The 115343-nt window shown below is 59.1% G+C and carries 99 protein-coding genes, 1 tRNA gene and 3 pseudogenes (2 of these 103 cut by a window edge); 64 read left to right on the forward strand and 39 right to left on the reverse strand.

Features of this window, described 5'->3' with window-relative positions:
* Positions 1-120 carry the final stretch of an ATP-grasp domain-containing protein gene (locus SIAM614_RS13450; RefSeq protein ID WP_006935291.1) on the forward strand. It extends 1065 nt beyond the left edge of the window, so 120 of the gene's 1185 nt are visible here — the last part of the coding sequence; the start codon falls outside the window, past its left edge; its stop codon occupies positions 118-120.
* On the opposite strand, the gene SIAM614_RS13455 is transcribed toward SIAM614_RS13450, so the two are convergent.
* The 6 genes from SIAM614_RS13455 to SIAM614_RS13480 are packed head-to-tail and all read right to left on the reverse strand — an operon-like array spanning position 105 to position 6270.
* Positions 105-1094 carry a Rieske 2Fe-2S domain-containing protein gene (locus tag SIAM614_RS13455; RefSeq protein ID WP_006935292.1) on the reverse strand — a complete coding sequence of 330 codons (990 nt, stop codon included), beginning with the start codon at positions 1092-1094 and terminating at the stop codon, positions 105-107. The two genes, SIAM614_RS13450 and SIAM614_RS13455, sit on opposite strands and share 16 nt — an antisense overlap.
* A complete protein-coding gene (locus tag SIAM614_RS13460; RefSeq protein ID WP_006935293.1) occupies positions 1091-2239 on the reverse strand; it encodes a hypothetical protein in 1149 nt (382 codons plus the stop codon). Before SIAM614_RS13460 ends, SIAM614_RS13455 begins: the two co-directional genes overlap by 4 nt.
* Positions 2236-3507 carry a F390 synthetase-related protein gene (locus SIAM614_RS13465; protein ID WP_006935294.1) on the reverse strand — a complete coding sequence of 424 codons (1272 nt, stop codon included), beginning with the start codon at positions 3505-3507 and terminating at the stop codon, positions 2236-2238. The genes SIAM614_RS13460 and SIAM614_RS13465 overlap by 4 nt, the downstream gene beginning before the upstream one ends.
* Positions 3504-4319: an MBL fold metallo-hydrolase gene (locus SIAM614_RS13470; RefSeq protein WP_229597972.1), complete on the reverse strand. Its 816-nt coding sequence runs from the start codon at positions 4317-4319 to the stop codon at positions 3504-3506. The genes SIAM614_RS13465 and SIAM614_RS13470 overlap by 4 nt, the downstream gene beginning before the upstream one ends.
* Before the next feature lie 5 nt (positions 4320-4324).
* Positions 4325-5311 (reverse strand): NAD-dependent epimerase/dehydratase family protein, encoded by a 987-nt coding sequence (locus SIAM614_RS13475; RefSeq protein ID WP_006935296.1) that lies wholly within the window; start codon positions 5309-5311, stop codon positions 4325-4327.
* Positions 5312-5313: 2 nt separating this feature from the next.
* A complete protein-coding gene (locus tag SIAM614_RS13480; protein ID WP_229597969.1) occupies positions 5314-6270 on the reverse strand; it encodes a 3-oxoacyl-ACP synthase III family protein in 957 nt (318 codons plus the stop codon).
* Between the two features lie 941 nt (positions 6271-7211).
* On the opposite strand from SIAM614_RS13480, the gene SIAM614_RS13485 reads away from it, so the two are divergent.
* The 11 genes and pseudogenes from SIAM614_RS13485 to SIAM614_RS32460 all read left to right on the forward strand — a co-directional run bounded on the left by SIAM614_RS13485 (position 7212) and on the right by SIAM614_RS32460 (position 18508).
* On the forward strand, positions 7212-8579 hold the full coding sequence (locus SIAM614_RS13485) for an ABC transporter substrate-binding protein (protein ID WP_208983981.1): 1368 nt from the start codon (positions 7212-7214) through the stop codon (positions 8577-8579).
* A 187-nt stretch (positions 8580-8766) separates the two neighbouring features.
* Positions 8767-9723 carry an ABC transporter permease gene (locus tag SIAM614_RS13490; RefSeq protein WP_006935299.1) on the forward strand — a complete coding sequence of 319 codons (957 nt, stop codon included), beginning with the start codon at positions 8767-8769 and terminating at the stop codon, positions 9721-9723.
* A gap of 10 nt (positions 9724-9733) precedes the next feature.
* A complete protein-coding gene (locus SIAM614_RS13495; RefSeq protein WP_006935300.1) occupies positions 9734-10798 on the forward strand; it encodes an ABC transporter permease in 1065 nt (354 codons plus the stop codon).
* A gap of 2 nt (positions 10799-10800) precedes the next feature.
* Positions 10801-12453 carry an ABC transporter ATP-binding protein gene (locus tag SIAM614_RS13500; protein WP_006935301.1) on the forward strand — a complete coding sequence of 551 codons (1653 nt, stop codon included), beginning with the start codon at positions 10801-10803 and terminating at the stop codon, positions 12451-12453.
* A gap of 608 nt (positions 12454-13061) precedes the next feature.
* Positions 13062-14159 carry a carboxynorspermidine decarboxylase gene (locus SIAM614_RS13505; protein WP_006935302.1) on the forward strand — a complete coding sequence of 366 codons (1098 nt, stop codon included), beginning with the start codon at positions 13062-13064 and terminating at the stop codon, positions 14157-14159.
* A 49-nt stretch (positions 14160-14208) separates the two neighbouring features.
* Entirely contained in the window at positions 14209-15447 is a 1239-nt protein-coding gene (locus tag SIAM614_RS13510; RefSeq protein WP_006935303.1) for a saccharopine dehydrogenase family protein, read from the forward strand.
* Positions 15448-15808: 361 nt separating this feature from the next.
* Positions 15809-15997 (forward strand): annotated as a pseudogene (locus SIAM614_RS13515) (helix-turn-helix domain-containing protein); the annotation flags it as partial.
* 188 nt (positions 15998-16185) lie between these two features.
* A pseudogene (locus tag SIAM614_RS13520) lies at positions 16186-16416 on the forward strand (Arm DNA-binding domain-containing protein); the annotation flags it as partial.
* A gap of 71 nt (positions 16417-16487) precedes the next feature.
* The gene (locus tag SIAM614_RS13525) at positions 16488-17513 is read left to right on the forward strand and encodes an IS110 family RNA-guided transposase (RefSeq protein ID WP_040440254.1); all 1026 of its coding nucleotides are present in this window, start codon (positions 16488-16490) and stop codon (positions 17511-17513) included.
* 123 nt (positions 17514-17636) lie between these two features.
* A complete protein-coding gene (locus SIAM614_RS32455; protein WP_006935307.1) occupies positions 17637-18041 on the forward strand; it encodes a hypothetical protein in 405 nt (134 codons plus the stop codon).
* A complete protein-coding gene (locus SIAM614_RS32460) occupies positions 18038-18508 on the forward strand; it encodes a tyrosine-type recombinase/integrase (protein ID WP_050789389.1) in 471 nt (156 codons plus the stop codon). The genes SIAM614_RS32455 and SIAM614_RS32460 overlap by 4 nt, the downstream gene beginning before the upstream one ends.
* On the opposite strand, the gene tnpC is transcribed toward SIAM614_RS32460, so the two are convergent.
* From tnpC to tnpA, 3 genes are read right to left on the reverse strand one after another with little or no spacing between them, the layout of a single operon-like run.
* Positions 18451-20001 (reverse strand): IS66 family transposase, encoded by a 1551-nt coding sequence (gene tnpC, locus SIAM614_RS13535; protein WP_006935308.1) that lies wholly within the window; start codon positions 19999-20001, stop codon positions 18451-18453. The genes SIAM614_RS32460 and tnpC overlap by 58 nt on opposite strands.
* Positions 20002-20055: 54 nt before the next feature.
* Positions 20056-20409, reverse strand: a complete 354-nt coding sequence (gene tnpB, locus SIAM614_RS13540; RefSeq protein ID WP_006935309.1) for an IS66 family insertion sequence element accessory protein TnpB — start codon at positions 20407-20409, stop codon at positions 20056-20058.
* Positions 20406-20789 (reverse strand): IS66-like element accessory protein TnpA, encoded by a 384-nt coding sequence (gene tnpA, locus SIAM614_RS13545; RefSeq protein WP_040440190.1) that lies wholly within the window; start codon positions 20787-20789, stop codon positions 20406-20408. The genes tnpB and tnpA overlap by 4 nt, the downstream gene beginning before the upstream one ends.
* A 125-nt stretch (positions 20790-20914) precedes the next feature.
* Between tnpA and SIAM614_RS32945 the strand changes: the two genes are divergently transcribed.
* From SIAM614_RS32945 to SIAM614_RS13560, 3 genes are all read left to right on the forward strand, one after another.
* The gene (locus SIAM614_RS32945; RefSeq protein ID WP_006935311.1) at positions 20915-21340 is read left to right on the forward strand and encodes a tyrosine-type recombinase/integrase; all 426 of its coding nucleotides are present in this window, start codon (positions 20915-20917) and stop codon (positions 21338-21340) included.
* 244 nt (positions 21341-21584) lie between these two features.
* Positions 21585-22541, forward strand: a complete 957-nt coding sequence (locus tag SIAM614_RS13555) for an IS481-like element ISStag2 family transposase (protein ID WP_006935312.1) — start codon at positions 21585-21587, stop codon at positions 22539-22541.
* Positions 22542-22865: 324 nt separating this feature from the next.
* A complete protein-coding gene (locus SIAM614_RS13560) occupies positions 22866-24050 on the forward strand; it encodes a porin (protein WP_006935314.1) in 1185 nt (394 codons plus the stop codon).
* Between the two features lie 240 nt (positions 24051-24290).
* On the opposite strand, the gene SIAM614_RS13565 is transcribed toward SIAM614_RS13560, so the two are convergent.
* From SIAM614_RS13565 to SIAM614_RS13590, 6 genes are all read right to left on the reverse strand, one after another.
* Complete coding sequence (locus SIAM614_RS13565) at positions 24291-25415, reverse strand: HlyD family secretion protein (RefSeq protein ID WP_006935315.1); 1125 nt, start codon at positions 25413-25415, stop codon at positions 24291-24293.
* Positions 25416-25419: 4 nt separating this feature from the next.
* Complete coding sequence (locus SIAM614_RS13570) at positions 25420-25623, reverse strand: DUF1656 domain-containing protein (RefSeq protein ID WP_006935317.1); 204 nt, start codon at positions 25621-25623, stop codon at positions 25420-25422.
* Positions 25624-25638: 15 nt separating this feature from the next.
* Positions 25639-27801 (reverse strand): FUSC family protein, encoded by a 2163-nt coding sequence (locus SIAM614_RS13575; RefSeq protein ID WP_006935319.1) that lies wholly within the window; start codon positions 27799-27801, stop codon positions 25639-25641.
* Positions 27794-28564 carry a hypothetical protein gene (locus tag SIAM614_RS13580; RefSeq protein ID WP_006935321.1) on the reverse strand — a complete coding sequence of 257 codons (771 nt, stop codon included), beginning with the start codon at positions 28562-28564 and terminating at the stop codon, positions 27794-27796. The genes SIAM614_RS13575 and SIAM614_RS13580 overlap by 8 nt, the downstream gene beginning before the upstream one ends.
* An 82-nt stretch (positions 28565-28646) precedes the next feature.
* Complete coding sequence (locus tag SIAM614_RS13585) at positions 28647-30497, reverse strand: aspartate:alanine exchanger family transporter (RefSeq protein WP_006935322.1); 1851 nt, start codon at positions 30495-30497, stop codon at positions 28647-28649.
* 139 nt (positions 30498-30636) lie between these two features.
* Positions 30637-32037 carry a glutamate decarboxylase gene (locus SIAM614_RS13590; RefSeq protein ID WP_040440192.1) on the reverse strand — a complete coding sequence of 467 codons (1401 nt, stop codon included), beginning with the start codon at positions 32035-32037 and terminating at the stop codon, positions 30637-30639.
* A gap of 663 nt (positions 32038-32700) precedes the next feature.
* On the opposite strand from SIAM614_RS13590, the gene SIAM614_RS13595 reads away from it, so the two are divergent.
* A complete protein-coding gene (locus SIAM614_RS13595) occupies positions 32701-33063 on the forward strand; it encodes a hypothetical protein (RefSeq protein ID WP_157139847.1) in 363 nt (120 codons plus the stop codon).
* Between the two features lie 337 nt (positions 33064-33400).
* Here SIAM614_RS13595 and SIAM614_RS13600 read toward each other — a convergent pair whose 3' ends face one another.
* A complete protein-coding gene (locus SIAM614_RS13600) occupies positions 33401-34399 on the reverse strand; it encodes an AraC family transcriptional regulator (RefSeq protein ID WP_006935329.1) in 999 nt (332 codons plus the stop codon).
* Between the two features lie 130 nt (positions 34400-34529).
* Positions 34530-34988: a hypothetical protein gene (locus SIAM614_RS13605; RefSeq protein WP_006935331.1), complete on the reverse strand. Its 459-nt coding sequence runs from the start codon at positions 34986-34988 to the stop codon at positions 34530-34532.
* Between the two features lie 153 nt (positions 34989-35141).
* On the opposite strand from SIAM614_RS13605, the gene SIAM614_RS13610 reads away from it, so the two are divergent.
* The 11 genes from SIAM614_RS13610 (at position 35142) to SIAM614_RS13660 (ending at position 48625) form a co-directional block, all read left to right on the forward strand.
* Entirely contained in the window at positions 35142-36776 is a 1635-nt protein-coding gene (locus SIAM614_RS13610; RefSeq protein WP_208983984.1) for an amidohydrolase family protein, read from the forward strand.
* A gap of 31 nt (positions 36777-36807) precedes the next feature.
* Positions 36808-37470, forward strand: a complete 663-nt coding sequence (locus SIAM614_RS13615; protein ID WP_050789390.1) for a DUF3299 domain-containing protein — start codon at positions 36808-36810, stop codon at positions 37468-37470.
* A gap of 76 nt (positions 37471-37546) precedes the next feature.
* Positions 37547-39268: an amidohydrolase family protein gene (locus SIAM614_RS13620; RefSeq protein ID WP_198137322.1), complete on the forward strand. Its 1722-nt coding sequence runs from the start codon at positions 37547-37549 to the stop codon at positions 39266-39268.
* A 66-nt stretch (positions 39269-39334) separates the two neighbouring features.
* Positions 39335-40972, forward strand: coding sequence for an amidohydrolase family protein (locus tag SIAM614_RS13625; protein WP_040440198.1), 1638 nt, complete (start codon positions 39335-39337; stop codon positions 40970-40972).
* Between the two features lie 89 nt (positions 40973-41061).
* Entirely contained in the window at positions 41062-41583 is a 522-nt protein-coding gene (locus tag SIAM614_RS13630) for an HdeD family acid-resistance protein (protein WP_006935346.1), read from the forward strand.
* 222 nt (positions 41584-41805) lie between these two features.
* On the forward strand, positions 41806-42801 hold the full coding sequence (bla, locus tag SIAM614_RS13635) for a class A beta-lactamase (RefSeq protein ID WP_006935347.1): 996 nt from the start codon (positions 41806-41808) through the stop codon (positions 42799-42801).
* A 154-nt stretch (positions 42802-42955) separates the two neighbouring features.
* Positions 42956-44299 carry a metal-dependent hydrolase family protein gene (locus SIAM614_RS13640; protein ID WP_006935348.1) on the forward strand — a complete coding sequence of 448 codons (1344 nt, stop codon included), beginning with the start codon at positions 42956-42958 and terminating at the stop codon, positions 44297-44299.
* 201 nt (positions 44300-44500) lie between these two features.
* Positions 44501-45853: a metal-dependent hydrolase family protein gene (locus SIAM614_RS13645; RefSeq protein WP_006935349.1), complete on the forward strand. Its 1353-nt coding sequence runs from the start codon at positions 44501-44503 to the stop codon at positions 45851-45853.
* Between the two features lie 86 nt (positions 45854-45939).
* Positions 45940-46629 (forward strand): ABC transporter ATP-binding protein, encoded by a 690-nt coding sequence (locus tag SIAM614_RS13650; RefSeq protein ID WP_040440199.1) that lies wholly within the window; start codon positions 45940-45942, stop codon positions 46627-46629.
* Entirely contained in the window at positions 46626-47948 is a 1323-nt protein-coding gene (locus tag SIAM614_RS13655; RefSeq protein WP_040440200.1) for an ABC transporter permease, read from the forward strand. Before SIAM614_RS13650 ends, SIAM614_RS13655 begins: the two co-directional genes overlap by 4 nt.
* Positions 47949-47968: 20 nt before the next feature.
* Positions 47969-48625 (forward strand): DUF3299 domain-containing protein, encoded by a 657-nt coding sequence (locus SIAM614_RS13660; RefSeq protein ID WP_208983985.1) that lies wholly within the window; start codon positions 47969-47971, stop codon positions 48623-48625.
* 418 nt (positions 48626-49043) lie between these two features.
* On the opposite strand, the gene SIAM614_RS13665 is transcribed toward SIAM614_RS13660, so the two are convergent.
* The 3 genes from SIAM614_RS13665 to SIAM614_RS31205 form a co-directional block, all read right to left on the reverse strand.
* Complete coding sequence (locus SIAM614_RS13665; RefSeq protein ID WP_040440201.1) at positions 49044-50600, reverse strand: ISL3 family transposase; 1557 nt, start codon at positions 50598-50600, stop codon at positions 49044-49046.
* An 80-nt stretch (positions 50601-50680) separates the two neighbouring features.
* Positions 50681-51259: a tyrosine-type recombinase/integrase gene (locus SIAM614_RS13670; RefSeq protein ID WP_157139848.1), complete on the reverse strand. Its 579-nt coding sequence runs from the start codon at positions 51257-51259 to the stop codon at positions 50681-50683.
* 397 nt (positions 51260-51656) lie between these two features.
* Positions 51657-52769 (reverse strand): tyrosine-type recombinase/integrase, encoded by a 1113-nt coding sequence (locus tag SIAM614_RS31205; protein WP_006935355.1) that lies wholly within the window; start codon positions 52767-52769, stop codon positions 51657-51659.
* Positions 52770-53287: 518 nt separating this feature from the next.
* Here SIAM614_RS31205 and SIAM614_RS33445 point away from each other — a divergent pair.
* Positions 53288-54172, forward strand: a complete 885-nt coding sequence (locus SIAM614_RS33445) for an Arc family DNA-binding protein (RefSeq protein WP_006935356.1) — start codon at positions 53288-53290, stop codon at positions 54170-54172.
* 30 nt (positions 54173-54202) lie between these two features.
* On the opposite strand, the gene SIAM614_RS13690 is transcribed toward SIAM614_RS33445, so the two are convergent.
* Positions 54203-56038, reverse strand: coding sequence for a type II toxin-antitoxin system HipA family toxin (locus tag SIAM614_RS13690; RefSeq protein WP_006935357.1), 1836 nt, complete (start codon positions 56036-56038; stop codon positions 54203-54205).
* 424 nt (positions 56039-56462) lie between these two features.
* Between SIAM614_RS13690 and SIAM614_RS13695 the strand changes: the two genes are divergently transcribed.
* Positions 56463-56819, forward strand: coding sequence for a type II toxin-antitoxin system TacA family antitoxin (locus tag SIAM614_RS13695; RefSeq protein ID WP_324293999.1), 357 nt, complete (start codon positions 56463-56465; stop codon positions 56817-56819).
* Complete coding sequence (locus SIAM614_RS13700) at positions 56812-57351, forward strand: N-acetyltransferase (RefSeq protein WP_040440204.1); 540 nt, start codon at positions 56812-56814, stop codon at positions 57349-57351. Before SIAM614_RS13695 ends, SIAM614_RS13700 begins: the two co-directional genes overlap by 8 nt.
* Positions 57352-57759: 408 nt before the next feature.
* On the opposite strand, the gene SIAM614_RS13705 is transcribed toward SIAM614_RS13700, so the two are convergent.
* Positions 57760-58428, reverse strand: a complete 669-nt coding sequence (locus SIAM614_RS13705; protein WP_006935360.1) for a DUF2290 domain-containing protein — start codon at positions 58426-58428, stop codon at positions 57760-57762.
* Positions 58428-60560, reverse strand: a complete 2133-nt coding sequence (locus SIAM614_RS13710) for a DEAD/DEAH box helicase (protein WP_006935363.1) — start codon at positions 60558-60560, stop codon at positions 58428-58430. The genes SIAM614_RS13705 and SIAM614_RS13710 overlap by 1 nt, the downstream gene beginning before the upstream one ends.
* 496 nt (positions 60561-61056) lie before the next feature.
* Here SIAM614_RS13710 and SIAM614_RS13715 point away from each other — a divergent pair, with 496 nt between their 5' ends.
* Both SIAM614_RS13715 and SIAM614_RS13720 read left to right on the forward strand, forming a co-directional pair.
* Positions 61057-62304: a hypothetical protein gene (locus SIAM614_RS13715; protein ID WP_040440206.1), complete on the forward strand. Its 1248-nt coding sequence runs from the start codon at positions 61057-61059 to the stop codon at positions 62302-62304.
* Between the two features lie 186 nt (positions 62305-62490).
* On the forward strand, positions 62491-63456 hold the full coding sequence (locus SIAM614_RS13720) for a DUF4238 domain-containing protein (RefSeq protein WP_006935365.1): 966 nt from the start codon (positions 62491-62493) through the stop codon (positions 63454-63456).
* 193 nt (positions 63457-63649) lie between these two features.
* On the opposite strand, the gene SIAM614_RS31210 is transcribed toward SIAM614_RS13720, so the two are convergent.
* From SIAM614_RS31210 to SIAM614_RS13745, 4 genes are all read right to left on the reverse strand, one after another.
* On the reverse strand, positions 63650-65293 hold the full coding sequence (locus tag SIAM614_RS31210; protein WP_081455252.1) for a relaxase/mobilization nuclease domain-containing protein: 1644 nt from the start codon (positions 65291-65293) through the stop codon (positions 63650-63652).
* A complete protein-coding gene (locus SIAM614_RS13735) occupies positions 65283-65615 on the reverse strand; it encodes a plasmid mobilization protein (RefSeq protein ID WP_006935370.1) in 333 nt (110 codons plus the stop codon). The genes SIAM614_RS31210 and SIAM614_RS13735 overlap by 11 nt, the downstream gene beginning before the upstream one ends.
* Before the next feature lie 125 nt (positions 65616-65740).
* Positions 65741-66499, reverse strand: coding sequence for a helix-turn-helix domain-containing protein (locus SIAM614_RS13740; protein ID WP_040440265.1), 759 nt, complete (start codon positions 66497-66499; stop codon positions 65741-65743).
* A gap of 185 nt (positions 66500-66684) precedes the next feature.
* Positions 66685-66761: transfer RNA gene (locus SIAM614_RS13745), tRNA-Arg, on the reverse strand.
* 320 nt (positions 66762-67081) lie between these two features.
* On the opposite strand from SIAM614_RS13745, the gene SIAM614_RS13750 reads away from it, so the two are divergent.
* The gene (locus SIAM614_RS13750) at positions 67082-68638 is read left to right on the forward strand and encodes a cryptochrome/photolyase family protein (RefSeq protein ID WP_006935373.1); all 1557 of its coding nucleotides are present in this window, start codon (positions 67082-67084) and stop codon (positions 68636-68638) included.
* A gap of 358 nt (positions 68639-68996) precedes the next feature.
* Here the strand turns inward: SIAM614_RS13750 and SIAM614_RS13755 are convergent, their stop codons facing one another.
* On the reverse strand, positions 68997-69413 hold the full coding sequence (locus SIAM614_RS13755) for a septal ring lytic transglycosylase RlpA family protein (protein ID WP_006935374.1): 417 nt from the start codon (positions 69411-69413) through the stop codon (positions 68997-68999).
* 340 nt (positions 69414-69753) lie between these two features.
* Here SIAM614_RS13755 and SIAM614_RS13760 point away from each other — a divergent pair, with 340 nt between their 5' ends.
* A complete protein-coding gene (locus SIAM614_RS13760; protein ID WP_208983987.1) occupies positions 69754-71841 on the forward strand; it encodes a GGDEF and EAL domain-containing protein in 2088 nt (695 codons plus the stop codon).
* Positions 71842-71906: 65 nt separating this feature from the next.
* Here SIAM614_RS13760 and gyrB read toward each other — a convergent pair whose 3' ends face one another.
* The 8 genes from gyrB to mutM all read right to left on the reverse strand — a co-directional run bounded on the left by gyrB (position 71907) and on the right by mutM (position 82037).
* Positions 71907-74360, reverse strand: coding sequence for a DNA topoisomerase (ATP-hydrolyzing) subunit B (gene gyrB, locus SIAM614_RS13765; protein ID WP_006935376.1), 2454 nt, complete (start codon positions 74358-74360; stop codon positions 71907-71909).
* A 132-nt stretch (positions 74361-74492) separates the two neighbouring features.
* Positions 74493-75641: a DNA replication/repair protein RecF gene (recF, locus tag SIAM614_RS13770; RefSeq protein WP_006935377.1), complete on the reverse strand. Its 1149-nt coding sequence runs from the start codon at positions 75639-75641 to the stop codon at positions 74493-74495.
* A gap of 38 nt (positions 75642-75679) precedes the next feature.
* On the reverse strand, positions 75680-76798 hold the full coding sequence (dnaN, locus tag SIAM614_RS13775; RefSeq protein WP_006935378.1) for a DNA polymerase III subunit beta: 1119 nt from the start codon (positions 76796-76798) through the stop codon (positions 75680-75682).
* A gap of 260 nt (positions 76799-77058) precedes the next feature.
* Positions 77059-78534, reverse strand: coding sequence for a chromosomal replication initiator protein DnaA (dnaA, locus tag SIAM614_RS13780; RefSeq protein WP_006935379.1), 1476 nt, complete (start codon positions 78532-78534; stop codon positions 77059-77061).
* Between the two features lie 154 nt (positions 78535-78688).
* Entirely contained in the window at positions 78689-79099 is a 411-nt protein-coding gene (locus SIAM614_RS13785) for a rhodanese-like domain-containing protein (protein WP_006935380.1), read from the reverse strand.
* A gap of 674 nt (positions 79100-79773) precedes the next feature.
* Positions 79774-80040, reverse strand: a complete 267-nt coding sequence (gene rpsT, locus SIAM614_RS13790; RefSeq protein ID WP_006935381.1) for a 30S ribosomal protein S20 — start codon at positions 80038-80040, stop codon at positions 79774-79776.
* Between the two features lie 174 nt (positions 80041-80214).
* Positions 80215-80988 (reverse strand): enoyl-CoA hydratase, encoded by a 774-nt coding sequence (locus SIAM614_RS13795; protein WP_006935382.1) that lies wholly within the window; start codon positions 80986-80988, stop codon positions 80215-80217.
* 155 nt (positions 80989-81143) lie between these two features.
* Positions 81144-82037, reverse strand: a complete 894-nt coding sequence (gene mutM / locus SIAM614_RS13800) for a bifunctional DNA-formamidopyrimidine glycosylase/DNA-(apurinic or apyrimidinic site) lyase (protein WP_040440267.1) — start codon at positions 82035-82037, stop codon at positions 81144-81146.
* A 295-nt stretch (positions 82038-82332) separates the two neighbouring features.
* On the opposite strand from mutM, the pseudogene ubiE reads away from it, so the two are divergent.
* Both ubiE and ubiB read left to right on the forward strand, forming a co-directional pair.
* A pseudogene (gene ubiE, locus SIAM614_RS13805) lies at positions 82333-83080 on the forward strand (bifunctional demethylmenaquinone methyltransferase/2-methoxy-6-polyprenyl-1,4-benzoquinol methylase UbiE).
* 3 nt (positions 83081-83083) lie between these two features.
* Positions 83084-84664: a 2-polyprenylphenol 6-hydroxylase gene (gene ubiB, locus SIAM614_RS13810; protein WP_006935386.1), complete on the forward strand. Its 1581-nt coding sequence runs from the start codon at positions 83084-83086 to the stop codon at positions 84662-84664.
* A 24-nt stretch (positions 84665-84688) separates the two neighbouring features.
* On the opposite strand, the gene SIAM614_RS13815 is transcribed toward ubiB, so the two are convergent.
* The gene (locus SIAM614_RS13815; protein WP_006935387.1) at positions 84689-85309 is read right to left on the reverse strand and encodes a GntR family transcriptional regulator; all 621 of its coding nucleotides are present in this window, start codon (positions 85307-85309) and stop codon (positions 84689-84691) included.
* An 82-nt stretch (positions 85310-85391) separates the two neighbouring features.
* Between SIAM614_RS13815 and SIAM614_RS13820 the strand changes: the two genes are divergently transcribed.
* Positions 85392-85880 carry an OsmC family protein gene (locus tag SIAM614_RS13820; protein ID WP_006935388.1) on the forward strand — a complete coding sequence of 163 codons (489 nt, stop codon included), beginning with the start codon at positions 85392-85394 and terminating at the stop codon, positions 85878-85880.
* Here SIAM614_RS13820 and SIAM614_RS13825 read toward each other — a convergent pair.
* Together SIAM614_RS13825 and SIAM614_RS13830 are read right to left on the reverse strand one after the other, a co-directional pair.
* On the reverse strand, positions 85867-86490 hold the full coding sequence (locus SIAM614_RS13825; protein WP_006935389.1) for an alpha-ketoglutarate-dependent dioxygenase AlkB family protein: 624 nt from the start codon (positions 86488-86490) through the stop codon (positions 85867-85869). The genes SIAM614_RS13820 and SIAM614_RS13825 overlap by 14 nt on opposite strands.
* A gap of 21 nt (positions 86491-86511) precedes the next feature.
* Complete coding sequence (locus SIAM614_RS13830) at positions 86512-87336, reverse strand: glycine-rich domain-containing protein (protein ID WP_006935390.1); 825 nt, start codon at positions 87334-87336, stop codon at positions 86512-86514.
* Positions 87337-87691: 355 nt separating this feature from the next.
* On the opposite strand from SIAM614_RS13830, the gene dnaK reads away from it, so the two are divergent.
* From dnaK to SIAM614_RS32015, 27 genes are all read left to right on the forward strand, one after another.
* Positions 87692-89614, forward strand: coding sequence for a molecular chaperone DnaK (gene dnaK / locus SIAM614_RS13835; protein WP_006935393.1), 1923 nt, complete (start codon positions 87692-87694; stop codon positions 89612-89614).
* A 164-nt stretch (positions 89615-89778) separates the two neighbouring features.
* Positions 89779-90909, forward strand: coding sequence for a molecular chaperone DnaJ (dnaJ, locus tag SIAM614_RS13840; protein WP_006935395.1), 1131 nt, complete (start codon positions 89779-89781; stop codon positions 90907-90909).
* A 102-nt stretch (positions 90910-91011) separates the two neighbouring features.
* Complete coding sequence (locus SIAM614_RS13845) at positions 91012-91674, forward strand: class I SAM-dependent methyltransferase (protein WP_006935396.1); 663 nt, start codon at positions 91012-91014, stop codon at positions 91672-91674.
* Between the two features lie 126 nt (positions 91675-91800).
* Positions 91801-92376 carry an NADPH-dependent FMN reductase gene (locus tag SIAM614_RS13850; RefSeq protein ID WP_006935402.1) on the forward strand — a complete coding sequence of 192 codons (576 nt, stop codon included), beginning with the start codon at positions 91801-91803 and terminating at the stop codon, positions 92374-92376.
* A gap of 173 nt (positions 92377-92549) precedes the next feature.
* The gene (hslV, locus tag SIAM614_RS13855; protein ID WP_006935406.1) at positions 92550-93110 is read left to right on the forward strand and encodes an ATP-dependent protease subunit HslV; all 561 of its coding nucleotides are present in this window, start codon (positions 92550-92552) and stop codon (positions 93108-93110) included.
* A gap of 6 nt (positions 93111-93116) precedes the next feature.
* The gene (locus SIAM614_RS13860) at positions 93117-93635 is read left to right on the forward strand and encodes a GNAT family N-acetyltransferase (RefSeq protein WP_006935407.1); all 519 of its coding nucleotides are present in this window, start codon (positions 93117-93119) and stop codon (positions 93633-93635) included.
* Positions 93636-93638: 3 nt separating this feature from the next.
* A complete protein-coding gene (gene hslU, locus SIAM614_RS13865) occupies positions 93639-94943 on the forward strand; it encodes an ATP-dependent protease ATPase subunit HslU (protein ID WP_006935408.1) in 1305 nt (434 codons plus the stop codon).
* Positions 94944-95031: 88 nt separating this feature from the next.
* Positions 95032-95526 carry a universal stress protein gene (locus tag SIAM614_RS13870; RefSeq protein ID WP_006935409.1) on the forward strand — a complete coding sequence of 165 codons (495 nt, stop codon included), beginning with the start codon at positions 95032-95034 and terminating at the stop codon, positions 95524-95526.
* Between the two features lie 190 nt (positions 95527-95716).
* Complete coding sequence (locus SIAM614_RS13875) at positions 95717-96274, forward strand: NifU family protein (protein WP_006935410.1); 558 nt, start codon at positions 95717-95719, stop codon at positions 96272-96274.
* A gap of 291 nt (positions 96275-96565) precedes the next feature.
* The gene (tsaB, locus tag SIAM614_RS13880) at positions 96566-97243 is read left to right on the forward strand and encodes a tRNA (adenosine(37)-N6)-threonylcarbamoyltransferase complex dimerization subunit type 1 TsaB (RefSeq protein WP_006935412.1); all 678 of its coding nucleotides are present in this window, start codon (positions 96566-96568) and stop codon (positions 97241-97243) included.
* A complete protein-coding gene (gene rimI / locus SIAM614_RS13885; protein ID WP_006935413.1) occupies positions 97240-97728 on the forward strand; it encodes a ribosomal protein S18-alanine N-acetyltransferase in 489 nt (162 codons plus the stop codon). The genes tsaB and rimI overlap by 4 nt, the downstream gene beginning before the upstream one ends.
* 48 nt (positions 97729-97776) lie before the next feature.
* The gene (locus tag SIAM614_RS13890) at positions 97777-98226 is read left to right on the forward strand and encodes a Fur family transcriptional regulator (protein ID WP_040440209.1); all 450 of its coding nucleotides are present in this window, start codon (positions 97777-97779) and stop codon (positions 98224-98226) included.
* Positions 98219-99085 carry a lysophospholipid acyltransferase family protein gene (locus SIAM614_RS13895; RefSeq protein WP_040440211.1) on the forward strand — a complete coding sequence of 289 codons (867 nt, stop codon included), beginning with the start codon at positions 98219-98221 and terminating at the stop codon, positions 99083-99085. Before SIAM614_RS13890 ends, SIAM614_RS13895 begins: the two co-directional genes overlap by 8 nt.
* A 198-nt stretch (positions 99086-99283) precedes the next feature.
* Complete coding sequence (gene miaB, locus SIAM614_RS13900) at positions 99284-100735, forward strand: tRNA (N6-isopentenyl adenosine(37)-C2)-methylthiotransferase MiaB (protein ID WP_407636306.1); 1452 nt, start codon at positions 99284-99286, stop codon at positions 100733-100735.
* Between the two features lie 84 nt (positions 100736-100819).
* Positions 100820-101881, forward strand: a complete 1062-nt coding sequence (locus SIAM614_RS13905) for a PhoH family protein (RefSeq protein ID WP_006935417.1) — start codon at positions 100820-100822, stop codon at positions 101879-101881.
* A gap of 16 nt (positions 101882-101897) precedes the next feature.
* Entirely contained in the window at positions 101898-102413 is a 516-nt protein-coding gene (ybeY, locus tag SIAM614_RS13910; RefSeq protein WP_040440213.1) for an rRNA maturation RNase YbeY, read from the forward strand.
* 38 nt (positions 102414-102451) lie between these two features.
* Positions 102452-103645 (forward strand): hemolysin family protein, encoded by a 1194-nt coding sequence (locus SIAM614_RS13915; RefSeq protein WP_157139849.1) that lies wholly within the window; start codon positions 102452-102454, stop codon positions 103643-103645.
* Between the two features lie 156 nt (positions 103646-103801).
* Positions 103802-105418, forward strand: a complete 1617-nt coding sequence (gene lnt, locus SIAM614_RS13920) for an apolipoprotein N-acyltransferase (RefSeq protein WP_081455253.1) — start codon at positions 103802-103804, stop codon at positions 105416-105418.
* 191 nt (positions 105419-105609) lie between these two features.
* Entirely contained in the window at positions 105610-106014 is a 405-nt protein-coding gene (locus tag SIAM614_RS13925) for a helix-turn-helix domain-containing protein (RefSeq protein ID WP_040440215.1), read from the forward strand.
* A gap of 112 nt (positions 106015-106126) precedes the next feature.
* The gene (gene metK / locus SIAM614_RS13930; RefSeq protein WP_006935422.1) at positions 106127-107299 is read left to right on the forward strand and encodes a methionine adenosyltransferase; all 1173 of its coding nucleotides are present in this window, start codon (positions 106127-106129) and stop codon (positions 107297-107299) included.
* 82 nt (positions 107300-107381) lie between these two features.
* Positions 107382-108068 carry a tRNA (guanine(46)-N(7))-methyltransferase TrmB gene (gene trmB, locus SIAM614_RS13935; protein WP_006935423.1) on the forward strand — a complete coding sequence of 229 codons (687 nt, stop codon included), beginning with the start codon at positions 107382-107384 and terminating at the stop codon, positions 108066-108068.
* A 301-nt stretch (positions 108069-108369) separates the two neighbouring features.
* Positions 108370-108963 carry a ribosome maturation factor RimP gene (gene rimP, locus SIAM614_RS13940; protein ID WP_006935424.1) on the forward strand — a complete coding sequence of 198 codons (594 nt, stop codon included), beginning with the start codon at positions 108370-108372 and terminating at the stop codon, positions 108961-108963.
* Between the two features lie 67 nt (positions 108964-109030).
* A complete protein-coding gene (nusA, locus tag SIAM614_RS13945; protein ID WP_006935425.1) occupies positions 109031-110686 on the forward strand; it encodes a transcription termination factor NusA in 1656 nt (551 codons plus the stop codon).
* 141 nt (positions 110687-110827) lie between these two features.
* Positions 110828-111463, forward strand: coding sequence for an RNA-binding protein (locus SIAM614_RS13950; protein WP_081455254.1), 636 nt, complete (start codon positions 110828-110830; stop codon positions 111461-111463).
* Between the two features lie 29 nt (positions 111464-111492).
* Positions 111493-114225: a translation initiation factor IF-2 gene (gene infB, locus SIAM614_RS13955; RefSeq protein ID WP_040440218.1), complete on the forward strand. Its 2733-nt coding sequence runs from the start codon at positions 111493-111495 to the stop codon at positions 114223-114225.
* Positions 114226-114470: 245 nt separating this feature from the next.
* Positions 114471-114896, forward strand: a complete 426-nt coding sequence (gene rbfA / locus SIAM614_RS13960; RefSeq protein ID WP_040440220.1) for a 30S ribosome-binding factor RbfA — start codon at positions 114471-114473, stop codon at positions 114894-114896.
* A 163-nt stretch (positions 114897-115059) separates the two neighbouring features.
* Positions 115060-115343 carry the 5' portion of a hypothetical protein gene (locus SIAM614_RS32015; RefSeq protein WP_157139850.1) on the forward strand. 193 nt of this gene lie beyond the right edge of the window, so only the first 284 of its 477 coding nucleotides appear in the window; its start codon is at positions 115060-115062; its stop codon lies off the right edge, out of view.

The raw sequence follows: 115343 nt of genomic DNA on the forward strand, positions 1-115343 counted from the left end.
CGTGCACAAATACCCGCCTTTCTGGAAATTGCGGCCATTGCCCTGCGCCATCGCATCAGCCTTCAAAGCGCCACCACAAGGGACATCGAGTGGAACGGGCCGGATCAGAGCTCGATATAGGCGGTCCTGGGGGACTGGGCCGTGCCTGGTAGCTCGCCTTTTTCAATTGCTTCGATGTCCCGGCGCAAATAATCGAGCGGTCCGATAAGAGGTTTCGCGTCGGGAAACCGGGCAGCGTTTTCAAGCGAGGATGTCAGCACGCGGCGGTCTTGTTCCAGAGCAATGCGGAACATGGGCTGGAACACCCAGGACTTCATCCGGTCGAGCAGGCCTTTGTGCGGGCCGATCAGGCAGCCGATGCCCTCAACACGTCCTTCGGCCGCCTGCCGCAGATGAAAGGTGGTTGCCAGCGCGAGGCCGTTTTCACCCCAGTATTCCAGCTCGGCGATGCCGGGAAAACGATACCGCCCGATGGTCCGCACCCGTCCGGCTTCCAGCAGCTTGCTGATCAGCCCGTGTTGCCGGTCTTCTCCAGTATAGACGGCTTCGACCCAGCCCGCCCCGCCGGTGATATCGACCCGAACCCGGTGGCGTTTGCTGCTGAGGCCGCGCAGCAGGCCCTTATAGGTGAAATGGGTGTGGGTCGCATCAAGGATGTTTTCAGCGGTATCGATCAATGTCGACCTGGTGCTGCTGCGCACCAGCCGCACCAGCACCTTCTTTCCTTCCATCGGGTGCAGGTATGGTTCGCCGGCGGGGTCTCCTTTGGAGAGAAAGATCACTCCGTCCTTCACGAACGTCTTGAGCCCGGGAATGCGGTAACCCGGTACGTCGCCCAGGTGTCCCGGAATGGCGGTGCAGCGTCCGCTGCCGTCAAACCGCCAGCCGTGGTAGGGACATTCGATCTCACCCCCGACGACCTTTCCTTTCGACAGCTCCATCAGCCGGTGGGGGCAACGGTCGGCCAGAGCCGCAATGCCGGACCTGCTCTCGAACAGCACCACCGGTTCGCCGCCGAACTCAAGCCGCAACGGCTGCCGCTTGATATCCTTCACAAGCGCAACGGCCTGCCAGAAATCCCTGGATGAGGTCATAGGTCGAAGGCCTCCAGAAGGGGAATGCCGATGCGCGACAGAAGCGTTTCAAGGCTCCGCACCGCCAGTTGTCTGCGCCGGGACAGATGGCCGGCATAGACGGCGTTGAACTCGATTTCCGGTTCTGCCCCGCGCAGCCGTTTGAAGTAGCCGGCGCCTGCACTCATGTTGAAAAAGAGACTGTGCCGCTCGGCAATGTCCTGACCTGCCGCCATGACCAGCCGGTAGAGCCCGTCCTTCAGCGGCAGGCGGGTATCGTATCCGACCAGCGGCTGCGTCAACGTGCGGCCGTTCGCAAAGAAACCGGCGACCGCCACCAACTGGCCGCTGGCATCGCGGTAACCAAGCAGTTGGAACAGGCCGCGTTGGTGGCATTCCCGGATGTAGGTTGCCGTGTACTGCGGATTGAGCGGCGTATATTTGTCGAGATAGAGCAGCTTGTAGAGCTCTGCGGCACGCGCATAATCCTGCCCGTCGAAACTGTCGTTTTCCGCCAGCCGATAAGGCGTCTTTTGCATCAGCCTTGTGTCGTAGTGGCGGTTTTGCGTCGGCTTTCCGGGCGTTTTGTCACCGGAGTAGAGATAGATCCGCCGGGCTGCCAGAAGTCTGAACCCTGCTTGCCGGAGGGCATTCATCGATGTTCGGTCGGCCCGGCCATTGAGCGACCGGATGACGATGGCATGCTCGGGGTGGCGCTGCGAAAGGGTGCTGGCCATCTCGCGGGCAGCGGCAGGATCGATTTCCGGCACGGGATTGGTCGACAGCAGCCAGTTGTTCACCTGCACCTGCCGGTCAAGTCCGCTGGCCGCGATCAAGGGCGCACAGGTCCGGATCAGTGGTCGCACCAGATGGTAGGTCAGCGGTGACTTCAGAAAATTGCGCGTTTCCTCGATTGCATAGTCGATATAGGCGGCGCTGGGCGAGCAGATATAGCAGGTCGGCGGGCGGCTCGGTTCGTTGATCGTCACCGGAAAACAGCGCCCGGCAATCTCCAGCGCGCAGACGCGTGTCGTGAGATTGGCAACAAGATCAGGCATGGCAAAGTCGTTGCACAAACGCACGAAGGCATGAACGGTCTCGGGGGCGTTGCTCACACCTCCGTTGGCCGACGTGTCCCGCATGACCGGATACTGCGCTGTGGTCATGATTGAGCCTGCCGTTTGAACCGGCGCTCCACCCGCCGCAGCTTGCGGGTGCTTTCCAGGGGCAAGCTTTCCCGGTGGAGAGAAATCGGGGGCGCAAGCCCAAGTGCGTTGAAGGTTTTGCCGAGGGCTGACTGCGCAGCCCTAGCGGCTGTGTCCGGCAGTTCCGGCGGCAGCAGCAGGGTGGCCGATCCATCTTCTTCCTGCACGAGGCGAAAATCGGAGATCTCGCGAGAGGCGTCCAGAACCGCATTGCGCAGGATGTCGGGCGTGACAGGCACTTCCACTCCCGCTTCGTTGGTGAAGACAAAGATATCGTCCATCCGTCCGATCACTTCATCGACTGCCCGAAGCGGTGAGCCGCAGGCGCAGGGTTCCGAAGACAGGCGCAAAAGGTCGTTCATCCGGTATCGTGCCATGATCTGGAAATCACGGCGAAAGCCGGTCACCAGCGGGGTGACGAGACCGTTCGCGACCGGCTCGAATTCGAAATAATTGGCGTCCTCGGCAAGATGCAGCCGTCCGTGGGCACACGTCACGGCAAAAAGGCCTTCGGTTGCCATGTAGATCTGCCCGAGGGTAAGGCTGAATCTCTGCTCGATTGCTGAACGATCAACGGGATCGAGCGTCTCTGCCCCGGCATAGAGCTTTCGAGGGGCAAGGCGGTTCGATGTTTCCGCCAGGTGCCGCAGCACCCGGGGCGGGGCGACAATGGTCGTCGGGTCGAAGGTTTCCAGATCGTCCAGCCAGGCGGCTATGCCATGGCGCAGATCGAAGAACCGCAACTGCAATTGCCGCAGTTTCGCCGGGCTTTCATAAAGCGAGGAGGACTGTGGCAGGATGATCGCGACCCGTTCCCTTTGCCACAGAAAGCCGGGTAATGATTTGGCCAGAATGGTGCCGAGCCAGCGGAACCGCTCCGCCGCTGTAATGGCATAAAGACCCCTGTTGCCGCTGGTGCCCGTGCTGGCGCCGATGTTGATCCCCTTGATCTCGCCGCCCGTCTCCAAGGCCTGCCATCCGGCCGCTGTGGTGATCCGGGCCCTGTTGAAGGCCTCGAACCGGCTCATCACGATAGCCTTGTCGATGACTGGGAGTTGGTCGAGGCGCGGTGGCGCATCGCGGTAGAAATCGACCTTGGGAAGAGACTGGTGCAACCAGGCATCCAGCCGACGCTCCTGCCAGTTTTCGAAAGCCTGCCGGGATCGGCCACTGCGGCCCGTCCACAGCGTTTCGGCAAAGGCAACAGCGGTCTGAAAACGCCCGCTCATGCCGGAGCCCCCGGCAGGTCGTAGGGGCTGTCGGACGGATCGTGGCACAGCAAGGCATCACCGCCGTTTTCGAGAAATGCGGCGACCCGGCGGGTGCTTGCGGCAAGCGCTCTTCGATCCGTAGCGACAAGAGCCGAGGACAGTCCGGGCGCCTTACCGGGCGCAAGCGCTGCCGCGCACCACTGAGCGTCGACAGCGTAAAGCAGAGGCACGGGCAACCCGGCAAAGCAGATGCCGAAATGGCCTTCCGCATGGCCGGGCAAGTCGACGGCAAGCAGGGTGCCGTCCCCAAAGAGATCGGCGCCTTCCACCAGTCCATGGGGAGCACGCCTGACCGGCAGTTGGGCGATATCAACGATCCGGCTGGTGAGATCCTGCGGCAGCAGCTCGTCAAAGACACCGTGGCGCAGGTTCGCGAACCTTGAGCGCGCAAGGATACGAGCGAGCACCGCTGCTTTCGCATAGATCCTCGCCTTTGGAAAAAGAGTGAGCGCGGCAACATGGTCGGCGTGAAAATGGGTCAGCACGATGGCTGCGACGTCTTCTGTGCTTGCGTTCAGGCGTTCAAGCACACGGACCGGCTGATGCTCTTCAACCAGCTCTGGCCGCAGCAGCCTGGCATAGAGGCGCAGCGGCAGGCTTCGGCCCGGACCTTCGGTGACCTGAGGTCCGTAGCCGGTATCGATCAGCACCAGTCCGGCGGTCGGTTGCTGGTAAACGCCATAGCGCACCTTGAAGCGAAGCGGATGCCGACCGCCGCCACGGACCGCCAACCTCTCCGGTGCGGAAACGAAGGCGCTGTTGGCAAACACCGGCGTCAATGGGCTCTCCCTTCGCCAAGTGTTTTAGCAAGTCCGCGTTCGAAATCGATCTGCGGCCGCCAGCTCAGCAGTCGCGCAGCCTTGGAAATGTCGAGGCTCTGCCGGAAGGCGAAGAGACCAAGCGTATAAGGCGTTGCCAGAGGTTCGCCTGCACCCGGCACAACCAGGCTCGCCCTCTCCCGAAGCCTTGCCGCCAAAATCGCCGGAGCGAGGGGGCGCTTTCGCCAGCGCACCGGAACACCCCTGGCGGCACAGACCCGGTCGACAATGAAGCGTATTGGTAAAGGCTCACCGCCGGAAATGTTGAACGTCTCGCCCTCACATGCAGGAGAGGCTTCAAGGGCGGCGTCGATGGCTGAGAGCAGATCCTCGACGTGGGTCAGGTCGATGGAGGCTGTTCCCTCCCTGAAAAGCGGCAAGGGCCGCTTATGGGCCGCGGCAAGCAAACGAGGCAGAAGGGTCGTGTCCCCGGCGCCGTAAAGGCCTCGTGGGCGCAGGTTGATCGGGCCAAGGTCGGCACGCGCAAGCACCAGTCGCTCTGCATCGGCCTTGGTTGCCGCATAGGCGTTGATGGGCGGCGGCAGCGGTTCATATTCCCGAACGTTTTCCTTGTCCTTCATCTCGAAAGTGACAGTGGGCGAGGAAATGTTGACGAAGCGGCGCACGCCAAGCTTGCCGGCAAGATCAAGCATGTGTTTTGTCCCGGTGACATTCGCCGCCACGAAGGCGTTTCGCGGCCCCCACGGGGCGGAGAGCGCAGCGCAGTGAACAACGGCGCTGACCGGACCAAAGGGTGCGAACTGGTCTGGGTCGCAGGGGCGGGACAGATCCATGCGCACGACATCGAAGCCCTCGGCCTCAAGGTGCTGACAGTGGAATTCGTTGCGGCCAAGCGCGACGGGGTTAGCGCCCTTCGCGCGCAAATGACGGATCAGCGTGCCGCCCAGAAATCCCGTCGCTCCCGTCACCAGCAAACGCCCCATGGTCAAACCTCCAGGGCCATGCCGCCAAAGGTGACACCGGCGGATGTCCCGAGCAACAGGATACGCATGCCGGGTTCTATCCGGCCCTGGCGCCAGGCAATGTCGAGCGCGGTCGGCAGCGACGCTGCAATCTGGTTGCCATGTGTGTTGCCGATGTCGACCACGCGGCTGCGCTCCATCCCGGTTTCCCGGATCATGTGCTCAAGCGCGAGCGGGCTTGCCTGATGTGGCACGACGAGATCGATATCCTGCCGGTTCCAGCCGGCTTTCGACAGCAGTTCGTCGACGAACTGCGGAAAGTGCTTGTGCGTGACCCGGAAGAGATCCTTGCCGTCCATGTGAAACACGGCATGACGGGCAAAGGTCTCGCGGTCCTTGTGAAAATCGAACCGTGTGCCGCCGGCTCCGATCTCACACGCGGCATAGGCGGATGGGTAGGTCCGCAGCAGCGAGGCTGCAATGCCAGGGCCGTTTTCGTCTCCTGTCGTCAGAACGGTTGCGGCCGCACCGTCGCCAAACAGGGCGGCAACGTCGGGTTGGTCTTCCCATGGCAAGGCACGCGAGGCGATATCCGCCGCAAACACCAGCACTGCCGCGGCTTGCCCGAGCGCAAGTTTGTTGGCGGCAAGCTCAAAAGCGCTCAGGAAGGAAAGACAGGTGGCATTGACGTCGTAGGCTGCCGCCGTGCCATCCGCAAAACCCAGTCTCTGCATCACCAGCGGCGCGGTTGCCGGAAGGGTCTGGTAGGGAATGCCGCAAGCGCCAACGACGAGATCAACGTCCTTCGGCGTTCGGCCTGCTTTTTCAAGCGCAGCTTCGCAGGCCGCAACCGCCAGATCTATCTGGCTTTCCTCTGCTGCGACGAACCGGCTTGAAACGCCGGACAGTGTTTTTAAATGCCCGGTCGGGAACCCAAGTCGATGGTCAAGAGTTTCCGAAGTGATGGACTGTGCTGGCAAGGCATGCCCAGTGCCGGCAATTCTGACGGGAAGAATGGATGCGGCCTCCGTTAGCACACCGGTCCGGACCGGCTTCAAAGAAGGATCTAAGTCACTGGGGGAAGACACGCAAGAAGGATGGGGGACTGGGTGGGCCGGTCAAGGCGGGGTCGCCTGACACCGCATCGCATTGTCTCGATGCCTGCCGATGGCACCGGCGGCGTTCGCCTTTTGGCACGTTGGCTGCTGTCGATAGCGTGGCCCATGACGGATCCGATGATCTGCACCCGGCGGTCCGGAGATCGGCTCTTTTGACAAGAAACCTGTGCCATTTCTGCCGCTTCGGCCCTTCCGAATACAAACCGAAATACCAATCGCCACGCCTCTTCACCGGAGAGCCCAAAGAATACTGAACTTCGCCTAACAGAATTATCTGAGATCCATCTCAGTAGAGAAAGCTATAGGCGGATCTAATTTTCACAAATGCGCAAAAAGAAAAAATATTTCAGAACAATGCTGCTGCGCACAATATGTGGGAAGTCGTTCTAAATTATACATTTTTATATTAGGAATTTGCCCAGAGGGGTGGTCGAGCAGGGGTAGTTCGTGTTTTGCTATGTAAATGTCGCAAATGAGCATCATGGATACAAAAAAATCACAGATGCTCTATTTGGGAAGTTGGCAAGAGACTTTTGAAGAAAAACCGAAAGGGGAGTCATATGACAAAATCCAAAGATGCCGAGATGCTTGAAAGGCTTGAATCAGCGGCCCGCACGGGAGGAATCAGCAAACGAGATTTTCTTCGTTATTCCGTGTTGGCCGGACTCACAGCAAGCACCGCGACAGGCCTCTGGTCCACGAAGGCGAAAGCACAGCCCAAGCAGGGCGGGACGTTTCGCTGGGGTATCCATGACGGCAACACATCAGACTCACACGATCCGGGCACCTATCTGACCCGAGTAATGATTTTCCTCGCCCATACCCACCGCAGCTACCTGACCATGATCATGGGCGACGGATCGCTGGGGCCGGATCTGGCCGAAAGCTGGGAAGCCAGCGCTGATGCGTCCGAGTGGACCTTCAAACTGACCGAAAACGCCACGTTCCATAGCGGCAAGAAGCTGACGGCTGATGATGTTATCGCCTCGCTGAACCACCACCGTGGCGAAAAGACCACCTCCGCCGCCAAGGCGCTGCTGACCGATGTCACCGACATCACCAAAGACGGCGACTACACCGTTATCGTGAAGCTTTCCGGTGGCAACGCCGACTTCCCGTGGTTGATGACCGACTATCACATGGCGATCTGCCCGGCCAACGACGATGGCACGATTGACTGGCAGTCCGGTGACGGTACGGGTCCCTACAAGATCGACACCGGCGAATTCGGCGTCCAGTTCAGCCTCAGCCGGCATGACGGCTGGCATGGTGAAGGCGCCTACTTCGACAAGGTCGAACTCATCACGCTGAACGATCCGAATGCCCGTCAGACGGCGCTTGTCACCGGTGATGTGGACGCGGTTTCGCTGATCGAGCTGAAGACCATGGGGCTGCTGCAGCGCAATCCGAACATCAAGATTCACAACATCCCGTCCGCGGGGGCCATCACGCTGCCGATGTTCTGCGACACGGCACCGTTCGACAATCCCGATGTGCGCAACGCCCTGAAGCTGGCGATGAACCGCGACGATATCATCGAGAAGATCACCTTCGGTGCGGCGACCAAGGGCAATGACTTCCACCATTCTCCGGCCCAACCCTACTGGCCGGACGATATCCCGCAGCGCGAATACGATCCGGATCAGGCCAAGTCCCTGCTCAAGAAAGCGGGCGCGGAAGGTCTTACGGTCAGCCTCAGCACCGCGGACAGCGTCTATGCAGGTGCGGTCGACATGGCGGTGCTCTATGCCGAACACGCCAAGGCGGCAGGCATCAACATCAACGTCGTGCGTGAGCCGAACGACGGCTACTATTCGGACGTCTGGCTGAAGAAGCCGTTCTGCCTCGTCTCCTGGGGCGCGCGTCCGACACCTGATGTCATGTACACGCTGGCCTACAAGAACGACGCGGCCTGGAACGAGTCCCATTGGAAGAACCCGCGCTTCAACGAGCTTCTGCTGCAGGCCAAGGCCGAGCTGGACGACACCCGACGCGCGGAAATGTACCGCGAGATGGCCATGCTTGCGCGTGACGACGGCGGGACGATCATTCCGTTCTTCAACAACTTCGTTTACGCTAACAGCACGAAGGTGGGTACGCCGGAGAAACTGGCTGCCAGCTGGGAAAACGACGGCGCCCGTGCTGCCAGCCGTTGGTGGTTCGAGTCCTGATTGAAGGCTCGGGTGGCGGCTAGCGCCGCTGCCTGCAATCTGGCCCTGCCCCGGTCACGGGACAGGGCCGTCCTGGACGGACAGGACTCCTGCCAAAGCAAACCAAAAAAAGCTGACAGGAAACCTGCCCGATGTTTGTCCGGCGGCGCATTGAGCCGTGTCGGGCTTTCCTATTTTGGAGGGACATATGGGGGACATCCTACAGCTGGTCCTGAAGAGACTTGGCTTAGGGGCGATCACACTGCTTGTGGTCTCTATCCTGATCTTTTTTGCAGTCGAACTGCTGCCCGGCGACATTGCCCAGGCCGTTCTCGGACAGGGAGCAACGCCTGAAACAGTCGCTGCCCTTAGAGAGAAGCTTGGCCTCGACCAGCCGGCCGTCATTCGATATTTCCATTGGCTTGCCGGTGCTCTCACCGGCGATTTCGGTGTCTCGCTCGTCTCCGGCGAACGGGTCAGCGCGGCCATCAGCGACAGGTTCGTCAACACGCTGTTCCTGGCGACCTACGCGGCTGTCATCGCGGTGCCGGTTTCCATTGTCCTCGGCGTGATCGTCGCCCTGTTGCGCAACACGCTGTTCGACAGGGTTGCCAACGTTCTCACGCTGACATCGATTTCCTCTCCGGAATTCTTTCTCGGCTACATTCTCATTCTCTATCTGGCGGTCAAATCCAACTATTTCCCCGCCATTGCGAGCCTCAGCGCAGACATGAGCTTTGGAGATCTGTTGCATCGAACGTTCCTGCCCGCGCTGACCCTGGTTCTGGTGGTAACGGCGCACATGATGCGCATGACGCGCGCCGCGATCATCAACCTTCTGGCCTCGCCCTATATCGAGATGGCGCGGCTGAAAGGGGTGCCGCCCTGGAAGGTTATCGTCAAGCACGCCCTGCCCAACGCCTGGGCGCCGATCATCAACGTGGTTGCGCTCAATCTCGCCTATCTCATCACCGGTGTGGTCCTGGTGGAAGTTGTCTTCGTCTATCCGGGCGTTGGCCAGCTTCTGGTGGACGCAGTTGCCAAACGCGATTTCCCGATCGTGCAGGCCTGCTGTCTGATCTTCGCCGCCACCTTCATCCTGCTGAACCTGGCAGCCGATGTGGGCGCGATCCTGACCAATCCGCGTTTGCGGCATCCGAAATGAGGGCAGCGACATGAGCACATTCGTCATTGGCTACTATGCGCTGCTGATCGGGGCTTCCTGCCTGGCAGCCTATTTCAACAAGCGCAATATCTTCATTCTTGTTTTCTCCCTGACGATGATTTCCTTCATCACGGGGATCATCGGCGGTGCTCCGGCACTGCGGTTCATCACCACGGCCGCAGGTATGCTGGCGCTCGCAGCCGGGACATCCTATGCGTTCCGTGAATTCCTGATCATCATCACCCCCGAAGGGGTGTCCAAGGAATTGCGAACCGCGCCTCTCACGGCAGCCTTCGGCATGTTCGTGATCTTCACCTATGCCCTTGCCGGGGTCTTTGCCCCCGTCATCGCGCCCTTCGGGGAAGCGGAGGTGATTTCGTCGGCCTTTGCGCCGCCGGACGAAACCATGCTTCTGGGGGCCGACCAGCTCGGCCGCGACATGTTCAGCCGCATCATCTACGGTGCGCGCAACTCTGTCGGGCTCGCGCTGCTGGCAACCATGCTGGCCTTCATCATGGGGGCACTGGCCGGTCTGCTCGCTGCCACCAAAGGCGGCTGGTTCGACCAGTTCGCCGGCCGCCTTGCCGATGTCATCATGTCCGTGCCGTCGCTGATTTTCGCCCTGTTGATGCTCAGTATCTTCGGCACCAACCTGGCGGTGATCGTGATCGTGGTCGCGGTCATCTATTCGCCGCGCGTCTTCCGTCTCACCCGGGCAGTTGCCGGCAACGTGGTGGTGATGGATTACATCGAAGCGGCCAAGCTGCGCGGTGAAGGCACCTGGTACCTGATCCGGCGGGAAATCCTGCCGAACTCGACAGCGCCGCTGATCGCCGAATTCGGTCTGGAATTCTGCTTCGTGTTCCTGCTCATCGCCGGCCTGTCGTTCCTCGGCCTCGGCATTCAGCCGCCGACCGCGGACTGGGGCTCGATGGTGCGCGAAAACGCGACACTGATCTCGTTTGGTGAAATGACACCGCTGATCCCGGCAGCAGCCATCGCGCTTCTGACCGTTGCGGTGAATTTCGTCGTCGACTGGATGCTGTTCCGGTCTTCCGGCCTGAAGGAGGTTTGAGAATGGTGCCGAAAAGAGACGTTTTGCTTCGGATCTCCGATCTCCGGATCGAGGGCTATTCCGACGAGAAATGGGTCGAGATCGTCCGTGGTGTCGATCTCACCCTTCACAAGGGCGAGGTGCTCGGGCTGATCGGTGAATCCGGCGCCGGCAAGTCGACCATCGGTCTGGCGGCCATGGGCTTTGCCCGCGATGGCTGCCGGATTTCCGGCGGCTCCATCGAGTTCGACGGCATGGAGCTGACGACGACGCCGGAAAGCGATCTCAGGGCCTTGCGCGGTTCGCGCATTGCCTATGTCGCCCAGTCGGCGGCCGCCTCGTTCAATCCGGCACACCGGATCATCGACCAGCATACGGAAGCGCCGATCCAGTACCGTATCCAGAAGCGGGTCGAGGCCCAGGAAGACGCCATGCAGCTTTATGAGCGGCTGCGTCTTCCCAACCCGGGTGAAATCGGCTTCCGCTACCCGCATCAGGTCTCCGGTGGCCAGTTGCAGCGCGCCATGACCGCCATGGCCATGGCGTGCCGGCCGGATCTGATCATCTTCGATGAACCGACCACTGCCCTCGATGTGACAACACAGATCGAGGTTCTGGCGGCGATCCGGGACATTGTCGATCAGTTCAACACGGCGGCGATCTACATCACCCACGACCTGGCGGTGGTGGCGCAGATGGCAGACACCATCAAGGTGCTTCTGAAAGGTGAGGAGGTCGAGGAGGCACCCACCGAAGAGATGCTCGACTCGCCCAAGGAGGACTACACCAAGAGCCTGTGGGCGGTCCGCAGCTTCCAGCGGCCGCAGAAGCATCGGCCGAAGGAGGCCGATGCGATCCCGATCGTCTCGGTCCAGGGCATCGACGCCGCCTATGGCAAGACCAAGGTGCTGGACGATGTCTCCTTCGACATCTATCCGGGCATGACGGTTGCCGTCGTTGGCGAATCGGGTTCCGGCAAGTCGACGACGGCGCGTTGCATCACCGGTCTGTTGCCGCCCACCAAGGGGCAGATCCTGTTCAAGGGCGAACCGCTGCCACCGCGCTATCAGGACCGTAGCAAGGATCAGCTTCGCCAGGCGCAGATGATCTACCAGATGGCCGATACCGCGTTGAACCCGAAGATCAGGATCAGCGAAATCATCGGCCGGCCCGCCCAGTTCTATGGCGGCCTGCACGGTGCGAAACTGAAAAACCGTGTCGACGAGTTGCTCGACCTGATCGAGCTGGAACCGTCGAAGTTCTACAACCGTTATCCGCCGGAACTTTCCGGTGGCCAGAAACAGCGTGTGGGCATTGCCCGGGCACTGGCGGCCGATCCGTCCTTCATCATCTGCGACGAGGTGACGAGCGCGCTCGACCAGCTTGTGGCGGAAGGCATCCTGAAGCTGCTCGACCGGCTGCAGCAGGAGTTCAACCTGGCCTATATGTTCATCACCCACGACCTGGCAACGGTGCGCTCCATCGCGGACGAGGTGGTGGTGATGCAGAGAGGCAAGGTGGTGGAACAGGGGCCGAAGGACGAAATGTTCACCCCGCCGCATCACCCCTACACGGACCTGCTTCTGTCTTCGGTTCCCGAAATGGATCCGAACTGGCTGACGACGCTTCTGGAAGAACGTGGCACCGACGCCATCGGCGAAGCCGCCGACGTCTGACAACAGGCGGCTTACCTGCCGCAAAAACGCAATCACCCCCGGATAATTCCGGGGGTGATTGAAACGCTGCTGTGTCTTCCGTCAGGCGTGCGGGATCAACCGACCATCATGTAGCCGGAGAGAGCCATCGCACCCACGATAACAGCGTACACACCGACAAGTGCCGGCCATGAACCGCTGTGTGTCCTGTATTCGCGAATGAGATCGTCCCGGGTCATACCGACCTCCAGAAATGCACGCTTCTTGAGCGGGGTTGCGACTATTTATTCTGCGGGACAGATACGGGAGGAAAGTTAAGAATTCAATGAGTCAAAACACCAATCTGCCTCCTATTTTTGCATAACTGTTCTGCGGTCTATTCACACATGGCATAGCAGGCTGGCGGAATGCCCTGTCGCAGGCTCCTTCAGGGAGGCAGTAGCGCCAAGAAAGACGCCTCAGGCCCTTGCAAGGCCGTGCCGGAAAACGGTATCCGTCACCCGCGCAGCGAAGCTGGAACGCCTGTCGGCGGACCGGCAGGTTCGGATAACCGGAGTTACCGCAATCGCTCCCAATCCCCTGTCCACGCGGTCTTCACCGGCTGCAGGCAAAGATGGCGACAGACTGAAATGATCGACACACCCTATTATTTGATCGACAAGGCGAAGCTGCTCCGCAACATGGAGAAGATCGCCTATGTGCGCGAGAAGTCCGGCGCCAAGGCTCTGTTGGCGCTCAAGTGCTTCGCCACCTGGTGTGTTTTCGACTTCATGCGCGACTACATGGACGGCACCACCTCGTCCTCGTTGAATGAAGTCCGTCTGGGGCACGAGCGCTTCGGCAAGGAGACCCACGCCTACTCCGTGGCCTATGCCGACTACGAGATCGACGACGTGATCTCCCACGCCGACAAGATCATCTTCAACTCCATCAGCCAGTTGGAGCGGTACGCCGACAAATCCGCTGGCATCGTGCGCGGTCTGCGTCTCAATCCGATGGTCAGCTCGTCCAGCTTCGACCTTGCCGATCCCGCCCGGCCTTTCTCCCGCCTCGGCGAATGGGACGTTGCCAAGATCGAGAAGGTCATGGACCGGATCAGCGGTTTCATGATCCACAACAACTGCGAAAATGCCGATTTTTCCCTGTTCGACCGTATGCTCGGCGATATCGAGACAAAATTCGGTGCCCTTCTGCACCGGGCGGAATGGGTCAGCCTTGGCGGCGGCATCCATTTCACGGGGGACGATTATCCGCTCGACCTTTTTGCCGACCGCCTGAAGGCTTTCTCTGAAAACTATGGTGTTCAGGTCTACCTGGAGCCGGGCGAAGCGTCGATCACCCGGTCGACAACGCTGGAAACCACGGTCCTCGACACGCTGTTCAACGGCAAGAACCTCGCCATCGTCGATGCCTCCATCGAGGCGCATATGCTTGACCTCCTGATCTACCGGGAAACCGCCAAGGTGGCGCCGAACGAAGGTCCACACAGTTACATGATCTGCGGAAAGTCCTGCCTTGCCGGCGACATATTCGGCGAATTCAACTTCCCTGCCGAGCTCAAGACCGGTGACCGGGTTTCCATTCAGGATGCGGCGGGTTACACGATGGTCAAGAAAAACTGGTTTAATGGCGTGAAAATGCCCGCGATTGCGGTCAAGGAAGTGGACGGAACAGTCCGCGTTGTTCGTGAGTTTTCGTACCAGGACTACGAGCAAAGTCTGTCTTGAGACTTGAACCCTTAACACCCCAAAGGTCCAAGGAAGGTATCTTTATCAAATGAAAAAGACTGTTCTCATCATCGGCGCCGGAGGTGTCGCTCAGGTGGTGGCGCATAAGTGCGCACAGAACAACGATGTTCTCGGCGATATTCATATTGCCTCGCGCACCAAGTCCAAATGCGACGACATCATCGCAACCGTGCATGCCAAGAAGGCCCTGAAGCAGCCGGGTGTTCTGGAAGGACATGAACTCAACGCGCTGGACGTTGCCGCCACCAGTGCGCTGATCCGCAAGACCGGCGCGCAGATCGTCATCAACGTCGGCACCGCCTTTTTGAATATGTCCGTGCTCAGCGCCTGTCTGGAGACGGGCGCGGCCTATATCGACACCGCCATTCACGAAGAACCGGGCAAGATCTGCGAAACGCCGCCCTGGTATGCGAACTACGAATGGAAACGCGCCGAAGAGTGCGCTGCCAAGGGCGTTACCGCCATTCTGGGCGCCGGTTTCGACCCGGGTGTGGTCAACGCCTATGCCCGCCTTGCCAAGGACGACTATCTCGACAAGGTGACCGACGTCGACATCGTCGACATCAACGCCGGCAGCCACCAGCGCTATTTCGCCACCAACTTCGACCCGGAAATCAACTTCCGGGAATTCACTGGCACGGTCTATTCCTGGCAGGATGGCAAGTGGCAGGAAAACCGGATGTTCGAGATCGGCAAGGAATACGACCTGCCGGTGGTCGGCAAGCGCATGGCCTATCTGTGCGGCCATGACGAAGTCCATTCCCTTGCAAAGAACATGGACGGCGCGGACGTCCGCTTCTGGATGGGCTTCGGCGAGCATTACATCAACGTCTTCACCGTCCTGAAGAACATCGGCCTTCTGTCCGAACAGCCGGTCAGGACGGCCGAAGGGCAGGAAGTCGTGCCGCTGAAGGTGGTCAAGGCGTGTCTTCCGGACCCGTCTTCGCTGGCGCCTGAATACACCGGCAAGACCTGCATCGGCGACTTCGTCAAGGGCACGAAGGACGGCAAGGACCACGAGGTCTTCATCTACAACGTGGCAGACCACAAGGAAGCTTATGAGGAAGTCGGCAGCCAGGGCATCTCCTACACCGCCGGTGTGCCGCCCGTCGCAGCCGCCATGCTGATCGCGACCGGCGAATGGGACGTGAAGAAGATGGCCAACGTGGAAGAACTGCCGCCGCACCCCTTCCTCGCCATCCTCAACCGCATCGGCCTGCCGACCCGCATCAAGGACGCCGACGGCGACCGCGCCCTGGAATTCTAGGTCCCGGCCTTTTCCAGCTGATCAACCTGCGCAGCCCCGGTTACAACCGGGGCTGTTTGCTTTTCAGTCAACAGCAAACGGGCAGCGAAGTGCCCTCAGGCCTCGCCCACAAACAGAAAGCCTCCGTTACCCGCCACCAAAATTGTTACCTGCCTGCCCAAGCCGGTCGTCTGAGCGCCCGGCGTGGTCGCTTTGAAAGTCAGTGGAGAAGGATATTCACAGGCATGCAACAGCGTCCAACTCGGTGAGCCTGCAGCCGACGGCAGATCATGGCTCTGAAATTCAGTGCCCGACCTGAGACATAGGTTACAGACCGTTCCGGACACATAGGTAACACTTTTCGTTTTTGCGGGAGGTGTCGATGCCGTGGAAAGAGGTGTCCGTCATGGAGGAACGTCTTCGCTTCATCGCCCGTCTTCTGGATGGGGAAGGCATGAGTGCGGTGTGCCGTGAGTTCGGCATCTCGCGCAAGACCGGCTACAAGATCTGGGATCGCTACCGGCAGGACGGCCTGGAAGCACTTTGCGACCGGTCCCGCCGTCCGGTGCGCGTCTGGGCGGTTTTCGCCGCTGTTTCTATTTACTCGCCATGACACGCTAAGTCACTACGTAGAGTAGATTTTTCTAGATCAACACACCGAAGTCAGTATCCGGGAACGCGTCTTAATTTCCGTCCGGGTGCTTCCGTGGTGCTTCCGTAAGAGTGCCTCCGGGACCACTCTAGTTCAGGAGAAATGACGTGCCAAAACTGACCAAGCGCATTGTCGACCAGGCAGAAACGGGCAAAGCCGACTACTTCATTTGGGACGACGACCTCCAAGGCTTTCGCCTCCGGGTCTTCACCTCCGGCAGACTGAGCTATGTCGTTCAGTACCGCGCCAAGGGGCGCACCCGCCGGTTCACCATCGGCCCGCTTGGTGTCTGGACTCCCGAGACTGCCCGCAAGGAAGCCCGCGTGTTGCTTGGGCGTGATGATGTAGACGCCCACCGCTGGCTCTGATGTGGGAAGGTGGGATTTTCTCGATCCTACAGGAGGCGTCAATGTCTGAAGTTCACACAATCGGTCTTGATCTTGCGAAGTCTGTTTTCCAGGCCCACGGAGCTGATGGATCAGGTGAGGTTGTTTTTCGCAAGCGACTGCGTCGGAAACAGGTTTTGGCTTTTTTCGCTGATCAGCCGCGCTGTTTGGTTGCGATGGAGGCTTGCGGTAGCGCCCATTACTGGGGGCGTGAGCTTGCTCGGCTCGGCCATAAAGTGAAGTTGATACCACCAATCTACGTAAAGCCGTTCGTAAAGCGCCAAAAGAACGATGCTGCGGATGCCGAAGCGATCTGTGAAGCTGCCAACCGCCCGACAATGCGCTTTGTGCCGGTGAAGAGTGAAGAACGTCAGGGCATTGCGGTTTTGTTACGCACGCGAGAAATACTGATCCGACAGCGCACACAGACCATCAATGCATTGCGCGGTCATTTGGCGGAGTTTGGCGTGATTGTTCCAAAAGGCGCAAGCAATGTTGCAAAGTTGATTGAGCGTATTGCCTCTCCTGAAATCTCTCTTCCCGAGGTGGCACGAGCAGCCCTGAGTTATTTAACAGACAGCTTGTTGCGATTGGAAGATCAGGTGCGGGAACTGGATCGTGAGATTGCCGGTCTCGCCAGGGCGAATGAAACGGCGCGGCGGTTGATGACAATTCCTGGAATTGGCCCTTTGATTGCCGTTGCCATGGTGGCCCTGGCTCCTCCGCCAGAAACTTTCCGGCGCGGACGAGACTTTGCAGCTTGGTTAGGACTGACTCCGAGGCAAAATTCGACAGGTGGGAAACAGAGGCTGGGGGCCACGACAAAGATGGGAGAGCGCTCCCTGCGTCGTCTCCTGATTATTGGTGCAAACAGTGTGGTCATGTGGCGCTCAAAGAAAGGAGCTGCGCCGGGAACATGGCTTGAGGGGATGCTTGCGCGCAAGCCAGCCATGCTGGTGAGAGTGGCGCAGGCGAACAAGATGGCACGTATTGTCTGGGCGATCATGTCAGGCAATCAGACATACCAGGCTCCGGTCGCTCAAGCATAATAAAGCAAGCGACTGCGGAGACGGCGGCGCAAGAGAGGTCTTTGGAAGTTTGGCACAACAATCATGGGATGGGGTCGGGGAAACCAGTTTGCGACACAGTGCCTTTGAGCACGTGGGCTTGATTTGGACTCGACCTTCGAACACCATACGGGCCAGCGGCAGTTGAAAGGCCGCATTACAGGCCGGACACATGTCAGAACCCGACTGTGCCAGAAAAATCCAAAATTTTCTCTTGCAATTCGGGCGTCTACACATGTCGCACTGGGCGAAAACCCGGCTGAGGAGCGTGAACTCGATCACAAGGCGATCTCTGTCAAGGAGCTCTGCCAGCGTTATATAGAGGATGCCAAGGCAGGGCTCATCCTCGGAAAGAAGTGCCGCCCGAAAAATGAATCGACGATCTACACCGACGAGGGACGGATCAAACGTCAATTTGTCCCTCTGCTTGGAACACGCTGGGTCAAGGATCTGACATCCGCGGATATCACGCGCTTCATGCCTGAGTTGCTTCCGGTAGGACGAAGATGACCGAGAAAACCGGAAAGCATGGCAAAACGATCGTGCGGGGTGGCGTAGGTACGGGGACGCGGACGTTGGGGCTGCTTGGTGCCATTCTTACCTATGCGCGCGAGAATGGAATTATCGAGACCAACCCGGCGCATGGAATTCGCAAGGCCGCCGACCAGAAGCTCAACCGCAGGCTTTCTGAAGATGAATACAGGCTACTCGGTCAATTGCTTAGTGATGCCGACCGGGACGATCAGCTCACGACTGCTGCCGCAATGGTTCGCGCTCTTGCGCTCACAGGCTGCCGGCGAGGGGAGATAATCAATCTCGACTGGCGGGAAGTCGATGTCTCTAACAGCTGCCTGCGGCTACGTGACAGCAAGGAGGGAGCGTCTGTTCGTCGTAAGCGCCGTCTGCGGCCCACCGGTTTTCAGCTTGACGGGGTGAAGTTCCACGGCAGGAGTTCGTCGATCCTGCTTTTCGGATGACCGCCGGCAATGGCCTCGAGGGTCGTCTTGAGATAGGCGAAGGGCTCGACGTTGTTGATTTTCGCGGTCTCGATGAGGGATGCGATGCGGCCCCAGGTGCGGCCGCCCTCGTCATGACCGGCGAACAAGGCGTTCTTCCTGTTCAGTGCGATTGGCCGGATCAAATTCTCGACACTGTTGCTATCGATCTCGACACGGCCGTCGTGGAGGAAGGTCTGCAAACCGTCCCAGTGACGATGGATGTAGGCAAGCTTCTCGCCGAGATGGGACTTGGCGGATACCTGGAGGCGTTGCTCTTGCAGCCATTGTCCGAAGGCGGCGACCAGAGGCGCGGTGCGGGCCTGCCTTGCCGAGAGCCGCTGCCCGGGCGCCGTGCCACGGATATCAGCCTCGACTCTGTAGAACTCAGCGATCCGGCGCAAGCCTTCGGCGGCGATCTCGGAGCCATCGCGGTCGAACACTTCCTTCAGTTTCCGCCGTGCGTGGGCCCAGCAATGGGCCACGCGGATCGGATCGCCGCCCTTGCGGGACGAGCGCGTCAGGCAGTTGTAGCCCTGGTAGCCGTCGAGTTGCAGGCTCCCGTCAAAGCCACGAAGGATTTTCTCCGCGTTCTCTCCGCGGCGGTCAGGCGCATAGAAGAAGACCACGCCGGGTGGATCGTCCCCACCCCAGGCGCGGTCGTCTCGGGCCAAGGCCCATAGATATCCGGTTTTCGTCTTGCCGCGGCCCGGATCCAGCACCGGCGCCGTGGTCTCGTCCATGAACAGCTTGGTCGACATCTTCAGATGCTCGGCCAGCCGGTCAACGACGGGTGCGAGGTGGAACGCGGCGGTACCGACCCAATCCGCCAGCGTGCTCCGATGGATATCGACGCCCGACCGGGCAAGGATCTGGTTCTGCCGGTGCAGGGGCAAATGGTCCGCGTACTTGGCAACCAGAACATGCGCAATGGCCCCTTCCGTCGGCAGGCCGCCCTCGATGAGATGCGCCGGTGCCGGCATCTGGGTGACGCCGTCGGTACAGGCGCGGCAGGCGTATTTGGGGCGGACGGTAACGATCACGCGCAGCTGTGCGGGCACGATATCCAGCCGCTCCGTGCGATCCTCGCCGATCTTGTGCATCACCCCGCAACCGCAGGGACACTCAAGACTGTCAGGCTCGATCAAACGCTCGATGCGGGGAAGGTCCTTCGGCAGGTTGCCCCGATTGCGACGGGCAGGACGGCGAGTTCTGCCCTCGGAAGGGCGCTGCTCGTCCTGGCTCTCTTCGACCTCGGCGATGGCAGTCTCGAGGTCTTCGAAGGCCAATTGCCGTTCATCTTCGCTGAGCTTTTCCGACCTTTTGCCGTGAACCGCGTGGTTCAACTCCGCGACCAGGTGCTCCAGGCGCCTGTTGATCTCCTTGAGCGCATCCCTTTCGCGCAGGAGCGCGGCGACAGCATCACGCTGGTCAGCGGGGATCGCGGAAAGATCGATGGCGACAGTGGCAGGCATGGGCTGACAATAGCCCGGGGCGGCTGCGGATGCCCGCCATTTCCGGCACCTGATTCATTCTGCCGCAGCCGGAGAACGAGCCTCCAATGCCTTCACCTTGCGCCAGTCCAGGCCCGAGAACAGCGCCTCGAACTGGGCATGGTTCAGCGACATCATACCATCCCGAACGGCGGGCCAGGTGAAGGTCGTATCTTCCAGCCGCTTGTAAGCCATGACCAGGCCGGTGCCGTCAAAATACAGGAGCTTCAAGCGGTCGGCTCGCCTGGACCGGAACACAAAAACCGTGCCGGTGAACGGGTCCTTGCGCAAAACGGACTGGACCAGGGCGCTTAGCCCATCATTTCCTTTTCTGAAGTCGACTGGCTTTGTCGCCACCAGGATACGCACCCGGTTCGAGGGGAAAATCATGATCCACGCCCAAGAGCGCGCACGATCCCAGCAATCCTGTCCGGGCTCACGGAAGCTTCCAGCCGGATTATGGTTCCGCCGTAAATGATCTCCACCGCGGCCAGCGGCTTCGCATCCTCTTCAACGGGCGCCGGAGACGGTTCCAGAACGGCCGGTACAAACTCCGCTCCCGGAAGATCCGGCACCACAAGTTTGCCCTCCCGCGCCAAACGCCGCCATGCCGAGAGATGGTTGGGCTTCATGCCGACACGCCGGGCGACCTCGTTCACTGTCACCCCGGGAAGATAGGTCTCCGCGACAAGCTGCCCCTTCACTTCATTGGGCCAACGGCGCATTCCCGTGTCGCGCGGCAAAATCTCATAACCGCATACGGACTCCATATGGAGCTCTCTATGGACTCCCAAACCTGCCTCCATTCCCAAATCGACAATGGGTATGGATTCCAGCATCACGACGGGAGCGAACAGGTGGGGTCCAGCCGCCGCTTACTGTTCGTCCAATCGGATTGCCGATTGTTGAACTCCTTGAGGCTCATCAGGCTAATGCGATTGCCGGTGCCGTGTTTGAAGGAACGGTCGAAGGAAAGCCTCTCGTTGGATTCCCCAAGCATTGGCGCAAAATCCTAGGAGACTCGCCGCTTGCCGAGATCACGCCGCACGTCCTGCGCCACAGCTTTGCCAGGATCGCGAACGATCTCGGATTTACGGAGTCGACCATCGCGGCACTTCTAGGCCACGCGCAGAGTACAATCACCAGCCGCTATGTTCATTCGGTCGACACAGCGCTGATCATGGCGGCAGACACGGTTGCCGGCTACATACAGGGCCTTCTGGAGGGAGTGCGGTTTACCAGAACGACCTATGCTCTGGATCGCCATGCTCGGGCAGCAGCAATGAACAGGACACTGGTGGAGCGCCTAGCCAGTAGTTAACGAGTCAGCAATCTTGAGAGATAGAACTAGAGGCACCTTTCTTGGATCGAACAATTGGCTCAAGCGTTTTATCGATCTTTTTTGGGCTCAAAGTACCCCTCCGGTGCGAGCCGTCTTGCTGGCGAAGGCTGAAGACTGCCAGTCCTAGTGGTAGCATTAGCTGTGAGCTCTCAACAGGTTGTCCATTCGGACCTGACCGAGGAGACTGGAGTTACCACGCTTCAGCACTCACGGGAGGGTCCGAATGAACATCCACAAGAATGCCCGTCTGACGCCGCTGCGTCGAGAGGAGATGGCTCTGGCAGTGATCGAGGACGGTCTTTCCAAAGCCCGGGTGGCGCGGATCTACGGCGTGTCGGCCAAGATCGTTTCCCGGTGGGTCGAACGCTACAAGGTGGAAGGTCCCGCTGGTATGGCCGACCGCTCCTCGCGGCCAGACCGGATGCCCGCAGCAACCGATCCGCTCATCTGTGAACGCATCATCGCCCTGCGCCGCCAACGCTGGACAGGCAAGCACATCGCTCGAGAGGTCGGCGTGTCACCGGCCACCGTCAGCCGGGTGCTGCGGCGGGCAGGCCTCTCGCGGCTGAAGGACCTCGACCCGGCCGAACCGGTGCGCCGTTATGAACGCCAGTATCCGGGCGAACTAATCCACATCGACATCAAGAAACTCGGCCGGTTCGATCGCGTTGGCCACCGCATCACCGGCGATCGCACCGGCCAGTCCAACAGCCGCGGCGTGGGTTGGGAGTTCGTCCATGTCTGCATCGACGATGCCTCGCGCATCGCCTTCAGCCAGATCTTGCCCGACGAGAAGAAAGAGAGCGCCATCGCTTTCCTGCGCGCCGCGCTCGCCTATTACGAGAGCCTGGGCGCCACCGTCACCTGCGTCATGACCGACAACGGCGCATGCTACAAATCGAAAGCCTTCGCAAAAGCCTGCCGCGATCTCGGCCTCAAGCACATCCGCACCCGACCCTATACGCCCAGGACAAACGGCAAGGCCGAACGCTTCATACAGACGGCCCTGCGCGAATGGGGTTATGCCGTCTCCTATCCAACGTCAAACGACAGGGCAGAGCAGTTGCCCGTCTGGCTGCACCGCTACAATTGGCACCGACCGCACGGCAGTCTAAAATCGAAAACGCCGATCAGTCGACTCGACATGACCAGGGACAACCTGTTGAGGCTCCACAACTAGAGCGCTTTCCGATTCGTCGTCTGACCATGGGCCGTTGCTTTTCGCTCAGCACCAGTGTCAAAACCCAACGATAGCATCGATTTGATGTGAAAAATCAGTTTCAAGACGTTTCATCAGCGGTTTGGGGGCTTGATGAGACGTCCTGTCAGACAGATTCCAGTTGCAGCCTTCCTTCGCTGTTTTTCCTCTTATCCAAACCTGATGCACAAAAGCATCACGTTCGAGCTAATGAGCCGATCGCCTTTTCAAAGGTCTGAACTCGATTTTACGACGTGGTAACTTCGAGCGACGTTGAACAGTCCCCTATCTTGCTGGAGTTTGCCAATGCGTCTCAAATTCCTTTGCATTACACTATCCGCCTGCTTTTCGGCTCCGCTGGCTTCGTTTGCAGCCGATCTTCCTGTTGCGCCGGAGCCGGTGGATTACGTTCGCATTTGCGACGCATATGGCGCCCGCTTTTACTACATCCCCGGGACTGAAACCTGTCTGCGGGTGGGCGGCCGCGTGAGAACCGAGTTCCGGGTGCGAAACTTCGGGGATGCCGAGAACGCGTGGGGAGACCGCGATAGCGATGGCTATCAATGGCGCTCTCGAGGTTATCTCTATCTAGACGCCCGCACGTCGACCGAATTCGGAACGCTTCGCGCGTATATTGAATCCTACATCACGCAAACGAACGATACGACAGCCACCTCCGTAGATCACGCCTATATCCAGTGGGGTGGATTACTGGCCGGTCGAAGCCAGTCAAATTTTGATTTCTTCAAAGGCTATGCATACGACGCGCAGATCGAAAGCTATTCGGATCGGAAGGCCAACCAGGCGGCCTACACGTTTGTTTTCGGAAACGGGTTTAATGCGACCCTCGCGGTTGAAGACAACCCCGCACGCGCCACCAGTCTCGGGCTGAATGGTGGAACGGTCGGTTACGGCGGAACCCGCTTGCCGGATTTTATCGGTGTCCTCGCAATCAGTCAGGGTTGGGGCAAGGCCCAGATCATGGGTGCCCTACATCAGGTCTATCCGAACGCGACCTATAACGGCGTTACTGGGAATGGAGAAGATGTACTCGGTTGGGCCGTCGGCGCCGGTGTGGAAGTCAATTTCGGAGGCGTTCTGAACGGTGGTAGTGTGGCCCTCCAGGCTTCCTACACGGACGGTGCCAGCGGATTTGGCACAACGGGCTGGAACAGCCGCATTACAGATGCCGTCTGGGACGGCAACAGCGCTGAAACAACCAAAACACTGAACATATTCGGTGGTGTGAGACTTGGTCTGACCGACACGGTAACGGCCAATGTTGAAGGCGGATATCACAATGCAGATGGCGGCACCACGGCTTATGATTTCACGCAGTGGAGTGCGACTGCAAACGTCGTCTGGGAGCCTGTTCCCGGCTTCATCATGGGACCGGAACTTCAATACCGGGATCTGGATTTCAACCAGTCTTCCGGAATAAGCGACGCGAGTGAAATCTACGGGACTTTCCGGTTGCAAAGAACCTTCTAGGTAACGGCGAACTGCCCTTGGATGAAACAATTCGTCAAATCATTTTGTCTTGGCGTCGTTAGGGCTGTTGCATGACATCCACTTTGCTCCCTGACGCAAAGCAAAGAAAACTGACCGGAATGTTGTGTGGCGTTTGAAGTGCCAGGTGCTGCGCCGTTGCAGGCCTGAACCACACTTCGATCAAAGGTCCACCCCGGTGGTGAAAAGATCAAAGCTGATCGACCAGAAGACGTTCATTCTTCACTGAAGCAACGAAGGAGTCGGTGGCGGTGTGCCAGCCTGTTCCTGTGTCCGCACAAGCACGGAGGCCGTGCTGCCGACGCGCAGTTCCACAGTGTCCGGGACTGCGTCCAAGCGGATGCGCACAGGGATACGTTGGGCCAGGCGGATCCATTCGAAAGTCGGGCTGACCGACGGCAACAGGTTCTGGCTCGTTGATCCGTCCTGCTTGGCGATCCCCCAGCCAATGCTATCCACGGACGCCTCTATGATCGTATCGGGGTAGGACATCAGAGTGACGAAGGCCTGGTTCCCGGCACGCATGCGTTCCAGCTGTGTTTCGCGGAAATAGGCGTCGATCCAGAAGCTGCCGGAATCGATCAGGGCCATGATGGGTTGGTTAGCAACGACCTGGCTGCCGATCCGGGGCTGCAGGTTTGTAACCATGCCGTCGACAGAGGCGCGCACTTCCGTGAATTCCAGTTCAAGACGGGCTTGCTCAAGGTCGGCCTTGGCCGATCGCAACAGCGCATTTTCTTCCCCGGGCGCCCCCAACTGCGCTTCGGCCTGGGCGAGCGTCGCCGTTGCCTGTGTCAGGGCGCTTCGCGCCGACAGGAGGGCCGCCTCTGCTTTCTGTTCGGTGGCCAGGTTGACCAGGTATTCGCGCTCCGCCGTATCGAACTGAGCCTGCGATGTGTCGCCTCGTTCCATGAGAATACGGGAACGTTCCAGTGTGCGTTCAGACGCCGTCCGGTTAGCCCGGGTCGCCTTGACTTCGCTCTCGGCCGCAGTGATGGCGACCTCATATTGCCTGACACTGGCCTGTGCCGCCTCGACCTGCCTGGCGAGCGCCACAAGGTCGCTCTGTGTCCGGTCCAGTTCCGCACGGGCACGCGCATATTGCGCTTCATAAGTGCGGGGATCGATCCGGAACAGCAGATCGCCCGCCGTCACGAACTGGTTGTCCGTGATCGACAGCTCGATGATCGGGCCGGAAACGCGCGGAGCAACCTGAATGACATTCGCGCGCACCTGGCCGTTTCGCGTCCAGGGATTGAGGACATAATCCCGGTACTTGTAACCGACCGCACCGAGCGCGATGGCGACCACCAGAAGGGTCAGCAGATATTTTGAAAATCGGGTCATGGTCTCACATCGGAATGACAAAGGTGCCGAACAGAACGGTGTAGATTGCGGTGACGGCAACGAAGACAAGTTGTGGGTGCCAGAAGTGGCGGGACCATCTGACCCGGTTCAACTGAAACACGGTCACAGTCGCCAACGAGATGCCGGCGAGAACAGCGATCAGAATTGGTGGCAGATAGACTTCGCCGATGAAGATTTCATGTGGCATTGGATTCCCGCTCCCTCAAAAACGTGTTTCACGCAGGCGCGTCCAGTCGAGACGGGACGCGTTGTCCACAAATGACAGAAGTGTCTCCGAAACACCGCGATAGGCACCCAGCACCCGGTACATGCTGGTATCGTCCGCCTCAGACCGTCGGCCCTCCGTGTCCTTATCCATGGCGGTTTGAATTTGCGTCTCCAATTCAGCCATTTTGGCCTGAAGTCGGCCCTTCAGGTCATTTATCTCTTCATTATCCGGGTTCTCGGCCAGATGGCTATAAATCTCCTGAACGCCGAGCCGCCAGTTGCGGATACTGGATTTGAGCTCCCCAACCCAGCCAAGCGCTTGCGGCGTGTCTCGCAGGGACACCAGATCCTGCATCCTGTTACCCAGCATTTCCAGTGTCGAAATCAGGTTGGTCAGCTCGGTACGGCTTGCCTTTCCAAGCGCGGCGTCCGGCAGAGCGTTTGCACACATGGCAAGCGCGGACGGCAGGCTTGCGATCTGCCGGCGGTGGTACAGCCGCCATTGCCGCTCAAACCATGGGGGCTGCCGGTCGAAGTCCCAGCGCAGCGTTGTCAGCAGGTAGACCGCACTGTCGAAAAAACGCCTCAACAACCGATGCATGGCCACTTCCGGGCGGAAGGACACCGGAAAGATGCGTGCGATCGAGATGATCAGAATGACGAAGGGGACGCTGATCGCGAAATTGGCGGCATAGGTGAAGCTGTAGTGCTGCGGTTCGCCGATCTGCAGCATGACCACGAAAAGAATCAGGCTGATGCTGCGGGCCATTTTCATCTCCGGGCGGTCCATGAACCAGCAGATCAGAAACACCCCTGCAAACAGCAGAACCGCCAGCTGGAGAAAGCCTTCCAGATGCGGCATGAGCAGAATATGCACCATCGCACTCGGGATCATCGCGTATATGACCGGCTTCAGAATCAGCCAGGGGCTGAAGAACGGCATCAGCGCCGCTGCCATCATCGTGCTGGAAACCGGAATCATCACCCAAATCGGAGAGGACGGGAGCGCTGGAATGTAGATGATGCACAAACAGCCGATCCAGCAGGCGGTCAGCGCAGACAGGCCGGCGAGCAGCCGCCGAGGATCCGGTATCCAGCACCGTTGCGCCGGCGTTGCTTTGGGGGGTGAGAAACGTCCCTGTCCCCTGGCTTCCGCGACCGCGTTCAGAAGACCCCCCGTCGCTCGGTCAAGACCGACGAGACGATCCCTGCCAAGGGTGATTGCCGCACGCTGAAAATGCGAAAGTTTCGCGACGGATTCACGGCTGAATTCCAGATCCAGGTGTTCCGTGACCCGGCCAGGCTCTGTATTGCCGTCCCCGATCAGCCTGCGGACGGCATCCAGCCTGCGCGAGATCTCGGCTGTAAAGGCCCTGACCTCCGGCAAAACCTCAGTGGACACGATACCCGACAGCTCGTTTCGCCCCAGATGCAGATGCTCCATAAGATCGACCGTCTCGGCCAGATCCTCGAGTACCTTCCGCCAGACCCTGCGCGCTTCCCAAATCTCGACACTGTCGAGTTGGGCGACATCGAGTTGCCCATGGAGCCCGGTCTGCATGCTGGCGATCTCAGCCCTCAGCTGATCTAGGCCTTTGCCGTCCTGCTCACCGGATTGCCCGCCCATCACACGCTCAAAATACTCGCGGATATTCGAAACATGGGCCGTCAGGCTAGTCAGGAAGTGCTTTGATGTGCTCGTCGACAAGAAAATTATCGAGACAAGCGTATAACAGATCACTCCCAGCAGCGTTTCCTGCGAGCGGAGGACTGCAACCTCGAACGCCCGCTCCGCGTCGGATCCCGAAAAAATACCGACAATCAAAACGGTCGAGCTCAGCATGGACCAGAAATAATAGCGCCTGGTCCCGCCCATCATGTAGGTGCTGATCGCCACGATCAGCCCAATCAATCCTATGAAAAGCCAGCGGTCCTGCAAGGCGACAATGAGCAGAAGAAACGCGAGACAAATGCCGCACAAGGTGCCGTAGATTCGCAGCAGGCCTTTTTGCAGCGCCTCGCCATCCGTGCTCATTGAGCAGACCGCGACCGCAAGGCCGGCCCAATATGGCTTGTCCCACCCCATGGCGAGCGCGATACCGAAGGCCAGCACCATCGCGAGTGCCGTGCGCAGGGCAATTTTCAACTTTTCAGACATGCGAAAAGTCACGCCCCTCCCTACCTGTCAACTGCCAAAGTACAATGTGCCGGCTAGCCTTCCATCTATCTGGAATTAAAGTAACTTTGCCGATTTCGTTTGCGGGCTGTGCAGATCTGAACCATTCAAGAGGCATGAACAGCCTTCCAGGCAAATGCCGCTCATAAGGTTCCTTGCCTTTCAGGTCTCTTTGCAGGTCGGTGGCGAGATCCCAAAGAAACGTCAGCAGGCCGACCAGGACAAGATAGACAGCCAGAACCATGAGTGTGTGGACCCGCCGGAAGGGGGATCGCAGGACCGACACGACCGGGCCGAGATAGACCGCAACGATCCAGGCTGTTGCCGCGAAGGCTGCAAGAACAAGATGCAGTGTCCGGAGTGCGGTGTTCTGGCCGGATGTTTCCAGGTGCATGAGGGATATGTCGGCAAAGAGAGGCTGGAAGAACGCTGCAATCGTGTTGCCCAGCCCGAGATACATCAGGATGTCGCCCAGAAGCAGGGTCCAGTGGTCACAGGTGCCCTGTTCGTCAAGAACGTTGGAAATGACATAAAGAACCATCGCCAGGAAGGACAGCGACAGGGACATGTAAAGGGATGTGAATTCCGGGAAATGGATCGCGTGCTCGATGGGCGCGACATTGACTGTGTCGCCGCCGCGTCCGGGCAAATCGGTGATCAGGAAGGTAATGACGGCAAGATTGAAGCCCAGAACCGTCAGGCGGGCTCGCATCGAGTTGATGGCAATTCGGACCTGACCGTTCATGTTTGTCCCGTTTCGTCGACAACCGGCTCGAGAGAGAAACTGTGCAAGGGGCCGGGTGCAGAAGCGCCCGGCCCGCGTGTCGTCAAGACAGGACCTGGGCGAGATATCCGCCGATCAGGGCAAGCACCGTCGTCAGCGCGTAGGCGACGGGATAGGGCACGGCGGCAACCGCGCTTTTCGACTGATCCAGCATGGCGTTCAGACTGGGCGTCGAATTGCGTCCGCCGGCGCAGGCACCCGCGTTGATCACCGAGTTCATTTTCATGATCTTGTCGCCGACGAAATAGGCAACGACAACCGGCAGGAGAGCTGCGACAGTTCCGATCAACGCCAGCCAGATGACCGTGTCCCCACCGAGAGCGGAGATGATCTTCGGACCGGTATTCGCGCCCAGGACGGCCACAAAGACATTGAGGCCAATGTCCTGAAGGAAACTGCGGGCGCCTTCCGAGACCGGACCGCCGAATTCAGGGTTCCGGCTCCGGAAATAGCTGACGAAAATTCCCATCAGCAGGCAGCCGGCGGAGGTGCCGAGGGCAAAGGGAATGCCGGCAATCGTGATGCTGAGAACTCCGACGACGTAGCCGATCAGCATCGCGATCGCCATGTACATGACTTCGGTTGTTGCCAAGGTGGCGTTGGTGATTTCCCTGCCGCCCAGGTCTTTCGCTGCCCGCCGAAGCGAGTGTTCAGGACCTGTGAGACGAAGCACATCTCCGAAACGCACATCTGTTTGCGGGCCGACCGGGATTTCCTGTCCGGCACGGAACTGCGCCGTCAGGCGCAGACCGAATCCGATGGTCTTGGCGAGCTCTGCAAGCGTCTTGCCCGAGATGTCGTGGGAGCCAACATGGATGTCCGCAGCCCCGATCGGCACGCTGCGGGCAAGTGTGTCGTCCACTTCCGGCCCAATTTCGCCGCCTTTCAGGATCATCTGGCCGACATCGGACCGGACAGTGATGACATCGCCTTTCTGGATCGTTGGGTTGTCTTCCGGGTCAATGGCCTGACCGTCTCTCACCACGCGCAGCACGGGGGCTTGCGGATAGGCGTGAAAGAGCTCCTCGACCGTCTTCCCGATCACCAGATCATGCTCGACCCGGTAAGCCCGAAGATCGACGGGTGCGTAGCCCAGAAGGAAAGCTTCCGGCGTCCCCGGCAAGGGATGCGTTCCACTACCTGCGAATTCGGTTTCGGCAACCTTGGCATCACTGACGGGATCGTGACCAAACATCGATGGCAGGTAACGCACAAGCAAAATAATGCCGACGCTGGAAAGAATGTAGCTAATAGCATATCCAGCCGCCATATTGGCACCGATCTGCTCAGCGGTCATGCCATCGGGAATGGTTGCAGCACCGCTTTGAACTGCCGATTGGGCAACGCCTAGGATTGCGGTGATGGTGTAGCTTCCGGAAATGAGGCCGGCTGCAAAACCGGATTCCAATCCGGCGAGCTCTGCTCCGACCATGCAGATGGCCCAATTCAGCGACCAGATGATTACCCCAATGACACAGGCTGCTAGTCCAGCCGATTTAAGACCTGCAAAAAACTTGGGCCCGACCCCGAGACCGAGCGCATACATGAACATCGACAGGAAGATGGTAGAGACGATGCCGGGGATCGCATAGGTCATGCCGAAAGCGGCCGAGGCCGTCATCGAAATCAGAACCGCGGCGAGAAGCGTGCTGGCTGTCGATCCGAGGGAGATCGGCCCGAACTTGATTTTGCCAAGAGGGTATCCGATCGCCATGGCGAGCAGGAGGAACACCAACTGCTGAGAGTCCAGAAATGCGAAAATGCCTTCCAGTCCGCTCTTTGCGACAGGCTCGAAGAATTGGAAGACGTTGCCCACCGCCGAACTGTCTTGCTGCGCGCCAGCGGCCGTTTGCGCGAGCGCAACGCCACCCAATGCAGCAAAGCCACAGGCCAAGGCCGCGGATGTCTTGACCCAAGGTCGCCTTAGCAAACTTGAAACCCTGCCATTCATCTCCACCACTCCAAATATCAAAGAAATTTTTGCCATTATTGCGCCGCCTCGAAAGAAGCCGGGCGGCGCTGGAAAACGCCTGTTAGTGGCGGTAGCCGCCGGCCTCTTCTTCGGTCATCGGCGTGGTGACCGGGTGCGCCTTGAAGTACTCGAGACAGGTCTTGACGTCCTCGATGAAAAGCGCGGCAAGATCCTTGCTGAAGCCGTGACGTACGAGAACGCGCTGCACCACGAGATCCGGCCGGTTGGGCGGCATGGAATAGGCCGCAACCTGCCAGCCGCGCATCCGCAATCGATCGCTGAGGTCGTAGAGCGTATACCCTCCCGTGTCGAAGCCTTCCTTGAGCGTCCAGGAGAGCGCCGGAATGCCCTTTTTCGGATCCCCGGGATATATCACCTCGAAGGGGCCCATCTTTTCCAGTTCCGCAGAGATGAACTGGGCCGTCTCGTAACAGGCCATGTGGATCTTGCGATAGCCTTCTTTGCCAAGGCGCAGGAAATTGTAATACTGCGCGATGATTTGCCCCCCAGGGCGGGAGAAACTCAGGGCGAAGGTCGGCATGTTGCCGCCAAGATAGTTGACCCAGAAAATCAGGTCTTCCGGAAGGTCTTCCCTGTCGCGGAAGATGCACCAGCCGGTCCCGAGCGGGGCAAGGCCGAACTTGTGGCCCGAGGAATTGATCGACTTCACCCGCGGAAGACGGAAATCCCACTCGATCTCCGGGGCGCAGAACGGCGCCAGGAAACCACCGGACGCGGCGTCAACGTGGATGGGCACGTCCAGCCCGGTTTCCGCCTGCAACTTGTCGAGCGCGTCGCTCACTTCCTTCACGGGTTCATAATCACATGTGAAGGTCACGCCGAAGGTCGGCACGACGCAAATGGTGTTCTCGTCAACACGCTTGAGCACCTCTTCGGCGTTCATGATCAGCCGGTCGTGCTCCAGCGGGATCTCGCGCAGTTCGACGTCCCAGTATTTGGCAAACTTGTGCCAACACACCTGGACCGGTCCGCAAATCATGTTGGGCTTGTCGGTCGGCTTGCCGGCGGCCTTCATCTTTTCCCGCCAGCGCCATTTCGCCGCCATCCCGGCGAGCATTGCCGCATCGGACGACCCTGTCGTGGAGGTTCCCATCGTGTTGGCGGCTTCCGGTGAATTCCAGAGGTCTGCCAGCATGTGAATACAGCGGGCCTCGATCTCCGCCGTCTGCGGGTATTCGTCCTTGTCGATCATGTTCTTGTCGACACACTGGTCCATGATCTTGTGGATCTCGTCATCCAGCCAGGTCTGGCAGAATGTGGCCAGGTTCTGCCGCGAGTTCCCATCCAGCATCAGTTCATCCGAGACAACGCTGTACGCAAGCCGGGCGTCATGCTCCTTTTCCGGCATCTTGTATTTCGGCATGGGCTGAGACAGATCTTCGGTTCCATAAACGTCTGCCAAGAGTTCGTCGCGAATTTTGTCTTTGCTGTGAAGTGCCATTGCTAAAATCTCCATTTCTGGGGGATTGATGAGGCAAAGCCGGGGGGTGAAAAATTGTTACTTAGTAGAGGTATTAACTTACCTTAAGTCAAGAAGATATCCTGCTAAAATAAGAACAATAGTTTTATTTTATATTATTTAACTCTATACTGCGCGCATTTGATACTTAGCGTCAAAAATACCGCTTTTTTCTGCTCTTCACTCCGCTTGACATCTGGTTATCGAGAGAATTTCTCCTGTTGAAGTCTTTCATGTCTTGCTCCCTCTCGTTGGGGATACGCGCTCCGCCACGGCCTATGCATCACGGCCGCGGTTTTTGTTTGATCCGGATTTTCCTATGTGGACTGCTCCAACCCTTCAGTCTGATAGATATCATTCTCAGGGCGGCAAAAGTTTGCAACTCATGCCAACGGCGCCATAAACTTGTCCCGCAGGGCTAATTGCGCGTCATGCTGCGCTGCACCTCGATCGGCAAATCGCTGAGGGCCGCCGCGCAGGCCGCCCGAGCTCGATCGTCTTGATCCCTGCCATCGTGTCCGTCGTCAGACAGTCGTTCCGAATGCGCAGCTGGCACGTCAAGCCCTGCGGATTCTGCCAAAGTCTGGCCAGCTCTACGCGGACACCTTTACAATCCTTGTGTCGGGTGCCGAGGATCCGCAGCGCGTGAAGTCGCTGCTCCGGGAAACAGCCCCGAAATGTGAGGCGCTCCTGCCGCGTCCGGCTCCCCTGATCCGGCTGGCCGACGCGTCGTCAATTCCCTACCGCTACTCGCTTTGGGTGCACTTTGAAGGCTACATGTCGAGCTTTGCCGGGCGAGAAGAGCTTTTCTCCAGCATCCACAAGGCCTTCTCTGAGGCGGGTTTAGAGGTGACGGCCGAGGTGCAGGACGTCAGGTTCGAGCGCAAACGCCCTGCCAACCGGCTGCGACGCGGCGGTGCTCATTGCCGCTTCTGTGACGGCTGCGATTTCCTCCACTTGATGCGTGAGGCCGGGCGCGTGAGAGAACCTGATGATGAATTGCTGTGAAGGGTGTCATACCAACTTCAATAAATAGGAACCTATTCGACCATGACATGAGAGTGTTCCGCGAGGAGCGTGTCGCTGGGCGATGCGGGACATCGACCATGACGCGCGACGCGGCGGAACACTCTCATATCATGGCCTCCGGTGGCTTGTTCAGGCCCACCGGACTGCGTTGCGCCCCTTGACCGGCCAACCCAGGCCGATCTGCGCGCCGCTCCTTGCCGGCAGCCCTGAACAAGCCATCCAATGGGTTCCTATTTGTTGATGTTGGTATCATCGGTGCCGTCGCCACGATCAGCCTCATCAACTGCGGAAACCCGGCGCTACTGGATCTGCATTGCTATTCCGCAATCCGAGCAATCTGATCTGTCGTGGCATCGGCCCGAAAGCGTGTCGGCGTCTTGCCGGTCCATCGCTTGAATGCCCGGTCGAAGGTGGCGGGGCCTGAGAGGCCTACCCGAAGGGCGATTTGCGAGATGGGTAGCCTCGTGTTCGACAGGAGGTCTTCGGTGATGCGCTGGCGCACGTCGTCCTTCATCTGACTGTAGGAGATGCCCTTTGCCGACAGGATGCGCTGTACGCGCCGTGGATGCAGGCCGCAGATTGCGGCAAAGCTGTTCAGCGGCAGATCCTGGTCAGAGATATTGTCCGTCAGCACATTGCGAAGGTAGGATAGCGTCACTTCGTCAGCGCTATGGGGGGAAAATTCTCCTCTTGACGCTTCCACCAGGTCCCAGTCCAACGAAAATGGTGCCCAAAGCCATTGTGGGGGAAAGGAAATTCGCAAGCCGTTGATCTCGGACCTGATTAATGCACTGTTTGGTAGAAACTTCGGTGGAAGACCTGCGGTCGTCGGGACAGTGATGAGAATATCATTGGGATCAAATACGTCACCGATACCTTGTTTGATTACTGTCACGTAGAAGGCAACGCCAACTGCATCCAACTGTATTGACGGCTTCACCCCCATGATCGTGCGATGAATCTCCAAGCTTGCAACGTCGGATGAAATGGAGAGTGAGTATCTCACGTTATCAACTTGCTTAGAGATTTCCACCACCACCCGGGAGAGAAAGTCTCCCAAGTTGAACGAACGGGTCGCCGCCTCCCGTAGCCCAGTCGTGCCTCGTCTGGCAGTTTCGATCGCCACCTTTGCACCGAAATAGCGATCGCCGAGCGTTTCGGCCATATCCTCCATCACAGAATAACAGGCGGACGCGTCAACCAACATAGCAGGATCGCTCAGCGCACTGAGCGGAATCCTGTTCCGGGCAAGAACAGCTTCGATATCACCGCCCCGTAAGGTGAAAGCCTTGGCGAGCGGGAACAAAACCAGCATTGCTCGCGTAAATCTCGGGTCAGATCGCTTGTTCATCCGCAGTGTTCTTTCAACTCTCAGGGATTAACCCCGTAGGACAACTTTATGCCACCGCTGGCATGAGATGCAAACACCCGACATCACCGGCATGTTAGCTTTCATCCCAGATATGAGAGTAACGGGCGACTTGCGCACGGCGCGACGACTTCAGGATGCGCAGAAGCATGTGAATGTTACGGACAGGATTCCTGGGAACCGCGACGATGTTGGCTTTGCTGTTATCTACGACGACCGTGCTGGACAATGACATTGTCATCGCAGGAGGGCGGGTGATCGACCCCGAAAGCGGTCTCGATGCCATTCGCAATGCCTCCATCGAAGGCGACCCTGCAGCTCTGTCGTTGCTGGACATTTCGGTGACCAATCCCGCAACGGCGACGGCGAAGTCCCTGCCTACAACTCGGCCCAGTGGGACCATGTCTTCAGCGACGGCGCCATGTTCAAGCACGGCAACATGGGACAGGGGATCTATGTCGATCCCGCCCGCGATTTCTGCGGCATGTATTTCGGCTTGGCTCCCAACCAGGATGAAATCTCGGGGATCGATCATTCGCCGGGATATCTGCGCAACGCGGCGAGAATACAGGCCGGGGGTAAGCCCCTGATGTGCCCAGCTTGCCGCCGGACAGGGCGATCCGCAATGCAGTCGTGAACTGAAACTGTCTGAAATACAATGAAAAACTGTGACAGAGGGAACTCCATGATGGCGAAAACGTCGCTTTTGACTACGACAACACTTGTTGCCGGGCTGCTGACCGTTTCAGCGGCATTCGCGCAAGACTATGATCTGGTGATCAACAACGGCCGGGTGATCGACCCGGAAACGCTGTTCGACGATATTGCCAATGTCGGCATCAAGGACGGCCGCATTGTCGCGATCAGCCAGGACGCACTCACGGGTTCCGAAACGATGGATGCCACCGGCCACATCGTGGCGCCGGGTTTCATCGACACGCACTTCCACTTCCAAATGCCGGTCGGCTATTCCCTCGGGTTGCGCGACGGGTTGACCAGCAGCATGGATTTCGAGATGGGCTGTGCGGGATCCTATATGGCGCAATGGTACGAAGATCGTGCCGGCGTGACCCAGGCCAACTATGGGTGCGCGGTCAGCCACGAATTTGCCCGCGCGATGGTGATCGACGGGTCGGACGGCGATTACATGAGAGACGGTCCCTTGGCCGCTTATGATACCCGAGTCAATACCGGCTGGAGCGCGACGCGTCCGACCCTGGAACAGGGCAACGCGATTCTCGAAGAGCTTGACAAGGGCCTGCAGGCTGGCGCCCCCGGCGTCGGCAGCACCGTGGGCTACATGAGATCGGGCGTCTCTTCGCGCGAGATGTTCGAGGTGCAGAAAGTCGCGGCGCGCTATGGCCGGCCGACCGGTGCTCACACGCGCTATACGCTCGGCAACGACACGGCCGAGAACAACGGCGCACAGGAACTCGTTGCCAACGCCCTGGCGCTTGGCGCCCCGGCGATCGTGCTGCACTTCAACAACGACGGCTGGCAGCTGGCGCACGAGATGATTATCAAGCTTCAGGAACAGGGCCACAACATCTGGGGTGAAGTCTATCCCTACGCTGCGGGTTCCACCACGATCAATGCCGAGTTTCTGGTGCCTGAGAGCTGGATCGACGAATTTGGCAGACGCTATGAAGATACCATGCTGGATCCGGTCACGGGTGAGTTCTATACCTTGGAGACCTACAAGGAGACCGTTGCATCCGAACCGGCCAGGCCAATCGTCATCTTCAAGCAGCCCAAAGAAAACGAGGCGAAGTGGCTGACGCTGAAGGGCGTGACCATGGCCAGCGATGCGGTTGGTGCCATGCCGTACGACGCCCCCTGGGATTACCCGCTGGACCAGTTGGGCGGCACGCATCCGCGAACGGCTGGTGCCCGAGGCGCTACGATCCGGCTCGGTCGGGAAAACAACATCCCGATGATGCAGCTGATGTCGATCCTCAGCTACAACGCTGCCAAGCATCTGGGCGCTATCGGCCTGAAATCCATGCAGGAGCGCGGCCGCATCCAGACGGGCATGGTTGCCGATATCGTGGTCTTTGACCCTGAACTCTTCACCGACAATTCAACCTACGAACAGGGCAGCATCCCTTCGACGGGCATGAAAGCCGTGATCGTCAACGGTCAGGTCACTGTGCGTGACGATGTGCTGCTTCCTGTCTTCGCTGGTCAGCCGATCCGGTTTGACCCGGAAGACAAGCCGCGCTTCGAGCCGATCTCGGAAGAGGCGTGGAATGCCGAATTCTCGACCGGTATGCCTTTGCCATCTGACTTCACGGGTGCCTTTCCCCAGAAAGTCGAAAACTGATGGTGAGAAACCGGAATAAGGAGGCGAAAACATGCGGTTTTTGACCTCTGTCTTTGTGGCGGCCCTCTTGGCCGCCACTCAAGCATCTGCGGAACCAGAGGCAATCGAGTTTTCGGATCTTGCAGACCCCTTGGCCGTTGCCTTTGAAGACCCCTACGCAGCCATGGGGGTCGACATGCTGAACGAACTGAAGCTGTTGGTCCAGTCGGAGGAGAAGCTCGCTGGCACTGATCTTGATGAGGAGACACGGACGCGTCTGGAGGCCCGCCGCGCTGCTGCGCAGGACAAGCTCGAAGCGAATGGTCACGATGTAGATGTGTTGCTGGAGCAACGCTGGGACGTCGCCAAGAAGCGGCGGAATGCCCGCATGGCGCAAAATCCAATTTTCGATGGGGTCGAGGTCTCGATATCCGGCTACATCATTCCCGCGCCGCAGGCTGCGGATGGCAGCGGGTTCGGCTATCTGGTTCCGCAGGTCGGAATGTGCAGCCACCTTCCGCCACCGCCGCCGAACCAGCTTGTGCGGGTGAGGCTGCGGGCGGATCAGCAGGTCGAGTCCCTTTATTTGCCGGTTCGGGTGACGGGACTGCTGCGCGTTGAGCCAAGCGTTGAGACCATATTCGTCCTCGACGGGGACACGCGCATGCTGAGTGGCTGGACCCTGGATGCGGAAATCGTCGAGTCACCGGAATGAAGCAGGACTGACTTTCTCCATTTGCCCGAGCGAAACCGTCAATACGGGCACCTGACGACCTCGCACACTGGCAGGTATGACGCCTGCCAACCATGATAGCGCGATCAAAGATTTTGACTGCCATCTACCCGAAGCAGGTGTCGCAAAAGTGCAGATTGAAAAGGATAATGGGATGACGAAAAGAAAACGCCTGCTGGTCAGCACACTAATATTGGGTGTCATGTCCGTTGTGCCGGCATATGCGCAGAACTACGATCTTGTCATCAACAATGGACGGGTCATGGACCCCGAGACCAACTTTGATGGCGTGCGCAACGTCGGGATAAAGGATGGGAAGATTGCTGCGATCACCGAGGACGCGATCCAGGGCGACGAAACCATCGACGCCAGTGGTCACGTTGTTGCCCCGGGCTTTATCGAGGGGCACCAGCACGCAACCGATCCGTTCAGTCGCAAGGTCAATTTGCGCGATGGCCTGACCACCCAGATGGATTTCGAAGCAGGCGCCGGCGATATCGCTAAATGGTATGCAGAGGCCGAGGGTAAAACCCAAGCCAACTACGGCATGGTCGTGCTCACAACACTTGCCCGTGTATCGGTGCTGGACAGTCCTGAAATAGCGGCTAGCGCTAATGACATGGGCGGCCTGTTCTCTATGGTGGGTCGCGCCGCCGCAAAGGCCCAGAGTGAAGGACGCAAGCCAGGCTGGACTGCCACCTTACCCAACAAAGAGCAGATGACTGAGATCATGCGCCTGGTCGACGAAGGCCTTCGCCAAGGTGCCTTGGGCGTGGGCATTCCAGTCGGCTATATGACCACGGGCGTGACCCAGTACGAATTGTATAAATACCAGGAGTTGGCATCAAAATACGGTCGCATTTCGAATGGGCATGTACGCTTTGCGGGTGTCAGACCTCCCACCGGAGGACAATTGGGTGTTCAGGAAATGCTGGCCAATGCCATGGTTTTGGACGCACCTTTCTTGGCTTCACACCTGAACAGCAACATGGACTGGGAGTACACGATCCCGCTCATCAACGACGCAAGAGAAACGCGAGGCGCCAAAGTATGGGGTGAGGTTTACCCTTATGCAGCGGGCGGCACCATTGCTTCGACCGATATTCTCACAGAGTCGAGCATGGCTCAGATGAATATAACCTATTCGAACGTCTCCAACCTTGACGGCACGCGTTGGGACAAGGCGATGTACGAGGACGTTCGCAAGAATGATCCCGGCAGATCGATATTGATTTTCAACAACCCCCCTGAGGACATCGCTAAATGGATGGCTCAGCCGGGAGTTGTCGTCGTCTCAGACGGCATGGCCATCCAGGACGAAAATCTCGACTACTACCCTTGGGATTCCCCTTATGAAGGCAAGTCGGTTCACCCGCGCAGTGCAGGTACCCGCGCCAAGGTGCTGCGCATGGTGCGTGAAGATAAGAACATGCCTTTGATGGAAGCCATCTCCAAGATGAGCTACCTGCACGCCAAGTACTTTGCTGAGCTGGGCGGCATTAGCCAGTTCAGGACCAAGGGTCGGGTGCAGGTGGGCGCCGATGCAGACATCGTCGTCTTCAACCCGGACACGGTCACTGACAACAGCACTTACGAGCCAGGCATGGGCGCATTGCCCTCGACCGGCATTCCCTACGTGTTGGTGAACGGTGTCGTGGTGGTGAAGGATTCCGTGGTTCAAAAGGTCTTTCCGGGCAAGCCAATTCGCTTCCCGGTTCAGGAGAAGGGCCGGCTGGACCAGATTACTATCGAACCCAGGGAATTTGACCCGAACCAGTGAGTCGTACCCGGTGGAGGAAATTGACAAAAGTACTTGACGACACTTGCAGTCATGAGGAGACGAGTAATGCGTAAGAAATGGACGCGCTTATTGGCAACGAGCCTCGTTTTGTGTGCGTTGACCCCGTCGGTAAGCTTTGCGCAAGACTATGATCTTGTGATCAACAACGGCCGGGTCATCGACCCGGAAACGCTGTATGACGATGTCGCCAATGTCGGCATCAAGGACGGCCGGATTGTTGCGATCACCAAGGATGCAATCACGGGTGCAGAGACGGTGGATGCCACCGGCCACATCGTGGCACCGGGCTTCATCGACACCCATTTCCATTTTCAAATGCCGGTCGGCTATTCCCTCGGGTTGCGCGACGGGTTGACCACCAGCATTGATTTCGAGATGGGCTGTGCGGGATCCTATATGGCGGAATGGTACGAAGCGCGTGTCGGCGTGACCGGGGCCAATTACGGCTGCGCGGTCAGCCACGAATCTGCCCGCGCGATGATCATCGACGGTGCAGACGGCGATTACATGAAAGACGGCCCCCTTTCCGCTTTGGAAACCCGGAAGAAAACGGGCTGGAGCCAAACGCGCCCGACCCTGGAACAGGGCAACGCGATTCTCGAAGAGCTTGACAAGGGCCTGCAAGCTGGCGCCCCCGGCGTCGGCAGCACCGTGGGCTACATGAGATCGGGCGTCTCTTCGCGCGAGATGTTCGAGGTGCAGAAAGTCGCCGCGCGCTATGGCCGGCCGACCGGTGCTCACACGCGCTATACGCTCGGCAACGACACGGCCGAGAATAACGGTGCGCAGGAACTCGTCGCCAACGCCGTGGCGCTTGGCGCCCCGGCGATCGTGCTGCACTACAACAACGACGGCTGGCAGCTTGCACACGAGATGATTACCAAGCTTCAGGAACAGGGCCACAACATCTGGGGTGAAATCTATCCCTACGCTGCGGGTTCCACCACGATCAATGCCGAGTTTCTGGTGCCTGAGAGCTGGATCGACGAATTTGGCAGACGCTATGAAGATACCATGCTGGATCCGGTCACGGGTGAGTTCTATACCTTGGAGACCTACAAGGAAACCGTCGCATCCGAACCGTCCAGGCTAATCGTCATCTTCAAGCAGCCCGAAGAAAACCAGGCGAAGTGGCTGACGCTGAAGGGCGTGACCATGGCCAGCGATGCAACTGCTGGCACGCCGTATGACGCCCCCTGGGATTACCCGCTGGACCAGTTGGGCGGCACGCATCCGCGAACGGCTGGTGCCCGAGGCGCTACGATCCGGCTCGGTCGGGAAAACAACATCCCGATGATGCAGCTGATGTCGATCCTCAGCTACAACGCTGCCAAGCATCTGGGCGATAGCGGCCTGAAATCCATGCAAGAACGCGGCCGGATCCAGACGGGCATGGTTGCCGATATCGTGGTCTTTGACCCTGAACTCTTCACCGACAATTCAACCTATGAAAAGGGCAGTATCCCTTCGACGGGCATGAAAGCCGTGATCGTCAACGGTCAGGTCACTGTGCGTGACGACGTGGTGCTTCCTGTCTTCGCTGGTCAGCCGATCCGGTTTGACCCGGAAGACAAGCAGCGCTTCGAGCCGATCTCGAAAGAGGCGTGGAATGCCGAATTCTCGACCGGTATGCCTTTGCCATCTGACTTCACGGGTGCCTTTCCCCAGAAAGTCGAAAACTGATGGTGAGCAACTGAGGCAAGGGGAGGCGGGATCATGCGGCGTTTGATCTCCGCCTCCCCGATAAATACTTAAAGAAGGAAGAACCGGTTATGGCGATAAGGATTTCGACGAAATATTTCTGGCTTGGGGTGCTGACAATGGCTCTCGGTGTCGTCGTGCTGTTCAATGCAGTGATCGCGTCCGTGGCTATTGTTACGGTTACGGGCATGTTTTTCTTGCTTGGCGGCGCTCTGCAAATTGCCCTTGGGTTCTGGACTGAAGGCCTAGGCAACAGGATACTGACCTGGTGCCTTGGCGCTCTGACAGCATTTCTGGGCTGGTCATTCATGGCCAACCCGCTTGCCGGCATCATATCGCTATCTACCTTCCTGCTGATCCTCCTCGCGGCAAGCGGCATCGTCCAGATCCTTTTCGCCTTCCGCGTCAAAGGCACACGGTTCTTCTGGCCGCTTTTGTTGGCGGGGTCAGTGTCTGTCGTCCTGGCAATAATTCTCTTGTCATCGCCAGGTGCAACACTGGTTCTGCTCGGGACCCTGCTCGGAATCCAGATGCTTTGTTCAGGCGCGAGCCTGACCATGATGGGGATGTTTTTCAAGGAAACCCGTCAATGACGAGATCTGGATTGTATGCCCGATGTCACGCCTGCCTTTCCGGCGGATGGCGGCAACTGATCGTGACCCACTGAGGCAAGGAGGCGGGATCATGCTGTTTTGATCTCCGTCTTCCTGGCTGCCTGTTCGCGCAGGTCTGGCCCACGCGGCACCGCCCGTTACGGTCTTTCAAAATCGAATGGGACAGTCCCAAACCTCATCTCACAGAAGGAGGAACCAAAAATGAAATATCGTCATGTTATCGTAGCCCTCGCGGTTTCCGCGGCGGCCACCTTCGGCCCCGCATACGGCCAGACAACGCAAGGACAGTCCGTTGGTGCCGCGATCGAACAGATCGCGTCGGGGCTTGCCGGGCGCATAGGATTCGCGGCGCAGGAAATCGGCGGAGACGAGGTCATCGCGTTCAATGGCGATGAGACCTTCGCCATGGCCAGCACCTACAAGGTGGCGATCGCCACGACCGTGCTGGATCGCGTGGACAGGGGGGAACTCAGTCTCGACCAACTGGTCGAAGTCCCGCTCGACATGTTCGTCACTGGCGTAAATGCGCTTGCCGAGACATTCCCCCACCCCGGGATCCAGCTCTCGGTGGCGAACCTGATCGAGGTGATGATCACGGAGAGCGATAACACTGCCACCGACGTTTCCATGGGGCTGGCCGGCGGAGCAGCAGCGGTGACCGAGAACCTGCGCAGGCTCGGGATCACCGATTTCAGGGTCGATCGGACGACCCGCGAGATTCTCATGGATTTCTACGGCTTGTCGGCGGTCTCGCCAGAAGCTATCGCTGAGGCCATCAGCAACAACCCGGCACTGGTGGCGGCCCAGATTGATCCCAATCCGGACTTCGAGGCGGATCCCCGCGACCACGCAACGCCCCTAGCGATGCTGCAACTGCTGCTTGCCATCGACGGTGGCACGGCGATGAGCCCGGAAAGCCGCGAGTTCCTGCTGGGCGTCATGTCGCGCACGCGCACCGGCGCTGAACGTATCAAGGGGCTGTTGCCGAAGGGAACGCCCGTCGCGCACAAGACCGGAACCGCAGGCGGAATTGCCAACGACGTCGGTTATGTCACGCTCCCCGACGGTCGGCGGTTTGCCATCGCCGTGTACACGAACAGCAGCGAGACACCCGTTTCGGACAGGGATCGGGCGATTGCCGAGATCGCCCGCATGGTGTTCGACCACTTCTACCTGGCGCCGGTGGCGAAGCAATAAGTGGATAAACCACTCGGGGGCGCAGGCTCTGCCGGCGCCCCCCACCAACAGAAACTCACAATCGATGACACGCAAGACGCACAAGTCCCGTGGAGGGGCGATCCTGCACGGCGACGATTGAAGCACCCTCTGTAACGCCAATAGGAGCAAGCAAATGCGGAAATTGACCCCAAAGAACTTGACCGCGGCGCTTGCCGTCGCCGTGAGCTTCGCCCTGCCGGCCGCTGCTCAGGATGCGTCCGGGCCTATCCTGTTCACGAACGTCAATGTCTTTGACGGCGTGAACGAGGCCCTGATCGAAAACGCCAATGTCATGGTGACGGACAACCTGATCACCGCCGTGTCGACCGAACCGCTTGCTGTCGCGGGGGGCAGGGAGATTGACGGCGGCGGGCGTACGCTGATGCCTGGCCTGACAGACTGCCATTGGCACAGCATGGCGGCCAATATAAGTGGCGACGTGTTCGCGGCTGATGTGGGCAAGCTGAACCTTGTGGCGGCCCTTGGGGCGGAAAAGACGCTTATGCGGGGCTTCACCTCGATCAGGGACATGGGCGGCAATGTCTTCGATCTAAAGTCGGTGATCGACGAGGGTATGTACGCTGGTCCCCGGATTTACGCTGCGGGTGCGATGATCTCCCAAACGTCGGGCCATGCAGATTTCCGTAAACCGATTGATATACCTCAGAGCTATTCAAGGGATCTTACCCCGCAGGAAGGGATGGGTTCGGTCGCCATCGCAGACGGCAAGGCACAAGTCCTGCAGCGCGTGCGCGAGAACCTGATGCGGGGGGCGGCCTTCATCAAGCTGATGGGGGGCGGCGGGGTCGCCTCGCCCTCGGATCCGCTGGACGTCTCGCAATACACCGTCGAGGAAATCGCGGCGGCGGTCGAAGTGGCGCAGAACTGGGGCACCTACGTGACGGTTCACTCCTACACCGCAAAGGCGATCCAGAACGCGATCCGCGGCGGTGTCCGGAATGTCGAGCATGGCCAGATGATTGACGAGGAAACCGCCCAACTGATGAAGGAGACGAATACTTCGATCTGCCTGCAGCCCTTCTATGACGACGAGGATGCGATCCCGCTCCCTGCCGGCTCGTTTCAGGAAGAAAAGTACCAGGCCATGATCTCTGGAACTGATACAGCCTTCGCGTTAGCGCAGAAATACGACCTGCTCTTCGGGTTCGGTACTGACTCTCAGGGCATGCCCGCACTCGCCGCGCGTCAGGGGGCGCAGTTGGCGAAGCTCTCCCGCTACTACGAGCCTTGGGAAGTGCTGAAGATTGCGACCAGCCAGAATTACGAGATCTTCAAGCGTTCCGGGCCGCGCGATCCCTATCCCGGTGACAACGGTGTGGTTCGGGAGGGTGCCTATGCCGACCTGCTTCTGGTCGACGGCAATCCGCTCGAGAACATCGACTTGATCGCCGACCCGGACAAGAACTTCGTCATTATCATGAAGGACGGCGTGATCTACAAGAATACCATCGAGTGAGCTCTGCTGCAGGCGTTTTACAGAAGCGCCTGCAGCGATTTCTTGAACATACTGAGGGCGAGAAAGGCGGGAAAGGGCAAATTCAACCTCTTTTGGTGTAGAGTTTGCAATCTAAACCGCTGGTAATTATCGAAAACGCAACAAGAAATCAGGGCAGTTTGAAACCATCAACTTTCTTCTCAGAGACAGGAAACGAACTCGATGAGAAAACTGAACCTCGGAAATCTGACGGCGGCGCTCGCCGTCGCTGTGAGCTTCGCCCTGCCGGCCGCTGCTCAAGACGCCTCGGGCCCGATCCTGTTAACAAACGTCAATGTCTTTGACGGCGTGAACGAGGCCCTTATCGAAAACGCCAATGTCGTGGTCACGGACAACCTGATCACCGCCATTTCGACGGAACCGCTCGCAGTTGCAGGGGGCACGGTGATCGACGGTGGCGGCAGAACCATGATCCCGGGCATGATCGACGTGCATTGGCACACCTACTTGGCCAATATGACGGTGGGACACCTTCTGAACTCCGCCGATATGTCCGACATTGCGATTACCGGATTGCTGGGCAGCGAACAGGTGCTGATGCGCGGCTTCACGACAGTCCGCGACATTGGCGGAAACCCGTTCGCGGTAAAGAAGGCCATCGATGCCGGGCAATTCCCCGGCCCCCGCATGTTGGTGGCCGGACCGCCGCTGGGTCAAACCGGGGGCCACTTTGATCTGTATCCCTACAATGATGTTCCGCGTCAGCCGTCCGACTCCCTGTCTTACCTGGAGCGCAACGGGGTGGTCGCGATTGCGGACGGTGTTCCGGATGTAACGCGCAAGGCGCGCGAAATCCTGCGTATGGGCGCTCACCACATCAAGATCGCAGCCGGTGGCGGCGTGACCTCGATCTATGATCCGCTGGACGTCACCCAGTACTCTCTTGAGGAGATGCAGGCAATCGTCGGAGTGGCGGAGAACTGGAACACCTATGTCGCCGCGCACATCTTTACGGACAAGGCCATCCAGAGGGCGATCAAGGCCGGGGTCAAGACGATCGAACACGGCAATCTCATCATGGAGGAAGAGACCCTCCAGATGATGAAGGACAACGGCGTCTGGCTGAGCGCGCAGCCGCTCATCGACGACGAGGACAGGCTGGTGTTCGACAATCCCGCGAGCACGGCGAAGTGGATCGTAGCCACCGATGGAACCGGCAGGAACTACGAGGCGGCCAAGAAGATGGGCGTCAAGATCGCCTTCGGCACCGATATGCTGTTCGATCCTGCGGCCGCAGCGAGGCAGGGCAAGATGGTGACCAAGCTGAAGAACTGGTTCACCCCTTACGAGGCGCTCAAGATGGTGACATCGGACAACGCCGAGTTGCTGATGCTGAGCGGCCCGCGCCACCCCTATCAGGAAGGCCCGCTCGGCGTGATCGCTGAGGGCGCCTATGCCGATCTGATCCTGGTCGACGGCAATCCGCTGGAAAACCTCGACCTCGTCGGCGACGCCGAAGCCAACTTCGACCTGATCATGAAAGACGGCGTCATCTACAAGAATACGCTTCAGTGAAAACCTCCGTCCGTCGCGAAAGCGCGGCGGGCGGCTGCACATCCAAGATGCGACACACATAAAACGCTAGCCAGCCTTGGAAACCCATGACTGCATTGAGCATTCAAAACCTTGCCTACCGTTGGCCGCGAGCGGAGCACGACACTCTGCAAATTGAAAAACTGTCCCTTGAAACGGGCGAAAGCGTTTTCCTTTACGGCCCCAGCGGTTGCGGCAAGTCGACCTTGCTGTCAGCAATCGCCGGTGTCATCGATATCCCGAAGGGTGTTCTCCATGTGAACGAGCAGGATTTATCGTCTCTGCATGGTGGCGCCCGGGATCGATTTCGGGTCGACCACATCGGACTGATCTTTCAAGTGTTCAACCTCATTCCCTGGCTGAGCGCGCTTGAAAATGTCCTATTGCCTTGCACCTATTCGCAGCGTCGCCGCGAACGTGCCGGTGGCAAGTCCGTTGAGACCGCAAAAAGATTGCTGGACGAGTTGGGCCTCTCCACCCCTGCCCTCGCTTCGAAGAAGGCCAATGAACTGAGCGTCGGACAACAACAGCGGATCGCCGCCGCGCGTGCCTTGATCGGCAGGCCGGACCTGATCTTGGCTGATGAACCGACCTCTGCGTTAGACGAGACAGCAAAGGCTGCCTTCGTGGACCTGTTGACGCGGGAATGCGCGGCTGCGGGCTCCGCCTTGCTGTTCGTCAGCCATGACCGCAGCCTCGAACACCATTTTGACCGCAGTATCGATTTTCAGGACCTGAATCGGAGCGCTTTGCCATGATGAGGTTCAGCCTGTGCAGTTTGTGGAACCGCCGATTTGTCGCCGCTCTGACAATCCTGGCAATCGGGCTCAGTGTTGCGTTGATCCTGGGCGTCGAACGCCTGAGAGACAGCGCGCGCGACAGCTTCGCCAATTCCGCGTCAGGAATCGACATGATCGTGGCGCCGCGCGGCAATTCTGTTCAGATCCTGATGGCGACCGTTTTTGGCGTCGGCGGTACCGGAACAGGCATGACATGGGATAGCTTCGAGTGGATGGAAGATCGGCCCGAGGTCGCCTGGGCGGTCCCGATCCAGATGGGGGACAATCACCGCGGCTATCCGGTGATTGGTACGGATGCGGCCTATTTCGAGCATTTCCGACACTCCGGCGGGCAGTCTCTCTCATTAGCGGCTGGCACGTTCTTCACCGGGGATGGGGCGGATGCTGCGGTGGTGGGGGCCGAGGTCGCGGCCCGGTTCGATTACGCCCCCGGTGGGGTGATCGTGAATGCCCATGGCTCCGGTGAGGTCTCGTTCGATCTCCACGACGAAGCCCCCTTCACCATTTCAGGTGTCTTGGCGCCAACAGGTACCGCCGTCGACCAGATGGTCTTTGTCACGCTCGAAGGGTTCGATACCCTGCATGCGCAAGAAGATGCGCCACTGATCGACCCGCTCGACCCAGCCGCCAAACCGGCTGACGGTCATGACGAGCATGAAGCGCACGACGACCACGAAGATCATGGCGAACACGAAGGCACAGAGGCCGGACACTATCACGAACCGGACCGGATCAATGCCGTCTATATCGGGCTGATCGATCGGACGAATGTCCTGGGTCTGCAGCGGGCCGTCAACGAACGCCGCTCCGACGCGCTGAGCGCGGTCCTCCCCGCTGTCGCGCTTGCCGAGCTCTGGGGGATCACCGGCACCGCGGAGCGCGCGATGCGGCTGATGGCGTGGGCCGTGGCTTTGGCAGGAATGATCGGCATGGTGGTCATGCTCTCCGCGACCCTCGACACCCGCCGCCGAGAATTCGCGATCCTGCGGTCTGTCGGCGCCACGCCGACTCGAATCTTTGCGCTGATCGTCACAGAAGCCGCCGTCCTCACCGCGGCGGGGCTGATCCTTGGCTTTGTTCTGCTCACGTTGGCCACGTTCGTGACCGACCCGATCCTGTCCGCCCACTTCGGCCTGCGATTGGGACTGAATGTCTTCGGCGCGCGCGAACTGGCCACCCTTTTGGCTATCTTCTGCGCCGGGCTCATTGCCTCGCTCATCCCGGCAATTCGGGTCTATCGCATGACGCTGGCCGACGGGCTGTCGGTTCGGCTATGACAAATCAAAGGGACTGCTCCATGATCATGTTCGCCCGTCTCGTCTTGATACTCTCGCTTGCCCTTCCTCCGGCGCTCGCACAGGCGGCTGACCCTCAGGACATCTCCTGGGATATGCTCGCCCCTCCAGCCGCAGTGATCGAGAACCCGTTCGAGAACCTCACCGACGATCAGATGGACACCCTTCGCCGTATTCTGCGATTCGAGGCCCTGGCCGAGCAGAGCTATGAGGCCTCGTTCACCACCGAGGCGCAAGCGTTACGCGAACAATTGGCCGAGGACGGCATCGATGTCGACGGGTTGTTCGCCGCGCGCCTCGCGATCATGGAAAAACGCGAAGCGGCGGCCTCGGCGGTAAACGAGGCACTTATCGGCAGCAGCATCCGGATGCCGGGCTATGTTCTGCCCTTGGAGTTCAAGGACCGGAAGGTCGTCGAATTTCTGCTGGTGCCGACGGTCGGCGCCTGCATCCACACCCCGCCACCCCCCGCCAACCAGATCGTCCACGTCGTGTATCCGGAAGGTATCGAGGTCAACGGCCTCTTCACGCCTGTCTGGGTGACAGGAACCATGGTCGCCCAAAGCTCGGTTCAGGACGTTGGGTATGTCGACGGACAGGCCCCAGTTTCCGTAAGCTACATGATGCGGCCGGTGCTCGTGGAGAAATACGGTGGCTGACGTTTGGCTCAGCAGGCAACATTTTGTCTGGGCCTCAAGCCTCCGGGGCTTATACATGAGAGGCCGGAGCATGGTAGATGCTCCGGCCTCTTTGTTCATTGAGTATGCCTTACCTCGATGGCGGCGTACGAAGTGGTGAGCCCTTCCGGGGATGAACTTCACGTTCGCAAAAAGCAAAACCCTTCGTGCGCAGAGGCTTCGTCGAACCGTTGAGAGAGCTTCGCGCTCGCGTATAAGGGAGACCAAGCCATGCTTATGCTAATCGTTTTGTCGGCATCGACATATCAAAATCCTCATTTGACGTTTGCGTTTTGCCAGATGAAGAGCATGCTGTTGATTTTCACCGAGAACTGACCCGGTAGAGCCTGGTTTTTTCACTGAGAACTGGCTCTGACGCACTTTTGCTGGTGTTTAGCTCTTAGGATGCGCCAATCAATCGCGCCTGGAGGAGATCGAGTTTTGCTCGCCCGTACATTTGGCGCTTGATGAGCTTCAGGCGCGTGATCTGTCCTTCCGTTTGCCCATTCGACCAAGGAGAGATAATGGCGTTTCGGACGGCGTCGATATCCTTTTCGACGCCATTTGCGAAGGATCCGACTAAGCTGTTCTTGGCTGCTTCAAGCCAGTCATCAAGCCTGCGTGCTGTCTTCGAACGGATCATGGATTGGAAGTCGCCAATGGCGTCGCGTGCGGCCACCAGTTCCGGAACACTCATTTCAATCGCCGCCACCAGGACTGCCTCGGACTTCGCCAAATCATCGCGTGCGGCAGTCATCAACCGAGCGATAACCCTTGCCGACGGCGTTCGGGCAAGTCCGCTCTGGTTGGCCTTCTCTGCCAACCGCCGGCGCTGCGCCCATTGTGAGACGACACCGCTTTGCCCTGGAAAGCCCTTCTCCCGCATCTCGCGCCAGAGAGCCAAGGCGTTTCGAGCCCCTTCGTCCCAGCGGCTGTTAAGCCACGGCAGCCAGCTATCGAGCGAGCTGGGCCGTGTACGAAAGACATCAAGGCGCTGGCCTCTTAATACGTCGCGGACAAGCTTCCGGCTATGACCGGTTTGCCGCACGATCTGCCGAATTGGGGTGCCCTTTTTCGAAAGCTCGCGGATCGCTTCATTCGTTTCCTGACGGCGCACATAACCCTCGTACTGCAACTTTTCCGCATAAGTCAAAAGCTCGGGGTCAACGACATTGCTGCCGACCGCTTGCCTGATCTGTCGCATAGACCTGCCGACAGCATCGAGAAAGGCTCGGCTGGAATTCTCCATCAGATGCCAACGGTCGGCGACCTGCTCCGCATCAGGCAGGGCCCTCGCGATGGCCTCGCCGTAGCCACCGCCCCGGTCGCGAGCGACGATTGATATCGACTGATGTTGGGCCAGCCACGATCGAGACGTATCCAACGCACGATCCGGCAAGAGAGTAACAGGCCTCCGCCGCTCCAGGTCGCAAACGATTGTTCCGTAGGTCTGGCCACGTCGAAAGGCAAAGTCATCAATGCCTATGACAAAGAGGTCATCGCTGTAATCGGCAATACGTCGGCGAACCACCCGCAGCAGTGTGTCGTTGCTCACTGGCATCATGAGGCGATTAGCAAAGACGGCGGCCGGTCTGCCGCCGAGTGCCAGGCCGAGATGGTGGACGATTGTTTCCAGCCGTTGGGTACGCCGACCATAGCGAGCCAATACACTGCCATCGAACTGCTCGCAGAAGATGCGCCGACCGCATAGGACGGCATCGCACCAGAACCGGCGCGCGACTATTACCAATTGTACACGCCGACCGGAAAGCGGAAGATCAGCAGGTCGGCGTACATATCGGCTTTGAACTCTTCGGCTCACTCGCCCGCAGTCCGGACATGTTCCCGAAGGTTCGCGCGACCGCAACTGGATTAGAACGCTATCCGCTACAAACTTCACTTCATCTACTGAAAAGCCGTCAGGCGCGAGGCTCGCGCGCGGAATTCGATGTCGCATAAGCTGATCCTCCAGTGAATCAGCAAAAGCCTGCCTGCCAACAACAGCAAATGTGAGTCAGAGCCAGTTCTCGGTGAAAATCAACAGGCTCGTGCTTTTGTGCGCTCCCAAGCCAGACGCAAGGCGTTGGCGGAGATCGGGAACACATGACCGGTTGAAGTCGGACAATCCTCAAGCACCGCTAGGGCTGACTTGGAGAGTGGTATCGTTCTGGGATCTCCATTCTTTGTTTCCCGGATCTTTGCGGTTCGATTGTCCTTGTCTATGTCCGCCCAGGTCAGTTTGAGGATTTCCCCTCGGCGCATTCCTGTCGCCAGGGCAAACTGAATGACTGGTTTGACAAACTTGTTGCGGCACTTGTCAGCGGCAGTCAGAAGAGCCTGGAGTTCCTTGGGAGAGAGCCTCCGCTCACGTGCCTTGCCGTCAGAGGGAACCTGGATGTTATGGACCGGGTTTTCCTTGAGAGGTGCGTCCCATTCCTTGCGAGCGACCTCCAGACAGTGGCGCAGGATAACAAGCTCCCGCCTGACGCTTGAAGGGCTCACAACGCGAAGCCGTTCGTCACGGTAACGCGCAATGGCGGAAGAGGTGAGTTTGCTGATCGGGATCCGCGCGATGTCATGCTGCAGCAGTGTCTTGAGCCTGTACCTTTCGGCCACCTCGCCGCGCTTCCTGGGGGTGATTTCCTTCCGATAGCGAAAAAGCAGGTCAGACAGGGGTGGGGATTTTTGTGCACGTGGCATTATCCCAAAGTCTTCCCGGTCCAGGGCAACTTCTGTCTGTTTTGCCCAGAGCTCTGCGTCGGCTCTCTTGAGGAATGATTTTGTAATGGGCGCGTGGCCCTGACGGCGGACCTGGGCTTGCCAGCTCTGTCCGCGTTTTCGAATGGAAGCCATTCTCGTCTCCGTCACTGTGACACCAGTGTGACAGACCGATCTGAGTTGGCTTTCGAAGGTATCGAGTGATCTTCCAAGTGATTGAAACTACTTGGTAAATCATGGCGCACCCGACAGGATTCGAACCTGTGACCTCTGCCTTCGGAGGGAAGATGGCAATTTAGGATTCCTTCTTTAAAATCAAAGCGTTATCTCGCATCTGCTGCAAGACCTGTACGCGTCCTGTACGAAGAGCGTCCATTATCTTCTGCTCTTCGTTCTCCGAGTGACCGTATGTATCGAAGAGCAACTTCACGTCTTTCCAACGGCCCAGCTTTGCCACTGTGTGAGGGTCGATCCCGTGTCGATTGAGCATTTCCGTAGCAAAGCCGTGTCGGCCCGCCGCATGCGGCATGCGGTGGTCTATGCCCGCAGCATCGCAAATGCGTTTCCAAGGCTTGTAGATGCTGCTGCGAGAGGCGTAGCCAAACACGAGCAGTGGGCGTTTCTGGTTTGGATCACCAGTTTTTCTCGGACGACGTGGTTTCAGCGTGGCCAACTCTTTCGCCAGCTCTTCAGACAGCGTAACTGGAGTCTCGCCATAGCCCTTCGCGGACGGCATTTTCACGCGACGGTTCTCTAGGTTCAGATGATCTGGTGTGAGTGCCAGTGTTTGGCTAATCCGCGCTGCTGTCTCGAACATGAACTGCGCCATCAGACCAAAACGCAAATCGCTGTGCTCTTTGAATAAAAAAATCCAGAGCCAATCTCCGGGCACCTTTTCGACATTGCTTTGTTTGCCGCGCAGGACGTCCTGCTTTTCGCTTTCCATGTTCGAGTAAGCCTTGATCTTTATCGGCTGGCATTTCCCAAGGTCATGTGCGTTATTGACTACCGCGCGAACCGGCCCAATAACCTGCTTGCGCCATGTGCTCGTCGAGTTGCCCGGCGAGATTGCCGGACCCAGCTCGCGCACCATTTTTGGTGTGATTTCATTGACCGGTTTGTTCTCCAGGTAGGGCATGAGCTTCAACAGGTAGCCGGCATATTCCGGGGTCGGATTATAAAGCTCAACGGCGTCAGAAAACAGAAATGGCCTTTCTTCTTCAGGGAGGTCCGAGGCGTAATAGGCTCTGATCTGTTGCTGCTTGAACCAGGCTAGGTACGTTTCTGCGTCAGCTTTTCGAGCCTTTCCCGTGCTCTTACGGATGTACTTACAGTCCGGGATCTCGTCGATACGGCCGCGGATGTGCCATACATCGGTGTCTTTGCGCTTGATGAGTTCGAGGGGCATTGCTCTATCTGACTGAGAATGAGTTCGATGTGATCGGGGTGAAGCAGCATGGGGCGCGTGCAGGTGTAAAATGCGCCCAACCTGCGGGCCTTGGCCGTCAACTGGCGAGCAGAAATCCGAATGCCCTTCTCAGCGAAGATGGACACCCATTCCACGGCCGTTTTTGCCTCGGTCAAAGCCTTGGGAAGAGTTGTCGATTCAATCACAAGGACGACCGTTTATCGACCAGACTGAGGCGAACTGGGCGCATGACGGGATGCGCAGGCCAGGTCTTCCATTCGATGCCGGATGCATCGCACGATTTCGCTGTTCAACGAAGAGGCGTTCTTCTGGGTTTCCAATTCCAGAAACCGCTTGGTCTCAAGAGGCAGGCGCAGGAGGACTTTCGGCCAGTTTTGTTTATTCATTTCACACACTCCGAATTAGTATCATTGTGATATTTGTCGGCGCACCATATGCCAAAAAGATCTCATTGTGCTAGTATTTTCTGCATAGCACTTTGCGAGTATCAACAGGCCATGACGAGCCAGACCAAAGCCAAAGACAAAGATCAATTTGTCGTCCGCCTGCCAGACGGCATGCGCGATCAAATCGCCGAGGCCGCAAAACTCAGCAATCGCTCCATGAACGCTGAAATCGTTGCGCGGCTAGAGGAGACGTTTTTGTCCAGCGTTTCCGTCAGGTACAAATGGGCGCTTGCGCAAATCAATGACGCGGTCCATGCGAAAATATCTGTCTCGAAAATCGCTGAGGCTGTTTCGGAAGAGACGGCGGAGCAATTAGAACGAGTCTTTGGAGGGAGCGCCTATCCACCTTTTGAGCTTTCCGACCGTGTTGCCAAATATCTGAATGTGCGGCCGGACTGGCTCAAGCATGGCGAAGGGCACCCTTTTGAAGTGCATGACCTGTACTCTTATGGGGTGAAACTAGCGGAAACGCTCGCGAAGCAGCGCCCGAAAAAAATTGCGTTTATCCGGAGCATGGCGAGGGAAGGCAACGTGGCTATTGTCACGATGCATGATGGTTTCGTCTGCCAAACTTTCAAAACGACGTTGAATCTGAGCGAAGTAGTCGGCGGCTCGGGCGAATATGATCAAGCCCGTTTTTCAAATACATGCCGAAAGCTGAGTTCGGACTATAGGCAGTTAGACTCGTCAGGGTATCTCTTGGAGGCAGAGCCATTTGTTCAGCTCACACATGGAGAACTGAACCCTCTTCTTGCAGTCAAGCAGGCCCGGTCGTCATCTTGGTTCTCAGATTGGTGGCAACCGTCCAGCTTTGAAAACCAGGCAAACGACTTTGGTTATTGGGCTGGCTACCAGGAGCTGTGCAAAAGGGTCTATCACAAAATCGAACTCAACGATGAATTGCGATCGGAGCGTGACACAATTTTGAATGACTAGCTGCTTCGGGTGGCCTGACTAGGCCCAAAATCATTCGAATGCGTCAACGCGTTCGCGGCAGAGCCTGAGCATTTGCTCGGCCTTGGCGGTAATGTCTTGGTCTATGCCGGGAACATCCGGAATAATGACGGCATCAATGCCAGCACGAAGCCTAGTAAGGACGGCGTCTATCGCCTGGTTTGCCGCACTGGCGGTCAAGCCGGCTATCGCCGCCGTCCTGAGGAAATCAGCGCGACGCAGGCGATTGTCTTTGCCGTTGATCTTCAGTGCCATGCGATCATGTTCGAGGCCAGGAAAGACGACCGTGGTGACGGCGTCATAGAGCGGTGCTACGCGCACGGTTTCGAAACTGCTTGTATCCGGCTGGGCTACCTTGAGCAGCGCAAGGTTCTTGAGGTGCATGTCTCCATCGGCAACGAGCCAGGCAAACAAGGCGCGCTTGAGCAAGAGCAGCAGATCGGCTTCGGGCTCGGATGAGAGCGGGCGCACTGCTCGCGCGATACGCTCGATCGTGCCGTCATATTTCGCTTCAGGAGGCAGATCGAGAACTGAACACAAATCTTCAAGCGCTATTCGCCGCTTGTCGTCAGGGGACGTGCGAATGTCGAAGCGCTCGACAATCAGCGCAGGCGGCATCCCGTCCGGCATGGCAACCAGCGCCGTCGAGGGGGTGTCGAGTCCGGCGTGGCGACCGAGCGCCATGGCGAGAAATTCGATCACCGGCAGTGCTTGGAAGCCGCTTGTCCCGGCGGGCTTGAGTATGTGCGTAAATGGCAGCCCGGTACTGGGAACGAGCTTCCCGTCCTCACCGAGGAACATCGGTGCCTTGATCTGCACTCCGGACAGACGCGGTGTGTCGGCGCTGGCGTAAAGGCGCGCGAGCTTCTCTTCGAAGCTGTGCTCGATGTCCCCACGGCTTGGTCCTGCATAGGTGCCGGTGAAGATGCCGTCTGTTTTGAAATCGTTCAGACGACAGGTGAGAATGTCTGCTGGCAAGGCGTCAAGATCGGCAGCCTTGGTGCTGATAGTGATATTCGACATATAGCGCTTGCCCGAGCGCAGAACGGCGCGTTCGTCGTTTTCCTGCAGAACGCGCTCCAGCCAGCCTTCAGGCAGAAGAGAGAGAATGAAAGGCGGTAGCTGGCCGGGAACGCGCTGCTGGATCAGCGGCAGATCGAATCCCTCGTCCGGTTTCCAGCGCCATTCAAAGCCGTCGTACAAGAGATGCCCGATATGTGTTCCGTGCCAGGCAACGATGAAATCGAGTGCCGCTTCGTTGCGGATCTCAATTTTTGCGCCGGTATGAAGAAGATAGCGTTCTGCTTGCTCGCCCTCGCGATACCACTGGTTTTCACGGGCCAGCGCCCATAGCGCATCCGCTGCAGCTTTGGGGGTGCCGTACTCGTCCACCAGTCGGCGTGCGATGTCGGCACGCATTGCTTCATCGATTGAAGCGGCATGCTCACTACGCAGGCGAAAGCCTTCGAGAAATCGCTGACGAACGGACGAAACATTGGCGTGGAATTCCCCCATGCCATCATCGATGATGGCGGTGGCAACAGCCGGGTGTTCGGGGGCCACGTTCTGGATGATTTCCAGGGTTCTGATACGTGTCCGCTGACTGCGCGGACCGCTTATGAAGAGCCGTCCATCGCGCGTCGGCGCGAGCAGGACAGCGCTGGCAGCGGAGAGATAAGCGCGAGGATAGAGGTAGCGGGCAATCCGGATGGAATGCCGAAGCACATCGACGTCCGCATCGGCGCCGGCATCGACGTAGATGCCGCGCATGAGTTGCACAATCTTGCCGGTTTCGGCCTGATAGTGTGCGCGACTTCTGTCGAGATTCTCGCCAACGAGATAGAGCAATCTTCTAACTTTCGCGTATTCGACCTACGAGAAAGTTAGGATTTTCCGCCTCAAATGTCAAAGAATTCTGACTTTCGCGTATTTAATATACGTAAAAGTTTGAATCTCGCCCAAATTGTGTCACCGCTACTGCCGCCGGAACCGCCTATTGACCTTTCGAACCTGCAGTTCCGCTTTTTCGGAAACCGCAATCGAACCGGATTGCTAGTCCTTTGAGCGAGGGTCGTCTCTGAAGCCGACCGCACCGGTTCTGTGCTTCGGGCCTACGAACTTATGCGTATGCGTTAGAGGTGAGGCTACCGGCCAGCTCATGTCTTTATGCAGCGCGGGTGTTTCATCGAATTAGCATGTTCCAGTTGTTGCGCTGACGCTTGAAGTGTGTGTCGGCTTCGATCTTGAACTGTGCGTCTATCTGGCGTACATTATGCATGAACTTACCCTTCGAACCACGCAAGCAAAGGAGGTGACTATGTTGGGAGCAACGGATCTCGCATCTTCTCGGCAAGAGAAGAGCGACGCCAGGCTGAACATCCGCACGAAAGCCTCGATAAAGGCGGCCATTGAAAAGGCCGCTGAACTTTCCGGCATGGATCTCAGCACATTTACGACCAATGCAGCATTGCTGCGTGCCCAGGATGTGATTGCAGCGCACGAACGGACGGTGCTGGCGCCGGTCGATCATGCCGCGTTCTTTGACGCGCTTGAACGCCCGGCCGCACCGACAGAAAAGCTGTTGGCCGCCGCAAAGCTGCACAAGGAGATGGTTGCCGAAAGTGAGTGAAATATTGCGGCCTTTAAAATTTGAGCCGTTCGATCCGGAAAAACATGATCGAACGGCTTTTTCATGCGGCGTCGACCAGGTCGACAACTATTTCAAAAAAACAGCAAACAAGCTCCAGAAAGCGGGAAATGTTCGAGTGTCAGTGCTGCTCGGCGCGGACGATCAATTGCTGGGCTTCTACGCTGTTAACGCCCATTCAGTTGATTATGCCGAGTTGCCAAAAAAGTATGCTCGAACGCGGCCGAGTCACAGTTCAATCCCAGCTGCCTTTATTTCGATGATTGGCGTTGATCAGAGGTTCCAAGGGAACGGACTAGGCGGCATTTTGCTCGTTGATGCTTTGAAAAAACTCGCCCGTGCTTCCGAGACACTCGGCATTGCTGTGGTGCTCATGGATGTCCTGGACTGCGGAAACGAGGAGGCAACTAAACGGCGGTTAGCGCTATACACGGGCTATGGTTTCTCAAAGCTTGAAAACGCACCACTTCGCCTCTTTCTTCCCATACAGGACGCGCGGGCTTTGCTGATCTAATCAGGTCTCTGTCCTGAGCGACGCCAGGTCTATTCGGTCACTAATTTCAGAAATTGATTAGTGGCAGCCGCTAATAAACAAAATCGGCATTTTCTTTAATAAGGGTGAAGTGGTTCCCGTCTTTGAATTGCTCCATATGGCCTCATGAGCCGCCTCAGGCTACATAGCGCCCACAGGGCGGTCGTTCAGCGGTTCGAAATCAGATCTCCATAGCAGCTATTCGTTGCGAACTGATCTAAGGAACAAAATGGGCGGAGAGCGGTAGTTCGCTGCGGGCGCAGAAAACAAATAACAAAACTGGAAAAGTGGCCATTCGTATGTGAAATGGAATACAAGATCAAAGAATTTACGGGCCATGCACGGCCTACACGCTTGGCTCAGACACAGTTTCAGTTTCTGCCCTCGCTCCTACACAAAGCTCCAGTGCAGGTCGGATCGTTCGCGTTCTGTAACCGTGGCAGCGAAGTCCGGAGCACCGCTTTTCCATTCAGCGCACAACTCGTGGTACGGAGTGTTATAAAACGCCCTCAGCACAAAATTGAGGAATCTATGGGGAGTTAGCGCACCTATGACGGGTATCCGGCAATTTCGGTACTGCCCGACTGTAAAATGGGAAGCCGGATGGATGTAGTCTTCGAATGCGGCCAAATCGAAATCAAATCTGACAGGTGTTGTCACGATGTCCTTCATGACAACTTCGGCGAAGAGTATATCGTTCTCATAAACTTCGGGATCGTTTTGATACTCGAGTAGGTCTGGCGATGGATAAAACGAAAGCACGTGTTTGATCAGTTCACCCTTCCGAAAGCGGTACCGAAACTGCACTAATGCACCATCTATCAACCGCATGTTGAACGCCCGTTTTTCTCGAAGAACTTCGTATGTCTCAGAGTACGGTCTGTTTCGAAGCGCGACAGAGGCTTCTTCCAGACCAACAATCGACAGTTCGTCAATGGCACCTTCATCCGAGGGATAGGTTGCTTGCCGCGGAAAATTTGGTTCAACACACAGCCCCACTTCGATCATCTTTGATGTCAAGTCACGGATTTCTGATGCTACAGATTTTATATCTGCCATTACTGCGTGCCCAGCAGTTCACGAAGAGCCTGAAGGTCCCCTTCAGGTAGGTCATCAAGTTGGACATCCCCAGCTGCAAGTTGTTGAACCAAGGTAGATACAGTTTGCTTGGCCGATTTTACCTTTTGCTTTTCTTCAGCGGACATATCCCGATTGACCACACGAAGTCGCGCCCTGAGTTTCTCGTTTGGATAGACAAATTCCAGGCGATAATCGTTCTTTGCAATTGCTGCATATTCCCTAGTGAGGGCTTCCATATTTGCACCGTGCCCGACAACGCGCACCCAAGCCTTGCTTCGGGTCATAGCCGTAAAGAGTCTGTTCCTCACCTTGCCGATCTCACCAAACGAACTGTAGCAATCCTGAGCGTTGATAACGTAGACCATACCAGCCTCGTTACCCTTGGCACGGAAGATTCCGGTAAAGGCGACCGAACCTTCATCCGGCTTAAAGAAGACATCTCCTGATGTGTCCACGCCCGCGAGGTGCGAAGGGATTCCTTTGTCGAAGAGAATCTTCCTGATCCGCCCTACTTGTTTGGCTGTGCTGATGGGATCAGGGTTGATGACGATAATGTCTTCTGGGCGAAGCTCGTCCTCGGTCAAGTTCTTGATAATCTGATCCGCGACCCATTGGGCCTGCTCACCTTCACCATCAAAATGTTTAAAGAGAATGAGTTCATCGACTTTACCGGGATTTTCAAGAAACTCTGGGCTTGCTGATTTCGTCCGACTCAGCGTTACACTGTGGTCGTCTTCAAGTTGACCAGCAAGAACCTCATAGCCAACATCGGTCCAAAGCTCTGCACGATCAAACATCTGGGTTAGTCCAGTGCCCAGCTTCTTGTCGGGTTCACGATATATGCCAAACCCCAGTGCATGCGCCGATGCCAACACCGGACGAGAGTTACGATAGCACTTGTCCAAGATGATATCTTGGCTGGCTACGGAACCATCAAACGTGACGAGAGGCTTTCCTTGGGTGTCGACGCCAAAAATCTCCTCCGGTGCGGGCAGGCTTGCATCTGTCAACGACTGAAGTTCGTCGTAAGCATACACCAATCGCTTTTCAGCAGTCAGGGAATGGTAACACAACTGCAAGAATGATGGATCGAAGTCCTGCGCTTCATCGACAAGGATGGCATCGTACATTGGCGCGATTGTCTTCACCTCGGACATTGCCGATGATGTCGCACCAGCGAATGCTTTGTTGTAGCCATATCTGTTTTTGGCTTGCTGAAAATCTTGGTAAGTGGCTCCGTTTTCGACGCAGAACTGATAGTATATCCCTGTACGACTAGCTCCTCCTGGAGCGCCCCATGCGTTGATAACCTCGATGTTGTCATTCGGCTGTTCCCCCGTTTGTTCAACAACAAAGGTTTCAATCAGCCGCAGAAACTGTTCCTTCAGTGATCTGGTGTTGAACGTAACCGCAATTTTCCAATCGGGGTTCTGCGAATGGAGGTAAGCAGCCTTGAGAGCAAGGACGATGGTTTTTCCGGAACCGGCAAGACCCCGTATGCGTTGGACGCCCTCAACGGTCTCAATAACCGCCTTACTCTGCCGTGCATCTAGATTTGCTATTGAGTCTTCCAACGCTTGAAGGGCTGCACCATGGGAGTCTGCTCTCACATTGGTTCTACGGCGCCGGTTCCTGCGAATGGTTGATATTGACTGGATGACGGAGAGGACTGACTCGTACAAATGGGAATCGGCCCATTCAATAGATTTGATTGCATCAACGATATTAGTGTCATTCACCAGTCGGTGAGCGTCCTCATCTTCGTCCGTGTCTAGCAGGGGCGCGTAGGTGAGCGTCTCTGGTATGGCCAGCAGTCTTCTGCCTTTGCGCAGCACTTTGTGTTGCTTGAACTTTGCATCCAATAAACTGGCAATATCGTCTTGGAGTTCGCCGAACGCCTCTGCGTCCTTCCCCTCGACAAGATTTATTGCAACCACTCCATGGTCCCTTGAGATCAAGAGCGCATCGATTGAAACAGACTCGTCCGATGACGACAGAACCGGGTACCCTACATAGAGGACCCCTTCCGAGCTTGCAAAGTTGTTCTCGAAAATCTCAACGAGCCTATCAGTTGAGACTGGCTTCCTTGCTGAACCCCTGATGATTTCCATTTGTTCGTCTTCCTGTAGTCAGCATCATCAACAATCGAGGCATCAACTTAATCGTAAGTTGGAAACCTAGAGGCGTTTTTTCGGCTCTATAAGCCCTTCGGGCATTTCTTGACAACGTCCAGCTTGTTGCGGCGGCGGAACCACCTCGGTGTATGGTACCGTTTAGTCAATGGCGGCAGGGCTGTCGACCAAGGTCTGCTTCAAGAACGGACCGGTACAGAGAAAAACACCTAGCCAATAGCGGCTATGGGCCGGAATCGCCACCACATCCAGCGCCGATGAATGTCAGCTAAGCACGATCGGAGCACGTAAACCGTCAGTCCCCTTCCGGCTCGGAGCTGATGGGCCGTTCCTGGCGTAACCTGCCAGTCAGCAAAGCGGCCCCTTTTCGGTCATTCACGTCAGTTGAGATGTCGCACGTTACCGGCCTTTAGCTTGACGGTCTGGCGCATACAACTGACACTTCGCGCGAACAGGAAGCCTTTGTGAGGGCAATTTGCGCGATCAAGACTTTAAAGCACAGCTCCTTCCACTCCTCGAGTGCGCTATGGAAGAGTATCCGCACATTTCACGCCTGCGATCGATCGCAGACAGCGATGCGGAAACGTTTGCGAAGTGCGAGCCCGGCTTCGGCGCGCTTGGAAACGCACTTCTTAAGGTCGAAGAACTGAGCACCTTCCGGCAAGGAAATCTACAGTATCTGGCGAATTCAGCCACTTCGACGTCCATGTGGGACTTAGCCTATTGGCTAATCGAACTGGCGACTCTAACGCAAAATCCCGAAGCCGCTTTGGAGGATCTTTTTACCTACACTGAGACACAGAAAATAACAGTGCACCACGTTCAGCCCCTCGCGGGCGTATTCCCGGAAGGTCCGCAGGAACCGCAGAACTTCCCCAATGGTGTCATTCTGCGTCAAGCTGATGGAATTCCCAATATCCGCCTTGCCAGACGCCTTACTCAAGAGCGGGTTGGCCTTCCGATGCCTATATGTTGCTATGCACTTACCAAAGAGCACCGCTACACTGCTCCGCAACTTGACGGGGAAACAATTAAAAATGACCATGTGTTGGGGTCCTTGATAGACACTCGGCAGTCGGCACAACACCTTGAAGACGCTGCTCTGTGTCTCAGTCTCAGTACTGACGTAAAGAACGGCGTGTTTGGAATCTGCCGTACTTTCGTACCAGATCTACATACTCCTTTTGCCGCGAGTCTTGTTTCCTGGGAGTTGCTACCCTCCGCACAACCTGCATCAGGATTTCCTCTTGGACAGCCGGAGATCACTGAAGGCATCAGGCTAACCGCTCTCCTTGATCGTTTGCCCGGTGCTGACGCAGCGCGCATACGTGTTCCAATGAGACACCTGAACCTGTTCGGCGCTCACCTGTCCAGTGTCGAAAAGGCGCTACACTTGCGCGTGGCACTGGAAACAACGTTCTTGGATAAGGATAACAGAACTGAACTAAATGATCGTGTTGGCCTACGTGCAGCAATTGTTGTCGGAACGGGCCTCGAAGAGCGAATAAGCATCAAGAAAACGATAAAGGATGCATACAATGCTGCGTCCACAGCCGTGCATCAGGGCATCATGGAGGAAAAGAACTTCAAAAAGCTCCCGCCTGCAGCGGAGATCTGTCAGAAAGCTCTTTGGGGCTTTCTGGAGCATGATGGCTTGCCCAAGGACAAGGATTGGTTCCAGATCGAAACAGAGGGGTTTGCGCCGCGGCAACATCGGGGCTGAATACTAACTTTCACCGCGCTCTGGCCGACTGGCAAATCAGGGCGGAAAACTGGCCTCAAACGTTGTCAGCGCGATCGGCCGGTCCTCTGGCTTTCTCGACCGCCATGCTGCTGATTAGCCTGATGAATGCCGGGCGGGAAATCCAACCATTTGATCCTGTAAACGTCCAATAGCGAGTCCAAAGGCATGCCGCTCGATCACTTCGTCAGCCAAGTGCATCTGAAGAATTGGTACGACGCAAAGCTCGGCAAGCGGATGCACGCCATCCGTAAGACAGACCTGAAAAGATACCAATGCGATTCCGCCAGTCAATGTCGTGTCGAGGATGGAAATACCAACAAGTACTTGCAGGATCAGAGGGCGGTCGAAGAGTTCCTGAAAACCATCGAGGGACAATACAACGTCTCTGTCGATGAGCTCCGTCAAGGCAAGCCTACCGGGGAGGCAATCTACGCAATTTCGGGCTTCGTCAGTTATGTGATGAGTTGCTCACCTGCAGCCATGCGCATAAATACCCCCATGTTTGCGGGCAGTGTCCAGATGATGGCCGGAATGCTTGATCGCCGAGGTGATCTTGCAGCGGTTCCTGCTGAACTCGGTGGAGGGACGATTGGTGAAATGATCGCTGACGGTCGAGTTGTCGTGAATGTCGACCCAAAATATCCGCAGGCCGTTGGCATTGGAACTATCATGGACCGGGTGTCATCGTTCGGAAATTTTGCCTGGGACATACTCGTCAACACCCATGAGGATACGCCGTTCTTCACATCGGATTACCCCATCGCTAACGAGGACACCGACGATCCGCGAATTCTGAACCGCATCGTCCCTTTGGCTCCCAACTTGGCCATCCGGATCAGACCGCATCTTCGCACCAATCGAGCGAAAGGGTTTGAATTTCGGGATTTTCGGTCGTCGATGATGAACTTACGGCGCAGTGAAGTCGTCGATATAAATCGACGATTAATCCGGTCGGCGGAAACTGTGGTGTTCTATTCAAAATATTTGGAATGGATTCCCGACTTCGTGAAGAAGAACCGAAATTTCCGCGTGGAAGGGTGGAACGAGAACTTCGACACCGGGAGAGGAATACTTCAGCTATCAAGACAAAACACACGTCCGTATAACTATGGTGCGGGAGAAAACACATGAATGAGATCAACGTCCGCTTAGGCGGCTATTTGCTTGAGGTGCGTAAGCAAGAAACCATCCAATGAGACAGTGCGCAGTCTGCAAAGTGAATGGCAGCTCTCCCCAAGTTCATTCCCGAAACCCGCCCGTCCCCTCCCGGCCCCAGTCTGGTCACTAAACTTTGAGGGCTACGACCAGAAACTTGTTGCCCAACCTAGCGTTCCATTTCGTTAGGGCGACCTGTCTTCATCGCCTTTTGCTGTAAACGCTGCTGAGTTCTCCCAATGTTGAGCAAAGCTCTTCCACCGATCTGCCGGAGGATTCCGGCGCACTGAGCAAGTCGAGCAAAGCCTCGTTGAAGGTCCGTTGCGAGCTGATGGACCTGTCGAGCAACGTCTCGAGCTCGGTCAGCCGTTCGTCCAGCAAGCCGGTCGAGCGCCTTTCCAAGTGCTCCAGCTGAGCGGTCGAATGTTCGAAGGCGTTGGTCAAGCGTTCGACCAAGCTCAGCAACCCGCGCTCGAGTGGCGTCAGGGATTGTTGGGAGGGCAGGTTTGGCGAGGGGAAATTGGTGTCTGTCATGGAGCTCTATTCCGTCGGCTGGCAGGAGAGTTTTCCGTCTATGTCCCGGCAACGCTCGTACGTGCCGGTTTTCGTGTCGAAGATCAGGATGGGAAAGTCCGTGTAGGTCGTCTGATTGAAGGCCGAGGTGATCAGCGCCCATCTGAGCTGATTGTTCAGGAACAGGACCCCGCCGAGCGTCAGACCGGCCGAGAGCAGGATTGCTGCTGACAGTTTCAGAAGGCGGTTCTTCGCGGCCAATCTCTTGTTTTGCTCCAGGCTGATTTTCAGCTGAAAGAGCTGCTGCGCGCTCTCTTTCAAGTGCCTGTCTAATGTCGCGTCCACCTGCCGCTGGTACGCTTGGAAATCGTTGTTCATTGTATTGCATGCGGCTTTCAACATGCGCCCGATATTCGTCACAGAGATCTGATAGGCTTCGAGTAGCGAGGCGTTCTGATCCTGGTGCGCCTGTTGTTCCTCCTGGTGCGCTTGCTCGATGCTCTCGCTGAGCCGCTCTCTGAGCGGTCTTCTCTCTGGTCCAGTCTGCATGGAAAATGTCTCCCTTGAGCCGCCAGCGGGTGTCGCTGTCCGGGTCCTTGACCGTGAGATAGGTTTTGCCCTGGCGGGGCAGTTCGAAGCCGGCGCCTTCGAGCGCGGCGACCATGTCGGGCCGGGATGAGATCCGGCCGGCGACGATCAGGTCTTCCAGCCAGTTCTGGATGTCCTCGCGGCCCTGGGCCCGCAGTTTCTTTTCCGGAAGCTGCTTGGTGTCCTGCGACCTGGCCGGATCTTGCGGATCGGCCCAGCCATGCTCCTTGTTGAGCATGTCACGCAAGGCATCCATCGCCTTCTGGTAGCCAGGCGGGGCAATGTTGAGGCTCTTGCCTGACGTGAGCTCCATGCGCGGCGTGCAGAAGTGTAGCTCCACCCTGCCTTCATGGCTGTGCCGGACCCAGAGCATGTCGACCTGGTCGGGTTCCAGACCGGCGAACGCAAGCTCGTCAAAGGCATCCATGACGGCCTGCTGCTGCTCTTCCGTCGGATGATCGTCTTTGTCGAAGCTGATCACGCCCGCCCGGTACGTCCAGGAGTGGGGGCAGGCATCGATCAGGGCCCGTGTGTGGTCCGGATTACCCGCCAGCACCTCTGGCAACGGATCGCGGCTCTTCATCAGCGGGACGCCAGCGTCATCGCGGATGAGATCGCGGTTGCCGTCGTAAGCGAGCACCTGCGGGGCGATCAGGTAATCGACCGGTGCCGCGCCGCCGCCCTTGCCACTGCGGAACAGTTTAATCAGCATGATCGGCGTCCCGCCGTTTGTGGCTGGCAAGGAGAGCCGCCATCTGGCGCTCGATGCCGATCAGCTCGGCAAGCAGCTGCAGGCCATCGATCTGGCGCATGTCGCCAGCCGCCTGGGCGGAGTTCACGGCGCGGGCGATCTGGTTCAGGTTGGTGCCGATGCGGCTGAGCGCCGTCACAAGCTGCGGATCGGCCTGCGGTGTGGCTCGGCGGCGAGGGGCTTTGATCTGCCCCAAGGCCCCGCGCAACAGCTCCGAGACGGAGACTTTGTCCGCGGCGGCCCGGCGCTTGAGATGTCTCTTTTCCTCCGTCGTACAGCGCATAACAACCGTCTCGGCGAGACGGGCCGTTTGCGGTCCGGAGGGGTTCGAAGGGGAGGCCTGCTGCCCCTCGCAAGGTCCCGTGTCGTATGACACGGGTCGCCTTGCTCTTGTCAGATCCGCCGCACTCATGCCGCTTGCCTATAGGCTGCTTGAGAAGCCGCTTCGTGTGCGATCGCTGGCAGTCTGTTCAGGAAATACGTCAGGCAATCTTGCTCTTTGTCCGAGCCATCTTCCGGTGGCCATCGACCAGGAAGCTGGTATCCGGACGAGCCGTTGACGCTGGTTGCGAGATTGAACCTCGCCAGGTCTGGCAGGGTCTTCTCTGCGAGCCAGGCGTTCCATTCATCGACCTGTCTGGTCTGGGCTGTTGGCAGGACGACGACGGGAATGGAACGGCGGGGAGCCTCATTCGCGCGCGCCTCACGCGCGTTAGGTTTTTTATTTTTTTCTTTCTCTAAGTTTGGTGGACAGATCTGACCGCCTTCGCCGGACACATCTGACCGCCTTTCGGGACATATCTGTCCGCCTTCAGACGGGGCAAGGGGGACAGATTTGTCCGTCTTTTCTCGAAGCTCGGAGGCCTTTAGGATCGAAGCGTCGGTAGGGCAATACTCCGTATTGTGCCCGACGCCATTCCCGCGTTGAACGCTGAGCCATCCGCCGAGTTCCAGATCTCGGATGGCGCGTTGGATGGATTTGACACTCTTGCCGGTTGCTTCGGCAATGGTCTTGTAGGACGGCCACGCCTTCTCGGTGTGGCCGTTCACATGTGCGGTCACGATATAGAGCGCGACGCACTTGGCATTGTCGTTGATATTGGCATCACAGCTCAGCAGACGCAGCCACTGAAGCTTCACTTCCCGGAACGGACGGCGCTCGCTCATGCGTGCCTCCTTGCCGGAAGGCAGGCTGGGCGCATGCATTTACAAACCCAACTTTCAGAGAAGCGCTGTACGGGATTTGTACGAGCACAGCTCGAAAATCGCCGGAAAACACCTGCAAAAATTTGCAGTGTCCGAGCCCTTCTTTTTGAGGGGTCTCTGTAAGTTGCTGAAATTGTTGTGATTTTTGGCGCACCCGACAGGATTCGAACCTGTGACCTCTGCCTTCGGAGGGCAGCGCTCTATCCAGCTGAGCTACGGGTGCTCATCGCGCGCGGGAGATGCGCGGCGGATAGAGGGGTCTGATACAAGATCCGGCGATCCGGGGCAATTGCTTTTTGATATTTTGGACAAGATATCGGCGCGGCTGCAAGGCCGGGCGGGAGAGGGCCTTTTGCTTGTGGGTGATGGGTTTGACCTGTGCGCGTGAGAACAGGTCTGGGATACGCTGAGGCGAAAATTTCCGCTAACAGCAGGGCGGACTATCGGGTTGTGTCGTCGGTTTGGAAAAAATGACTGGTGAGGTGATAGGGCGGCGGGGTTTGTGCGTAGGAAGGCCAATGACTTGAGTTTTGCAGGGGGCCGATGACCAAGACAGAAAAATGCCGATCGCTGGTTCTTGTGCTGGGTGACCAGTTGAGCACGGATCTATCCAGTTTGAAGCGGGCGGACCCGGACCGCGACACGGTGTTGATGGCCGAGGTGATGGCGGAAGCCACCTATGTGCGCCATCACAAGAAGAAGATTGCCTTCCTGTTTTCCGCCATGCGCCACTTCGCCGAGGAACTGAAGGAGGCCGGTTGGACGGTCGATTACGTCAACCTGGACGACCCGGACAACACTGGCAGCTTCAAGGGGGAGGTTCAGCGCGCCTGTGGCCGCCTGCAGCCGGAGCAGATACTGGTCACCGAGCCTGGCGAATGGCGGGTGCTGGAGGACATGCGCTCGTGGTCGGATGCTTTCGATCTGCCGGTTGAGATCCTCACGGATACGCGGTTTTTTTCAACGGTTGCGGATTTCCGGACCTGGGCGGATGAGCGCAAGCAATTGCGCATGGAGTATTTCTATCGGGAAATGCGCCGCTCGACCGGCTTGCTGATGGACGGCGACAAGCCCGCGGGTGGCAAATGGAATTATGATGCCGCCAACCGCAAACCGGCAAAGCCGGACCTTTTCATGCCCGAGCCGAAACGCTTCACGCCGGACGCGATCACGCGGGAGGTGCTGGAAATGGTCGGCGAGCGGTTTTACGGTCATATCGGCGACCTGGAGCCATTCTGGTTCGCAGTGACCCGCAAGGATGCCGAGAAAGCCTGCGACCATTTCCTGAGGGAGGCGCTGGCTGATTTCGGAACCTATCAGGACGCCATGCTCAGTGGTCGGAAATTCCTGTTCCACTCGGTTCTGTCGACCTATCTGAACGCCGGCCTGCTGGATGCCAAGGCGCTCTGCCGGAAGGTGGAGGAGGCCTGGCAGGCGGATAAGGTTCCCCTCAACGCGGTCGAAGGTTTCATCCGGCAAATTGTCGGCTGGCGCGAATATGTGCGCGGCATCTACTGGCTGAAGATGCCGGACTATGTCGACAGCAACGCACTTGGCGCGGACCGGCCGTTGCCGGACTTCTACTGGACGGGAAAGACCCGCATGCGCTGTCTTGCCGAAGCCATTGGCCAGACGCTGGAAGAAGCTTACGCGCACCACATTCAAAGACTGATGCTGACAGGCAATTTTGCGCTCCTGGCCGGGGTCAGGCCGAAGGACGTGCATGAATGGTATCTGATGGTCTATGCCGATGCCTACGAATGGGTAGAGGCTCCCAACACCATCGGCATGAGCCAGTTCGCCGACGGCGGGCTGCTCGGCTCGAAGCCCTATGTCTCGAGTGGCAACTACATCGACAAGATGTCGGATTATTGCGGCGCCTGCTCCTATGACGTCCGTCAGAAGACGGGCTCGGAGGCCTGCCCGTTCAACGCGCTTTACTGGGACTTTCTGGATCGCAACAGGAAGGTGCTGCAGGGCAACCCGCGCCTTGCGCAGCCCTATGCGTCCTGGGATAGGATGAAGCAGAGCCGGCAAAAGGACTTAAAGGAAAGTGCGGCGGACTTTCGCAAGCGGCTTTTCGATGGGGAAGAGGTCTGAAGTTTATCTTTCCAGACCAGCACGAGCAGAGCCTCTGGAGCGCCGTTTTCGGCCGTTTGCAGGGCTAAGGCCAGTATCACAAAAAAAACGCGCAGCCGTTAGACTGCGCGAATAAAGTTACTGTGCACGTGGCCCCATCGACCACGGCCGCAACTCTAGCGGCATCTTTCAGGATTGTCATTACCGTAAAATATTTTATTTTTTGATTCACTGTAATGCGACTGATCGTTATTCATACTGAGTTAAATATGAAACAAAGTGCGGTATAAATTAATTTATTAAATTCAGCGCCTTAATGTTGTTGCGCAATTTAGAAGCGCCATTGCCTCAAAGCAATCTCATCTGTATTGCGGGAATTTTATTGGCAGATTTGCTTATATTCAGAAGAAACTTTCCCCGCTTTGCTGGATAGTTGTACCCGAGTAATGCCTTTGCGGACAAAGCCGAGCTCTTTTGCTGCAGCCCAGGTCACATCTATAACCCGCCCCTTGGCGAAAGGACCCCGGTCGTTGATCCGGACGGTGACGGTCTTGCCGTTGGCAAGATTGGTGACGTCCACCAGCGTTCCGAAAGGCAGGTTTCTGTGCGCTGCAGTAAGCTGGTTCGGGTTGGCGCGCTCCCCGCTGGCGGTGGTGCCACCGAGTTTGTACCAGGATGCTTTTCCGCATTGCTGATAGACACCTGCCTGGGCGCTGGTGAGGGCACCGGCCGCCAGAAGCAAACCACCGCTCAGCGCGATGCGCGACAGGTGCCGTGCGAGAACACTTCTCTTCATGATAGTCCCCCTGGAGCCGGACAGCCCGCCCCGATAGATCGTGAACACAGTTTCGTGATGACGCAGATAACATTCCGTAGCGGCGCCTTTATGCCTGGACGATGATGAAAATGTGGCAGTTTTTCAGGGCAAATGCGGCATTAGTATAAAGTAATAATAACATTTTAAATACATTCGATTTGACGGAGTTAGTTTTTTGTTTACTATAAAAATCCTAAGAGTTGTGGGTAGTTTTTCTGTTTCAATTTTAAAAACTGAACTGTGTTAGTAATTTTTCATAGCGACGGCGCAAGTGTATTGAGTAGCGCCAACCTGACGGTAATTTTGAAAGGGCGGTCTGGTGCAAGTCAGCCATCGGTTCTTGAGTGACCGGCTGGAACAATCCGGTCGTGCAGAAAACAATACTCTTACTGGCTTCCACACATCCCTGCTGGAGGTTCTTCCTCATGCTGCGGCCTACGTCGCGCAGGATGGCAGGGTCCTGGTTCATAACCAGCAAATGAAGGCGCTTTGTGCCGCTAAAGGTGTCTTGCCGGTTCCACCCAGCTTGCCGGCACTTCTGTCGGAAAAAAGCTGGCGGCGATGCGAACCGGTCCTGTCGGCCGCTTTCGGCGGGGTACCGGCTCAGGCAAGCGGCGCGATCGTGCTGCAATCGGGCGAGACCTTCTGCCACCACATGATCTGCACATCCTTTGTCTCGCTGCCGGGAGAGCGTCAGGCGGTTCTGGTTCAATTCGAACTGGAGGAAAACGGCCAGGAGGAGATGGTTGCCGAGCCGGTTCGGGGCGCGCAACCTTCCGGAAAGGCGGTGCAGGACCTTGATCTTCTTGAGCATTTTCCGGACGATGTCCTTGTCTTCGGCGCATCTGAAAGTGTCGAGACAAGGGCTGAAAAGCTTCTGCAACTGATCGGCAGCGATTACGACGCGACCTTGTTGGCCGAAGCTTTGGCAGGTCTGGAAGGTGAATTGCCGCAGACCATCTATATTCCTGAAAGCAGAAGCTTTCGGTCGACCGGCCACGCCGCTGACCGCCAGATGTGCGAGGTGCGGGTCGTTCCCATTCCAGGTGCGGGGCAGGGACAACTGGACAACGGCGCGTCCCTGGCCGTCATCCGGCGCAATGTCGATTGTCCTCAGGAAACCGCAGAGAACAGGCGTCTGGCCTATCTCGATCCCCTGACGGGTCTGGAGAACCGCCGGGCCTTCACCAAGGCCCTGAAGCGCGAACTGACGCGGCTTGCAGCCGAGACGGAAACCGGCCTCGCCGTTCTTTATATCGATCTCGACGAATTCAAGAAGGTCAACGATCTTGGCGGCCATGACGCGGGCGACGACATGCTTCTGCGTGTTGCTGCCTGCCTGCGCCTGACCCTGGGCGAATTCGGCACCGCCGCGAGGATCGGCGGCGACGAATTTGCGGGCATGGTGCCGGTCGCCAACGAGGAAGCGGCCCTCGATATTGCCGAAGAAATTCTGGGTGCCTTTGACCGCATCCGCCTGGAGGTCGGTGACCGGGTGTTCACCATCGGCGGGTCCATTGGCGTCGCCTTTCTCGACGGTGGCATCAAGTTGCGCGAGGGCGACGCGGCTGCTCTCCTGGGCCTGGCTGACCGGGCCTGTTTACGCGGCAAGCGATTTGGCGGCCGGTCGGTGCAGGTTCACTCGGTCCAGCCACAGGATTTCGAAGGGGTGGGCGCCGAGTTGGTCGATCTGCCCGAGCCGGGCAGTTTCCGCGGAAATGAGTTGACACTCTACGCGATGCCGATTGTCTGCCTGAAGCGGGCCAGGCCGTGGGGATCTGAAATCCTGTTGCGCCTCAAAGGGGATCGCGCGCGCGGTCTGTCTTCGCGGGCCTGGATTTCGGCTGCCGAACGATCCGGTTTCATTGCGAAGGTGGATGCCTGGACCCTCGACAAGGTTCTGGACGCGGCTGAGCGCAATGCAGACCGCAGCATCCTGACGATGAACGTATCGGCTGAATCGGTGCGCGATCCGACTTTCCGCGACGGTCTTTACCATCGCTTGTCGGTCAACCCGCTGCTGGCGTCAAAACTGTGCCTTGAAATCGCGGAAAAGGATTTTCTGCGCGAACCTGCCAGCGTGCAGGCGTTCTTCAGGTTCGTGAACGAACTCGGCTGCCAGACCGCCATCGACGACTTTGCCGGTCACTGGCCGGTGCTGTCGCGCTTGACCAACCTGCGTGTCGATTGGCTGAAGCTTGAATCGAGCCTGACCCAGCAGGTCGTGGAAGAGCCGGCGAAGGCCGCCATCTTGAACGGCCTGGTCCGCGCCGCCCATGAACTGGGCATCAAGGTGATTGCCAAGCACGTGGAAACAGCCGAAGAGGCAAGGCTTTTGAGCGAACTCGACATCGAGGCAGCGCAGGGCTTTTTCTTCGGCCGTCCCGAACCCTGGCCCGGTGCCTGATGGAAGCCTGACGCGCAAAAAAAAGCGGCGCCAAGCGCCGCTCTTCTTGTTTGTCGTTTCGGAAATCAGATGTCTAGGTTGGCCACCGCCAGAGCGTTTTCCTGAATGAACTCGCGCCGCGGTTCGACCTCGTCACCCATCAGCTTGGTGAAGATATCGTCGGCGTCGTCCGCCTCGCGCACTTTCACCTGCAGCAGGGAGCGGACATTCGGGTCGAGCGTGGTTTCCCAGAGCTGCTCCGGGTTCATCTCGCCAAGACCTTTATAGCGCTGAAGCGAAATACCCTTCTGGCCGGCGGCATAGATCTGCGTCAGCAGAGCACGAGGCCCGCGAATTTCCGTGGAGATATCCTTGCGCCGCAGGACGGCGGCCTTGCCGTAGATCTCGTTCAGATGGCCTGCGTGTGCAGCCAGACGGCGGGCGTCGCTGGACCCCAGCAAAGCGGCATCGATTGTGGCGACTTCCTGCACGCCGCGCACCGTGCGCTTGAACACCAGACTGCCGTCGTCACGAGCCTCGCCGACCCAGCCCCGTTCGAATTCGTCTGCCAGAATGTCCATGCGCCGGGCAATATAGGTAGCAGCTTCCTCGGCCTTGCCCTGATCGTCCAGGATCTCCGGTGTCAGCGCGCCGGCGATGGCGGCCTGTTCGACCACATCCCGGTTGTAGCGCGAATGGAGCCCGTCGAAGATGTCGGAAATCGTGCGGGCGGTCTCGGCCACCGCGCGAAGGTCCTGGCCGGTGCGAACCTCGCCGTTCGCCAGAGTCAGGGAGGCTTCGTCCAGGCCCTGGCCGATCAGATAGTCTTCCAGCGCCTTCTGGTCCTTCAGATACTGCTCGGACTGGCCGCGCTTGACCTTATAGAGTGGCGGCTGCGCAATATAGATGTAGCCGTTCTCGATCAACTGCGGCATCTGACGGAAGAAGAAGGTCAACAGCAGGGTTCGAATGTGCGCGCCGTCGACGTCAGCATCGGTCATGATGATGATCTTGTGGTAGCGCAGCTTCTCGACGTTGAACTCCTCCTTGCCGATCCCGGTGCCGAGCGCGGTGATCAGTGTGCCGATTTCGTTGGAGGACAGCATCTTGTCGAAGCGGGCACGCTCCACGTTGAGGATCTTGCCGCGTAGCGGCAGGACGGCCTGGTTTTCCCGGTGACGGCCCTGTTTGGCCGAGCCGCCTGCGGAATCACCCTCCACCAGGAAGAGTTCCGCCTTGGAGGCATCGCGCTCCTGGCAGTCGGCAAGCTTGCCGGGCAGGGAGGCGATGTCGAGAGCGCCCTTGCGGCGTGTCAGCTCGCGCGCCTTGCGGGCGGCTTCACGCGCCGAGGCCGCTTCCACCACCTTGGAGACGATCGTCTTGGCCGGGGCCGGGTTTTCCTCGAGCCATTCGCTCAGGATCTGCGAAATCAGGTTTTCGACAACCGGCCGCACTTCGGAGGAAACCAGCTTGTCCTTGGTCTGGGACGAGAACTTGGGATCCGGCACCTTGACGGAAAGAACGCAGGTCAGGCCTTCGCGGCAGTCGTCGCCGGACAGGTTAACCTTTTCCTTCTTCATCAGGCCGGTGGATTCCGCATAACCGGTCACCTGCCGGGTCAGCGCTGCCCGGAAACCGGCAAGGTGGGTGCCGCCGTCGCGCTGCGGAATGTTGTTGGTGAAGCAGAGCACGTGTTCATGGTAGCTGTCGTTCCACCACATGGCGGCTTCGACGGTGATGCCGTCGCGCTCGGCCCGCATGTTGATCGGCGCTTCGATCAACGGATGTTTGGCCCGGTCCAGATAGCGTACGAAGGCTTCCAGGCCGCCTTCGTAGAACAGCTCCTCGACCCTGTCCTCAACGCCGCGCTTGTCCGTCAGGATGATGCGGACGCCGGAGTTCAGGAAGGCGAGTTCGCGCAGCCGGTGTTCCAGGGTGCTGAAATCGAACTCGGTCTTGGTGAAGGTATCCGGTGAGGGCAGAAACGTGACCTCGGTTCCTTTCCTGCCGTTGGCAGGGCCAACCACCTTCAGCGGCGCCACGGCATCGCCATGGGCAAAGGTCATGGAATGTTCTTGTCCGTTGCGCCAGATGCGCAACTCCAGCTTTGTCGACAGTGCGTTGACCACGGAAACGCCCACGCCGTGCAGGCCGCCGGAAACCTTGTAGGAGTTCTGGTCGAACTTACCGCCGGCGTGAAGCTGGGTCATGATGACCTCCGCCGCCGACACACCTTCCTCGGAGTGAAGGTCGGTCGGAATACCGCGGCCGTTGTCGGAAACGGTCACCGATCCATCCGGGTTCAGGGTCACCGTCACGTGGTCGGCGTGGCCGGCAAGCGCTTCGTCGATGGCGTTGTCGACCACCTCGTACACCATATGGTGCAGCCCGGAGCCGTCATCGGTGTCGCCGATATACATGCCGGGCCGCTTGCGCACGGCATCGAGGCCCTTGAGAACCTTGATGCTGTCGGCGCCATATTCGGCACCGCCATTGGTTTCGGGGGTCGGGCTGTTGTCGGGCGTGGACGTGTCGCTCATGCGAATCAATCACCAATCGATTTATCTTTTCCAACCCCGTTATACGGGGTTCCGGCGGGCGTTCAACCACGTGCCGGCCATAGGCAAGCCAGCGAAGGGATTCTGGTGGAAAACCATAAGATTCCGGCGGATTTAAGGGGCCTTGCTCCGCTCCAGCAGCCGTCCCTTGTGCTCGCGGATCTCAAACACTTCCGCTTCGGCCGGCAAAGCCTCGAACAGGGCCTCGTCCGTGCCGGTCATGAAAACCTGCCCGCCAAGGGAATCAAGCTTCGAAAACAGCGCCGAACGGCGGTCGGGATCGAGATGCGCCGCCACTTCATCGAGCAGCAGAACGGGCGTCATTCCGGAGACTTTCGCCGTCAGCTCGGCATGGGCCAGGATAAGGCCTATCAGCAGCGCCTTCTGTTCCCCGGTCGAGGATTGCGACGCCGGCATGGCCTTGGCAGCGTGAAAAACGGTGAGATCGCTCAGGTGCGGTCCATTTAGGGTGCGCCCGGCGGCCCGGTCGCGGTGTCGGCCGTCCTGCAGCATCTGGCGGTAGCGGTCCTCCCGGTCGGAGGCACTCAGACCCGCGGTCTCTGCCTCGAAGGCCCCTTCCAGGCTGACGGAGGCATGGGGAAACGGCAGATCCTGCGTGGCCTGTCCGGCGATCATGCGGCTGAGCAGGTCAACGGTTTCCGTTCTGGCAATCGAGACGGCGGTGCCGAGTTCGGCCACCTGCTGTTCCAGTGCACTCAGATAGGCATCGGAGCCGCCCTGGTCGAGAAGACGGTTGCGCTGCCGAAGGGCGTTTTCGAAGTCGCTCACGCGGCGTCCATGGGTCGGGTCGATCGCCAGCGTCAGCCGGTCGAGAAAGCGGCGGCGGTCGGAGCCGGGACCGGTGAACAGCCCGTCCATCGACGGCACCAGCCAGAGCACACGCATATAGTCCAGAAGGCTTTCCGAGCCCCGAACCTCCTCGCCGTCGATGCGCACCTTGCGTCCGGACGTCCCGGCCACGAGACCGGTTCCGATCCTGGTTTCGAACCCGTCCAGCAGCACGGTTGCGGCAACGCTCCAACTGCCGTCGCCGCCCTTGCGGGCGATGTCGGCAAGCGCTGCCCGGCGCAGGCCGCGGCCGGCTGTCAGAAAGGATATGGCTTCCAGGATATTGGTCTTGCCGGCGCCATTGGGCCCGACAAAGGCGGCCATCTTGGCCGTCAGCGGCAGCGTCAGGGCGCTGTAGTTGCGGAAGCCGGTCAGGGACAGACGGGTCAGCTGCGCCGTCCGGTAATCTGTCATGACCCCACTTCCGCTACTGTTTTGGCGCGCCGCCTAACTCAGACGCGCATCGGCATGAGAACAAACAGGCAGTCGTCGACCGTGTTGTCCTGAATGAGGGTCGGAGACCCGCTGTCTGCCAGACGGAACAGAGCCGTATCGCTCGAAAGCTGGTTGGCAATATCGAGCAGGTAGCGGGAGTTGAAGCCGATATCCAACGGCTCGGCATCATATTCGACGGCAAGTTCTTCCGTCGCGCTGCCGGAATCCGGGTTGTTCACCGTCAGCACCAGGTGACCTTCGGTCAGCGACAGTTTGACGGCGCGGCCGCGTTCGGAGGAGATCGTCGACACGCGGTCGACAGCTTCCTTGAACTCGTCGCGGTCGACGCGCATTTCCTTGTCGTTGTTCTGCGGGATCACCCGGCCATAGTCCGGGAAGGTGCCGTCGATCAGCTTGGACGTCAGGATGACGGAACCGGTCGTGAGGCGGATCTTGGTGTCGGAAAGCTCGACCTGCACACTGGCTTCCGGGCTTTCGAGCAACTTCTGGATCTCGCCAACGGTCTTGCGCGGCACGATGATGCCGGGCATGCCGGCCGAGCCGGACGGTGCCGGCACTTCGGCCTGCGCCAGACGGTGGCCGTCGGTGGCAACCGCGCGGAACTGGAGGCCGGACCCGGCGTCCACCGTGTGCAGATAGATACCGTTCAGATAGTAACGGGTCTCTTCGGTCGAGATCGCGAACTGGGTTGCGTCGATCAGCTTGCGGATGTCGGCACCGGTCAGCGAGAAGCTGTGGCTGAAGTCGCCCGCGGTCAGGTCCGGGAAGTCGGTTTCCGGAAGCATCTGCAGGGTGAACTTCGACCGGCCGGCGCGGATTTCCAGCGTGGCGTTGTCGCTGGTGGTTTCCAGCACCACCTGCGAACCTTCCGGCAGCTTGCGCACGATGTCGTAGAACATATGGGCCGGAACGGTGGTCGCGCCCGGCATTTCGATCATGGCCGGCACACTTTCGACGATTTCCAGGTCGAGGTCGGTTGCCTTCAGGTTGATCGCGCCGCCATCGGCGCGCAGAAGAACGTTCGACAGGATCGGAATGGTATTCCGGCGTTCCACCACGCGGTGAACATGGGTCAAGGACTTGAGGAGGTCGGTCCGCTCGAGGGTCGCTTTCATACTCTCGTTCCGTACTCATGAAACGCCTGGCTGAGCTGCCGGGCTGATTGAATATTCTTGGCTCCGGTGAGGAGCGGGGTGGACGACACTGCCCTTAACCGGCTGCAAAAGCAAGGGGGCGTTCAGCCTGAACGCCCCCAATTTTGGTAGAATATCGTGTATTTTAACCTTGCCTTGCCGCGTGCCGGGAGCAGGCCGGCGGATGCCCGATTGAAATCGGTTGGGCACCCGCAATTGACCCGTTTCCGAAGCTCTCCGCCTCAGGCGTCGAGCATGCGCTTCAGCAGTTCCAGCTCCTGCGCCAGGGCGTAGTCGGCACGTGCCATTTCCTCGATCTTGCGCACGGCGTGCAGAACCGTTGTGTGGTCCCGGTTGCCGAAGCGGCGGCCGATTTCCGGCAGCGAGCGCGGGGTCATGACCTTGGCAAGATACATGGCAATCTGACGCGGACGGACGATGGTCCGGGTCCGCCGTGCTGACAGCAGGTCCGCCTTGGTAACATTGTAGTGCTTGGAGACCACCCGCTGGATGTCTTCGATCTTCACCCGGCGCGGCTCGCTGGAGCGAACCAGATCGCGCAGGGTCATTTCAGCCATTTCCTGCGTGATCGGCTGATTGGTTAGCTGATTGTGCGCGATCAGACGGTTGAGAGCACCTTCGAGGTCGCGGCCGGAAGAGGCAACGTGACGCGCGACATAGTCCAGCACGCTGTCCGGAACGTCGAACTGCGGGTAGTTCCTGCGGGCCGTGTCCACACGGGTGGCCAGAATATTCCGGCGCAGTGCGAAATCCGGTTCCTGAATGCCGACCACAAGGCCGCCGGACAGGCGGGAGCGGACGCGGTCGTCGAGCGTGTCCAGTTCGGACGGCGCGCGGTCTGCGGCCACGATCACCTGACGGGCTCCGTCGATGAGAGCGTTGAGGGTGTGGCAGAACTCCTGCTGCACCTGTTTGCCGTGGAGGAACTGCATGTCGTCGATCAGGAGAAGGTCGATCGTGCGCAGGTTCTCCTTGAAGGCCAGCGCGGACTGGGACTTCAGAGCAGCCACGAATTTGTACATGAAGTGCTCGGCCGTCAGGTAGAGCACCTTGCGTCCGGACGCACGGGCCTTTGCAGCAACGGCCTGCATCAGGTGAGTTTTGCCCAGACCGACGGAGGCATGCAGGTAGAGCGGGTTGAAAGTGACCGCGCCGCCGGCGGCAACCTGACGGGCCGCAGCCAGAGCCAGATTGTTGGACTCGCCTTCGACAAAGGTCTCAAACGTGTATTTCGGATCGAGCGCTGCACCTTGCAGCACGTCACGGGCGTTGTCCGAGCTGGTCTCGCCACGGCCGAGAGCTGCCGTTGCCGCCTGGGCCCGGGTAACCTGGGCCGCATCGGAAAGAGCGTCGGAACGATTTTCGGCTGTTGCCGGCTTGCTGCCCTGGGGCGCTGCAAGGCTCGGCTTTGCAATCGGGGTCTGACGCGGGCGGATTGCGCCGCGCACCGTCAGCTCGATGCGGTGAACGTTGTCGCACTCGCGCTGCCAGAGGCCCATCAACTGGTCATTATAATTGTTCTGGATCCATTGTTTCAAAAACCGGGTCGGAACAGACAGGCGGACAGTGCCGTCCTGATGTTCCTCAAGGTCTACGCGTGCAAACCAGCTTGTAAAAACATCATCGCCCAATTCTGCGCGAAGCTGTTTCTTCACCCGTTTCCACTGTTCGGAGCCGCCTGCCTCCTGAACCTGCATGTCATCTGCCTCCTGTATATGTGAAGAGCAGTCCGCCACAGCCGCTCTTCGACGCCTTGCTACTTTTGCAGCATTATAATGTCCCTTTTGGGACGGTTATTTATGTGGCGAAGGGATAGCTCCCTTCACCTGACCCTGTCGATGGGCAGGGTAACTAACTTTGAATCCAGGGCAATCCGGCGGCCTTCCAGCCGGACTGGGTCCCACGATGGCCATCCGGACCGAGAGGGCCCTCGAAACCATCGGAGATATTGAAGCACCGCGAGTAGCCGGCCTGGGTCAGGGCGACCGCAGCTGCCTGGCTCCGTGCTCCGGAGCGGCACAAGAAATAGATTGGCGCGTTTCGGTCAAGTCCTTTTTTGACCAAAAGATCAGAAACCGAGTCCACGAACCCCGGATTGGGCCCTGTCGACGGAAAGCTCTGCCATTCCGCCAGGATCGGTTCCTTGCCGATCGGACGAAGATCCGGCAGCCCGACAAAGGACCATTCCGCCTGTGTCCGCACGTCGACAAGGATTGCTTCCTGCTGCTCGGCAAGGCCCTCAAAGGCCTCCTGCGCAGTCACATTTCCTGCATATCCACCGTCAAATTGCAAAACCGCCCCCTTCAATAGCGCAGCGCTATTGATTGCAAGTGTTCTTCAAGATTTTCTTGAGAAAGAAGTAGACTATTCCAGGCTAAGCGCCCGGATCGTCGAATACGCTAACGTATTCATTCCATGAATTGGATTTAATGTGCTCAGCGATGGTCCGGTTTAACTTATTCATTGTTTTCCAAGCACCGATTTTTAAGTTGGTCGCTGGTCTTACCCGCCAGCCGTATTGTTAATATACAGACCGCGACCGAAGGGGCAACAGCGTGTTTTTGCGAATGGCGGAAAGTGCCTGTTTCTTTCCCCGCATCGTGGTTTTTTGGTGTCGGCTGGCGACGCAGCAAATGTGTTTTACCGCAATGACTTTTGCCGCTGACGAGCCCTGTCACATTCCAAAAACAACATTTTCAAAAAAAATTTCGAAACTGATAGCTTGACTCGTATCGAATCCGGATTGATCGCCTTCTCTCAATGGTACATGTGAGTAAGTATCTGAAAAATAAGTATTTTTCATGACAGCATTATACTCGGTAGAAATTGCAATATTGCGCGCCTAGGTTGTTGAATCTGGTCATCCACAAAATTGCATGGCTAAAAAAAACCCGGCACTCAGGCCGGGTCTTTTTAACGCTCATATGACGGTTCGGTTACGCGCTGAGTGCCTTGATACGGGCATTGAGGCGGGAAACCTTCCGGGAGGCCGTATTGGCATGCATCGTGCCTTTGCCGGCAGCGCGCATGATTTCCGGCTGTGCGGCCTTGAAGGCCTCGTTTGCAGCGGCCTGATCGCCGGAAGCAATCGCTTCCTCAACCTTGCGCAGGTAGGTGCGCACGCGGCTGCGACGGGCTTTGTTCGTGGCCGTCCGGCGGGCAATCTTACGGGCCGCCTTCTTGGCCGATGGTGTGTTGGCCATGGGCTCTATCCTGATCGGTATTTGGGACTAGTGTCCGGTGGCGATCGGGACAAGGGAGCAAAAGCTGCAAGCCCGATCAAAAAACAACGGCGGCGGAAAACCGCCACCGATTGGGCGCAGCTTATAATCGCGCTTTCGGAAGTCGTCAACGGCTTTATCGTTGAACGCCGTAGTTTATTTGTTCCGGAACTGCGGTGTCCGTTTCTCGGTGAAGGCCGTCATGCCTTCGTTCTGGTCTTCCAGAGCAAACAGGGCCTGGAAGACGCGCCGTTCGAAACGCACACCTTCCGACAGCGTCGTTTCATAGGCCCGGTCGACACTTTCCTTGGCCATCATGACAACGGGAAGCGAGAAATCGGCGATCTTTTCGGCGGCCTTCAGCGCTTCCTCAAGCAGATCGTCCGCCGGAACGATGCGGCTGACGAGACCGCTGCGCTCGGCTTCTTCCGCATCCATCATGCGTCCGGTCAGCACCATTTCCATGGCTTTGGACTTGCCGACGAACCGCGTCAGCCGCTGGGTGCCGCCGGCGCCCGGAATGACGCCGAGCGTGATTTCCGGCTGGCCGAATTTGGCCGTGTCCGCGGCAATGATGAAATCGCACAGCATGGCCAGCTCGCAGCCTCCGCCAAGCGCATAGCCCGCCACGGCGGCGATGATCGGCTTGCGATTGCGCGAAATCCGGTCGAAAGGCGTGATCAGATCCGTCTGGTAGGCGGATGAGAAATTGTGCGGCTGCATTTCCTTGATGTCGGCACCGGCGGCAAAGGCCTTTTCCGAGCCGGTGATGACGACGCAGCCGATGCGCTCGTCCGCATCGAAGCCGTCAAGCGCCGTTCCCAGTTCGGCAACCAGCGCCGAATTGAGTGCGTTCAAGGCTTTCGGCCGGTCCAGTGTGATCAGGCCGACTTTCCCCCGTTTTTCGACGCGGATGTTTTCATATCCCATGTTGACAGCTCCCGGTGCTGGAACCCGTGGCTGGCCGGACAAACGGGTCTCTCATGAGCCCGGAACCGGATGCCTGCGGTTTCCTGGACGTGTAGTTCATCGGCAATGCCTACCCGAGGTCGGGCGGGTCTGGCAAGCTTGACCGATAGGACAGGTCAGGTCTGACAGGCCGGGCAATGAAAGGTCGAGCGGTTCGACTGGACAAGGCGCGCCACCGTGCCCGTGCAGCCAGGTGTCCGGCAGGTTTCACCCTCGCGGTCATAGACCGCAAAGGAGTGCTGAAAGTAGCCGAGGGTGCCGTCCGCCTGGGTGTGATCGCGCAGGGAAGATCCGCCTGCCCTGATCGCATCCTCCAGCGTGGCGCGGATATTGGCGGCAAGTTCCTCGGCCTTCTTTGTTGGCCGGCCTGTCCGCGTCACCAGCGTTCCGGCGGCCCGTTCCGGGCTCAGGCCGGTGCGCCAGAGCGCTTCGCACACATATATGTTGCCGAGACCTGCGATCAGTTTCTGATTGAGAAGCGCCGCCTTCAACGGCGTCTTGCGCCCGTTGAACAACCGCGCCAGAGTTTCGCCGCCCAGATCGTTGCCGAGAGGTTCCAGGCCGAGGTCTCGGAAAAAAGGATGCTCTGCAAGCGCCGGGCGGGCAATCAGATCCATGAAGCCGAACCGGCGCGGGTCGTTGTAGACGATCCGGGCTCGCGCACCATCGGCTGACTCCAGGTGGAAGACCACATGGTCGTGCTTCGGATTCTTGCTGCGGGCATGGACAAAGCTGCCTGGCGTCGCACCGGCAAGATCGTTTTCGATCCGGAACGATCCAGACATGCCAAGGTGCATCACCAGCACATCGCCACTGTCGATATCGCCCAGCAGATACTTGGAGCGGCGTGACAGCACCGTCAGCCTGCGGCCGGTGAGCCGGTCCGCAAACCCGTCCGGAAACGGGAAGCGAAGGTCCGGCCGGTTCTGGTCAACCTTTGTAATCAGCGCCCCTTCGAAAGTGGGGGCAAGGCCGCGCTTGACGGTTTCGACTTCCGGGAGTTCGGGCATGTCAGGTCTGGTATCCGCTGTCATGGCAGGCTATAGGCCTGCGGCATATGATTTTTGGTGGCCGGCAACGATAGCGCTTGCCAATGGCTTGTACTATGGTCCGGCGCACTTTGAAGATAGTTTCGAAACGGCAATCCGCCAGCACTTTCAACAGGTGGCTTGTCCAACGGGTAAGAAGTGACCGGACCTGCAGCCGGCTGGCATTAGTGCCGCGGCGCGGGGCGGTCTTGGAGGCGCTTTCATGACGCAACAGCCACACGGGCAGTCGGCCAGGCCGAACCGCGCTCCGGAAGAAATGCCGACGAGTTTCGGCTTCACAAGGGTCGCCGAGGGCCAGAAGCAGGCACTTGTGGATGATGTCTTCCATAAGGTTGCAGAACGCTACGACCTCATGAACGACCTGATGTCCGGCGGGCTTCACCGGGTCTGGAAGGATGCCATGGTTTCCTTCCTGGCTCCGCCCAAGACGGCGAGCTCCAACTGGCGGCTGCTGGACGTGGCCGGCGGCACCGGCGACATCGCGACCCGTGTGGTGCGCAGGTCCAACGAAACCGCCCGTGCGGTGGTGTGCGACATCAACGAAAGCATGCTCGGCGTCGGCCGCGACCGGGCCGAAAAGGCCGGGCTTTCCGATCTCATCACTTTCAGCCAGGGCAATGCCGAGGCGCTGCCGTTTCCGACAGAGTTTCGATGCCTATACGATCGCCTTCGGCATCCGCAACGTACCGGACATTCCCAAGGCCCTGCGGGAAGCGCGCAGGGTTCTGAAGCGGGGCGGCCGCTTCCTGTGCCTGGAATTTTCCGAAGTCGACGTGCCGATGCTCGACAAGGTCTATGACACCTTCTCCTTCAACGCGATCCCGGCCATGGGCCGCTGGGTGACCGGCGACGGTGATCCTTACAAGTATCTGGTGGAATCGATCCGCAATTTCCCGAACCAGGAACGCTTTGCCGACATGATCCGCGAAGCCGGGTTCGAGCGCGTGGGCTACCGCAATTATTCCGGCGGTATCGCCGCCCTGCATTACGGCTGGAAACTCTGATACATGGCCCTTCCGGTAATGCCTCTTCTCCGTCTGGCACGGGCGGGTTTCGTGATGGCGCGCGAAGGCGTTTTCGGCCTCGTTTCGCTTCCGGATCTGCCGGCCGGCCCCCGGTTCGCCATTGCCATGGCGCGGCTTCTGGAGCGCCGGTCCGTTCGCAACAAGCGGGCTGACCTGCGCCTGTCCGATGCGCTCAACAAGCTCGGGCCGTCCTATGTGAAGCTTGGCCAGTTCCTGGCGACCCGGGCCGATGTGGTCGGCAAGGAGGCCGCTCGCGAACTTTCAGCCCTTCAGGACCGGCTGCCGGCTTTCGATCATGACGCGGCCTGTGCCGCCGTGGCCGAACAACTTGGCAAGCCCCTCGACGAGCTCTTCGTCTCTTTCGGTCAAGCGGTTGCCGCCGCTTCCATTGCCCAGGTGCATCCGGCCGTGATCCTCGACAAGGACGGCACGGAGCGAAAGGTGGCGGTCAAGGTGCTGCGGCCTGGGGTTTCGCGCCGGTTCCAGCGCGATCTTGAAAGCTATTATCTCGTCGCACGCCTGGCCGAGCGGTTCCATCCGCCTTCACGGCGTCTGCGGCCCGTCGCGGTGGTGGACACGCTGGCCCAGTCGGTTGCGATGGAAATGGACTTTCGTCTGGAGGCCGCGGCCCTGTCGGAAATGGCCGAGAACACCGCCGAGGATCCCGGTTTCCGCGTTCCGGCTGTCGAGTGGCTGCGCACTGCCAAGGGCGTCCTGACCATGGAATGGATCGACGGCCGCAAGATGTCGGACGTCGAGGGCCTCAAGGAAGATGGCCATGACCTGGAGGCGCTGGGGGCTGCCGTCATCCAGAGCTTCCTGCGCCACACGCTGCGCGACGGCTTCTTTCATGCAGACATGCACCAGGGCAATCTCTTCGTTGAGCCCGACGGCACCCTGGTTGCCGTCGACTTCGGCATCATCGGCCGTCTCAACAAGCGCGAGCGCCGGTTTCTGGCAGAAATCCTGTTCGGTTTCATCACCCGCAACTACCGACGGGTAGCGGAGGTGCATTTCGAGGCCGGCTATGTGCCCGCGCATCAGGATGTCGACATGTTCGCCCAGGCGATCCGCGCCATCGGTGAGCCGATCCACGGTCACGATGCCAGCGAAATCTCCATGGCCCGCCTGCTGACCCAGCTGTTCGAAGTGACCGAGCTGTTCGAGATGCGGACCCAGACCCAGCTCATCATGCTGCAGAAGACCATGGTCGTGGTCGAGGGCGTGGCGCGCTCGCTCAATCCCAACCTCGATATGTGGCGGACGGCGGAGCCCGTGGTCGGCACCTGGATCAAGGATAACCTGGGTCCGGTCGGCAAACTGCGGGACGCAGGCGACGCCTTGTCGGCACTCGCGCGCATCGCCAACGACATGCCGCTCTTTGCCGACAGGATCGGCCGGATGTCGGAAGAGCTGGAAAAGATGACACAGGGCGGGCTCAGGTTCGACGATGAAACCGCCGAGGCTATTGGCCGGGCGGAGGCACGTCACACCCGCTCCGGGCGGGCCGCCCTTTGGGTCATTGCCGCCTGCGCGGTCGTGGCGACCTACATGCTTCTCTGAAGGCTCGGCCGGTGCCTTGGCGGGTCAGCCGGGCATTGCCGCCAGCAATGTCTCGCGCGCATCTGCGATATGGCGGGCGAGAATGTCCGCCGCCCGGTCTTCCGCTCGGGATCTTATGGCTGCGACCAGGTCTTCGTGGTCTTTCAGCCATCTGTCGGTCAGTGTTGGCAACACGCCGTAACCGGCGATGTGAATGCGGCAGGTCCGCCGAAGATCTTCGATCATCGACAGTTCTCTCGGCCGTCGTGCCGGCGCATAAAGGCTCTTGTGAAAGGCCCAGTCGCCGTCGGCCCATAGCTCGGTTGCCGCGTCGATGCTGGAATGGGCAAGGGCCGCTTCGATCTTTACAAGATCGTCCGCTTCCAGCCGTCTGATCGCCTGTCGCAGGCAATCGGTCTCCAGAAGGCCGCGCAGATGATAGACCTCGTCGATCTCCGCTGGCGCAAGGTTAATCACCCGGGCCCGGCGGTTGCGCTCAAGGTCGATCAGGCCCCGTGCGGCCATCAACTGCAGGGCATCGCGCACGGGAATGCGGCTCACCGAAAAGCGGGCGGCGATCTCCCCCTGTTTCAGGTCCTCACCCGGCCGGAAGATCCCGGAAACGATGTCGGCTTCGAGTGTGGCTGCGATTTTTTCTGCGGACATGGCGCCTCCCTCGTTTTGCAATAGAGCCTTGACAGCAGCCTGTAAATCCAAAATGTATAAATGTATACATTTTGGAGGATGCATGAGCAAAGAACACGGCTATACCTCTCTCATTCGCTGGACCGGTAATCGGGGCGAGGGGACGAGAAGTTACAGGTCCTACGACCGGACCTGGGAGATACGCACACCGGGAAAACCGCCGGTCTTGTGTTCAAACGATCCGCTGCTTGGCGGCAATCCGGCGCTCCATAATCCGGAAGACCTGCTCCTGTCCGCCCTGGCGAGCTGCCACATGCTCTGGTACCTGCATCTGGCAAGTGACGCGGGCATTGCCGTCATGGCCTATGAGGATGCACCTGAAGCGACGGGGGAAACGGAGCCTTCCGGTGCGGGCCGGTTTCTAAGGGCTGTGCTGAAGCCGGTCATCACGGTGCCCAAAGGCACGGACCTGGCAAAGGCCGATGCGATCCATCACGAGATTCACAAGGTCTGTTTCATCGCCCGGTCGGTCAATTTCCCGGTCAGCTTCGAGGCGACCTACCTGGAAGCAGGAGAGATCAGGCCGGATTGACCCGTCTCAGCGTCAGGTTGATCCGACCGCCGTTCTTCAGAAGGGTGGAGGTTCCTGCCAGCACGCGGTCGATGCCGTGAAAGGCAAGGCGGGCCTCGCCGCCAAGCACGACGACATCGCCGGATTGCAGGCGAAAGGATTTGGTCGGATCCTTCCGGGACAGGCCACCGACGCGGAAGGTTGCCGTATCTCCCAGAGACACCGAGACGACCGGGGCTTCGAACATCTGTTCGTCGCGGTCCTGATGCAGGCCCATACGCGCGCCCTGGTCATAGAAGTTGATCAGGCAGGCTTCGGGGGGCGGTGCCTTGCCGGCGACCTCTCCCCAAAGGTGCGTCAAGGCGTCCGGCATGGCCGGCCACGGCTGCCCCGTTCCGGGATGCACCGGCTGGTAGCGGTAGCCCTGGATATCCGACACCCAGCCAAGCGCTCCGCAGTTGCTCATGCGCACCGAAAAGGGCTTTCCGGTTTTGGGCATGACCGGCTGGTAGAGAGGCGCTTCGGCCACGATCGCGCGGATCTGGTCCAGCAAGTCTTCCTGGCCCGCGCGGTCGAAATAGCCCGGCAGATAGGAAAGCCCGCTCAGGCCATTGATGGAAATGTCCTGCATGGTTGATAGCCAGTCCTTCGGTCAGTCTCCACCGCCGCAACCGCTGCAGCCGGAACTACCACCGCTGCCGCCCCCACCGCTGCTGCCGCAGCCGGTGCTGCATCCGGAAGAGTTGCCGCCTGACTTCATGGAGAAGATCACCAGCGCCAGGGCGATTATGAACAGGCTCAACACGAACTCGGTGGTGTGCATGGTGGCCCAGTGCCAGACCCTGTTGACCAGTCTTTCCAGGAAGGTGTCTCCTTGCGCCTCTCCATGGGCGAAAGCGAGTCGCGTCCCCAAGAGAAGAGACAGGGTGGCCAGCAACGCGCAGAGCACGGCAGTGGGCGCATTCGCAAACCACCTGGCGACCCGCGCGACCCGGTTCGGCCAGTGCGGCTTGCGGATGATCCAGACATCCTGCGCATTCACCCGGACAAACCCCGGCGCCTTGCCAAAACGGATCTCTTCCGGCGGCCAGATATCCTGTGGCGGTTCGCCGAACTCAGTTCGGTAAAGCCGGAGTGTTCTTGCATAGGCCTGCCGGAACCGGACGTCCTGGTCAGGGCCGCCCTTCGTCGGCATATGGTGCAGCGGACCCCCGAGCGCTTCTCTGAATGGTTCCCAGTAATGTCTGGTGTAGGTCAGATGCAGATGCCAGGCCTGGTCCACTTCGTCGCTCGGCGTCACGATGCCTTCGCCAAGCCGGCTGAGATAGGCAAACCGAAGATACTCGGTCACGACACGTCTGGCGAAACCCTTGCTCCAGCCGTTGTCGCGGGCAAGGCGCGCGGTAAATGGGAAGTCCGCTTCCACATCGTCCGGGTGGCAGGCTTCAAGCCGGGTCCAAAGGCGGGCATCGCGCAAGTCAGGTCTCCTTTCCGAAGGGGTCTTTGCTGTGACGGGCGGAGCTTAACCGGTTTGGCTTGCCTCTTTCAGCAAAACCTGACGGTTCCCCTCGATTGCATGTGGAATTCGCAAAGCTGACAATGGTGGTAACGATCTGGGAAGAAATATCGGCCAAGAAGGGAAAGTCTGCGAAATGTCATTGGACAGATGTCTTGCAGGCAAAGTTTCATCCACCTATATAGCGATCAAGCTTCGCGCCAAATCATGAGCCTAGCGTTCTGGTGCGATGTCCGGGGAAACCCGGTACCCAACTGAGAGGAGCCGGAATGACGCCTTTATGGGTCTATCCGGTTTGCTAGAAAGAGAGGCAGAAATGGCAAAGGTCATTGGTATCGACCTCGGCACGACGAACTCGTGCGTCGCCGTCATGGACGGCAAGGATTCCAAAGTAATTGAAAACGCAGAAGGCGCCCGCACCACCCCGTCGATGGTGGCCTTCTCCGACGATGGCGAGCGTCTCGTCGGCCAGCCGGCTAAACGCCAGGCGGTCACGAACCCGACCAACACCCTGTTCGCGGTCAAGCGCCTGATCGGTCGCCGGTATTCCGACCCGACGGTCGACAAGGACAAGAAACTTGTTCCGTTCGAGATCGTCGAGGCAGACAACGGCGATGCATGGGTGGAAGCCAACGGCGAAAAATACTCCCCGTCCCAGGTGTCTGCTTTCATCCTTCAGAAGATGAAAGAAACCGCTGAGAGCTATCTCGGCGAAAAAGTGACCCAGGCGGTCATCACCGTCCCGGCCTACTTCAACGACGCACAGCGTCAGGCCACCAAGGATGCCGGCAAGATCGCGGGTCTCGAAGTCCTGCGTATCATCAACGAGCCGACGGCAGCAGCGCTTGCCTACGGTCTCGACAAGAACGACGGCAAGACCATCGCGGTCTACGACCTTGGCGGTGGCACGTTCGACGTTTCCATCCTGGAAATCGGCGACGGCGTCTTCGAAGTGAAGTCCACAAACGGTGACACGTTCCTCGGCGGTGAAGACTTCGACATGGTCCTCGTCGACTACCTTGCGTCCGAGTTCAAGAAGGACCAGGGCATCGACCTGAAGAACGACAAGCTGGCCCTGCAGCGTCTGAAGGAAGCTGCGGAAAAGGCGAAGATCGAACTGTCGTCCTCGTCCCAGACCGAAATCAACCTGCCGTTCATCACGGCGGATGCTTCCGGTCCGAAGCACCTGACGCTGAAACTCACCCGCGCCAAGTTCGAGTCGCTGGTCGAGGATCTGGTCAAGCGTACCATCGAGCCGATGAAAGCCGCCCTGAAAGACGCAGGTCTCGCAGCCGGTGAAATCGACGAAGTGGTTCTGGTCGGCGGCATGACCCGCATGCCGAAGATCCAGGAAACCGTGAAGACCTTCTTCGGCAAGGAGCCGCACAAGGGTGTGAACCCGGACGAAGTCGTGGCCATGGGTGCCGCGATCCAGGCCGGTGTTCTGCAGGGCGACGTCAAGGACGTTCTGCTGCTCGACGTGACCCCGCTGTCGCTCGGCATCGAAACGCTTGGCGGTGTCTTCACCCGTCTGATCGACCGCAACACGACGATCCCGACCAAGAAGAGCCAGGTGTTCTCGACCGCTGAAGACAATCAGACGGCCGTGACCATCCGCGTCTTCCAGGGTGAGCGTGAAATGGCTGCGGACAACAAGATCCTCGGTCAGTTCGACCTGGTCGGCCTGCCGCCGGCACCGCGTGGTGTTCCGCAGATCGAGGTCACCTTCGACATCGACGCCAACGGTATCGTCAACGTGTCCGCAAAGGACAAGGGCACCGGCAAGGAACAGCAGATCCGCATCCAGGCCTCCGGCGGCCTCAGCGACAGCGACATCGACCAGATGATCAAGGACGCTGAATCCCATGCCGATGAGGACAAGAAGCGGAAGGAACTGGTGGAAGCCAAGAACCAGGGCGAATCTCTGGTCCATTCCACCGAAAAGTCCCTGAAGGACTATGGCGACAAGGTTTCCGAGGACGACAAGTCCGCGATCGAAACCGCTCTCGCCTCCCTGAAGTCTGCTCTCGAAGGTGAAGACCTGGAAGACATCAAGGCCAAGACCCAGTCTCTGGCAGAAGCGTCCATGAAACTTGGCGAAGCCATGTATCAGGCCGCTCAGGCTGACGCCCAGGCTGAGGACGGCGAGGAAGCCGATCCGAAAGCCAAGGCTGAAGACGATGTCGTCGATGCGGATTTCGAAGAAGTCAAAGAAGACGACGACAAAAAATCCGCTTAACTGAAAAGCGCCAGCCAGCCGGTTCTCCGGCTGGCTGGTCCAATCCCGGCGCCGGGTGCTCGACTGCCTGATGACACAGGCACTTGTGCGCGGCGCCTTCGCCGTAATAGGCGCCGGCCTTTGCCAGGCCGCCTGCGGTGCAACAACAAGACCGGAAGATCTTGATGTCGAAACGTGATTTCTATGAGGTGCTGGGTGTTTCGCGCGATGCGGATGAAAAAGCGCTGAAAAGCGCTTACCGCAAGATGGCCATGCAGTTTCACCCGGACCGCAATCCGGGCGACGAGGCCGCCGAAGCCAAGTTCAAGGAAGTCAACGAGGCCTATGACACGCTGAAGGACAAGCAGAAGCGTGCGGCCTATGACCGTTTCGGTCATGCGGCCTTCGAAAACGGTGGTTTTGGCGGTGGCGGCGCCGGAGCCCACGACTTCTCTTCCACCATGTCGGACATCTTCGAAGAATTCTTCGGCATGGGCGGAGGTGGTGGCCGCCGCTCCGGCGGACGCGAGCGCGGCGCGGACCTGCGCTACAATCTGGATATCACGCTGGAAGATGCCTTCACCGGAAAAACGGTGGAGATCGAGGTTCCCACCAGCGTTACCTGTGACGACTGCTCCGGTTCGGGCGCAAAGCCAGGAACCAGCCCGACCACCTGCCGCACCTGTGGCGGGGCGGGCCGTGTGCGTGCCGCACAGGGCTTCTTCACGCTGGAGCGCACCTGCCCGAGCTGTCAGGGCCGCGGCCAGGTGATCACCGACCCTTGCGAAGGCTGTGGCGGCTCCGGGCGCAAGACCCAGGAGCGTACGCTTTCGGTCAACATTCCTGCCGGCATCGAGGACGGAACCCGTATCCGGCTGGCAGGAGAAGGCGAAGCAGGCGTGCGCGGTGGGCCCGCGGGCGATCTCTATATTTTCCTCTCCATCAGGCCGCACGAACTCTTCCAGCGCGACGGCGCCGATCTTTACTGCCGCGTGCCGATTTCCATGTCGACGGCGACGCTCGGCGGTCAGTTCGACGTGCCGACGGTCGAAGGGGCCACCAGCCGCGTCAAGGTGCCCGAGGGCACGCAGACCGGAAAGCAGTTCCGCTTGCGCGGCAAGGGCATGCCGATCATGCGGTCCAGTCAGCATGGCGACATGTATATTCAGGTCACTGTCGAAACGCCGACCAATCTGACCCGGCGCCAACGCGAACTCCTGGCGGAATTCGAAAAGGAATCTTCCGGCGAAAACCATCCCGAATCTGCGGGCTTTTTCTCCAAGGTGAAAGATTTCATCGATAATCTCGGTGCATAAGCGGCCGGAAATGGGCAGCACCTGCGTGCAATCTGTGCGCTTGCCCATGGCATCTTATTGCAATCACTCCTATATTCCCCCTGTGGGGATGAGTGAGGAAAGATGCTGAAACGCAATAGCTCCCGCCGGGAAGCCTTTCGGGAAAAGCTTGAAAAGGCCAGTGCCGTTCGGGCCAAGGTGCTGGATGAAGTCAAATTCATTCGCTCCTGGGCTCAGAATCCGCTTCGAACCGGGGCAGTGGCCCCCTCCGGGCCGGAACTTGCCGCCAGGATGGCGTCCTTTCTGACGCCGCGGCCGCATTCGAGGGTTGTTGAACTGGGGCCGGGAACCGGCGTCGTTACCAAGGCGATCCTGGAACGCGGGTTTTCGTCCCATCAGCTCAGTCTCATCGAATATTGTCCGGAGTTCTGCGAACTTCTGACCCGCAGATACCCGGGTCTGAAAGTCGTGCAGGGGGATGCCTATGCGCTTGGTGAAACCCTTGGCCGTGCCGGGGACACGTTTTCAGCCACCGAAGGCCAGCGGCATTCGCTGGACGGCATCGTCTCCTCCCTGCCGTTGCTGACACGGCCGGAAGCGGCGCGCAAGGCTCTGCTGGCTGAAGCATTGGAGCTTCTGAAGCCGGGAGCGCCTTTCATCCAGTTTTCATACGGGCTGGTTGCCCCGGTCAAACCGGACAGCCGGTCAGTTTCCGTCTTCAGTTCGGACTGGGTCTGGAAGAACCTGCCTCCGGCGCGCGTCTGGGTCTACCGCAAGGCCCATTGAGGCTTGAGACGGCAGGGGACAGCGGGCACGAAACACTCCCATTTCCGGAAAAGCGCCCTACACTTGCCGTCAGGTGTTTACCACGCTGCGTCATGCGTGGGCTGGACAAGTGTTGGGTAGGTTCTGATGCGCAATCCAAAAATCCTCGTTTGCTCGGGCTCCGTCCGGGGCGGGTCCTTCAACGGCAAACTTGCGGCCCTGGCCGCCAAGAAACTTGCGATCCTGGATGCGGACGTAACGCATCTGTCGCTGAAGGACTATCCATTGCCGATCTATGACGGCGATCTGGAAGAAACCAGTGGCGCTCCGGAAAACGCCAGGAAACTCAAACGCCTTTTTCTGGCAAACGATGGCGTCTTTCTCTCCTGCCCGGAATACAATGCCGGTGTCACGCCGCTTTTGAAGAACACGCTCGACTGGATCAGCCGCGTCAAGGAACCGGGCGATCCGTACAGGAACAAGATGTTTGCGCTCGGCTCTGCCTCACCCGGTGCATACGGCGGCATGCGTGGCCTGATAGGTATGCGCACCATCCTGGAAGTCGGCCTTGGGGCAATGGTGCTGCCGCAGATGGTGGCCGTTTCCAAGGCTGCCAGCGCATTTGACGACAAGGGTGAACTCTCCGACGAACGGGTGGGCGGTCAGCTCGACAAGCTGGTGGAGGGGCTCTTGCGGGCAACCCGGATCGAGATGTCGCACTGACGGTGCGGTTTCCCGGCGAAATTCAAAGCGAAATAGCCTGCCGTGAGCTGGTCTCCGGCCGCTCTGAAATCGGTCCGCAGCGGGCCGGATGCTATTGACTGCTTGGAAAAGCCCGTTTTGCCGCCTACATAGGGCGGCAGACAGAAGACCATGAAGATTGCCAAGAGGATTGAATGAGCGAAACGCGCGAACCGGCCCAGTGGCACGGTACGACCATCATGATGGTGCGCAAGGGTGGCAAGGTGGTGATCGCCGGTGACGGCCAGGTCTCCCTCGGCCAGACCGTTATCAAGCACACCGCACGCAAGGTACGCCTGCTGGCCAAGGGCGAGGTTATCGCCGGTTTTGCCGGTGCCACCGCTGATGCCTTCACGCTGTTCGAGCGCCTTGAGGCGAAGCTGGAACAGTATCCGGGTCAATTGATGCGCGCCTGCGTGGAACTTGCCAAGGATTGGCGGACCGACCGGTATCTGCGCCGTCTGGAGGCAATGATGCTGGTGGCCGACAAGAACGTCTCGCTGGTGCTGACCGGTACGGGCGACGTTCTGGAACCGGAAGGCGGTGTCATGGGCATCGGCTCGGGCGGCAACTACGCGCTCGCCGCCGGACGTGCCCTGGCCGACACCGACTATGACGCGGAAACCATTGCCCGAAAGGCAATGGCGGTTGCCGCGGAAATCTGCGTTTACACCAACGCCAGCGTGACGGTCGAATCGCTGGATACGGCCGAGTAGCGGCCAATGATTTCGTTTCGCCCCGTCACCGCCGAAGATCTGCCGATGCTGGCGACCTGGATGGCGCGGCCGCACTGGCGGCACTGGTGGGGCGATCCGGAAGAGGAACTGAACAACATCCGGGACATGGTCGAAGGCAGGGATACGACCCGGCCTTTCATCTTCCAGGAAGGCGGCGTCGACAAGGGCTATATTCAGGTCTGGTTTGTCGGCGATCAGCAGGGCAGCACCTTTGCGGTGGACTATCCCTGGCTGGATCTGCTGCCGGCCGAGGCTGTCGGTGTCGATCTGTCGATAGCTGCCGAGGAAGACGTGTCCCGGGGACTTGGAACAAGAACTTTGCAGGCATTCGTCCACGAGCTGCGTGAACAAGGCCATGAGCGGATCATCATCGATCCGGATCCGGCCAATCTCAGGGCCGTGAAGGCCTATCGAAAGGCCGGCTTTCGGGAGATCGAAGCGCTTCTGGGACGCACCGGCGACTACCTGCTGATGGAACTCGTAAGTAAAGAAGGCGTGTCTTAAACAATGTCCGATTTTTCTCCGCGTGAGATCGTTTCAGAACTCGACCGCTACATCGTCGGCCAGAAAGATGCCAAGCGCGCGGTTGCCATTGCATTGCGCAACCGCTGGCGCCGCCAGCAGCTTCAGGGCCAGATGCGCGAGGAGGTTCTGCCGAAGAACATCCTGATGATCGGCCCGACCGGCGTCGGCAAGACCGAGATTTCCCGCCGCCTGGCAAAGCTCGCCAATGCGCCCTTCACCAAGGTGGAAGCCACCAAGTTCACTGAGGTCGGCTACGTGGGCCGCGACGTGGAGCAGATCGTCCGCGATCTAGTGGAAGCCGGGATCTCGCTGGTGCGCGACCAGAAGCGCGAAGCGGTCAAGGCCAAGGCGCACATGCTGGCCGAGGAACGCGTGCTGGATGCGCTGGTCGGCAAGAACGCAAGCCCGGCGACCCGGGACAGCTTCCGCACCAAGCTGCGCAACGGCGAGATGGACGACAAGGAAATCGAGGTCGAGGTCCGGGCGCAGGCCCAGATGCCGAGCTTCGATCTGCCGGGCATGCCGGGTGCCAGCGTCGGGGTGATGAACGTCTCCGACCTGCTTGGCAAGGCATTCGGCGGACAGACAAAGACAAAACGCACCACTGTCGGCGACAGCTACCAGATGTTGATCAACGAGGAGTCCGACAAGCTGCTCGATGACGACAAGGTGGTGGAAGAGGCAATTTCGCTGGTCGAGAATTCCGGCATCGTCTTCCTGGACGAGATCGACAAGATCTGCGCCCGTGAAGGCCGCGCGGGAGCCGACGTTTCACGCGAAGGCGTGCAGCGTGACCTTCTGCCGCTGATCGAAGGTACGGTCGTCTCCACCAAGCATGGACCGGTGAAGACCGACCACATCCTGTTCATCGCCTCGGGCGCGTTCCACGTTGCCAAGCCTTCGGACCTTCTGCCGGAGCTCCAGGGCCGTCTGCCGATCCGTGTTGAGCTGCGCGCGCTCGACAAGGATGATTTCCGGGCGATCCTGACCGAACCGGAAGCCAGCCTCATCAAGCAGTATGTGGCGCTGCTGGATACGGAAAAGGTCAAGCTGAGCTTCACCGAAGATGCCATTGACGAGATCGCGACCATTGCGGTCGATCTCAATGCCTCGGTCGAGAACATCGGTGCCCGCCGCCTGCAGACGGTGATGGAACGCATTCTCGACGAGGTTTCCTTCACCGCGCCGGACCGGCCGGGCGAAGAGGTGGAGATCACGGGCAAGTTCGTTCGCGACAACATCGGCGACCTTGCAAAGAACGTCGACCTGTCGAAGTTCATCCTCTAGGGCGGGTCCGAAAGACACCGGTTGAGCGCTCCGAGCGCGGCGATTTCGCCGCTTGCGGAGCGCGCGGACCGGTGGCAGCATGCGCCCCATGGTAGCTATTCGAAAAAGCAACGAGGAAGGCCACCGCCGGAAGTTTCTGGTTGTGGTCGACGAGACGCCCGAATGTGACCGGGCGATCGTATATGCCGCCAAACGGGCGGCCCGGACCGGCGGCGTCGTGACGCTGGTCTTCATTATTGCGCCAGGCGACTTCCAGCATTGGCTGGGGGTTGAGGACATCATGCGGGCGGAAGCCCAGGAAGAAGCCGAAGCGGCCCTTGCAAAAGCCGCCGAGCGGGTGCGCTCCGTTGCCCGCACCGAACCGGAGACGGTGGTGAGGGAAGGGACCAAGGCCGAGGAGATCATGGAACTGATCGAGGCCGATGCCGATATCGCCATTCTGATCCTCGCCGCCAGCACAGGCTCGGAAGGGCCGGGGCCTCTGGTGTCGTCGATTGCTGGAAAATCCGCTGGAACATTCCCGATTCCGGTAACGATCGTGCCGGGCAACCTGGATGACGATTCCATCGCCGCACTTGCGTGATCCGCGCACGCAGGGGGCAAAGTTTCCCAGAGATTGCTTGACCAGGCAGGATCTGCACCTATCTAGTTTTTAACGGTTCCAAACTGTCGCGAGATACGTTAGAAACATTCATCGGCGTTTTGCGATGGAGGTGAGGCGCAAAACGAAGCCGGCCACACGGGCGCGACCAGAAGCGCAAGGACGAGACAAGATGTTCATTCAAACCGAAGCCACTCCGAATCCGGCGACACTCAAATTTCTACCGGGACGGGTTGTCCTGCCGGAGGGAACCTACGACTTCCGCTCCAAGGCGGATGCCGGAGTATCGCCGCTGGCGCAGAAACTGTTCGACGTGCCGGGCGTGGTGGCGGTCTTTTTCGGCCACGACTTCGTGACCGTGACCAAGGACGAAACCGACTGGCAGCACATGAAGCCCGCCATTCTTGGCGTGATCATGGAGCAGTTCATGTCCGGCCAGCCGGTCATGGCGACCAGCGAAGCGGAAAATATCGAGGAAGGCGAGTTCTTCGAGGCAGGTGACGCGGACACCGTCAGCACCATCAAGGAACTCCTGGAAACCCGGGTGCGTCCGGCGGTGGCGCAGGATGGCGGCGACATCACCTTCAAGGGCTTCAAGGAAGGTATCGTCTACCTTTCCATGCGTGGCGCCTGTGCAGGCTGCCCGTCGTCCACGGCAACGTTGCAGCACGGCATTCAGAATCTGCTGCGCCACTTCGTACCGGAAGTCGAAGAAGTCCGCCCGATCTGATCGGGTGACCCTTGCAAAGTTTCAAAGGCCCGGCCGTCCAGCCGGGCCTTTTTCTGTTCGAAGACTGTGGTGCGTCTGCCCAGCCTGGTTCGCCACTTGCAAAAAGTGACGATGACCGCCGCATTTTCGTGGCAAAACGCCTTTGAACAGCCGCAGACCTCGTAAATTTTCGACTCCCATTCTTTGTGGAAGGCAAGCCCCCCTTTGGACTTAGGTCCAAAGCCCCGCTCGACTCCCGGCCCACGCCGGGGTAGTGGCATGTGACATTCGAAAACCATGAGCCAAACCGGAATGCGCGTCCTCGCCATCGATACAGCCCTTGCCAATTGCGCCGCCGCCGTTCTCGACGACGGTGCCGAAACTGCGTGTTTCGAGGCTTGCGGGGAAGAGATCGGCCGGGGGCATGCCGAGAAGCTGATGGACATGATCGGCGAGGTCATGGCCGAGTCGTCCACCACCTTTTCCGAACTCGACCGCGTTGCCGTCACCATCGGGCCCGGCAGCTTCACCGGCCTGCGTGTCGGGCTGGCGGTTGCCCGTGGCTTTGGTCTGGTGCTCGGCAAGCCGGTTGTCGGCGTGACCACGCTGGCGGCCATTGCCCGTTCCGCCGTGCCCGGAGATGAAGGCGGTCCCGTGCTGGTGGCGCTGACGGGAAAGGCCGACGAGGTTTACTGCCAGCTCTATCACGCGTCCGGCACAGCTGCCGATGAAGCCGGTGTACGGACGATTGCCGACCTTGCGGCGAACCTGCCCAAGGACGTAAGATTGGCAGGATCGGCATCGGAAAAAATCGCGAGGGAGCTTGGCCTTCCCGAAAGCGCGATATTGTCCCGCAGCACTTTCCCGGGTATTCGGGATGTTGCGGAACTGGGGATCTCCGCCGATCCTTCGAGGTCATCCCCTTCGCCACTCTATTTGCGGCCGCCCGATGCGACGCCGCAAACGAAGGGAAGGATAGAACGGCAATGAGTTTTTGGTGGTTCTGGACCCAGCCGCCGGTGATAGAAGAGGCGCTGGACGAAGATCTACCGAAGATTGCCGAGATCCACGCACTGTCATTCAAGCACAAATGGAATACGGACGAGCTTGCGCGGATGAAGGCGCATGAGGGAACGCTGTTTCTGGTGGCGCGCCGGGCAAGCCCCTATGGCACGCGTGCGCCGCTCGGTTTCCTGATCGTGCGCACCGCCGCCGATGAAGCCGAGGTCATCACGATTGCCGTCCACCCGCGCCAGCGCGGCCGCGGCATCGGCAAGAAGCTGATGGAAGCCGGCCTGTTCCGTCTTTACGGTGAGCGCTGCAAGCATCTTTTTCTGGAAGTGGACGCAGCCAACGAACCGGCCTTGCTGCTCTACCGGGCGCTTGGCTTCAAGGAGGTCGGCAGCCGCAAGGGCTATTACAGCGACAGTGGAGGAGACGGCACCGCGCTTGTCATGCGCGTCGATCTTGGTTAAGCGCTGTAGCAGATACGGTATCGGAAACAGACAGCGGATGGCATCGCAATGGCGGAAGAGCGGCAATCAGCGCTAGCGGACTTGTGCATCGAAAAAGGCATGCGCATGACCGAACAGCGCCGGGTCATTGCCTCCGTTATCGAAGCGGCCTCCGACGAACATCCGGACGTTGAGGAACTCTACCGCCGGTCCGTCGCCATCGATCCCGGCATTTCCATTTCCACGGTCTATCGCACGGTCAAGCTGTTCGAGGACGCAGGCATGATCGAGCGGCACGATTTTCGCGACGGCCGCTCGCGCTACGAAACCGTTCCGGACGAGCATCACGACCACCTGATCGATCTGCGGTCGGGCCAGGTCATCGAATTCCGCAACGAGGAAATCGAAGCCTTGCAGGAATTCATCGCCAAGAAACTGGGCTACCGGCTGGTCGATCACCGGCTGGAGCTTTACGGCGTTCCGCTCGAAGCCAAGAAGGATGATCAGGCCGATGGCTGAGATCAAGGCCGGTCTCATTATCTTTCTTCTGACACTGGTCTCGCTGGTGTTGATCCCGCTTCAGTGGCTGGCGGTGAAACTCAGGCTACCCATGCAACGGAGACTGCCTCAGCTCTGGCACCGGATTGCGACGCGGCTCGTCGGCATCAAGATCGAGCAGATCGGAACCCCTGCCACGGACCGGCCGCTGCTGATTGCCTCCAACCACGCATCCTGGGTCGACATCACTGTTGTCGGTTCGCTGATGCCTCTTTCCTTCATTGCCAAATCCGAGGTTTCCGGCTGGCCCATTTTCGGCCTGTTCGCAAAGCTTCAGCGCACGGTCTTCGTCAATCGCACCCGGCGCACGGAAACCGCGCAGGTGGCCGACACGATTGCTCAACGCATGGCGGCCGGGGATGCAATGGTGCTGTTTGCCGAAGGCACGTCCAACGACGGCAATTGCGTTCTGCCGTTTCGCTCGGCGCTTCTGGGGGCCGCAACCCGCGCTATCGGTGAGGACGAGACGTCAAAGGTCTGGGTGCAGCCGCTCTCTGTCGCCTATCAGGGCTTTTACGGCCTGCCCATGGGCCGGGCCCACCGTCCGCATGTCGCCTGGTACGGCGATATGGAGCTTGCGGGCCATCTGTGGGGCATCTTCTCGCGCGGTGCGCTCGACGTCGTGGTACGCTGGGGCGAGCCGGTTCTGGTCGACCGGACAACGGACCGCAAAGCCCTGAGCCGCCGTCTGGAAACGGAGGTTCGGGCCATGACGATTGCCTCGCTGCTGCAAAAGTCGGTCGACACCGAAGATTTCAGCGAAATCGAGCCAAGCGAGTTCTTCTCAAACGCGGAAAAAACCGCTAAAGCTGGCGCCTGAATTTGCAAGGTGCCGTCCGCTGCCGTTGAAAGGCGCGGGACCCGGGCAGGATGGACGGATCGATCCAGTGCCCGTGCCGGGTGAATTGCCCGATGAAGGTATCGACATTCACGACATCCGGCCGCCTGATAAAGGCCAACTGACGAAGGCCATAAGGAGCCCCACGAGGAGCGAATGACAAGCCGCCCTGAACAAGACCTGGAAACGAACGCCACCGTCGTATCCGCCGCCGACATGACAGACGCCCGCAAGGGCGGGAACACCCGCAAGGTGTTCGTGCGTACCTATGGCTGCCAGATGAACGTCTATGACAGCGAGCGCATGACCGACGTGCTGGCACCGGAAGGGTTCGAGGCGACGGACGATCTGGAAGACGCGGATCTTGTCATCCTGAATACCTGCCACATTCGTGAAAAAGCCGCCGAGAAGGTCTATTCGGAGCTTGGCCGCATCCGCAAGGTCAAGGAAGAGCGTGCGAAATCCGGCAAGGACATGATGGTGGGTGTCGCAGGCTGCGTTGCGCAGGCGGAAGGCGAGGAAATTTCCCGCCGCGCCCCCATCGTCGATCTTGTGGTGGGGCCGCAGAGCTACCATCAGCTGCCGTCGCTTCTGGAAAAGGCCCGTGCGGGTTCCAAGGTCGTCGAAACCGAGTTCGATATCGACGCCAAGTTCAATCACCTGTCGGAACGTGCCGAAAAGCAGGTGCTGAAACGCCCGCCGTCCGCCTTTCTCACCGTGCAGGAAGGCTGCGACAAGTTCTGCACCTTCTGCGTCGTTCCCTATACGCGCGGGGCCGAAGTTTCCCGCTCGGTCGAGCAGATCGTCAGTGAAGCCGAGCGTATGGCGGCGGTCGGGGTGCGGGAAATCACGCTGCTGGGCCAGAACGTCAACGCCTATCACGGCGCATCGCCGGACGGTGCGGTCTGGGGCCTTGGCCGGCTGTTGCGGCGCCTGTCGGAAATCGACGGTCTCGACCGGCTGCGTTACACCACCAGCCATCCGCGCGACATGGATGACGATCTGATCGCTGCGCATCGGGATCTGAAAAGCCTGATGCCCTATCTGCATCTGCCGGTGCAGTCCGGCTCCGACAAGATCCTGAAGGCGATGAACCGCCGTCACACGCGCGATGAGTATTTTCGTCTGATCGACCGCATCCGCGAGGCAGCTCCCGATATCGCGCTCTCCGGCGATTTCATCGTCGGTTTCCCGGGCGAGAGCGACCAGGATTTCGAGGACACGATGGATCTGATTCGACAGGTTGGCTACGGCTCGGCCTTCTCGTTCAAATACAGTTCCAGGCCCGGTACGCCCGGTGCAACCATGGACGACCAGGTGCCGGAAGACGTCAAATCCGCACGGCTCGCCGAGCTTCAGGCGCTGGTTGCCGAACAACAGAAGGCGTTCAACGCCTCGCGTCTGGGAATGACCTGCGACGTGCTTCTGGAGAAGACCGGCCGCAATCCCGGACAGCTTGTCGGCAAGTCGCCCTGGTTGCAGCCGGTGCAACTGGATGCACCTGAAGACCTCATCGGGTCGATACAAGCGGTGGAAATCGTTGACATCGGGTCCAATTCCCTGTTCGGGCGGCTGATTGCGGGGCAAGATGATCTTGGAAGGTCCGGACGCATCCCGGCTCCGGCGGCCTAAAGGAGACGTCATTTGACGCGCGACAGCCACTCTTCATCCCGCAAGTCCTCGGTACAAACTTCTGCGGCCGGTTCGGCCTCCGACATGACCCATATTGTTCTTGCCTTTGAAGATAACCGGCTGATCGGAGATCTGTTTGGGCAATTCGACCAGAACCTTGCGCTGATCGAACAGCGCCTGGGCATCGATGCCATTGCCCGCGGCAACCAGGTGACGCTGAAAGGCAGCCAGGTGGGCTGCGCGCAGGCGCGCACCGCGCTGGAGGCCATGTATCAGCGGCTGCTGCAGGGGCAGGAAATTCATCCGGGCGATGTCGACGGTGCCTTGCGCATGGCGGCAGCTGCGGAAGCGCAACTGCCGTTGCCGACGCTGGAGCCCAAGTCCCGTCTGGCCTTCGCCCAGATTGCGACCCGCCGCAAGACAATCGTTGCCCGCACGCCAACCCAGGACGCCTACATCCGATCCATGGACCGGGCCGACCTGATTTTCGGAACCGGCCCGGCCGGTACCGGCAAGACCTTCCTGGCGGTGGCCTATGCCGCAGCGCTTCTGGAGCGCGGCGATGTGGCCCGTCTGATCCTGTCCCGTCCTGCTGTCGAAGCCGGCGAGCGTCTCGGTTTTCTGCCGGGCGAGATGAAGGACAAGGTCGATCCGTACCTGCGGCCGATTTACGACGCTCTTTATGAGATGATGCCTGCCGAAAAGGTCGACCGTGGCCTTCAGTCCGGCATGATCGAAGTGGCGCCGCTGGCCTTCATGCGCGGCCGCACGCTTTCCAACGCTGTGGTGCTGCTCGACGAGGCACAGAACACGACCTCCATGCAGATGAAGATGTTTCTGACGCGTCTGGGGGAAGGCTCGAAGATGATCGTCACCGGCGATCCGAGCCAGATCGACTTGCCGTCCGGACAGGTGTCCGGTCTGCGCGAAGCGCTCGGGCTGTTGACCGACATTCCGGAAGTCGCCCACATCCGGTTCAACGAGAAGGACGTTGTCCGTCACGAGCTGGTTGGACGGATCGTGACCGCCTATGACAACGCCTCTCGCGAAGAATCGGAAGCGCGCGAGCGCCGCTTTGCCGAGCGAAAACGTGGTGCGGACCGCGACGGTGCCCCTGCGCGCCCTCGTGAAGCCGCAAATTCCTGAAAAGCCCCTGCAGAAGATGCCAGACCGATTGCCCGAAAGTTTTCAGATTGACCTGTCGATTGAGGCGGGCGATTGGCCGGCGGAAGCCCAGTTGGAAGCGATAACCGCAAAGGCGGTTGCCGCTGCCTTTGCCGGGGCGGATCTGGAAGTGCTGGAGGGAACCGAAGTTTCGCTGCTGTTTACCGACGATGCGTCGATCCGGCAGTTGAACGCAAAATGGCGGGACAAGGACAAGGCGACAAACGTCCTGTCCTTTCCCGGCAGCGACCCGCAGGGCGACGTTTATGGCCCGCTTCTGGGCGATATCGTTTTCGCCTATGAAACCGTCGCGGCAGAAGCCGCGGACCTTGGAATTGAATTTTCCGATCACCTTACCCATCTGACAGTTCACGGTTTGCTTCACCTTTTCGATTATGATCATCAGGAAAGTGAAGAGGCGGAACTTATGGAAAGCCTCGAGAAGGCCATTCTGGCGTCTCTTGGCATCGATGACCCTTACGCGGACAGGCCACTTGTGGCCGACGGCGGTTAAGTGGCATCATGGGATGTGATGTTCTTGATTGATGGATGATGAACTCAATTGAACCGCAAAGTCCGGCAAATGGGCAGAAGCCTGCCAGCACCGGACAGGACCAGGACGGGGAAGACCCGCAACAGCCGAAGCCGCAGAAATCTGCGGCCTTCCTCGACCTTCTCAAACGCTTCCTGCGCTTGGGCCGCCAGTCTTCGAGCTTGCGCGAGAACCTGGAGGATGAGCTTGCCCGCGAAGGGGGCGATGCCGCCTTCTCGCCGGAAGAGCGGATGCTCCTCGGCAACATCCTCAGGCTGCGGGAACTGCGCGTCGACGATGTCATGATCCCGCGCGCCGATATCGACGCGGTTGATCAGGAAACAAGCCTCAGCCGGGTCATGGAACTGTTCCAGACCAGCGGGCATTCGCGCATGCCGGTCTATGAAGAGACGCTGGATGATCCACGGGGCATGGTCCACATCAAGGATTTGATGGCCTATATCGCCGAACGCGGCGCGTCGAACCGTCCTGCAACTTCTGTGGACAATGAAAACGATACAATCGCCTATCAGCCGTCCAATTCCAATTCGCCGGCGCGCAATGGCCACAACATGCCCGACCTGGACCTGTCGTGTGTCGACCTGTCTGTCTCGCTGAAGGACACGGATCTTCTGCGCAACGTTCTGTTCGTGCCGCCGTCGATGCCAGCGACCGACCTGATGGCGAAGATGCAGGCCGACCGGATCCAGATGGCCCTGGTGATTGATGAATATGGCGGGACCGACGGTCTGGTGTCGCTGGAAGATCTGGTCGAGGAAGTCGTCGGCGACATCGAAGACGAACACGACGAGGATGAGGAGGCCATGCTGGCCTCGGCCGGCGAGGGCGTCTGGATCGCCGATCCGCGGCTGCCTCTTGAAGATCTCGATGAAGCGCTCGGCACGCATTTGAACGACGGTGAGATTTCCGAGGACGTCGATACGCTTGGCGGTCTGCTCTATGTCTCGGTGGGCCGGGTTCCGGTTCGCGGTGAGCTGCTGCTGGTGCCGGACGAGGTTCCGGGGTTCGAGTTCGAGGTGATGGATGCCGATCCGCGCCGCATCAAGCGCCTGAAGATCCGCCGCCGCCGCCCGGACGCACGTCCGCCGGATCTTCGCCGCCGTCCCAAACGGACAGACTCTGTCTCGGGCGAGGGGAGTCAGGACAGCGAAGGCACAAAGACCAAAGTTGCCGCGTCCAGCGGAAACGGGTGAGCGGAAACCCGCCAGATCCTGCAAAAAATTTGGTGACCAACGGCGCCGGGGACGGTCTGCCCGAAGCGACTTCTTCGCTCGCCGTAGGTATTAACCCTTGACCCCACTGCGACGAGCCGACAAATCTCCTGACCGCAAGAACGGGGAAGCTCTTTGATGCAATGGTTGTCACACCGCCTGTCGGTCCTGCCAAATACCTTTCTACTGGCATGGGGGTGGCAGCGCCGGCTGTTGTGCGCAGTCTGCGGCGCCATAACGGCCTTCGCGCTTCCGCCGTATGACTTCAGCCTTGTGCTCCTCCTCACCTTTCCGTGCTTCGTCTGGCTGCTGGACGGAGCGGTCGATCCCGCACCCGGCACGCGCTTTCAGCGGTTTCGCACGGGCTTCGCGCTCGGCTGGCTGTTCGGCTTCGGGTATTTCCTGTCCGGCCTGTGGTGGATCGGGGCGGCGTTTCTGGTCGAAGCGGAGCGCTTTGCCTGGCTGATGCCCTTCGCCGTGCTGGCGATGCCCGTCGGGCTGGCGCTGTTCACGGGCCTTGGAGTCGGCCTGGCAGCAATTTTCTGGAGCGATCAGTTTCGCCGTATCCTGCTGCTGGCCGCGGGCCTGACCCTGACGGACTGGCTGCGCGGCCATGTCTTGACCGGGTTTCCCTGGAACGCCTTCGGCTACGGGGTGTCCGGATCGTTGAGCCTGTCGCAAGCTGCGAGCCTCGTCGGGCTTTACGGGCTCACCTTCTTTGTGGTGGCAGTGTTTTCCGCCCCGGCCGTGCTGGCCGACGCGCGGCCGTTGCGCCAGCGTGTGACGGCCGTTGCTGCTGCCGCCGTTGCGCTGGTTGCGGTCGCAGGGCACGGCGCTGTCAGGCTCTGGCAGGCGGACCTCGCCGTTGCCGGTCTCGACATAAGAATCGTACAGCCGTCGATCGACCAGAAAGACAAATGGCGGCCGGAACTGCGCGACGAGATCTTCCAGACCTTCCTCGACATGACCCAGGCGCCACTTGGCGGCGCTGCGCGCGTTGGACAGCCGCGCATGGTGGTCTGGCCTGAATCGGCCGTCCCCTTCCTGCTCACGCAGGAACCGGGCGCTTTGTTCCGGATCGGTCAATCGCTCGCCGAAAACACCGAACTGGTGACCGGAGCGATCAGGGCGGAGCCCGGGCTTCAGGGGGCTGACTACTTCAACAGCGTGTTCGTGATTGGCAGCGAGGGCACCGTTCAGGGCATTTACGACAAGGTGCGGCTTGTGCCTTTCGGTGAATACGTGCCATTTAAACCTCTGCTAGAATTGTTGGGAATATCGAACCTTGCCGGGCCCCTGGAGGGCTTCGAGGCGGGGTATCAGCCACGTGTGCTGACCACGTCCGAGAGTTTTGGATTTCTACCCATGATTTGCTACGAGGCGATCTTTCCGGGCTCTCTGGATGGCGTTTCCAAGAGGCCGGACTTCCTGCTGAATGTAACCAACGACGCCTGGTTCGGCCGGACGCCGGGTCCCTATCAGCACCTCGCACAGGCCCGTTTACGGGCTATCGAAAGCGGTTTGCCGCTGATTCGAGCCGCCAATACAGGGATATCCGCGGTGATCGACCCCAAAGGCCGCGTCGTTGCGAAACTCGCGATCTTTGAAAGAGGCCTGATAGACGCAAGGCTTCCGCAGAGGCTAGGCAATACTCTCTACGGCAGTATTGGCGATGGTCCAGCGCTCGTTTTTTCCTTTTTCATCGTAGTATTTGCAGGGGTTTATCAGTACAACCGAAACTCGCGCATAAATTGATATTTTTTATTTGAGTTGAGTGAAGAAATTGTGATACAACCGTGAAATAGCCGATTGAAGGCTGCTTCATGTGCAAGTGGAAGGTTGCGGGCAAACTTCGATCTCTTGGTCCTGTGGGGGGAATTCAGGGGAACTTGTGCAAACGAAAAACGAGCGGGCCTCGTCCGCGAGAAAAAGAAAGAGCGACACAGATGCCCAGTAAGAAGTCTCCCAATCCGATCGATATTCATGTTGGCAGCCGCGTTCGGCTGCGCCGCATGATGCTAGGCATGAGTCAGGAAAAGCTCGGCGAAAGTCTGGGCATCACCTTCCAACAGATCCAGAAATACGAAAAAGGCACCAACCGTATCGGTGCCAGCCGGTTGCAGCACATCGCAACGGTTCTCAAGGTTCCGGTTTCCTTTTTCTTCGAAGATGCACCAGGTACCCCTGACGAGGCTGAAGGCTTCGGCGAAACGCAGCCGACCTCCTATGTGGTCGACTTCCTGTCGTCTTCCGAAGGCCTGTCCCTGAACAAGGCATTTGTGCGAATTGAAGACCCAAAAGTGCGCCGCCGGATCGTCGATCTGGTCCGGTCCCTTGCCGGTGACGACTGACAAAATTCACGCGCGCGCTTGACGCGGCGAAGAACTTCTAAGATTGATGCAGGCGAAGCGGCGATGACTATCGCCGCTTCTGTCATATTCATTCCCAGAAGGACGATCGCCAATGGCACGTCAGAATTACCTGTTTACCTCCGAGTCCGTTTCCGAAGGACACCCGGACAAAGTATGCGACCGTATTTCCGATGCGGTTGTCGATGCCTACCTCAAGGAAATGCCGGAAGCGCGTGTTGCCTGTGAAACCCTGGCAACCACCAACCGCATCGTGATCGCCGGCGAAACCCGCGGCCCGGCCACCATCACCAACGATTACATCGCCCATCTTGCCCGCATGGCCGTCAAGGATATCGGCTACGAGCAGGACGGCTTCCATTGGGAAAACTGCGACATCGCCGTTCATCTGCATGCGCAGTCCGCCCACATCGCCCAGGGCGTCGATGCCGGCGACAACAAGGACGAAGGCGCGGGTGACCAGGGCATCATGTTCGGTTACGCCTGCCGCGAAACCGAAGAGCTGATGCCGGCTCCGATCCTCTTTTCGCACAAGATCCTGCGCCTTCTGGCCGATGTGCGCAAATCCGGTCAGGAGCCTGCACTCGGCCCGGACGCAAAAAGCCAGGTCACCATCCGCTACGCTGACGGCAAGCCTGTCGAGGCGACCTCGATCGTGCTGTCGACCCAGCATCTGGATCCGACCCTGACGTCCGCCGACGTGCGCGCCATCGTCGATCCCTACATCCGCTCCGCGCTGCCGGATGGTTTCATCACGGACGCCACCGTCTGGCACGTCAATCCGACGGGTGCTTTCGTCATCGGCGGCCCCGACGGTGATGCGGGCCTCACCGGCCGCAAGATCATTGTCGACACCTACGGCGGCGCTGCACCGCACGGCGGCGGCGCATTCTCGGGCAAGGACCCGACCAAGGTCGACCGTTCCGCAGCCTACGCGGCCCGTTACCTCGCCAAGAACGTTGTCGCAGCCGATCTTGCAGATCGCTGCACCATCCAGCTTTCCTACGCCATCGGCATTCCGGAGCCGCTGTCGGTCTATGTCGACCTGCACGGCACCGGCCGTTGCGACGAGGCCAAGCTGGAAAAGGCGCTGCGCGATGTCATGGGCCTCAGCCCGCGCGGCATCCGCCAGCACCTGAAGCTGAACAACCCGATTTACGAGCGCACCGCCGCTTACGGTCATTTCGGCCGCGAGCCGGAAGCGGACGGCGGTTTCAGCTGGGAAAAGACAGACCTGGTTGACGAGCTTCGCCCGCTTGCGGGATAAGCTTGCCTTCCATCTGAACGCATGAAGACATGAAACAGATCGCCGGTTCAGAACCGGCGATCTTTTGTTTTGAAGTAGCAGAATGACTGATCGTTACGAAGGTTCCTTTTACGGCCGCCGCAAGGGCAAGCCGCTCAGCCCGCGCCGCGAGGCTTTGATGGAAAACGAACTGCCGCGTCTGGCGCTCGACCTGACCGCACCCGCTCCGGAGGATCTGACGAGCCTCTTTGACGCAGAAGTCGACGAGGTCTGCCTGGAGGTCGGCTTTGGCGGCGGGGAACACCTGCTGCACCGGGCAAGAACCAATCCGCGGACTGGCTTTATCGGCGTGGAGCCCTTCGTCGGCAGCATGGCCAAGGCCGTGAATGCTGTCGTGGAAGAAGGGTTGCGGAATATCCGTCTTTACGACGACGATGCCGTCAATGTTCTGGACTGGTTGCCCGAGGCGAGCCTCGATCTGGCCTACCAGCTCTATCCGGACCCCTGGCCGAAGAAGCGCCACTGGAAACGCCGGTTCATCAACGAGCAGAACCTCGACCGCTACGCCCGGGTGATCAAGCCCGGCCGCGAGTTCCGGTTTGCCAGCGACATCGATACCTATGTCGACTGGACGCTGCGCCATTGCCGCGACCATGACGCGTTTGAATGGACCGCCGAAACCGCGTCCGACTGGAAATCCCCCTGGGACGGCTGGCCGGGCACCCGCTACGAGGCCAAGGCCATCCGCGAGGGCCGTGTCGGCCGGTACCTGACCTTCCGCAGGGTGTAGCGTTGCGTTGACGGAAACGGCGCTTTTGCTGCCGTTTGCCGGGAGAATCCGGGCAGGGGCCAACTTCTTTGAGGAATTTGGCCCGGGCTCTTGCCTTTTTGACCGCTTTGGCGTTATACAGCCCGTGTTTCACCTCAAACGGCTTATCTGAGCACTTTGAGAGTGGGCCCGCCGGGGACCCGCTCTTTTTTGCTTACATAACCGGAAACCAACGAGTTCGAGCAGGACTGCCCTATGTAAATCGACAATCAGGTGCATCTGATGCTCAAGAGCCGGTAACGGCCGCCAACAGGAGCCAAGTGTGAGCGCACACGAACCGAGAATTGTGACGGAACAGGGACTTGACGCCCGTGTTGCCGCAATTGTGGAGCCGGTGATCGAGGATCTCGGCTACCGTCTGGTGCGTACGAAGATCAGTGCTCAGAACGGCTGCACCTTGCAGATCATGGCAGAGCGTCCGGACGGCACCATGACCGTCGAGGACTGCGAAACCGTCAGCCGGGCCGTATCGCCCGCGCTCGACGTCGAAGACCCGATCAACCGGGCATATCATCTAGAAGTTTCATCTCCGGGTATCGACCGTCCGCTCGTGCGGGCAGGCGATTTCAACCGCTGGGCAGGCCATGAGCTGAAGGTCGAGATGGCCGTCATGCTGGATGGCCGCAAGCGCTTCCGGGGAACGCTCCTCGGCGCGGAAAACGGCATGGCCAGCATTCGGCTTCCTGATGTGCGGGAAGGCGAGGAGGACACCGTGGCGCTGCCGCTGGAGAACATCGGCGAAGCCAAGCTGGTGCTGACCGATGACTTGATTACCGCAGCTCTTCAGGCCGAAAAGGCGGCGTTGGCCGCCCGTGGTCAGGATGACGAGCTGTCGCAGGACAACATGCCCAACTGAGCCTCAGGCTTTAAGGGAAATAAGAAGAACGCGCCCGAACCGATCCTTGGCGCAAGAGGAGTGGAATATGGCAATCAGCGCGAACCGGCTGGAACTGCTGCAAATCGCTGACGCGGTCGCACGGGAAAAATCCATCGACCGGATGATCGTCATCAATGCAATGGAAGACGCGATCCAGAAGGCAGCCCGCTCCCGCTATGGTACGGAAACGGAAGTCCGTGCCGAAATCAATCCGAAGACCGGCGAGATCCGTTTGCAGCGCCTGCTTCAGGTCGTTGACAGTGTCGAGAACGTTTCCACCGACATCTCTCTTGAGGACGCGCAGGCCCGCAATCCGGAAGCCAGCATCGGTGACTTCATCGCCGAGCCGCTGCCGCCGCTCGATTTCGGCCGCATTGCCGCCCAGTCCGCCAAACAGGTCATCGTGCAGAAAGTGCGCGAAGCCGAGCGCGATCGTCAGTATGAAGAATTCAAGGACCGTGTCGGCGAAGTCGTCAACGGTGTCGTCAAGCGTGCCGAATACGGCAACGTCATCGTGGATCTGGGCCGCGGCGAAGGCATTGTCCGCCGCGACGAACTGATCCCGCGCGAAATCTTCCGCACCGGCGACCGCATCCGCGCCATTATCTACGACGTGCGCCGCGAGCAGCGTGGGCCGCAGATCTTCCTGTCGCGCACCCATCCGCAGTTCATGGCAAAGCTGTTTGCCCAGGAAGTTCCGGAAATCTACGACGGCGTCATCGAGATCAAGTCCGTTGCCCGCGACCCGGGCTCGCGCGCGAAGATCGCCGTGATCTCCAAGGACAGCTCCATCGATCCGGTCGGCGCCTGCGTGGGTATGCGCGGCAGCCGTGTCCAGGCCGTTGTCGGCGAACTCCAGGGCGAAAAGATCGACATCATTCCGTGGAACGAGGAGGCAGCGACCTTCATCGTCAACGCCCTGCAGCCGGCCGAAGTTGCCAAGGTTGTTCTGGACGAAGACGCCGAACGTATTGAAGTTGTCGTTCCCGATGACCAACTATCACTGGCGATCGGCCGCCGCGGCCAGAACGTGCGCCTGGCCTCTCAGCTGACCGGCTGGGCCATCGACATCATGACCGAACAGGAAGAAAGCGACCGCCGCCAGAAGGAATTCCTGGAGCGCTCGCAGCTGTTCATGGAAGCCCTCAACGTCGACGAAATGGTCGGCCAGTTGCTGGCGACCGAAGGCTTCACCTCGGTTGAGGAAGTCGCCTATGTGGAGCTCGACGAGATCTCCATGATCGAGGGCTTCGATGACGACACCGCGGTCGAAATTCAGGCACGTGCCCGGGATTACCTGGCCGAGCTGGAAGCAAAACTTGACGAAGAGCGTGTTTCGCTCGGTGTTGCCGACGACTTGAGGTCGATTGATGGCCTGACAACGGCTATGCTGGTTGCCTTGGGTAAGGACGGCATCAAGACGATGGAAGACCTCGCCGGTTGTGCTGCTGACGATCTCGTCGGCTGGACCGAACGCAAGGACGGTGAGACCAAGCGCTTCGAAGGTGCCCTTTCGGAATTCGACATGTCCCGCGCGGAAGCGGAAAACGTCGTGATGGCGGCTCGTCTGGCCGCAGGCTGGATCACCGAGGAAGAACTCGCAGCTCAGGCTGAGGAAGACGAAGCCGGAGAAGAGGAAGAGGCTGAAATGGCCGAGACCGTTGGAGAAGAGCCACAAAGCGGCGCGATCCTGAACGGGTAACGAGAGAGGCAAAAGCCTCCTGTGTGAAGTTTCCGGTCCGGCCGTGGGCCGTCCGGGAGTTTCGAATTCGCAAGTTCGATCAGCTTTTCTGCGCCGGGGGTGTTTCCACCGGAAAGCAGGTTGATCAAAAGGAGTGGCAGCGTGCCCAGGAAGAGTGAGCCAACCGAACGGCAGTGTGCCGTGACCCGGGAGGTTCAGCCCGTCAGTGCGCTGATCCGGTTCGTTCTCGACCCGCAAGGCGAGGTTGTTCCGGATCTGAAGCGGGTTCTTCCAGGACGCGGTGTTTGGGTGACCGCCACGAAAGACATCGTGGCTGTTGCCGAAAAGGACCGGAAAAAGGTCTTCGGCCGGGGTTTTAAAGGGGAAGCCTCTGTCGAGCCGGGACTGGCGGATCGGGTCGATGCGCTCATGGAACGATCGGCGCTGCAAGCGCTCTCCATGACGCGCAAGGCCGGCGAGCTGGTAACGGGCTATGCGAAAGTTGAAGCAGCCCTGCGGCAGGATGATGTCGCCGGGCTGGTCCATGCCTCGGACGCTGCAGAAGACGGGGTACGGAAGCTGGCGGCGGTGGCTGCCGGCACTCAGGAACACGCAAACGGATGCCAAATCGTCCGTTTGTTCGATTCGGACCAATTGGATTTGGCATTGGGCCGGTCAAATGTGATACATGCTGCACTGCTTGCGGGGCAGGCGAGCGAAAACTTCCTGTCGCGAGTGCGCGATCTGGAGCGTTTTCGCAACTCCTCCGGGGCAAGCAGCGATAATGGCAACGCTTGAAAAGGCGGTTGCGCAGGACTGAAGGCAATATGAGCGATACGAAAAATCCAGGCGACAAGACAATCAGCGTTGAGCGTGGCAAAACGCTTGGCCTAAAGCGCGGCGGTGGCGATCAGGGAACTGTTCGGCAGTCCTTCTCGCATGGCCGGTCAAAAGCCGTCGTCGTGGAAAAGAAGAAGCGCCGTGTTGTGCTTCCCGGGCAAGAAGCAAAAGCAGACGCCCCAGCGCCGACCACGCAGCGCCTCGAGCGTCCGGCTGAAGCGCCGCGTACGCCGCCGCAGCCGGATCCGCAGGCCACCAAGCAGGCCCGCCGGTCGGCTTCCGGCCAGCGCCAGAAAGGCAACGGCAACGTTCTGCGCACCCTGACCAAGGAAGAAGCGGCAGCCCGTGCGGCAGCCCTTCAGATGGCGAAGGTGCGTGACGAGGAAGACCGCAAGCGCCGCGAAGAAGAAGACAAGCGCCGGGCGATCGAAGCCGCGCAGCGTCAGGCTGAAGAAGAAGCCCGCGCGAAGGTGGAAGCGGAAGAGCGCGCCAAGCGCGAAGCCGAAGAAGCTCTCCAGGCGACGGAACAGGCCAAGGCTGAACCGACGAGCGAACCGGCTGCCGAAGCGGCGCCGGAAGCTGCAGCGCCTGTGCGCAAGGAAACGGCCGGTCGCACCGTGGTTCGCAAGCCCGCTCATGCCGACGGTGGCAAGCCGCCGAGCCTTGACGACATGGGCAAGCGCAAGGCGCCGGAGGCTCCGGCCGCACGTGCGAAGCCCGGGCGCGAAGAATCCGAAGAAGAAGATCGCAACAACAAGAACGTTCGTGCGGTCAAGCGCCCGAAACAGGCTCCGACTCCCGCCGCGCGTCCGCGCACTGGCGACGACCGCCGCCGCTCCAAGCTGACCATCTCCGCCGCCACCGGTGGCGATGACGGCCAGCGTGCGCGGTCTCTGGCCTCCATGCGCCGCCGCCAGGAAAAGGCGAAACGCGGTCAGCAGCAGGTCGTGCGTGAAAAGATCATGCGCGAAGTCGTTCTGCCGGAAGCCATCACCATCCAGGAACTCGCCAACCGTATGGCAGAGCGCGCCGTGGACGTGATCAAGCTTCTCATGAAGCAGGGCCAGATGCTCAAGATCAACGACGTGATCGATGCCGATACCGCCGAACTGATCGCCCAGGAAATGGGCCACACGGTCAAGCGCGTGTCTGAAGCAGACGTTGAAGAAGGTCTGTTCACTACGGAAGACGAACCGGACACCCTGCTGCCGCGGCCTCCGGTCGTGACCATCATGGGCCACGTCGACCACGGCAAGACCTCGTTGCTCGATGCAATCCGCAAGTCGAAGGTTGTCACCGGCGAAGCCGGCGGCATCACCCAGCACATCGGCGCGTATCAGGTCGATCAGGATGGCAACAAGATCACCTTCATCGATACCCCGGGCCACGCTGCGTTCTCGCAGATGCGTGCTCGCGGTGCGAAGTCGACCGATATCGTGATCCTGGTCGTTGCTGCCGACGATGGCGTCATGCCGCAGACCAAGGAAGCCGTTGCGCACGCAAAGGCGGCCGACGTTCCGATCATCGTGGCCATCAACAAGATGGACAAGCCGGAAGCCGATCCGAACCGCGTCCGTACCGAACTCCTCAGCGAGAACCTCGTTGTGGAATCCATGGGCGGCGACGTGATCGACGTGGAAGTCTCGGCCAAGAGCGGCCTGGGCCTCGACAAGCTTCTGGAAATGATCCTGCTGCAGTCCGAGGTTCTGGAACTCCAGGCCAATCCGGACCGCAAGGCGGAAGGTATCGTCATCGAAGCGCAGCTCGACAAGGGCCGCGGTCCGGTTGCCACCGTTCTGGTGCAGAAGGGGACCCTCAAGCCGGGCGACATTCTTGTTGCCGGTGCCGAGTGGGGCCGCGTCCGCGCCATGCTTGACGAGAATGGCAATCAGGTGAAGGAAGCCGGTCCGGCCAAGCCGGTCGAGGTTCTGGGCTTTCAGGGCACGCCGGAAGCCGGTGACATGGTTGCGGTTGTCGACAACGAAGCCCGCGCCCGTGAAATTACCGACTACCGTCAGCGCCAGATCCGCGAGAAGGCCTCGGTGGTCGCCTCCGGTACACGTGGTTCGCTCGAGCAGATGATGAACCGCCTGCAGGAAACCGGCAAGAAAGAGTTCCCGCTGGTGCTCAAGGCCGACGTGCAGGGCTCCGCGGAAGCGATTGCCCATGCGCTCAACGAACTCGGCAACGAGGAAGTTGGCGCACGCATCCTGCTCTCCGGTGTCGGTGGCATTACCGAAAGCGACGTCACGCTGGCGCTCGCTTCCAAGGCACCGATCATCGGCTTCAACGTGCGTGCCAACAAGCAAGCCCGTGAAGCGGCAAGCCGCGAAGGCATCGAGATCCGCTACTACAACGTGATCTACGACCTGGTCGACGACATCAAGGCTGCCCTGTCGGGCATGCTGTCGCCGGAGCGCCGCGAAACCTTCCTGGGCAATGCGGAGATCAAGGAAATCTTCCACATCTCCAAGGTCGGCAAGGTTGCAGGCTGTCTGGTTACCGAAGGTGTCGTGGAACGTGGCGCCAACGTTCGCCTCATTCGCGACGACGTGGTCATCCACGAAGGCGAACTGGGTACGCTCAAGCGCTTCAAGGACGAGGTCAAGTCTGTCGAGTCCGGTCAGGAATGCGGCATGAACTTCGTCAAGTACCAGGACATGCGTCCGGGCGACGTCATCGAGTGCTTCCGCGTCGAACAGATCGCACGGACACTCTGATCGAAGTCAGAAATCTACTTGAAACTGATGTCAGCGGCTTATTCAATTAAGCCGCTGACGTCGTATCTGGTCGCAGGTAACTCCGTCATGCCATGGCTCGGTCGTGGTATTCGCACCATCCAGATGGTCTCGCCACCGTTCGCGCTTCAGGCCCGGCAATGGCGCGGATCTCTGGGACCGGTCCGCCAACGGCGCCCGAATACGTCGGGACGGAATGCGCTGCCAGAGATGCAGGAACAACAACAATGGCAAGACAACACGGACAGGACAGCCGCGGCCCTTCCCAGCGCCAGTTGCGCGTTGGCGAGACGGTCCGCAAGGAGCTGTCCGATATTCTGACCCGGGGACGGTTCTCCGACCCCGATCTCGACGGGGTGATCGTCACGATCCCCGAAGTGCGCATGACACCGGATCTGCGCCTGGCCACCTGCCTGGTGATGCCGCTTGGGGGTGTCAACGCCGAGAACGTCGAAAAGGCCCTGAACCGCAGCGCGAAATATCTGCGCGGCCAGGTGTCCCGCCGGCTGACCATGAAATACATGCCGGACCTGCGCTTCGTTCTCGACACACGGTTCGACGACGACGACCGCATCGGCACGCTGCTGCATTCCCCGGAAGTTTCCCGCGATCTGGACGAGGACGAAGGGGATAGCGGCGCTGGACAGGACTGATTGCCGCGCTGAAACCACAATTCACGGTTCAATTTGAAATTGCGTGAATTCGAGTTCTTAGCCCTCGGTAATTGTAGCCTCGCCGGGAAATGGAAAACCAAACTTGTCTGGCCCGGCGACTTGAACGTGTGCCGTTTCTGCAAGTCACTTGATGTGAAAGCAGATGGCGTTCTTCAGAACTATCGCAGCAATCGCACTTGGTGCAACGACCTCTGCATGTGTCGTTTTTCCCGTTCCACGTGTCCTCGCGCCTGAGGTTTCGGGCGTGCTGTTAAACGATGGTATGCCGGTTGCAAATGCAGAGATTGAGTTGGTGGCAGCATTGGCTCCATCAGACGCATCAAAAGATAACCCGCCAGGGTCAAGGCATGCAGTCACCAGAACGGATGCAGATGGCAAATTCAAAGTGGGGCCGCTTTCCGGGATCAAAACGGTTCATGTGTATGG

It is taken from the genome of Roseibium aggregatum IAM 12614 (genome assembly GCF_000168975.1).
GTDB classification, from domain to species: Bacteria; Pseudomonadota; Alphaproteobacteria; order Rhizobiales; family Stappiaceae; genus Roseibium; species Roseibium aggregatum.

What these genes read in the sequence shown, in the direction of transcription:
- SIAM614_RS13455 (WP_006935292.1), bottom strand. Translation starts at nt 1,094, where the DNA reads ATGACCTCATCCAGGGATTTCTGGCAGGCCGTTGCGCTTGTGAAGGAT.
- SIAM614_RS13460 (WP_006935293.1), bottom strand. Translation starts at nt 2,239, where the DNA reads ATGACCACAGCGCAGTATCCGGTCATGCGGGACACGTCGGCCAACGGA.
- SIAM614_RS13465 (WP_006935294.1), bottom strand. Translation starts at nt 3,507, where the DNA reads ATGAGCGGGCGTTTTCAGACCGCTGTTGCCTTTGCCGAAACGCTGTGG.
- SIAM614_RS13475 (WP_006935296.1), bottom strand. Translation starts at nt 5,311, where the DNA reads ATGGGGCGTTTGCTGGTGACGGGAGCGACGGGATTTCTGGGCGGCACG.
- SIAM614_RS13485 (WP_208983981.1), top strand. Translation starts at nt 7,212, where the DNA reads ATGATTTTCCTCGCCCATACCCACCGCAGCTACCTGACCATGATCATG.
- SIAM614_RS13490 (WP_006935299.1), top strand. Translation starts at nt 8,767, where the DNA reads ATGGGGGACATCCTACAGCTGGTCCTGAAGAGACTTGGCTTAGGGGCG.
- SIAM614_RS13495 (WP_006935300.1), top strand. Translation starts at nt 9,734, where the DNA reads ATGAGCACATTCGTCATTGGCTACTATGCGCTGCTGATCGGGGCTTCC.
- SIAM614_RS13500 (WP_006935301.1), top strand. Translation starts at nt 10,801, where the DNA reads ATGGTGCCGAAAAGAGACGTTTTGCTTCGGATCTCCGATCTCCGGATC.
- SIAM614_RS13505 (WP_006935302.1), top strand. Translation starts at nt 13,062, where the DNA reads ATGATCGACACACCCTATTATTTGATCGACAAGGCGAAGCTGCTCCGC.
- SIAM614_RS13510 (WP_006935303.1), top strand. Translation starts at nt 14,209, where the DNA reads ATGAAAAAGACTGTTCTCATCATCGGCGCCGGAGGTGTCGCTCAGGTG.
- SIAM614_RS13525 (WP_040440254.1), top strand. Translation starts at nt 16,488, where the DNA reads ATGTCTGAAGTTCACACAATCGGTCTTGATCTTGCGAAGTCTGTTTTC.
- SIAM614_RS32460 (WP_050789389.1), top strand. Translation starts at nt 18,038, where the DNA reads ATGACCGAGAAAACCGGAAAGCATGGCAAAACGATCGTGCGGGGTGGC.
- tnpC (WP_006935308.1), bottom strand. Translation starts at nt 20,001, where the DNA reads ATGCCTGCCACTGTCGCCATCGATCTTTCCGCGATCCCCGCTGACCAG.
- tnpB (WP_006935309.1), bottom strand. Translation starts at nt 20,409, where the DNA reads ATGATTTTCCCCTCGAACCGGGTGCGTATCCTGGTGGCGACAAAGCCA.
- tnpA (WP_040440190.1), bottom strand. Translation starts at nt 20,789, where the DNA reads ATGGAGTCCGTATGCGGTTATGAGATTTTGCCGCGCGACACGGGAATG.
- SIAM614_RS13555 (WP_006935312.1), top strand. Translation starts at nt 21,585, where the DNA reads ATGAACATCCACAAGAATGCCCGTCTGACGCCGCTGCGTCGAGAGGAG.
- SIAM614_RS13560 (WP_006935314.1), top strand. Translation starts at nt 22,866, where the DNA reads ATGCGTCTCAAATTCCTTTGCATTACACTATCCGCCTGCTTTTCGGCT.
- SIAM614_RS13565 (WP_006935315.1), bottom strand. Translation starts at nt 25,415, where the DNA reads ATGACCCGATTTTCAAAATATCTGCTGACCCTTCTGGTGGTCGCCATC.
- SIAM614_RS13570 (WP_006935317.1), bottom strand. Translation starts at nt 25,623, where the DNA reads ATGCCACATGAAATCTTCATCGGCGAAGTCTATCTGCCACCAATTCTG.
- SIAM614_RS13575 (WP_006935319.1), bottom strand. Translation starts at nt 27,801, where the DNA reads ATGTCTGAAAAGTTGAAAATTGCCCTGCGCACGGCACTCGCGATGGTG.
- SIAM614_RS13580 (WP_006935321.1), bottom strand. Translation starts at nt 28,564, where the DNA reads ATGAACGGTCAGGTCCGAATTGCCATCAACTCGATGCGAGCCCGCCTG.
- SIAM614_RS13590 (WP_040440192.1), bottom strand. Translation starts at nt 32,037, where the DNA reads ATGGCACTTCACAGCAAAGACAAAATTCGCGACGAACTCTTGGCAGAC.
- SIAM614_RS13600 (WP_006935329.1), bottom strand. Translation starts at nt 34,399, where the DNA reads ATGCTGGTTTTGTTCCCGCTCGCCAAGGCTTTCACCTTACGGGGCGGT.
- SIAM614_RS13605 (WP_006935331.1), bottom strand. Translation starts at nt 34,988, where the DNA reads ATGATCGATCCCCGAGATTTCATCCTGGTTGGGAGCCAAGCCGAAATA.
- SIAM614_RS13610 (WP_208983984.1), top strand. Translation starts at nt 35,142, where the DNA reads ATGGCGAAAACGTCGCTTTTGACTACGACAACACTTGTTGCCGGGCTG.
- SIAM614_RS13615 (WP_050789390.1), top strand. Translation starts at nt 36,808, where the DNA reads ATGCGGTTTTTGACCTCTGTCTTTGTGGCGGCCCTCTTGGCCGCCACT.
- SIAM614_RS13620 (WP_198137322.1), top strand. Translation starts at nt 37,547, where the DNA reads ATGACGCCTGCCAACCATGATAGCGCGATCAAAGATTTTGACTGCCAT.
- SIAM614_RS13625 (WP_040440198.1), top strand. Translation starts at nt 39,335, where the DNA reads ATGCGTAAGAAATGGACGCGCTTATTGGCAACGAGCCTCGTTTTGTGT.
- SIAM614_RS13630 (WP_006935346.1), top strand. Translation starts at nt 41,062, where the DNA reads ATGGCGATAAGGATTTCGACGAAATATTTCTGGCTTGGGGTGCTGACA.
- bla (WP_006935347.1), top strand. Translation starts at nt 41,806, where the DNA reads ATGAAATATCGTCATGTTATCGTAGCCCTCGCGGTTTCCGCGGCGGCC.
- SIAM614_RS13640 (WP_006935348.1), top strand. Translation starts at nt 42,956, where the DNA reads ATGCGGAAATTGACCCCAAAGAACTTGACCGCGGCGCTTGCCGTCGCC.
- SIAM614_RS13645 (WP_006935349.1), top strand. Translation starts at nt 44,501, where the DNA reads ATGAGAAAACTGAACCTCGGAAATCTGACGGCGGCGCTCGCCGTCGCT.
- SIAM614_RS13650 (WP_040440199.1), top strand. Translation starts at nt 45,940, where the DNA reads ATGACTGCATTGAGCATTCAAAACCTTGCCTACCGTTGGCCGCGAGCG.
- SIAM614_RS13655 (WP_040440200.1), top strand. Translation starts at nt 46,626, where the DNA reads ATGATGAGGTTCAGCCTGTGCAGTTTGTGGAACCGCCGATTTGTCGCC.
- SIAM614_RS13660 (WP_208983985.1), top strand. Translation starts at nt 47,969, where the DNA reads ATGATCATGTTCGCCCGTCTCGTCTTGATACTCTCGCTTGCCCTTCCT.
- SIAM614_RS13665 (WP_040440201.1), bottom strand. Translation starts at nt 50,600, where the DNA reads ATGCGACATCGAATTCCGCGCGCGAGCCTCGCGCCTGACGGCTTTTCA.
- SIAM614_RS31205 (WP_006935355.1), bottom strand. Translation starts at nt 52,769, where the DNA reads ATGCCCCTCGAACTCATCAAGCGCAAAGACACCGATGTATGGCACATC.
- SIAM614_RS33445 (WP_006935356.1), top strand. Translation starts at nt 53,288, where the DNA reads ATGACGAGCCAGACCAAAGCCAAAGACAAAGATCAATTTGTCGTCCGC.
- SIAM614_RS13695 (WP_324293999.1), top strand. Translation starts at nt 56,463, where the DNA reads ATGCATGAACTTACCCTTCGAACCACGCAAGCAAAGGAGGTGACTATG.
- SIAM614_RS13705 (WP_006935360.1), bottom strand. Translation starts at nt 58,428, where the DNA reads ATGGCAGATATAAAATCTGTAGCATCAGAAATCCGTGACTTGACATCA.
- SIAM614_RS13710 (WP_006935363.1), bottom strand. Translation starts at nt 60,560, where the DNA reads ATGGAAATCATCAGGGGTTCAGCAAGGAAGCCAGTCTCAACTGATAGG.
- SIAM614_RS13720 (WP_006935365.1), top strand. Translation starts at nt 62,491, where the DNA reads ATGCCGCTCGATCACTTCGTCAGCCAAGTGCATCTGAAGAATTGGTAC.
- SIAM614_RS31210 (WP_081455252.1), bottom strand. Translation starts at nt 65,293, where the DNA reads ATGCTGATTAAACTGTTCCGCAGTGGCAAGGGCGGCGGCGCGGCACCG.
- SIAM614_RS13735 (WP_006935370.1), bottom strand. Translation starts at nt 65,615, where the DNA reads ATGCGCTGTACGACGGAGGAAAAGAGACATCTCAAGCGCCGGGCCGCC.
- SIAM614_RS13740 (WP_040440265.1), bottom strand. Translation starts at nt 66,499, where the DNA reads ATGAGCGAGCGCCGTCCGTTCCGGGAAGTGAAGCTTCAGTGGCTGCGT.
- SIAM614_RS13750 (WP_006935373.1), top strand. Translation starts at nt 67,082, where the DNA reads ATGACCAAGACAGAAAAATGCCGATCGCTGGTTCTTGTGCTGGGTGAC.
- SIAM614_RS13755 (WP_006935374.1), bottom strand. Translation starts at nt 69,413, where the DNA reads ATGAAGAGAAGTGTTCTCGCACGGCACCTGTCGCGCATCGCGCTGAGC.
- gyrB (WP_006935376.1), bottom strand. Translation starts at nt 74,360, where the DNA reads ATGAGCGACACGTCCACGCCCGACAACAGCCCGACCCCCGAAACCAAT.
- recF (WP_006935377.1), bottom strand. Translation starts at nt 75,641, where the DNA reads ATGACAGATTACCGGACGGCGCAGCTGACCCGTCTGTCCCTGACCGGC.
- dnaN (WP_006935378.1), bottom strand. Translation starts at nt 76,798, where the DNA reads ATGAAAGCGACCCTCGAGCGGACCGACCTCCTCAAGTCCTTGACCCAT.
- dnaA (WP_006935379.1), bottom strand. Translation starts at nt 78,534, where the DNA reads ATGCAGGTTCAGGAGGCAGGCGGCTCCGAACAGTGGAAACGGGTGAAG.
- rpsT (WP_006935381.1), bottom strand. Translation starts at nt 80,040, where the DNA reads ATGGCCAACACACCATCGGCCAAGAAGGCGGCCCGTAAGATTGCCCGC.
- SIAM614_RS13795 (WP_006935382.1), bottom strand. Translation starts at nt 80,988, where the DNA reads ATGGGATATGAAAACATCCGCGTCGAAAAACGGGGGAAAGTCGGCCTG.
- mutM (WP_040440267.1), bottom strand. Translation starts at nt 82,037, where the DNA reads ATGCCCGAACTCCCGGAAGTCGAAACCGTCAAGCGCGGCCTTGCCCCC.
- ubiB (WP_006935386.1), top strand. Translation starts at nt 83,084, where the DNA reads ATGGCCCTTCCGGTAATGCCTCTTCTCCGTCTGGCACGGGCGGGTTTC.
- SIAM614_RS13815 (WP_006935387.1), bottom strand. Translation starts at nt 85,309, where the DNA reads ATGTCCGCAGAAAAAATCGCAGCCACACTCGAAGCCGACATCGTTTCC.
- SIAM614_RS13820 (WP_006935388.1), top strand. Translation starts at nt 85,392, where the DNA reads ATGAGCAAAGAACACGGCTATACCTCTCTCATTCGCTGGACCGGTAAT.
- SIAM614_RS13825 (WP_006935389.1), bottom strand. Translation starts at nt 86,490, where the DNA reads ATGCAGGACATTTCCATCAATGGCCTGAGCGGGCTTTCCTATCTGCCG.
- dnaK (WP_006935393.1), top strand. Translation starts at nt 87,692, where the DNA reads ATGGCAAAGGTCATTGGTATCGACCTCGGCACGACGAACTCGTGCGTC.
- dnaJ (WP_006935395.1), top strand. Translation starts at nt 89,779, where the DNA reads ATGTCGAAACGTGATTTCTATGAGGTGCTGGGTGTTTCGCGCGATGCG.
- SIAM614_RS13845 (WP_006935396.1), top strand. Translation starts at nt 91,012, where the DNA reads ATGCTGAAACGCAATAGCTCCCGCCGGGAAGCCTTTCGGGAAAAGCTT.
- SIAM614_RS13850 (WP_006935402.1), top strand. Translation starts at nt 91,801, where the DNA reads ATGCGCAATCCAAAAATCCTCGTTTGCTCGGGCTCCGTCCGGGGCGGG.
- hslV (WP_006935406.1), top strand. Translation starts at nt 92,550, where the DNA reads ATGAGCGAAACGCGCGAACCGGCCCAGTGGCACGGTACGACCATCATG.
- SIAM614_RS13860 (WP_006935407.1), top strand. Translation starts at nt 93,117, where the DNA reads ATGATTTCGTTTCGCCCCGTCACCGCCGAAGATCTGCCGATGCTGGCG.
- hslU (WP_006935408.1), top strand. Translation starts at nt 93,639, where the DNA reads ATGTCCGATTTTTCTCCGCGTGAGATCGTTTCAGAACTCGACCGCTAC.
- SIAM614_RS13870 (WP_006935409.1), top strand. Translation starts at nt 95,032, where the DNA reads ATGGTAGCTATTCGAAAAAGCAACGAGGAAGGCCACCGCCGGAAGTTT.
- SIAM614_RS13875 (WP_006935410.1), top strand. Translation starts at nt 95,717, where the DNA reads ATGTTCATTCAAACCGAAGCCACTCCGAATCCGGCGACACTCAAATTT.
- tsaB (WP_006935412.1), top strand. Translation starts at nt 96,566, where the DNA reads ATGCGCGTCCTCGCCATCGATACAGCCCTTGCCAATTGCGCCGCCGCC.
- rimI (WP_006935413.1), top strand. Translation starts at nt 97,240, where the DNA reads ATGAGTTTTTGGTGGTTCTGGACCCAGCCGCCGGTGATAGAAGAGGCG.
- SIAM614_RS13890 (WP_040440209.1), top strand. Translation starts at nt 97,777, where the DNA reads ATGGCGGAAGAGCGGCAATCAGCGCTAGCGGACTTGTGCATCGAAAAA.
- SIAM614_RS13895 (WP_040440211.1), top strand. Translation starts at nt 98,219, where the DNA reads ATGGCTGAGATCAAGGCCGGTCTCATTATCTTTCTTCTGACACTGGTC.
- SIAM614_RS13905 (WP_006935417.1), top strand. Translation starts at nt 100,820, where the DNA reads ATGACCCATATTGTTCTTGCCTTTGAAGATAACCGGCTGATCGGAGAT.
- ybeY (WP_040440213.1), top strand. Translation starts at nt 101,898, where the DNA reads ATGCCAGACCGATTGCCCGAAAGTTTTCAGATTGACCTGTCGATTGAG.
- SIAM614_RS13915 (WP_157139849.1), top strand. Translation starts at nt 102,452, where the DNA reads ATGAACTCAATTGAACCGCAAAGTCCGGCAAATGGGCAGAAGCCTGCC.
- lnt (WP_081455253.1), top strand. Translation starts at nt 103,802, where the DNA reads ATGCAATGGTTGTCACACCGCCTGTCGGTCCTGCCAAATACCTTTCTA.
- SIAM614_RS13925 (WP_040440215.1), top strand. Translation starts at nt 105,610, where the DNA reads ATGCCCAGTAAGAAGTCTCCCAATCCGATCGATATTCATGTTGGCAGC.
- metK (WP_006935422.1), top strand. Translation starts at nt 106,127, where the DNA reads ATGGCACGTCAGAATTACCTGTTTACCTCCGAGTCCGTTTCCGAAGGA.
- trmB (WP_006935423.1), top strand. Translation starts at nt 107,382, where the DNA reads ATGACTGATCGTTACGAAGGTTCCTTTTACGGCCGCCGCAAGGGCAAG.
- nusA (WP_006935425.1), top strand. Translation starts at nt 109,031, where the DNA reads ATGGCAATCAGCGCGAACCGGCTGGAACTGCTGCAAATCGCTGACGCG.
- infB (WP_040440218.1), top strand. Translation starts at nt 111,493, where the DNA reads ATGAGCGATACGAAAAATCCAGGCGACAAGACAATCAGCGTTGAGCGT.
- rbfA (WP_040440220.1), top strand. Translation starts at nt 114,471, where the DNA reads ATGGCAAGACAACACGGACAGGACAGCCGCGGCCCTTCCCAGCGCCAG.